This is a genomic window from Sphingomonas sp. RS2018, assembly GCF_054489605.1.
This window is the reverse complement of sequence record NZ_JBTMWL010000001.1, coordinates 110,307-220,671: the sequence shown is the minus strand read 5'-3', so window position 1 is coordinate 220,671 and position 110,365 is coordinate 110,307. Positions and strand designations below refer to the sequence as shown.

Annotated in this window: 117 protein-coding genes, 2 tRNA genes, 1 pseudogene and 1 riboswitch (1 of these 121 running past the window's edge); of the genes and pseudogenes, 73 read left to right on the top strand and 47 right to left on the bottom strand. The window is 68.0% G+C overall.

All coding sequences use genetic code 11. The annotated features are described in order from the left end of the window. The 10 genes from ACX40P_RS01165 to ACX40P_RS01120 all read left to right on the top strand — a co-directional run. A protein-coding gene (locus tag ACX40P_RS01165; RefSeq protein ID WP_459124465.1) for a Maf family protein crosses the window boundary here: on the top strand, positions 1-529 show its 3' portion. It extends 68 nt beyond the left edge of the window; only the last 529 of its 597 coding nucleotides appear in the window; its start codon lies off the left edge, out of view; its stop codon occupies positions 527-529. Continuing rightward, positions 526-1,341, top strand: coding sequence for a shikimate dehydrogenase (aroE, locus tag ACX40P_RS01160; RefSeq protein WP_459124464.1), 816 nt, complete (start codon positions 526-528; stop codon positions 1,339-1,341). Before ACX40P_RS01165 ends, aroE begins: the two co-directional genes overlap by 4 nt. Continuing rightward, on the top strand, positions 1,338-1,943 hold the full coding sequence (coaE, locus tag ACX40P_RS01155) for a dephospho-CoA kinase (protein ID WP_459124463.1): 606 nt from the start codon (positions 1,338-1,340) through the stop codon (positions 1,941-1,943). The genes aroE and coaE overlap by 4 nt, the downstream gene beginning before the upstream one ends. Positions 1,944-1,950: 7 nt before the next feature. Beyond that, positions 1,951-2,640: a DNA polymerase III subunit epsilon gene (dnaQ, locus tag ACX40P_RS01150; RefSeq protein WP_459124462.1), complete on the top strand. Its 690-nt coding sequence runs from the start codon at positions 1,951-1,953 to the stop codon at positions 2,638-2,640. Between the two features lie 56 nt (positions 2,641-2,696). Further along, a complete protein-coding gene (gene hpf / locus ACX40P_RS01145; RefSeq protein ID WP_459124461.1) occupies positions 2,697-3,293 on the top strand; it encodes a ribosome hibernation-promoting factor, HPF/YfiA family in 597 nt (198 codons plus the stop codon). 16 nt (positions 3,294-3,309) lie between these two features. Next, positions 3,310-3,777 carry a PTS sugar transporter subunit IIA gene (locus ACX40P_RS01140; RefSeq protein WP_459124460.1) on the top strand — a complete coding sequence of 156 codons (468 nt, stop codon included), beginning with the start codon at positions 3,310-3,312 and terminating at the stop codon, positions 3,775-3,777. Next, positions 3,767-4,240, top strand: coding sequence for a PaaI family thioesterase (locus ACX40P_RS01135; protein ID WP_459125200.1), 474 nt, complete (start codon positions 3,767-3,769; stop codon positions 4,238-4,240). The genes ACX40P_RS01140 and ACX40P_RS01135 overlap by 11 nt, the downstream gene beginning before the upstream one ends. Next, entirely contained in the window at positions 4,228-4,560 is a 333-nt protein-coding gene (locus ACX40P_RS01130; RefSeq protein ID WP_459124459.1) for a DUF1491 family protein, read from the top strand. The genes ACX40P_RS01135 and ACX40P_RS01130 overlap by 13 nt, the downstream gene beginning before the upstream one ends. 269 nt (positions 4,561-4,829) lie before the next feature. After that, on the top strand, positions 4,830-5,381 hold the full coding sequence (locus ACX40P_RS01125) for a cell wall hydrolase (RefSeq protein WP_459124458.1): 552 nt from the start codon (positions 4,830-4,832) through the stop codon (positions 5,379-5,381). 50 nt (positions 5,382-5,431) lie between these two features. Further along, positions 5,432-5,947 carry an MmcB family DNA repair protein gene (locus tag ACX40P_RS01120; RefSeq protein WP_459124457.1) on the top strand — a complete coding sequence of 172 codons (516 nt, stop codon included), beginning with the start codon at positions 5,432-5,434 and terminating at the stop codon, positions 5,945-5,947. A gap of 207 nt (positions 5,948-6,154) precedes the next feature. Here ACX40P_RS01120 and ACX40P_RS01115 read toward each other — a convergent pair whose 3' ends face one another. Then, complete coding sequence (locus tag ACX40P_RS01115) at positions 6,155-6,802, bottom strand: ankyrin repeat domain-containing protein (RefSeq protein ID WP_459124456.1); 648 nt, start codon at positions 6,800-6,802, stop codon at positions 6,155-6,157. Between the two features lie 45 nt (positions 6,803-6,847). Here ACX40P_RS01115 and ACX40P_RS01110 point away from each other — a divergent pair, with 45 nt between their 5' ends. The 3 genes from ACX40P_RS01110 to ACX40P_RS01100 are packed head-to-tail and all read left to right on the top strand — an operon-like array spanning position 6,848 to position 8,555. Beyond that, positions 6,848-7,435: an SCO family protein gene (locus ACX40P_RS01110; protein WP_459124455.1), complete on the top strand. Its 588-nt coding sequence runs from the start codon at positions 6,848-6,850 to the stop codon at positions 7,433-7,435. Further along, positions 7,423-7,881, top strand: a complete 459-nt coding sequence (locus tag ACX40P_RS01105; protein WP_459125199.1) for a YcgN family cysteine cluster protein — start codon at positions 7,423-7,425, stop codon at positions 7,879-7,881. Before ACX40P_RS01110 ends, ACX40P_RS01105 begins: the two co-directional genes overlap by 13 nt. Continuing rightward, complete coding sequence (locus ACX40P_RS01100) at positions 7,878-8,555, top strand: M48 family metallopeptidase (RefSeq protein ID WP_459124454.1); 678 nt, start codon at positions 7,878-7,880, stop codon at positions 8,553-8,555. The genes ACX40P_RS01105 and ACX40P_RS01100 overlap by 4 nt, the downstream gene beginning before the upstream one ends. Here the strand turns inward: ACX40P_RS01100 and ACX40P_RS01095 are convergent. Genes ACX40P_RS01095 through ACX40P_RS01075 form a run of 5 tightly spaced genes read right to left on the bottom strand, consistent with a single transcriptional unit; the run spans position 8,528 to position 14,094 of the window. Further along, on the bottom strand, positions 8,528-10,636 hold the full coding sequence (locus tag ACX40P_RS01095; RefSeq protein WP_459124453.1) for a transglycosylase domain-containing protein: 2,109 nt from the start codon (positions 10,634-10,636) through the stop codon (positions 8,528-8,530). The genes ACX40P_RS01100 and ACX40P_RS01095 overlap by 28 nt on opposite strands. Before the next feature lie 25 nt (positions 10,637-10,661). After that, a complete protein-coding gene (locus tag ACX40P_RS01090; RefSeq protein WP_459124452.1) occupies positions 10,662-11,729 on the bottom strand; it encodes an NAD(P)/FAD-dependent oxidoreductase in 1,068 nt (355 codons plus the stop codon). Continuing rightward, positions 11,729-12,418: a methyltransferase domain-containing protein gene (locus ACX40P_RS01085; RefSeq protein ID WP_459124451.1), complete on the bottom strand. Its 690-nt coding sequence runs from the start codon at positions 12,416-12,418 to the stop codon at positions 11,729-11,731. Before ACX40P_RS01085 ends, ACX40P_RS01090 begins: the two co-directional genes overlap by 1 nt. Continuing rightward, a complete protein-coding gene (locus ACX40P_RS01080; protein WP_459125198.1) occupies positions 12,415-13,458 on the bottom strand; it encodes a type III polyketide synthase in 1,044 nt (347 codons plus the stop codon). Before ACX40P_RS01080 ends, ACX40P_RS01085 begins: the two co-directional genes overlap by 4 nt. A gap of 21 nt (positions 13,459-13,479) precedes the next feature. After that, positions 13,480-14,094 carry a class I SAM-dependent methyltransferase gene (locus ACX40P_RS01075; protein ID WP_459124450.1) on the bottom strand — a complete coding sequence of 205 codons (615 nt, stop codon included), beginning with the start codon at positions 14,092-14,094 and terminating at the stop codon, positions 13,480-13,482. On the opposite strand from ACX40P_RS01075, the gene ACX40P_RS01070 reads away from it, so the two are divergent. Both ACX40P_RS01070 and ACX40P_RS01065 read left to right on the top strand, forming a co-directional pair. Next, positions 14,078-14,236, top strand: coding sequence for a hypothetical protein (locus ACX40P_RS01070; protein ID WP_459124449.1), 159 nt, complete (start codon positions 14,078-14,080; stop codon positions 14,234-14,236). The two genes, ACX40P_RS01075 and ACX40P_RS01070, sit on opposite strands and share 17 nt — an antisense overlap. 50 nt (positions 14,237-14,286) lie before the next feature. After that, a complete protein-coding gene (locus tag ACX40P_RS01065) occupies positions 14,287-15,540 on the top strand; it encodes an MFS transporter (RefSeq protein ID WP_459125197.1) in 1,254 nt (417 codons plus the stop codon). On the opposite strand, the gene ACX40P_RS01060 is transcribed toward ACX40P_RS01065, so the two are convergent. Then, positions 15,509-17,809 (bottom strand): CDC48 family AAA ATPase, encoded by a 2,301-nt coding sequence (locus ACX40P_RS01060; protein ID WP_459124448.1) that lies wholly within the window; start codon positions 17,807-17,809, stop codon positions 15,509-15,511. The two genes, ACX40P_RS01065 and ACX40P_RS01060, sit on opposite strands and share 32 nt — an antisense overlap. Before the next feature lie 285 nt (positions 17,810-18,094). On the opposite strand from ACX40P_RS01060, the gene ACX40P_RS01055 reads away from it, so the two are divergent. Next, entirely contained in the window at positions 18,095-18,979 is an 885-nt protein-coding gene (locus tag ACX40P_RS01055) for a LysR substrate-binding domain-containing protein (protein ID WP_459124447.1), read from the top strand. A 189-nt stretch (positions 18,980-19,168) separates the two neighbouring features. Here the strand turns inward: ACX40P_RS01055 and ACX40P_RS01050 are convergent, their stop codons facing one another. Continuing rightward, a complete protein-coding gene (locus ACX40P_RS01050) occupies positions 19,169-19,639 on the bottom strand; it encodes a peptidylprolyl isomerase (RefSeq protein WP_459124446.1) in 471 nt (156 codons plus the stop codon). A gap of 138 nt (positions 19,640-19,777) precedes the next feature. Between ACX40P_RS01050 and mgtE the strand changes: the two genes are divergently transcribed. Both mgtE and ACX40P_RS01040 read left to right on the top strand, forming a co-directional pair. After that, positions 19,778-21,184, top strand: a complete 1,407-nt coding sequence (mgtE, locus tag ACX40P_RS01045; protein ID WP_459124445.1) for a magnesium transporter — start codon at positions 19,778-19,780, stop codon at positions 21,182-21,184. A 15-nt stretch (positions 21,185-21,199) separates the two neighbouring features. Beyond that, positions 21,200-21,598, top strand: coding sequence for a DUF1489 family protein (locus tag ACX40P_RS01040; protein ID WP_459124444.1), 399 nt, complete (start codon positions 21,200-21,202; stop codon positions 21,596-21,598). A gap of 1 nt (position 21,599) precedes the next feature. Here ACX40P_RS01040 and metC read toward each other — a convergent pair whose 3' ends face one another. Together metC and ACX40P_RS01030 are read right to left on the bottom strand one after the other, a co-directional pair. Beyond that, complete coding sequence (gene metC / locus ACX40P_RS01035; RefSeq protein ID WP_459124443.1) at positions 21,600-22,790, bottom strand: cystathionine beta-lyase; 1,191 nt, start codon at positions 22,788-22,790, stop codon at positions 21,600-21,602. Beyond that, a complete protein-coding gene (locus ACX40P_RS01030) occupies positions 22,787-23,599 on the bottom strand; it encodes a sulfurtransferase (RefSeq protein ID WP_459124442.1) in 813 nt (270 codons plus the stop codon). Before ACX40P_RS01030 ends, metC begins: the two co-directional genes overlap by 4 nt. Positions 23,600-24,002: 403 nt before the next feature. Here ACX40P_RS01030 and queF point away from each other — a divergent pair, with 403 nt between their 5' ends. From queF to ACX40P_RS01015, 3 genes are all read left to right on the top strand, one after another. Further along, on the top strand, positions 24,003-24,449 hold the full coding sequence (queF, locus tag ACX40P_RS01025) for a preQ(1) synthase (protein WP_459124441.1): 447 nt from the start codon (positions 24,003-24,005) through the stop codon (positions 24,447-24,449). Between the two features lie 113 nt (positions 24,450-24,562). After that, positions 24,563-26,836, top strand: a complete 2,274-nt coding sequence (locus ACX40P_RS01020; RefSeq protein WP_459124440.1) for a glycosyltransferase family 4 protein — start codon at positions 24,563-24,565, stop codon at positions 26,834-26,836. Positions 26,837-26,880: 44 nt separating this feature from the next. Next, positions 26,881-28,167 (top strand): glycoside hydrolase family 130 protein, encoded by a 1,287-nt coding sequence (locus ACX40P_RS01015; RefSeq protein ID WP_459124439.1) that lies wholly within the window; start codon positions 26,881-26,883, stop codon positions 28,165-28,167. Between the two features lie 171 nt (positions 28,168-28,338). Here the strand turns inward: ACX40P_RS01015 and ACX40P_RS01010 are convergent, their stop codons facing one another. Beyond that, positions 28,339-30,369 (bottom strand): OPT family oligopeptide transporter, encoded by a 2,031-nt coding sequence (locus ACX40P_RS01010; RefSeq protein WP_459124438.1) that lies wholly within the window; start codon positions 30,367-30,369, stop codon positions 28,339-28,341. Between the two features lie 110 nt (positions 30,370-30,479). Between ACX40P_RS01010 and ACX40P_RS01005 the strand changes: the two genes are divergently transcribed. Then, positions 30,480-30,782 carry an alkylphosphonate utilization protein gene (locus tag ACX40P_RS01005; protein WP_459124437.1) on the top strand — a complete coding sequence of 101 codons (303 nt, stop codon included), beginning with the start codon at positions 30,480-30,482 and terminating at the stop codon, positions 30,780-30,782. Next, complete coding sequence (locus ACX40P_RS01000) at positions 30,782-31,069, top strand: DUF167 domain-containing protein (RefSeq protein ID WP_459124436.1); 288 nt, start codon at positions 30,782-30,784, stop codon at positions 31,067-31,069. Before ACX40P_RS01005 ends, ACX40P_RS01000 begins: the two co-directional genes overlap by 1 nt. Positions 31,070-31,085: 16 nt before the next feature. On the opposite strand, the gene ACX40P_RS00995 is transcribed toward ACX40P_RS01000, so the two are convergent. The 5 genes from ACX40P_RS00995 to ACX40P_RS00975 all read right to left on the bottom strand — a co-directional run bounded on the left by ACX40P_RS00995 (position 31,086) and on the right by ACX40P_RS00975 (position 33,748). After that, positions 31,086-31,162, bottom strand: a tRNA-Arg gene (locus tag ACX40P_RS00995). Between the two features lie 61 nt (positions 31,163-31,223). Further along, positions 31,224-32,177, bottom strand: a complete 954-nt coding sequence (trxB, locus tag ACX40P_RS00990; protein ID WP_459124435.1) for a thioredoxin-disulfide reductase — start codon at positions 32,175-32,177, stop codon at positions 31,224-31,226. A 58-nt stretch (positions 32,178-32,235) separates the two neighbouring features. Further along, entirely contained in the window at positions 32,236-32,889 is a 654-nt protein-coding gene (gene nth / locus ACX40P_RS00985) for an endonuclease III (protein ID WP_459124434.1), read from the bottom strand. Beyond that, entirely contained in the window at positions 32,886-33,614 is a 729-nt protein-coding gene (dapB, locus tag ACX40P_RS00980) for a 4-hydroxy-tetrahydrodipicolinate reductase (RefSeq protein ID WP_459124433.1), read from the bottom strand. The genes nth and dapB overlap by 4 nt, the downstream gene beginning before the upstream one ends. Next, complete coding sequence (locus ACX40P_RS00975) at positions 33,611-33,748, bottom strand: hypothetical protein (protein ID WP_459124432.1); 138 nt, start codon at positions 33,746-33,748, stop codon at positions 33,611-33,613. Before ACX40P_RS00975 ends, dapB begins: the two co-directional genes overlap by 4 nt. Positions 33,749-33,861: 113 nt before the next feature. Here ACX40P_RS00975 and ACX40P_RS00970 point away from each other — a divergent pair, with 113 nt between their 5' ends. From ACX40P_RS00970 to ACX40P_RS00960, 3 genes are all read left to right on the top strand, one after another. Then, positions 33,862-35,022: a glycoside hydrolase family protein gene (locus ACX40P_RS00970; protein ID WP_459124431.1), complete on the top strand. Its 1,161-nt coding sequence runs from the start codon at positions 33,862-33,864 to the stop codon at positions 35,020-35,022. 72 nt (positions 35,023-35,094) lie between these two features. After that, positions 35,095-35,796 carry an NAD-dependent deacylase gene (locus tag ACX40P_RS00965; protein ID WP_459124430.1) on the top strand — a complete coding sequence of 234 codons (702 nt, stop codon included), beginning with the start codon at positions 35,095-35,097 and terminating at the stop codon, positions 35,794-35,796. 49 nt (positions 35,797-35,845) lie between these two features. Beyond that, positions 35,846-36,349, top strand: a complete 504-nt coding sequence (locus ACX40P_RS00960; RefSeq protein WP_459124429.1) for a methylated-DNA--[protein]-cysteine S-methyltransferase — start codon at positions 35,846-35,848, stop codon at positions 36,347-36,349. Positions 36,350-36,440: 91 nt separating this feature from the next. Here ACX40P_RS00960 and ACX40P_RS00955 read toward each other — a convergent pair whose 3' ends face one another. Continuing rightward, positions 36,441-38,033, bottom strand: coding sequence for a lysine--tRNA ligase (locus ACX40P_RS00955; RefSeq protein WP_459124428.1), 1,593 nt, complete (start codon positions 38,031-38,033; stop codon positions 36,441-36,443). An 80-nt stretch (positions 38,034-38,113) separates the two neighbouring features. On the opposite strand from ACX40P_RS00955, the gene ACX40P_RS00950 reads away from it, so the two are divergent. From ACX40P_RS00950 to ACX40P_RS00940, 3 genes are all read left to right on the top strand, one after another. After that, positions 38,114-39,007 (top strand): bestrophin family protein, encoded by an 894-nt coding sequence (locus ACX40P_RS00950; RefSeq protein ID WP_459124427.1) that lies wholly within the window; start codon positions 38,114-38,116, stop codon positions 39,005-39,007. Positions 39,008-39,213: 206 nt separating this feature from the next. Then, positions 39,214-41,916, top strand: a complete 2,703-nt coding sequence (locus ACX40P_RS00945; RefSeq protein ID WP_459124426.1) for an ATP-dependent DNA helicase — start codon at positions 39,214-39,216, stop codon at positions 41,914-41,916. After that, entirely contained in the window at positions 41,913-42,455 is a 543-nt protein-coding gene (locus ACX40P_RS00940; RefSeq protein WP_459124425.1) for a SixA phosphatase family protein, read from the top strand. Before ACX40P_RS00945 ends, ACX40P_RS00940 begins: the two co-directional genes overlap by 4 nt. A 134-nt stretch (positions 42,456-42,589) precedes the next feature. Here the strand turns inward: ACX40P_RS00940 and ACX40P_RS00935 are convergent, their stop codons facing one another. The 5 genes from ACX40P_RS00935 to rpmF all read right to left on the bottom strand — a co-directional run bounded on the left by ACX40P_RS00935 (position 42,590) and on the right by rpmF (position 45,529). Then, positions 42,590-42,925, bottom strand: coding sequence for a MerR family transcriptional regulator (locus ACX40P_RS00935; RefSeq protein ID WP_459124424.1), 336 nt, complete (start codon positions 42,923-42,925; stop codon positions 42,590-42,592). An 11-nt stretch (positions 42,926-42,936) separates the two neighbouring features. Further along, a complete protein-coding gene (locus ACX40P_RS00930) occupies positions 42,937-43,242 on the bottom strand; it encodes an integration host factor subunit alpha (protein WP_459124423.1) in 306 nt (101 codons plus the stop codon). 70 nt (positions 43,243-43,312) lie between these two features. Next, positions 43,313-44,290: a beta-ketoacyl-ACP synthase III gene (locus tag ACX40P_RS00925; protein WP_459124422.1), complete on the bottom strand. Its 978-nt coding sequence runs from the start codon at positions 44,288-44,290 to the stop codon at positions 43,313-43,315. Then, a complete protein-coding gene (gene plsX, locus ACX40P_RS00920) occupies positions 44,287-45,318 on the bottom strand; it encodes a phosphate acyltransferase PlsX (RefSeq protein WP_459124421.1) in 1,032 nt (343 codons plus the stop codon). The genes ACX40P_RS00925 and plsX overlap by 4 nt, the downstream gene beginning before the upstream one ends. A 31-nt stretch (positions 45,319-45,349) precedes the next feature. Continuing rightward, on the bottom strand, positions 45,350-45,529 hold the full coding sequence (rpmF, locus tag ACX40P_RS00915) for a 50S ribosomal protein L32 (RefSeq protein WP_459125196.1): 180 nt from the start codon (positions 45,527-45,529) through the stop codon (positions 45,350-45,352). Positions 45,530-45,703: 174 nt separating this feature from the next. Between rpmF and ACX40P_RS00910 the strand changes: the two genes are divergently transcribed. Then, positions 45,704-46,135 carry an MAPEG family protein gene (locus tag ACX40P_RS00910; protein ID WP_459124420.1) on the top strand — a complete coding sequence of 144 codons (432 nt, stop codon included), beginning with the start codon at positions 45,704-45,706 and terminating at the stop codon, positions 46,133-46,135. Positions 46,136-46,356: 221 nt separating this feature from the next. Here ACX40P_RS00910 and ACX40P_RS00905 read toward each other — a convergent pair whose 3' ends face one another. From ACX40P_RS00905 to crtY, 5 genes are all read right to left on the bottom strand, one after another. After that, entirely contained in the window at positions 46,357-47,010 is a 654-nt protein-coding gene (locus ACX40P_RS00905; RefSeq protein WP_459124419.1) for an MBL fold metallo-hydrolase, read from the bottom strand. 31 nt (positions 47,011-47,041) lie between these two features. Next, entirely contained in the window at positions 47,042-47,992 is a 951-nt protein-coding gene (locus tag ACX40P_RS00900) for a phytoene/squalene synthase family protein (RefSeq protein ID WP_459124418.1), read from the bottom strand. Positions 47,993-48,083: 91 nt separating this feature from the next. Continuing rightward, the gene (locus ACX40P_RS00895) at positions 48,084-48,665 is read right to left on the bottom strand and encodes an LOG family protein (RefSeq protein WP_459124417.1); all 582 of its coding nucleotides are present in this window, start codon (positions 48,663-48,665) and stop codon (positions 48,084-48,086) included. A gap of 52 nt (positions 48,666-48,717) precedes the next feature. Next, positions 48,718-50,190 (bottom strand): phytoene desaturase, encoded by a 1,473-nt coding sequence (locus tag ACX40P_RS00890; protein WP_459124416.1) that lies wholly within the window; start codon positions 50,188-50,190, stop codon positions 48,718-48,720. Then, positions 50,187-51,350 carry a lycopene beta-cyclase CrtY gene (crtY, locus tag ACX40P_RS00885; RefSeq protein WP_459124415.1) on the bottom strand — a complete coding sequence of 388 codons (1,164 nt, stop codon included), beginning with the start codon at positions 51,348-51,350 and terminating at the stop codon, positions 50,187-50,189. Before crtY ends, ACX40P_RS00890 begins: the two co-directional genes overlap by 4 nt. An 89-nt stretch (positions 51,351-51,439) precedes the next feature. On the opposite strand from crtY, the gene ACX40P_RS00880 reads away from it, so the two are divergent. From ACX40P_RS00880 to ACX40P_RS00860, 5 genes are all read left to right on the top strand, one after another. Next, positions 51,440-52,222 (top strand): sterol desaturase family protein, encoded by a 783-nt coding sequence (locus tag ACX40P_RS00880; protein WP_459124414.1) that lies wholly within the window; start codon positions 51,440-51,442, stop codon positions 52,220-52,222. Further along, the gene (locus tag ACX40P_RS00875) at positions 52,182-52,577 is read left to right on the top strand and encodes a DUF2141 domain-containing protein (RefSeq protein WP_459124413.1); all 396 of its coding nucleotides are present in this window, start codon (positions 52,182-52,184) and stop codon (positions 52,575-52,577) included. Before ACX40P_RS00880 ends, ACX40P_RS00875 begins: the two co-directional genes overlap by 41 nt. A gap of 82 nt (positions 52,578-52,659) precedes the next feature. Next, positions 52,660-53,529 carry a MipA/OmpV family protein gene (locus ACX40P_RS00870; RefSeq protein WP_459125195.1) on the top strand — a complete coding sequence of 290 codons (870 nt, stop codon included), beginning with the start codon at positions 52,660-52,662 and terminating at the stop codon, positions 53,527-53,529. Between the two features lie 38 nt (positions 53,530-53,567). After that, positions 53,568-53,676: riboswitch (TPP riboswitch) on the top strand. 37 nt (positions 53,677-53,713) lie between these two features. Continuing rightward, positions 53,714-55,570: a phosphomethylpyrimidine synthase ThiC gene (thiC, locus tag ACX40P_RS00865; RefSeq protein WP_459124412.1), complete on the top strand. Its 1,857-nt coding sequence runs from the start codon at positions 53,714-53,716 to the stop codon at positions 55,568-55,570. Positions 55,571-55,580: 10 nt separating this feature from the next. Beyond that, positions 55,581-55,982, top strand: coding sequence for a VOC family protein (locus ACX40P_RS00860; protein ID WP_459124411.1), 402 nt, complete (start codon positions 55,581-55,583; stop codon positions 55,980-55,982). Positions 55,983-55,992: 10 nt separating this feature from the next. Here ACX40P_RS00860 and ACX40P_RS00855 read toward each other — a convergent pair whose 3' ends face one another. Then, complete coding sequence (locus ACX40P_RS00855) at positions 55,993-56,418, bottom strand: DUF1810 domain-containing protein (protein WP_459124410.1); 426 nt, start codon at positions 56,416-56,418, stop codon at positions 55,993-55,995. Positions 56,419-56,719: 301 nt separating this feature from the next. Between ACX40P_RS00855 and ACX40P_RS00850 the strand changes: the two genes are divergently transcribed. The 9 genes and pseudogenes from ACX40P_RS00850 (at position 56,720) to ACX40P_RS00810 (ending at position 64,980) form a co-directional block, all read left to right on the top strand. Beyond that, on the top strand, positions 56,720-56,875 hold the full coding sequence (locus ACX40P_RS00850) for a hypothetical protein (protein ID WP_459124409.1): 156 nt from the start codon (positions 56,720-56,722) through the stop codon (positions 56,873-56,875). A 144-nt stretch (positions 56,876-57,019) separates the two neighbouring features. After that, positions 57,020-57,865 (top strand): helix-turn-helix domain-containing protein, encoded by an 846-nt coding sequence (locus ACX40P_RS00845; protein WP_459124408.1) that lies wholly within the window; start codon positions 57,020-57,022, stop codon positions 57,863-57,865. Between the two features lie 313 nt (positions 57,866-58,178). Beyond that, a complete protein-coding gene (locus ACX40P_RS00840; RefSeq protein ID WP_459124407.1) occupies positions 58,179-58,775 on the top strand; it encodes a PEPxxWA-CTERM sorting domain-containing protein in 597 nt (198 codons plus the stop codon). A 355-nt stretch (positions 58,776-59,130) separates the two neighbouring features. Next, positions 59,131-59,724, top strand: coding sequence for a hypothetical protein (locus ACX40P_RS00835; protein ID WP_459124406.1), 594 nt, complete (start codon positions 59,131-59,133; stop codon positions 59,722-59,724). A 164-nt stretch (positions 59,725-59,888) separates the two neighbouring features. Further along, positions 59,889-61,114 (top strand): annotated as a pseudogene (locus ACX40P_RS00830) (DNA-packaging protein). Positions 61,115-61,300: 186 nt separating this feature from the next. Continuing rightward, on the top strand, positions 61,301-62,410 hold the full coding sequence (locus tag ACX40P_RS00825; protein ID WP_459124405.1) for a phage portal protein: 1,110 nt from the start codon (positions 61,301-61,303) through the stop codon (positions 62,408-62,410). After that, a complete protein-coding gene (locus ACX40P_RS00820; RefSeq protein WP_459124404.1) occupies positions 62,407-63,234 on the top strand; it encodes a GTA baseplate fiber-binding domain-containing protein in 828 nt (275 codons plus the stop codon). The genes ACX40P_RS00825 and ACX40P_RS00820 overlap by 4 nt, the downstream gene beginning before the upstream one ends. 22 nt (positions 63,235-63,256) lie before the next feature. Further along, positions 63,257-63,715 carry a DUF2793 domain-containing protein gene (locus tag ACX40P_RS00815; protein ID WP_459124403.1) on the top strand — a complete coding sequence of 153 codons (459 nt, stop codon included), beginning with the start codon at positions 63,257-63,259 and terminating at the stop codon, positions 63,713-63,715. A 119-nt stretch (positions 63,716-63,834) separates the two neighbouring features. Then, a complete protein-coding gene (locus ACX40P_RS00810) occupies positions 63,835-64,980 on the top strand; it encodes an OmpA family protein (RefSeq protein ID WP_459124402.1) in 1,146 nt (381 codons plus the stop codon). A gap of 217 nt (positions 64,981-65,197) precedes the next feature. Here the strand turns inward: ACX40P_RS00810 and ygfZ are convergent, their stop codons facing one another. Further along, entirely contained in the window at positions 65,198-65,935 is a 738-nt protein-coding gene (ygfZ, locus tag ACX40P_RS00805; RefSeq protein ID WP_459124401.1) for a CAF17-like 4Fe-4S cluster assembly/insertion protein YgfZ, read from the bottom strand. A gap of 50 nt (positions 65,936-65,985) precedes the next feature. On the opposite strand from ygfZ, the gene pyrC reads away from it, so the two are divergent. After that, complete coding sequence (pyrC, locus tag ACX40P_RS00800; protein WP_459124400.1) at positions 65,986-67,023, top strand: dihydroorotase; 1,038 nt, start codon at positions 65,986-65,988, stop codon at positions 67,021-67,023. Here pyrC and ACX40P_RS00795 read toward each other — a convergent pair. Continuing rightward, complete coding sequence (locus ACX40P_RS00795) at positions 67,020-67,757, bottom strand: DUF1134 domain-containing protein (RefSeq protein ID WP_459124399.1); 738 nt, start codon at positions 67,755-67,757, stop codon at positions 67,020-67,022. The genes pyrC and ACX40P_RS00795 overlap by 4 nt on opposite strands. A gap of 146 nt (positions 67,758-67,903) precedes the next feature. On the opposite strand from ACX40P_RS00795, the gene ACX40P_RS00790 reads away from it, so the two are divergent. The 7 genes from ACX40P_RS00790 (at position 67,904) to ACX40P_RS00760 (ending at position 73,433) form a co-directional block, all read left to right on the top strand. After that, positions 67,904-67,995, top strand: a tRNA-Ser gene (locus ACX40P_RS00790). A gap of 200 nt (positions 67,996-68,195) precedes the next feature. Continuing rightward, a complete protein-coding gene (locus tag ACX40P_RS00785) occupies positions 68,196-68,897 on the top strand; it encodes a restriction endonuclease (protein ID WP_459124398.1) in 702 nt (233 codons plus the stop codon). A 112-nt stretch (positions 68,898-69,009) separates the two neighbouring features. Further along, complete coding sequence (locus ACX40P_RS00780) at positions 69,010-69,258, top strand: helix-turn-helix transcriptional regulator (RefSeq protein WP_459124397.1); 249 nt, start codon at positions 69,010-69,012, stop codon at positions 69,256-69,258. A 26-nt stretch (positions 69,259-69,284) separates the two neighbouring features. Then, a complete protein-coding gene (locus tag ACX40P_RS00775; protein ID WP_459124396.1) occupies positions 69,285-71,396 on the top strand; it encodes a phage NrS-1 polymerase family protein in 2,112 nt (703 codons plus the stop codon). A 151-nt stretch (positions 71,397-71,547) separates the two neighbouring features. Then, positions 71,548-72,093: a hypothetical protein gene (locus ACX40P_RS00770; RefSeq protein ID WP_459124395.1), complete on the top strand. Its 546-nt coding sequence runs from the start codon at positions 71,548-71,550 to the stop codon at positions 72,091-72,093. 103 nt (positions 72,094-72,196) lie between these two features. After that, complete coding sequence (locus tag ACX40P_RS00765; protein ID WP_459124394.1) at positions 72,197-72,472, top strand: hypothetical protein; 276 nt, start codon at positions 72,197-72,199, stop codon at positions 72,470-72,472. A 124-nt stretch (positions 72,473-72,596) separates the two neighbouring features. Then, positions 72,597-73,433: a hypothetical protein gene (locus tag ACX40P_RS00760; RefSeq protein WP_459124393.1), complete on the top strand. Its 837-nt coding sequence runs from the start codon at positions 72,597-72,599 to the stop codon at positions 73,431-73,433. Between the two features lie 224 nt (positions 73,434-73,657). Here ACX40P_RS00760 and ACX40P_RS00755 read toward each other — a convergent pair whose 3' ends face one another. Further along, a complete protein-coding gene (locus ACX40P_RS00755; RefSeq protein ID WP_459124392.1) occupies positions 73,658-74,230 on the bottom strand; it encodes a hypothetical protein in 573 nt (190 codons plus the stop codon). Next, the gene (locus ACX40P_RS00750) at positions 74,227-75,345 is read right to left on the bottom strand and encodes a hypothetical protein (protein ID WP_459124391.1); all 1,119 of its coding nucleotides are present in this window, start codon (positions 75,343-75,345) and stop codon (positions 74,227-74,229) included. Before ACX40P_RS00750 ends, ACX40P_RS00755 begins: the two co-directional genes overlap by 4 nt. 203 nt (positions 75,346-75,548) lie before the next feature. On the opposite strand from ACX40P_RS00750, the gene ACX40P_RS00745 reads away from it, so the two are divergent. Then, positions 75,549-76,118, top strand: coding sequence for a hypothetical protein (locus ACX40P_RS00745; protein ID WP_459124390.1), 570 nt, complete (start codon positions 75,549-75,551; stop codon positions 76,116-76,118). Here the strand turns inward: ACX40P_RS00745 and ACX40P_RS00740 are convergent. The 5 genes from ACX40P_RS00740 to ACX40P_RS00720 form a co-directional block, all read right to left on the bottom strand. Then, positions 76,115-76,597 (bottom strand): hypothetical protein, encoded by a 483-nt coding sequence (locus tag ACX40P_RS00740; RefSeq protein WP_459124389.1) that lies wholly within the window; start codon positions 76,595-76,597, stop codon positions 76,115-76,117. The two genes, ACX40P_RS00745 and ACX40P_RS00740, sit on opposite strands and share 4 nt — an antisense overlap. Next, positions 76,594-77,868, bottom strand: a complete 1,275-nt coding sequence (locus ACX40P_RS00735; RefSeq protein ID WP_459124388.1) for a tyrosine-type recombinase/integrase — start codon at positions 77,866-77,868, stop codon at positions 76,594-76,596. The genes ACX40P_RS00740 and ACX40P_RS00735 overlap by 4 nt, the downstream gene beginning before the upstream one ends. Before the next feature lie 201 nt (positions 77,869-78,069). After that, positions 78,070-78,474: a hypothetical protein gene (locus ACX40P_RS00730; protein ID WP_459124387.1), complete on the bottom strand. Its 405-nt coding sequence runs from the start codon at positions 78,472-78,474 to the stop codon at positions 78,070-78,072. Positions 78,475-78,493: 19 nt separating this feature from the next. Then, positions 78,494-78,922: a protein tyrosine phosphatase family protein gene (locus tag ACX40P_RS00725; RefSeq protein WP_459124386.1), complete on the bottom strand. Its 429-nt coding sequence runs from the start codon at positions 78,920-78,922 to the stop codon at positions 78,494-78,496. Continuing rightward, positions 78,919-80,685: a RecQ family ATP-dependent DNA helicase gene (locus ACX40P_RS00720; protein ID WP_459124385.1), complete on the bottom strand. Its 1,767-nt coding sequence runs from the start codon at positions 80,683-80,685 to the stop codon at positions 78,919-78,921. The genes ACX40P_RS00725 and ACX40P_RS00720 overlap by 4 nt, the downstream gene beginning before the upstream one ends. Positions 80,686-80,791: 106 nt before the next feature. Between ACX40P_RS00720 and ACX40P_RS00715 the strand changes: the two genes are divergently transcribed. After that, the gene (locus ACX40P_RS00715) at positions 80,792-81,688 is read left to right on the top strand and encodes a hypothetical protein (RefSeq protein ID WP_459124384.1); all 897 of its coding nucleotides are present in this window, start codon (positions 80,792-80,794) and stop codon (positions 81,686-81,688) included. A gap of 1 nt (position 81,689) precedes the next feature. Here ACX40P_RS00715 and ACX40P_RS00710 read toward each other — a convergent pair whose 3' ends face one another. Further along, on the bottom strand, positions 81,690-83,504 hold the full coding sequence (locus ACX40P_RS00710) for an ABCB family ABC transporter ATP-binding protein/permease (RefSeq protein ID WP_459124383.1): 1,815 nt from the start codon (positions 83,502-83,504) through the stop codon (positions 81,690-81,692). A gap of 98 nt (positions 83,505-83,602) precedes the next feature. Between ACX40P_RS00710 and ACX40P_RS00705 the strand changes: the two genes are divergently transcribed. The 6 genes from ACX40P_RS00705 (at position 83,603) to ACX40P_RS00680 (ending at position 88,923) form a co-directional block, all read left to right on the top strand. Next, the gene (locus ACX40P_RS00705; RefSeq protein WP_459124382.1) at positions 83,603-83,830 is read left to right on the top strand and encodes a hypothetical protein; all 228 of its coding nucleotides are present in this window, start codon (positions 83,603-83,605) and stop codon (positions 83,828-83,830) included. Positions 83,831-83,965: 135 nt separating this feature from the next. After that, positions 83,966-84,889, top strand: a complete 924-nt coding sequence (epsC, locus tag ACX40P_RS00700) for a serine O-acetyltransferase EpsC (protein WP_459124381.1) — start codon at positions 83,966-83,968, stop codon at positions 84,887-84,889. Beyond that, positions 84,886-85,641: a gamma-glutamyl-gamma-aminobutyrate hydrolase family protein gene (locus ACX40P_RS00695; protein WP_459124380.1), complete on the top strand. Its 756-nt coding sequence runs from the start codon at positions 84,886-84,888 to the stop codon at positions 85,639-85,641. The genes epsC and ACX40P_RS00695 overlap by 4 nt, the downstream gene beginning before the upstream one ends. A 14-nt stretch (positions 85,642-85,655) precedes the next feature. Next, positions 85,656-86,963, top strand: a complete 1,308-nt coding sequence (locus ACX40P_RS00690) for a dicarboxylate/amino acid:cation symporter (RefSeq protein ID WP_459124379.1) — start codon at positions 85,656-85,658, stop codon at positions 86,961-86,963. Between the two features lie 35 nt (positions 86,964-86,998). Then, positions 86,999-87,958: a glycoside hydrolase family 43 gene (locus ACX40P_RS00685; RefSeq protein WP_459124378.1), complete on the top strand. Its 960-nt coding sequence runs from the start codon at positions 86,999-87,001 to the stop codon at positions 87,956-87,958. After that, positions 87,958-88,923, top strand: coding sequence for a glycoside hydrolase family 43 protein (locus ACX40P_RS00680; protein WP_459124377.1), 966 nt, complete (start codon positions 87,958-87,960; stop codon positions 88,921-88,923). Before ACX40P_RS00685 ends, ACX40P_RS00680 begins: the two co-directional genes overlap by 1 nt. 133 nt (positions 88,924-89,056) lie before the next feature. Here the strand turns inward: ACX40P_RS00680 and ACX40P_RS00675 are convergent, their stop codons facing one another. From ACX40P_RS00675 to hemC, 5 genes are read right to left on the bottom strand one after another with little or no spacing between them, the layout of a single operon-like run. Then, the gene (locus ACX40P_RS00675; RefSeq protein WP_459124376.1) at positions 89,057-89,587 is read right to left on the bottom strand and encodes a GNAT family N-acetyltransferase; all 531 of its coding nucleotides are present in this window, start codon (positions 89,585-89,587) and stop codon (positions 89,057-89,059) included. Between the two features lie 10 nt (positions 89,588-89,597). Next, a complete protein-coding gene (locus ACX40P_RS00670) occupies positions 89,598-90,782 on the bottom strand; it encodes an acyl-CoA dehydrogenase (protein WP_459124375.1) in 1,185 nt (394 codons plus the stop codon). A gap of 11 nt (positions 90,783-90,793) precedes the next feature. After that, positions 90,794-91,714, bottom strand: coding sequence for a hypothetical protein (locus ACX40P_RS00665; RefSeq protein WP_459124374.1), 921 nt, complete (start codon positions 91,712-91,714; stop codon positions 90,794-90,796). Between the two features lie 36 nt (positions 91,715-91,750). Then, on the bottom strand, positions 91,751-92,374 hold the full coding sequence (locus ACX40P_RS00660) for a uroporphyrinogen-III synthase (protein ID WP_459124373.1): 624 nt from the start codon (positions 92,372-92,374) through the stop codon (positions 91,751-91,753). 14 nt (positions 92,375-92,388) lie between these two features. Continuing rightward, positions 92,389-93,300: a hydroxymethylbilane synthase gene (gene hemC, locus ACX40P_RS00655; RefSeq protein ID WP_459124372.1), complete on the bottom strand. Its 912-nt coding sequence runs from the start codon at positions 93,298-93,300 to the stop codon at positions 92,389-92,391. Between the two features lie 67 nt (positions 93,301-93,367). Between hemC and tsaD the strand changes: the two genes are divergently transcribed. The 11 genes from tsaD (at position 93,368) to ACX40P_RS00600 (ending at position 106,060) form a co-directional block, all read left to right on the top strand. Next, the gene (tsaD, locus tag ACX40P_RS00650) at positions 93,368-94,393 is read left to right on the top strand and encodes a tRNA (adenosine(37)-N6)-threonylcarbamoyltransferase complex transferase subunit TsaD (RefSeq protein WP_459124371.1); all 1,026 of its coding nucleotides are present in this window, start codon (positions 93,368-93,370) and stop codon (positions 94,391-94,393) included. After that, positions 94,390-95,367, top strand: a complete 978-nt coding sequence (locus ACX40P_RS00645; RefSeq protein WP_459124370.1) for an NAD(P)H-dependent glycerol-3-phosphate dehydrogenase — start codon at positions 94,390-94,392, stop codon at positions 95,365-95,367. Before tsaD ends, ACX40P_RS00645 begins: the two co-directional genes overlap by 4 nt. After that, on the top strand, positions 95,364-96,125 hold the full coding sequence (locus ACX40P_RS00640; RefSeq protein ID WP_459124369.1) for a sulfite exporter TauE/SafE family protein: 762 nt from the start codon (positions 95,364-95,366) through the stop codon (positions 96,123-96,125). The genes ACX40P_RS00645 and ACX40P_RS00640 overlap by 4 nt, the downstream gene beginning before the upstream one ends. A gap of 9 nt (positions 96,126-96,134) precedes the next feature. After that, positions 96,135-96,860 (top strand): cytochrome b/b6 domain-containing protein, encoded by a 726-nt coding sequence (locus tag ACX40P_RS00635; RefSeq protein ID WP_459124368.1) that lies wholly within the window; start codon positions 96,135-96,137, stop codon positions 96,858-96,860. Then, the gene (locus ACX40P_RS00630) at positions 96,857-97,606 is read left to right on the top strand and encodes a molybdopterin-dependent oxidoreductase (protein ID WP_459125194.1); all 750 of its coding nucleotides are present in this window, start codon (positions 96,857-96,859) and stop codon (positions 97,604-97,606) included. The genes ACX40P_RS00635 and ACX40P_RS00630 overlap by 4 nt, the downstream gene beginning before the upstream one ends. Then, the gene (locus ACX40P_RS00625; protein WP_459124367.1) at positions 97,593-98,456 is read left to right on the top strand and encodes an HpcH/HpaI aldolase/citrate lyase family protein; all 864 of its coding nucleotides are present in this window, start codon (positions 97,593-97,595) and stop codon (positions 98,454-98,456) included. Before ACX40P_RS00630 ends, ACX40P_RS00625 begins: the two co-directional genes overlap by 14 nt. A gap of 31 nt (positions 98,457-98,487) precedes the next feature. After that, positions 98,488-99,711, top strand: a complete 1,224-nt coding sequence (locus tag ACX40P_RS00620) for a class I SAM-dependent methyltransferase (protein WP_459124366.1) — start codon at positions 98,488-98,490, stop codon at positions 99,709-99,711. Between the two features lie 62 nt (positions 99,712-99,773). Further along, a complete protein-coding gene (locus tag ACX40P_RS00615) occupies positions 99,774-100,991 on the top strand; it encodes an argininosuccinate synthase (RefSeq protein ID WP_459124365.1) in 1,218 nt (405 codons plus the stop codon). Positions 100,992-101,062: 71 nt separating this feature from the next. Further along, the gene (locus ACX40P_RS00610; protein ID WP_459124364.1) at positions 101,063-102,571 is read left to right on the top strand and encodes an NAD(P)/FAD-dependent oxidoreductase; all 1,509 of its coding nucleotides are present in this window, start codon (positions 101,063-101,065) and stop codon (positions 102,569-102,571) included. Further along, complete coding sequence (locus tag ACX40P_RS00605) at positions 102,568-104,376, top strand: hypothetical protein (RefSeq protein WP_459124363.1); 1,809 nt, start codon at positions 102,568-102,570, stop codon at positions 104,374-104,376. Before ACX40P_RS00610 ends, ACX40P_RS00605 begins: the two co-directional genes overlap by 4 nt. Before the next feature lie 43 nt (positions 104,377-104,419). Continuing rightward, the gene (locus ACX40P_RS00600) at positions 104,420-106,060 is read left to right on the top strand and encodes a hypothetical protein (RefSeq protein WP_459124362.1); all 1,641 of its coding nucleotides are present in this window, start codon (positions 104,420-104,422) and stop codon (positions 106,058-106,060) included. Here ACX40P_RS00600 and ACX40P_RS00595 read toward each other — a convergent pair. Genes ACX40P_RS00595 through ACX40P_RS00585 form a run of 3 tightly spaced genes read right to left on the bottom strand, consistent with a single transcriptional unit; the run spans position 106,014 to position 108,042 of the window. Further along, positions 106,014-107,180: a GNAT family N-acetyltransferase gene (locus ACX40P_RS00595; protein ID WP_459124361.1), complete on the bottom strand. Its 1,167-nt coding sequence runs from the start codon at positions 107,178-107,180 to the stop codon at positions 106,014-106,016. The genes ACX40P_RS00600 and ACX40P_RS00595 overlap by 47 nt on opposite strands. Positions 107,181-107,224: 44 nt before the next feature. After that, positions 107,225-107,839, bottom strand: coding sequence for a peptide-methionine (S)-S-oxide reductase MsrA (gene msrA, locus ACX40P_RS00590; RefSeq protein WP_459125193.1), 615 nt, complete (start codon positions 107,837-107,839; stop codon positions 107,225-107,227). A 50-nt stretch (positions 107,840-107,889) separates the two neighbouring features. Continuing rightward, positions 107,890-108,042 (bottom strand): hypothetical protein, encoded by a 153-nt coding sequence (locus ACX40P_RS00585; protein WP_459124360.1) that lies wholly within the window; start codon positions 108,040-108,042, stop codon positions 107,890-107,892. A 286-nt stretch (positions 108,043-108,328) separates the two neighbouring features. Here ACX40P_RS00585 and ACX40P_RS00580 point away from each other — a divergent pair, with 286 nt between their 5' ends. Next, a complete protein-coding gene (locus tag ACX40P_RS00580) occupies positions 108,329-108,511 on the top strand; it encodes a hypothetical protein (protein WP_459124359.1) in 183 nt (60 codons plus the stop codon). Position 108,512: 1 nt separating this feature from the next. Next, entirely contained in the window at positions 108,513-108,800 is a 288-nt protein-coding gene (locus ACX40P_RS00575) for a hypothetical protein (protein ID WP_459124358.1), read from the top strand. A 114-nt stretch (positions 108,801-108,914) separates the two neighbouring features. Here the strand turns inward: ACX40P_RS00575 and ACX40P_RS00570 are convergent, their stop codons facing one another. After that, positions 108,915-110,114 carry a pyridoxal phosphate-dependent aminotransferase gene (locus tag ACX40P_RS00570; protein ID WP_459124357.1) on the bottom strand — a complete coding sequence of 400 codons (1,200 nt, stop codon included), beginning with the start codon at positions 110,112-110,114 and terminating at the stop codon, positions 108,915-108,917. Between the last annotated feature and the right edge of the window lie 251 nt (positions 110,115-110,365).

Genomic DNA, 110,365 nt, shown 5'->3' with positions numbered 1-110,365 from the left:
CGCGGTCGACCCTGCCAATGTCGACGAGGATGGCGTCAAGGCGTCGCTGGTCGCGGCGCGGACCAGCGGGCGCGATACGGCGGATGCGCTGGCGCAGCTGAAGGCGGTGAAGGTGTCGGCGCGGCATCCGCGCGCGCTGGTGCTGGGGTCGGACTCGGTGGTCGAGCTGCACGACGGCATTCTGCTGGATAAACCCGCCAACCGCGAGGAGGCGCGCGAGCATCTGCTGCGCATGGCGGGGCAGCGGACGAAGCTGCACAGCGCCGCCGTCATCGCCGAGGGCGGTGCGCCGGTGTGGCGGTTCGTCGATACGGCGATACTGCACGTCCGGCTGCTCGGACATGCGTTCCTCGATGCGTATCTCGATGCGGAATGGCCGGCGATCGCGGGGTGCGTGGGGTGCTTCCGGATGGAGGCGCTCGGCGCGCAGCTGTTTTCGAAGGTCGAGGGCAGCCACTTCACCATCCTTGGCCTGCCGCTGCTGCCGGTGCTCGACTATCTCAGGACACGGAAGGTGTTGGCGTCATGACGGCCCCCTATGCGGAGGTGATCGGTGATCCGATCGCCCAGTCGAAATCGCCGCTGATCCATGGCTTCTGGCTGAAGGCGCTGGGGCTGGAGGGGCGGTACGAGCGCGCGCATGTGACGGCAGACGGGCTGGCGGCGTACGTCGCCGGGCGGCGCGATGATCCCGACTGGCGCGGGTGCAATGTCACGCTGCCGCACAAGCTGGCGGTGATGGATCTGGTCGACGATCCCGGCGGCGTGCGGGATTCGATCGGGGCGATGAACACGCTGCTGCGGCAGGCGGACGGGTCACTGATTGGGACGAACACCGATGCGGCGGGGTTTGCGGCGCCAATCAGCGGGCTGGAACTGGCCGGGCGTCATGCCGTCGTCGTCGGCGCGGGCGGTGCAGCGCGGGCAGTGCTGTTCGCGCTGGCGAAGCTTGGGATCGGGCGGGTGACGGTGATGAACCGGTCGCCGCTGAAGGCCGCCGGATTGCTGGCAAAGTTCGGGCTGAAGGGCGATGTCGTGCCGCTCGCCAGCCCGCTCGCGCCCGATGCGGCGCTGGTGGTCAATACCAGTGCGCTGGGGATGACGGGGCAGCCGGCGCTCGACCTCGACCTGTCGCCCCTCGCCGAGGACGCGGTGGTGTATGACATCGTCTATGCGCCGCTGGAGACGCCGTTGCTGGCGGCGGCGCGGGCGCGTGAGCTCGACACGGTCGACGGGCTGGAGATGCTGATCGGGCAGGCGGCGCTGGCGTTCGAGCTGTTCTTCGGCGCCGAGCCGCCGCGCGACCGCGACGACGAACTGCGCGCGCTGCTGACGGCGTGAGCGGGCGCCCGCTCCTCATCGGGCTGACCGGGTCTATCGGCATGGGCAAGTCGACGGTGGCGGCGATGTTCGCCGACGCGGGCGTGCCGGTGTTCGACGCCGATGCGGTGGTGCATGCCCTGCAGGGGCCGGCGGGACGCGTCGTCGCCGCGATCGAGGCGCGGTTTCCGGATACCACCGGGCCGGCGGGGGTGAACCGCACGGCGCTGGGCGAAGCGGTGTTCGGCGATGCCGTCGCGCTGAAGGCGCTGGAGGCGATCGTGCATCCGGCGGTGGCGGAGGAGCGTGCGGCGTTCCTGGCCGCGCATGCCGATGCGGCGATGGTGGTGCTCGATATTCCGCTGCTGTTCGAGGGCGAAGGCTGGCGCAGCGTCGACCGGATCGTCGTCGTCTCTGCGCCCGAAGAGATGCAGCGTGCGCGGGTGTTGGCGCGGCCGGGGATGACGGCGGCGCGGCTTGACACGATCCTGGCGCGGCAGACGCCCGATGCCGAGAAGCGCGCGCGCGCCGATGTCGTTATCCCGACCGGCGGCACGCTGGCGGAAACGCGCGATGCGGTGCGTGGGGTGATCGCTTGCCTCTCGCCGCGCGCGGGAGGATAAGGGGCGCATGCGCGAAATCGTGTTCGATACGGAAACGACGGGGCTCAGCTTCGCGGGCGGCGACCGGCTGGTCGAGATCGGCTGCGTCGAGCTAGTCCACCGGGTCGAAACCGGGCGCACCTTCCATGCTTATGTGAATCCGCAGCGCGACATGCCGGCCGAGGCGCAGGCCGTGCACGGCCTGTCCGCCGCCTTCCTGGCCGACAAGCCGGTGTTCGCGCACATGGTCGAGTCGCTCCTGGAGTTCATCGGCGACGCGCCGCTAATCGCGCACAATGCCGGGTTCGATTTCTCGTTCCTCAACGGCGAACTGAAGACGTGCGGGCGCGAGATCGTGTGCCGCACGCGGATGGTCGACACGCTGCTGATGGCGCGCAGCCGGCATCCGGGCAGCAAGCATACGCTCGACGCGCTGTGCGTCCGCTACGGCATAGACCGGTCGCACCGCGTGCTGCACGGCGCGCTGCTCGACGCGCAGCTGCTGGCGCAGGTCTATGTCGAACTGACCGGTGGGCGACAGATCGGGCTGGGACTCGCCGTCGATACCGTCGTTGAGTCGGACGTGGCGCCCGAATCGCTCGTCCGTCCGATCCGTCCGCCCCGCCCCCATGCCGCTTCCCCCGCCGAACTGGCACGGCACGCCGAGTTTATGACGGGCGTGAAGGAACCGCTGTGGGGGGCGTCTGCGTTCGGTTGACCCCCGGCGGGGCGATCATCCGGTCGTTCCCGTCGCAACAAGAAGGAGAAAAACTCATGGATATCCGGGTTTCGGGCCATCAGGTCGATACGGGCGACGCGCTGAAAAGCCACGTCGAGGACCGGCTCCAGGGTATCGCCGACAAATATTTCTCCCGCGCCATCTCTGCCCAGGTGACGTTCGGCAAGGGGCCGCACGATCACGGCTTCACGTGCGACATCGTCGCGCATGTGATGCAGGGTCTGGTGCTCAAGAGCTCGCACACCAACCCCGGCGATGAGGCTCAGCCCGCGTTCGATGGCGCGGCTGCGAAGATCGAGAAGCAGCTCCGCCGCTACATGAAGCGGCTGAAGGACCGTAATGCCGGCGAAGTCGCGGCGTTTGCCGAGGCCGGTGCCTATGACAACGCGGGCTATACCGTGTTCAACATCGGTACCGAGGAAGAGGAAGAGGCGCCCGACGCCCCGCTCATCATCGCGGAAACCCGCGTCGACGTGCCCGATGCCACCGTCTCGGATGCGGTGATGATGCTCGACCTGCGCAACACCTCTGCCCTGCTGTTCAAGAACCAGGGGACGGGCAACTTCAACATGGTCTATCGCCGCGGCGACGGCACGATCGGCTGGGTCGAACCCAACCGCGCCGCAGGCTGAACGGGAAGGACGTATCTTGGATGACGTGAGCGACCTGATCGCTCCCGAAGCCGTGTTGCCCGCCGTCGCGGCGGGTAACAAGCGGGCGCTATTCGCGGCGCTCGCGGCGGCGGCGGAACAGGTGTGGCAAGTCGATGCCGCTGCGGTGTCGGCTGGTCTTGCGGCGCGCGAGAAGCTGGGCACCACCGGTTTCGGCGCGGGCATCGCCGTGCCGCATGCGCGGATCGCGGGGCTGACCGCGGTGCGCGGCGTGTTCGCGCATCTGGTGCGGCCGATCGACTTTGCGGCCGTCGACGATCTGCCGGTCGATCTCGTCTTCATGCTGGTGTCGCCGCCCGATGCGGGGCCGGATCATCTGAAGGCGCTGGCGCGGGTATCGCGACGGTTGCGCGACCGCGGGCTGGCGGAGAAGTTGCGCGGCGCAAGATCGCGCGACGCGCTCTATGCGATCCTGACGGGCATCGGCGCGCGTGATGCCGCCTGACGGCCCGGCCGCAGGCGCCGAGGCGCATTTCCGCGCGCTGGAGAGCCTTTATGCCGCCGCCCCGATCAACGCGATGTTCGATTCGCGACTGACGATCGCATCGGCGGGGACCGCGCGGATCGACTTCGTCATCGACGAACGGCACTTCCACGCCGCCGGAGCGGCGCACGGCACCTCCTATTTCAAGATGATGGACGACGCCGCCTTCTACGCTGCGAACAGCCTGGTGACCGACCGCTTCCTGCTAACGACGGCGTTCAACCTGTTCTTCACTCGCCCGCTCGGCCCCGGCCCGGTGGTCGCCGAAGGGCGCTGGATCAGCGGGCAGCGCCGTGTGTTCGTCGCCGAAGCGCGGATCGTCGATGCGTCGGGCGAGGAGGCCGCGCGCGGCACCGGCACCTTCATGCGATCGCGCATCGGGCTGGCCGGCTTGCCCGGTTACACGGACGCATGGCGCGGCTGACCGCCGACTTCCGCGTGAAGGCGCTGATCCGTCGCGTCCATGATGCGGCCGGGTCGGCGATGGTGCTGGCGCGCGGCGATGCGACCGCGGGCGGCGTTCTGGCGCTGGTCGAGGCGCCGGGCGACCGGGTGCCGGTAATCCTCGAGCGCGGGCTGGGCGACGCGTCGGGACTCGTGCGTAGCGGCCCAGTCGATGGCGACGCCATGGCGATCACCGACTATTGGCAGCGGCGACGCGCGCGCGACCCCGATCTGTGGGTGGTGGAGGTGATCGTCGCGGATGGCGAACGATTCGTCGCTGAAACGATCGCGGCGAGTTGACCGCGACGCCGCACCGCAACATCAGCCGATTTCCAACGTAAGCGTTGTGCCGTCCGCGGGGTGCGATCCCGAACGGTTACGCAGTCGGGGGGTGGATCGGGGGTGAGCAGCGCGGCAACGCGACCTGCGGCACGTCCGCAAAGCCAACCGCACATTGTCGAATTTGAATGTTGTCTCTGACTCGCGCTGCAACGACCGCAGCGGTTATTTTCTGTGCCGGCTTCCTGCTGGGCACCACGTCGCCCGGGTTCGCGCAAGAGCTGAACCACGTGCCTGCGACCATAAACGCGATTGCCCTTCCCCAGGTTCCGGACGAAACCACCGCCGCTCCCGCCCAGGTGCAGCCCGCGGTGCTGACGACCCAGACTCTCCCCACCGATACCCAGGTGACGGCCGATGAGGATGCCGACGATTTCGCGTCGCTGTCCGCCGCCGTCGCCGCTCAGGACACCCAGCTCGACGATCGCGAGCTGACCTGCCTCGCCGCCGGCGTGTACTTCGAGTCGAAGGGCGAGCCGCTCGCCGGCCAGCTGGCGGTCGCGCAGACCATCATCAACCGCACCAAGTCGGGCCGTTTCCCCAAGTCGATCTGTGGCGTGCTGACCCAGGCGGGCCAGTTCTCCTTCGTGCGTGGCGGCAGCGTGCCGAACGGCGAGGGCCGCACCGGCTGGCGCACCGCCGTCGCCGTGGCAAAGGTTGCCGCGCGTGACCTGTGGGACGGCGCCGCCGACGACGCGCTGTTCTTCCACGCCCGCCGCGTCGCGCCGGGCTGGCGGATGCAGAAGATTGCCGCGATCGGCAATCACGTCTTCTATCGCTGATAGCTCGGGCGGGGTTTGCCCCGTTCGCAATATGTTCTAGAAGGGGCGCGATGGTTTCCGTCGCGCCCCTTTGCATGTCCGCCGCCGAGGATTCGCTGCCCGAGCGCCTGATCGCCGCCGACGTGGTGCGCGGGGTGACGCGCATGTTCCTGGCGCACGACATCGTCATGATCGCCGAAGTGCCGCTCGACGGCGGGCGCCGCGCCGACCTGATGGGGGTGGGGCCGAAGGGCGAACTGGTGATCGTCGAGGTCAAGGTGGCGCGTGCCGACCTGCTCGGCGATGCGAAATGGACCGACTATCTGGCGCATTGCGACCGCTTCTTCTGGGGGGTGCCGGCGGGGTTCGATGCGTCGCCGCTGGAGGGCGAGGCGTTCCTGCCCGAGCGGGCGGGGGTGATCGTCGCCGATCGCTATGACGCGGTCGTGGTGCGGGAGGCGGCGGTCGTCGCGATGCCAGCGCCGGCGCGGCGGAAGTGTACGATCGGGCTGGCGCGGCGGGCGGCGCGGCGGGTGATCGGGCTGGTGGATCCGGATGCGTTTGCGGGGCAGTGGCGGGGCGGGTGAGGGCCGACGATCAGACCCCCGTTCGTCCTGAGTAGCCATTGAGCTTGTCGAAATGGCGTATCGAAGGATCGCCCAAGTGTCCTTCGATAAGTGTCAGGCGAAACATGCCCCGGCTGTTTCAGGATCGTCCGGGGGACGATCCGACCTGACACACTTCGGCTTCGCTCAGCCGCTACCCAGCACGAACGGATGTATGCGAGCCTCGCCCTACAGCTTCGGCCCCGACACCGCCTTGGGCGCGCCCGTCTTCGGCGCATCCGCCAGCAACTTCGTGAGCGCGGGCGAGCGGGTATCGACCTTCGAATAGTCGCGCGCGGAGCGGCCGGCGATGCGGTCGGCCTGGTCGGGGTTCGCGCCGGCCGCCAGCAGCGTCCGGGCAAGGTCGAGGTTGCGCAACTGCACCGCGCGGATCAGCGGCGTCTCACCCGACGAATTGCCGAGGTTCACGTTCGCCTTCAGCGCGAGCAGCGTCTCGATGCAGGCCGTGCAACCGCCGTTGACCGCGAGCAGCAGCGGCGTGCTGCCCCGCGCGTCCTGCATGTTGATGTTCGCGCCGCGCGAGGCGAGGAAACGGACATAGGTGTTGTCGTTGCGCTTCACGACGATGTGCAGGGCGGTGTCGCCGCTGGCTTCCTTCGTGTTGATGATCGACTGGCCGGGCTTGTCGAGGATCTCGGTCACCTTGGTACCGTCGGCGTCCTTCACCGCCTTCAGGAACTCGTAGCTTTCCGACATGCGCTGCGCGGGCAGGGCGGCGGGAGCGGCGATCAGGATCGCGGCGAGGATCGCGTGGGCGGGGAGGCGGACGGACATGGACACCTGCATGACGATGTTGAACCGGGCGCCGCCGGTCAAGGCGGCTTGCGTGGCGGCGCCTATCAGATCATGGCTGGCCGCGCCATGAACAGCTATCTCCCCCTCGTTGCAGCGATATTTCTGGCCGGTTGCAATGCCGGCACGCCGACGACGCCGCAGGAGCCGCCGCTGGCCGGCGCGCGCATCGGCGGCCCCTTCGCGCTGACCGATCAGGACGGGCGCGCGGTGACCGACCGCAGCTTCGCGGGCAAGTACCGGATCATGTACTTCGGCTACACCTTCTGCCCCGACGTCTGCCCGGTCGACGTGCAGGTGATCGGCGCGGGGCTGAAGGCGTTCGAGACAAGCGATCCGGCGGCCGCGGCGAAGGTGGTGCCGATCTTCGTCTCCGTCGATCCCGAGCGCGATACGCCGGCCGTGGTGAAGCAGTTCGTCGGCGCGTTCCATCCGCGCATGGTCGGGCTGACCGGCAGAGTCGCCGACGTGACCGCGCTCGCCAAGGCGTACGGCGTGTTCTTCGCCAAGCAGAAGCCGGCGCCGGGCGGCGGGTATATGGTCGATCACAGCCGGCAGGCGTATTTGATGAGCCCGGACGGCGCGCCGATCGCGTTGCTGCCGACCGAGAAGGGCGCCGATGCGGTCGCCGGGGAATTGCAGCGCTGGGTGAAGTGAGCGCGCCCGTGCCCGCCGATCGTTTCTGGGAAACGACGCCGCTGTCGAAGATGGACCGCGCGCAGTGGGAGGCGCTGTGCGATGGCTGCGGCAAATGCTGCGTCCACAAGCTGGAGGACGAGGATACCGGGGAGCTGCTGGCGACCAACGTCGCGTGCCGCCTGCTCGACCGGCGGATGGGGCGGTGTTCGGACTATCGCCACCGCCACGCCTATGTCGCCGAATGCGTGCGGCTGACCCCGCGGCTGGTGCGCGAACTGGAATGGCTGCCGACGACCTGCGCCTATCGTCGGCTGGATGAGGGCAAGCCTTTGCCCGACTGGCATTATCTCGTGTCGGGTGACCCGGAGGCGGTGCATGCGGCGGGTGAATCGACACGCGGCTGGACGGTCAGCGAGGACGACGCCGGCGACTTCGAACATCATATCGTCGATCGGGACTTGTGAGCGAAGAGGTCGAGGTCGTCCGCCACCCCCGTGCGCGACGGCTGAAGCTGGCGTTCGATCCGGCGAGCGGGCGGGTGCGGCTGGTGCTGCCGCGTCGGGCGCCGATCGGTCCGGCGATGGAATGGGTGCGCGAGCAGGGCGAATGGATCGCGGCACAGCGCGCGAAGCTGCCGGTGGCGCGACCGTTCGTCGATGGCGCGACTGTGCCGGTGGGTGGCGTGGACTATATGATCGAGTGGAACGAGCGCCACCCGCGTAACCCCCGCTTGGCGGAGGGCCGCATCGCCGTCGGCGGACCGGCGGAGGGGCTGGCGGCGCGAATCGAACGGTGGCTGCGGCGCGAGGCGCTGCGCGTGCTGGCGGAGGAGACGCAGGCCTATGCGGCGAAGGCCGGGGTGACGGTGGCGCGCGTCGGGATCGGCGATCCGGCGTCGCGGTGGGGGAGCTGTGCCTCGACCGGCACGATCCGCTACAGCTGGCGGCTGATCCTCGCGCCCGCCGAGGTGCGCCGCGCGACCGTCGCGCATGAGGTCGCGCACCGGGTGCACATGAACCATTCGCCGGCGTTTCACGCGCTGGTCGCCGAACTGTATGGCGACGATCCGACCCCACACCGCCGCTGGCTGAAGGCCAACGGCGCCGCGCTTCACTGGTACGGGCGCGGCGGCTCCTGATCGCGCGGGGGCGGGGCGCGATCCTGCGGGACGGGCGACGGCGGCGGGGTGCGCGGCGCCGAACGGCCGGTCATGCGGTCGAGCCACTCCTGATCCAGCCGCTGCTGATCGACCGGCGCCTCGCCGGGCTCGCCGTCGTCGGCCGGGCGGTCCTCGGTCGCGGGTGCGCGGTCGATCGGGTTGCCGTCGGGATCGACCATCATCGTGCCGTTGTCGGGCTCGGCGTAATAGCTCTCCTCGTCCGGCTCCAGCTGCCATTCGGGCAGCGTCACCTGCGTATCGAACTGTTCGACGGGACGATCCGCCACCGCCTTGCGCATGAAGCTGGCGAAGGTGCGGGCCGGCGCGGTGCCGCCCTGCAGCCCGGTGATCGGCTTCGCATCGTCGCGGCCCATCCACACGCCGGTGGTGATGCCGCTGGAGAAGCCGAGGAACCAGCCGTCCTTGTTGCTGCTGGTCGTACCGGTCTTGCCCGCGACCGGGCGGCCGATGTCGGCGGCGCGCGCGGTGCCGGTGCTGACCGCGGTCTGGAGCAGGTCGGTCATCTCGGCGGCCACATAGGGAGCGACGAGGACGCGGCTGGTATCGACCTGGTGCTGGTAGATCACCTGGTTGTTCGCGACGACGCGGGTGATGCCATAGGGGGTGACGGCCACGCCCTTCTGCGCGACGCTGGCGAAGGCGCGGGTCATGTCGATCAGGCGGACGTCGGACGTGCCGAGCACCATCGAGGGGTGGGTGTTGACCGGGGTGGTGATACCGAAGCGGCGCGCCATGTCGGCGATCGATCCGAAGCCGATCTCCTGCCCCAGCTTCGCCGCGACGGTGTTGATCGAATAGGCAAAGGCGGTGCGCAGGTCGATCGCGCCGGAAAAGCGCCTTGAGGAGTTGCGCGGGCTCCAGCCATCGATGGTGATGGGTTCGTCGACGACCTGATCGTCGGGCTTCTTACCCGCCTCCAGCGCCGCCAGATAAACGAACAGCTTGAACGCCGATCCCGGCTGACGCGTCGCCTGCGTCGCACGGTTGTAGATGGACGAGACGTAATCCTTGCCGCCGACCATCGCGCGCACCTCGCCGCCACGATCGAGCGCGACGAGCGCGCCCTGCGCACCGGCGGGCGCGTTCTGGCGGATCGCGGCGTCGGCGGACCGCTGCATGCCGAGATCGAGCGTCGTCCATACGTCCAGGGGCTCGACGGTTTCGTCGATTAGCATCTCGAGCTGCGGAAGTGCCCAGTCGGTGAAGTAGCGGACGCTGTTCTGCATGGGTTCGGGCGCCAGCTTCACCGCGCGGATGTCCGATTCGTCGATCGCGTCGGCGCCGGGCACGCCCTGCTGCTTCATCAGGCGCAGCACGACGCGGCCGCGATCGACCGCGGCGCCGACGTCAGCGGTGGGGGAATAGTTGCTGGGCGCCTTTACGAGGCCGGCGATGATCGCGCTTTCGGACAGGGTCAGCGTCTGCGCCGGATGGCCGAAGAATTTGCGGCTGGCGGCGTCGATGCCGTAGGCGCCGCCGCCGAAATAGGCCTTGTTCAGATAGAGTTCGAGGATCTGGTCCTTGGTGAACTTGCGTTCGAGCGCCAGCGCCAGAATGCCCTCGCGCAGTTTGCGGCCATAGGAGCGGTTCGAGGTCAGGAAGACGTTGCGCGCCAGCTGCTGCGTCAGCGTGGAGACGCCAGCGACACGCTTGTCGCGTTGCAGGCTGACCTGAATGCCGCGCGCGACGCCGATCGGGTCGACGCCGATGTGGCTGCGGAAGCGCCGGTCCTCGACCGCGATCAGCGCGTCGCGCATGCCCGCCGGAATCTCGCTGTAGGGCAGCCACTCGCCATAGCTGGGGCCGAGCGAGGCGATCACCGTGCCGTCGGCGGCGTGGACGCGGATCATCTGGCCGTTGGGCGAGGATTTCAACTCGTCGAAGCTGGGGAGCGAGGATCGCGCGGTATAGACCGCGATCACCAGCGCCAGCGCGCCCAGCACGACCGCGCCTACGCCCAGGCCGATCGTCCATTTAAGGACGCGGCGCCAGCGGGGTGGCCTGGCCTTGCGGGGGGAGGGTCTCGATCGGGTCGCCATCGTGCGTGCTGAAGCGATTACGCGCTTAGCGAATCGTGAACAAGGGGAAGCGCGTCGCCCGCGCCACTGCGCGGACCAGCGGCGGGAGGGCGAGGGCGAGCAGGGGCGCGGCCAGCGGGGGCGCCTCCGCGACATGGCGAATCGCGCCGGCGACGGCGAGGGGGCGAAGTGCGGCGGTGGCGATGCGGTGTTGATAGTCTCGCGGGGGCACGCCGGCGATGATCGCCTGTGCCGCGAGTATGCCGGTGGCGATTGCGATGCCCATGCCTTCGCCCGCGAGCGAGGGGATGACGGCGGCCTGATCCCCGACGCGGTATGGACCGTCGCTGTCGCGCGCGCGCCAGCCGTAGGGAACGTTGGCGACGGCATCGATGGCCGCGCCGGCGGCAATGCGGCCGATGCGCTCGCCGAGATGGGGGTGGTCGCACGACAGGCGGTCGAGCAGCGCCGCCGGGCCGCCCGCCGCGGTCATGCGCGAGCGGCGCAGTGCGAGGCAGAGGTTGGCGCTGCCGTCCTCCTGCAAGGCTAGCCCGGCATAGCCGCCGTCGAACAGGTGCAGCTCGACCGCGTCGGCGACCAGCCGGGTGAGTGTTGGGCTGGCGGCGAGGCGGAGGCGCAGGCCGATGGCGGGATCGCTGACGTCATGGGGTCGCCCGACGCCGCGCACGTCGTGCTTGCCGGTGGCGAGGATGAGGGTTTCGGGAGTCAGGGTGGCGCCGTCGCCGAGCCGGACGTGACCGTCCTCGACCGCGCGGACAGTGACCCCGCGTTCGATGCCGTCGCCGACCTGCGCGCGCATGATGGCGTCGAGCCGGCGGCGCGAGACCGCGCGGGCCGGGGCGGGCAGGCGCGATTCGGCGCGGCGTTCGCCGGCGAACAGGCGGACACGGGTAACGGGGGCGGGGTTGAGGCTGTCGGCGGCGATGCCGAGCGATTCGAGCGTGGCGAGGGTGCGCCAGCTGAGGAAACCGCCGCACAGCGCGTCCTCATCCTCGCGGCTGCGCTCCAGCATGGTCGCCCGCACGCCCGCGCGCGCCAGCGTGATCGCGGCGGCGCAACCGGCGGGGCCGGCGCCCAGAGTGAGGGGTGGCATCAGCGGTGTTTCGCGACGCACAGGCGAAACGGGAAGGTGCGGTACACGCGCGCGCCGGTGACGCCGGCCTGTGCAAGGATCGGCGGCCATTCCTCCGGGCGATAGGATCGCGCGATCGAGAGGCGACCGTCGTGGCGGACGATCGGGTGCCAGCGCGCCAGCGACGCGAGCAGCGGGTAGCCATGATAGGCGAAGCCATGGCGGTGGAGGTCGTTGACCAGCCAGCCGTCGCGGGCGTGGGTGTCCATGAAGCGCAGGAAGGCGACGAGCTGATCGTGCGTCATGTGATGCGCGACGAGGCTGCTGACGATCACGTCCCACGGCTCGTCGGCGAGCGCAGCATAGTCGCCGGTCTGGTAGGCTATCGGTAGGTCGCCGGGCGTGCGGGCCCGTGCGGCGGGTGCGGCGTTGGGATTGAGATCCACGCCGACCAGATCGGCGGCGATCCCGCGCTTGGCCGCCCAGCGCGCGATCCGGCGCAGCATGTCGCCATCGCCGAAACCGACATCGAGCAGGCGGAAGGCGGGACGGTCACCGACCGCGCGCTCAAGGAACGCCAGCGTCGGGCGGGCGGCCATCGTCACCGTATTGACCTGTGCGAGGTCGGCGAGCACCGCCGCCAGCGTTTCGGCCGGCAGGTCGTCCGCGTCCATCAGCTCTTCGGCCACGGCGCGGACCGCCAGCGTCATCGCGCCGACCGGATCGCGAAGCCCTCGGCAGCGAGACCGGGGCCGAAGGCGAGTGCGATGCCGTGCTCGATATCGCGATCGAACAGCCGGGCGAGCACGAACATCAACGTCGCCGACGACATGTTGCCGTTGTCGGCCAGCACCGCGCGTGAATCGTCGAGCGCATCGGCAGGCAGCGCCAGTGCGCCGCCGACCGCGTCGAGGATCGACCGTCCGCCGGCATGGACCGCCCAGGCATCGACCGGGCGGCCCTCGGTGATCGCGGCGACGATGGCGGGATCGGCCAGCGCCTGCGCGATGCGGCCCGGCACTTCGCCCGACAAATGCATGGCGAAGCCGCGGTCGGTGATGTCCCAGCGGATCAGATGCGCCGAATCGGACAGGGCGGCGGCGAAGGGGCGTTCGATGGCGAGGCCGGTCGCTTCCGCGCTGACCAGCGCCGCAGCGGCGCCGTCGCCGAACTGGAGCATTGCCAGCAACGGTTCGAGCGCGGTGGCGGGTTGCAGGTGGAGGGTGGACAGCTCGACGGTGACGACCAGCACGCGCGCGGCGGGATCGGAGCGGACGATGTGGCGCGCGCTGCGGAGTGCGGCGACCGCGGCATAGCAGCCCATGAAGCCGACGAGCAGCCGTTCCACGTGGAGCGCGAGGCCGAGGCGTTGCGCAATGATCTGGTCGATGCCGGGCGCGACGAAGCCGGTGCAGCTGGCGACGACGAGGTGGGTGATTCCCGACAGGTCGACGCGCGTGCCGAGGTCGGCGATGGCGGCGAGCGCGAGATCGGGCGCGGCGTCGGCGTAGATCGCCATGCGCTGCGCGGTGCCGGGTAGCGGATCGATCGCGTAGAAGCCGCCGTCATCGACCGGCGAGCCGCCGGTGGCCTGACGGGGCAGGACGGACCAGCGGTGGCCGATGCCCGATCGTGCCGCCATCCGGTCGAAGAGCCGCCCTTCGCGCGGGTCGGCCAGCCGCGCCCGCGCCCATTCGACGAAGGCGGCGTGGATATCGTGGTCCGGCACCGCGGTGCCGATCGCGTTGATGTGGGCCGTGCGACCGGTCCCTTACGACTTCCAGGCCCAGTAGAGCTGGGCCGGGGGCACGTTCCACCACTCCATGTCGTGGTCGATGCGCTCGAAATGCGGCGCGACGAAATCGCGGACCTTCGGGCTGAACTGATAGATCAGGAAGGCGCCGCCGGGGCGGATGACGGTGTGGGTCGCGGCGGCGATCGCGGCGCCGACGCCGGGGGGAAGCGTCGAGAAGGGCAAGCCCGACAGGACATAATCCGCCTGCTCATGCCCGTGCGCGCGGACGATCTCGACCACGTCCGCCGCCGATCCCAGCACGGGCGAGAAGCGCGAATCGAGGAAGCCGGTGCGCAGATATTCGATGAAATCGGGGTTGGTATCGATGACGATCAGCTGCGCATCGGGCGCCATGCGATCGAGGATATGCTGGCAGAAGGTGCCGACGCCGGGGCCATATTCGACGAACACCTTGCAGGTCGCCCAGTCGACGCGATCGAGCATCTTGGCGATCAGCTTGTCGGACGAGGGGATGATCGATCCGACCATCACGGGGTGTTTCAGGAACCCCTTGAAAAACATGCCCCAGGGGGAGGGCCGGCCGGCGCCGCGCTTGCGCGATCGAGCCGCGGTGGTGGCCGAACTGTTCATCGATATTCCTGTCCACAAAGGCGAATTTGCCGGATGCGTCGCAATTTTGCCGGCAAGTTGCAAGCATTCGCGTTTGGAGGAAGCGCATTTGCGGCCAAAAGGTTGCGAGGCGGCAGGCGGCGCGGCACAGCGTCGCGGGTGATCGCACCGCCCGCCCCCAGCCCCTCACGCATCGACCGTCAGTTCGTGCTGATGTTCGCGGTGATGCTGACGATCGCGGCGGGGAATACCGCGCTGCAATCGGTGCTGCCGGCGCTCGGCCGCTCGCTGAAGGTGGCCGACAGCGCGGTGGCGGCGGCGTTTTCGGTGTCAGCCTTGATGTGGGTGGTGGCCGCGCCGTTCTGGGCCAACCGGTCGGACCGTTATGGCTGGCGGTCGATGGTGCTGCTGGGGCTGGCAGGGTTCACCGTGTCGCTGCTGGTCTGCGGGTTGTGCCTGATGGCGGGGATCAACGGCTGGCTGTCGGGCACCGCGGCGTTCGTCGCGTTCGTGGTGGGGCGAATGATCTACGGCAGCTTCGGCTCGGCCGCGCCGCCGGCGGTGCAGGCGATCGTCGCGGGATCGACGACGCGGGCGGAGCGGACACGCGCGCTGGCGCTGCTGGCGTCGGCGTTCGGACTGGGCACGATCCTGGGCCCGGCGGTCGCGCCTTATCTGGTGCTGGGGCATCTGGGCACGGTGCAGATCGGGCTGGCGGGGCCGGCGTTCTTCGCGACCGTCATCGGGCTTGCCATGTTCGTCGCGGTGCTGCGCATGCTGCCCGGTGACCACGGCGGCGGCGCGCACGGCGCGGCTTCGGCCTATCCGTCGATCGGCGGGCAGCCGACCGGCGCCAGCGTGACCGCGGCGACCGCCGACGACAGCGAGCGAGTCGGCTTCCTCGACCCGCGCATCCGCACGTGGATGGTGATCGGGCTGGTGATGGGCCATGCGCAGGCAATGGCGGGGCAGGCGATCGGCTTCCTCGTCATCGACCGGCTGGGCTTGCCGCCGGCCGAGGCGTTGCAGCCGACCGGTCTCGTGCTGATGATGGGGGCGGGGGCGGCGCTGCTGGTGCAGTGGGGGCTGATCCCGCTGCTCGACCTCAGCCCGCGGCGGCTGGCCATCATCGGGCTGGCGGTGGCGGCGGTCGGATGCGCGGCGACGGGGCTGGCGACGACGCTCTACGGCATCGCGCTCGGCTATGCGGTCGCGGCGATGGGGTTCGGTTTCGTGCGGCCGGGTTATACCGCGGGCGCATCGCTGGCCGTGGGGCAGGCGGCGCAGGGCTCGGTCGCGGGCAAGGTGACGTCGATCAACGGCGCGTCGTTCGTACTGGGCCCGTCGATCGGCATCGGGCTGTACGAACTGGCGCGGCCGCTGCCCTATCTGGTGGCGGCGGCCGCGCTGGTCCTGCTGTTCGCCTATACTGTCGTCAGTCTTCGCCCTTCGGCCCGCGCCCCTTGAGCGTGCCGGGCGCGATGAAGCCGATCGGCTGGATCGCCATCGAATCCTGCTTCAGCCGGTCCGACATCGCGCGATAGTCCTGCTCCATCTCGACCGTGACGGAGGCGCGCGAATCGCCCAGCGCTCGCTCGAAATCGGCCATCGTCACCGTCGTCGCGTCGATCGAGCGGCGCAGCGCGATCAGGCCGGCGCGGCGCACCACGTCCTCAAGGTCCGCACCGGTGTAGTGATCGGTACGCTCGGCGACGACATCCAGATCGACATCGTCGGCGAGCGGCATCTTCTGCGTCTGGATGCCGAGGATGCGGCGGCGGCCCGCGGCGTCGGGCACGCCGACGTAGATCAGTTCGTCGAAGCGGCCGGGGCGCAACAGCGCGGGGTCGATCATGTTCGGCCGGTTGGTGGCGCCGATGACAACGACTGACTGAAGCTCCTCCAGTCCGTCCATCTCGGCGAGGATGGTGTTCACCACCCGCTCGGTCACCTGCGGCTCGCCCATGCCGCCGCCGCGCGCGGGCACCAGCGAATCGAGTTCGTCGATAAAGATGACGCACGGCGCGACCTGGCGCGCGCGGGCGAACAGGCGGGCGATCTGCTGCTCGCTCTCGCCATACCATTTGGATAGCATGTCGCTCGCCTTGGTGGCGATGAAGTTCGACTCCGATTCGCGCGCGACCGCCTTCGCCAGCAAGGTCTTGCCGGTGCCGGGCGGGCCGTAGAGCAGGAAGCCCTTGGCCGGGCGGATGCCCATGCGGCGGAAGGCGTCGGGGTCCTTCAGCGGCAGCTCGACGCCCTCGCGCAGCCGTTCCTGCGCGTCGTCCAGTCCGCCGACATCGGCCCAGCGCACGGTCGGCGCCTGCACCATCACCTCGCGCATCGCCGACGGCTGCACGCGCTTCAGCGCTTCGAGGAAATCGTCGCGCGTGACCGACAGCGTGTCGAGCACCTCCGGCGGGATCGAGCGATCCTCCAGATTGAGCTTCGGCATGATGCGACGCACCGCCTCGATCGCAGCCTCGCGGGTCAGCGCGGCCATGTCGGCGCCGACGAAGCCATAGGTCGTGCGCGCCAGCTCGCCCAGATCGACGTCGGGCGCCAGCGGCATGCCGCGGGTGTGGATGCCGAGGATTTCGCGGCGGCCGCGCTCGTCCGGCACGCCGACGACGATCTCCCGGTCGAAGCGACCGGGACGGCGCAGCGCTTCGTCGATCGCCTCCGGCCGGTTGGTCGCGGCGATGATGACGACGTTGGCGCGCGCCTCCAGCCCGTCCATGATCGTCAGCAGCTGGGCGACGAGGCGCTTCTCCGCCTCGCCCGACACCTGCCCGCGCTTGGGCGCGATCGAATCGATCTCGTCGATGAAGACGATGGAGGGGGCGTTGGCGGCGGCTTCCTCGAACACGTCGCGCAGGCGCTTCTCCGATTCGCCGTACGCCGAGCCCATGATCTCGGGGCCGTTGATGAGGAAGAAGGACGCGTCCGATTCATTGGCGACCGCGCGGGCGAGCCGCGTCTTGCCAGTGCCGGGCGGCCCGTGGAGCAGCACCCCCTTGGGCGGATCGACGCCCAGCCGCTGGAAGAGTTCGGGATAGCGCAGCGGCAGCTCGACCATTTCGCGCAGCTGGTCGATCGTGCCGGCCATGCCGCCGATATCGTCATAGGTGACATCGGCGCGGCGTGATTCCTTGGGCTCCTCGTAATCGGCGCGAAGCTCGACCTCGGTGCCCTCGTCGAGATGGACGATGCCCTTCGGCACCGTCGACACCACGACCATGCGGATTTCCTGCAGCGCGTAGGCCGGGGCGTTCAGCATGCGTGAGACGTTAGGCGGCAGGTCGGCACCCGCCACGCGCTGCTGGCCGACGATGGCGACGGTGTCGCCCGCGCACATCGGGCGGTTGGCGAAGGTGCGTTTCAGCGCGCCGGGCTGACCCTGCAACCGCACGTTCTTGGCGGCGGGGGCGAAGACGACGCGGGCCGCGGGCTTCGATTCGGCGCGGCGCACCTCGACGAAATCGCCCGATCCCACGCCGGCATTGGCGCGTTGCAGGCCGTCGATGCGAACGATCTCCAGCCCCTCGTCCTCGGCATAGGGCAGGACGGCGGTGGCGGGAGTGGATCGCTTGCCGACGATCTCGATCACGTCGCCCTGGGTGACGCCCAGCGCCGACATCATCGTGCGGGGAAGGTGGGCGAGACCGCGTCCGCTGTCCTCGGGTCGGGAATTGGCGACCTGAAGCTTGCGCACCGGCTGTTCGTCGTCGGCCATCCCGTTCCTCTTTACACTGCCAGCGGTTATATCCGCGAAGCGCGTCAGATAGGGAGACGGTTCCACCGCTGCGAGGGGTGGCGCGCGGGCAAAAAAATGGCCGATCCCTGGGGACCGGCCTGGAAAGTTTTAGGAGAGGATGCCTGAAAGGCCTGCTCTATGTGCAGTGCAGCACGGATTGTTGCAAGTGCGAAAAGCAGGTTTCAAATTGCAACTTTTGCAATCGTATACCGAGTTGTCGCCCGGTTTTGACAATCGCCGGTGTTGCAGCGCATCATGACCGCCATGCGCAGGCTTCCTCCGCTCACCGCCATCGAGGCGTTCGTGCAGGTTGCCCGGCTGGGCTCGATCAAGGCCGCGGCTGAGGAACTGGCGCTATCGTCACCAGCGCTGAGCCGGCGCGTACAAGCGCTGGAGCGCTTCATCGGCAAGCCGCTGTTCGAACGCCGTCATCAAGCGCTGAAGCTGAATGCCGATGGCGAGCGGTTGCTCGCGGGTATCGCGCCGGCAATTGATACCATGTCCGATACGATCGAGGCGATGACGAGCGGGACGGAATTGCTGCGCCTGCGTCTTGGGGTGTTGCCGTTGTTCGCCAGCCAGCGGTTGCTGCCGCGACTGGGCGAGCTGAAGCGGCGCCACCCTGAATTCCACCTCGATATCGACACGGCTGGGCATGGCGTGACGCGGCTCGGCGACGGGCTGGATGCCGCCATCGTCGTAGCGCGGGAGATCGATCCGTTGCTCTATGCGCTGCGGCTGGATCGCAACCGCGTCTATGCGATCGGGCATCGCTCGCTGATCGAAGGCGCGGAGCCGACGATCGTGCCCGAGCAGATGGCCTCGCTGACCGCGCTGTTGCACCGCGACATGCCCGAGACGTTCATTCAGTGGCGCCGCGCGGCCGGGGTGCCCGACCTGGAGCCGGGCGCGATCGACTATTTCGATTCGGGGACGCTGATGCTGGAGGCAGCGGCGCAGGGGCTGGGCGTCGCCTTCATGCTGGAAGCGCATTACGAGGCGGCGCACGACGAGCGGCTGGTCCGCCTGTTCGATGTCGCGCCGGAGAGCGACTACAGCTATTGGTTCGTGTGCCGCCCGCGAGCGTTGCAGACGCGGCCGGTGAAGCTGTTTCATGACTGGTTGGTGGAGACGGTGGTCGTGGATTAGCAGCGCTAATCCGCGTCCCGACCACTGTCCCGGCCGGCGTGCGACGCACGACCGACGACGCGGCTTCGCCGCGGCGCCGACTTACGTCAGTTTCAAACAGCGCGGCGTGGCAAAGCCACGCCGTCGGTCGTCGCTTGGCGCGACGCCGGCCAGCGCGGCGTTGCAACGTCGATCAGCGCTGCTGATCGACTACGCCGCGCGCGCCTTCACGATCTTCCCCGGATTACGCGGCGGCTCGCCCTTCGGCAGCGCGTCGACATGCTCCATGCCTTCGGTCACTTCGCCCCAGACGGTGTACTGGCCGTCGAGGAAGGTCGCGTCGTCGAGGCAGATGAAGAACTGCGAATTCGCACTGTTCGGCGCCGAGGTGCGGGCCATCGAGCACACGCCGCGGGCGTGGCGCTCGCGGCTGAATTCGGCCTTCAGGTCAGGCAGCTTCGAGCCGCTGGTGCCGGTGCCGGTCGGGTCGCCGCCCTGCGCCATGAAGCCGTCGATGACGCGATGGAAGACGACGCCGTCGTAGAAGCCTTCGTTGGCGAGCGTGCCGATGCGCTCGACATGGCCGGGCGCGAGGTCGGGACGCAGGCGGATGGTGACGTCGCCGCCCTTGCCGTCGCCGGCATCGAGCGTGAAGGTCAGGGTCTGGAATGTATCGGCCACGCGGGGCTCCTTGGCAGTGATGGATTCCCCGCGGCCCTAGGCTCCTGCGGCGCGGCGTGCAAATTCCGCGCGGTTGGCAGCGCCGCCTTAGCCGCGTAGGGACCGCCCTTGCGCCGCGCAGCCACGGAGGGCCGGGACATGATCGATACCGACCAGCTGATTGACGCGCCCGCGACCGAACAGAGCGAGCTGGACGAGGACGACCGGCTGAAGCCCGAATTCGTCCGCGCGGTGCTGGATGCGGTGGCTGACGGCGACGTCGAGCGCGCGCGCGCGCTGGTCGAGCCGCTGCACCCGGCGGACATCGCCGATCTGTTCGAGCTGGTCGGGCACGAGCAGCGCTCCGGCCTCGCTCATGCGCTGCACGATCTGGTCGATGGCGACGTGTTTGCGGAGATGAACGATTACGTCCGCGAGGACCTGATCGACGCGCTGGAGCCGCAGGAGGTCGCCGACCTCGCAGCCGAACTCGATACCGACGACGCCGTCGCGATCATCGAGGACATGGACGCCGCGGACCAGCGCGAGGTGCTGCGCGCGATGGAGCCCGACGATCGCGCCGCGATCGAGGAGGCGCTGTCTTACCCCGAGGAATCCGCCGGCCGTTTGATGCAGCGCGAGCTGATCGCGGTGCCCGAGCATTGGAGCGTCGGCGACGTCATCAGCTATCTGCGCGGCAACGAGGAGCTGACGACCGATTTCTGGGAGATTTTCGTCGTCGATTCGCGGCACAAGCCGATCGGCACCTGCCAGCTGTCGTGGATCCTGCGTACACCGCGCGGCGTCGCCATCGCCGACGTCATGAAGCGCGAACAGACGCTGATCCCGGTCGATATGGACCAGGAAGAGGTCGCGCTGCGCTTCCAGAAATACGCGTTGATCTCCGCCGCCGTGGTGGACGGGTCGGGGCGCCTTGTCGGCATGATTACCGTCGACGACATGGTCCATATCATCCAGGAAGAAGCGGGCGAGGACGCACTGCTGCTGTCGGGTGCGGGCGACGGCGACATCAACGAGCCGATCCTGCTGACGGTACGCACGCGCCTGACGTGGCTGGTCGTCAACCTTGGCACCGCGATGATCGCGGCGTCGGTGGTGGGGGCGTTTCAAGGGCAGATCGCGCGCTACGCGCTGCTCGCGGTGCTGATGCCGATCGTGTCGGGGATGGGCGGCAATGCGGGGACGCAGACGCTGGCCGTCGTCGTCCGCGCGATTGCGACCAACCAGCTGACCGAATCGAACACGGTGCGCACGATCCTGCGCGAATTCCGGATCGCCATCGCCAACGGGGTGACGCTGGGACTGCTGATCGGGGCGGGGACCTATGTCATCTTCGGCAACGCCGACCTGTCGCTGGTCATCGCGATGGCGATGGTCATCAACAACATGATCGCCGGGCTGGCGGGTGTGCTGGTGCCGGTGACGCTGGACCGGATGCGGATCGACCCCGCGGTGTCGTCGGCGGTGTTCGTGACCACGCTGACCGATACCGGCGGGTTCCTGGCGTTCCTGGGCCTTGCGACCTTGTGGGGGCTGGGGGCCTGACCCACATCGGAGCGCATGCCGCTCCATCTGACCAAGGTCGCCTACGGGCTCGACAGCCTGGCCGCGCTCGACGAGCGGGTGCAGCAGCGGGCGGAGGAGGGGCGGTTCACGCCGACCACCCGTTATCTGCCCAAGCGCCATGCCGAGATGGCGGGCGGATCGCTCTACTGGATCGTCAAACACCAGCTGGTCGCCCGCTCGCCGCTGATCGGCTTCGGCGAGGAGGACGGCCGCGTCGCTATCGAGCTGGAGCCGCGGCTGATCCTCGTCCAGCCTCGGGGCAAGCGCGCGCATCAGGGCTGGCGCTATCTGGAGGACGCCGATGCGCCGATCGACATGGGCGGCGGGCTGGAGGGCGTGGCGCAAATGCCGCCGGCGCTGATCGGGCGGTTGAATGCGCTGATGCTGTTGTAAGCTACCCCACCGCCGCGCGATACGCCGCCAGCCCCTGCTCCAGATCCGCGATCAGGTCCGCCGCATCCTCCAGCCCGATGCTGAGCCGCACCAGCGCGCCGGTGCCGCGCCAGGGCACGGCGGTGCGGATGCGTTGTGGGTCGACGGGGATGGCGAGGCTTTCGAACCCGCCCCAGCTATAGCCGATACCGAACAGCTCCAGCGCGTCGATCAGCGCGGCGCGAGGGGCTTCGCCCGCGTCCGCCAGCTCGAATGCGAACAGTCCGGCGCCGCCGCGGAAATCGCGGTGGAAGATCGCGCTGCCCGGGCAATCGGCGAGCGCGGGGTGGAGCACGCGCGACACCTCGGGCCGCTCGGCCAGCCAGCGTGCGATAGCGAGCGCGCTCTCCGCATGGCGATCAAGCCGCAGCGCCATCGTGCGAAGTCCGCGCGACGCCAGCCACGCATCGTCGGGCGATACCGTCTGACCGAGCTGGAAGCTGACGTCGCGCAGCGCGGGCCAGTGAGCTGCCGTGCTCGTCACCGATCCCATCATGACGTCGGAATGGCCGGAGATGTATTTGGTGCAGGCGAGGATCGACAGGTCCACGCCCAGCGCCAGCGCCGGCAGCCTGAGCGGCGTCGCCCAGGTGTTGTCGAGCAACGTGACGATCCCGCGCTCCCGCGCGATCGCGGTGATGGCGGGAATGTCCTGCACCTCGAAGGTCAGGCTGCCGGGGCTTTCGAGGAAGATCGCTTTCGTCGCCGGCCCGATCAGGTTGGCGATGCCCGAGCCGATCATCGGATCGAAGAAGCGCGTGGTGATTCCCATCCGCTTCAGCAGGCCGTTCGCGAGGTTGCGGGTCGGATCATAGACGCTGTCCACCAGCAGCAGCTCGTCGCCAGGCGAGAGGACGGCGAGTAGCGCGGCGGCGATGGCGGCGACGCCGCTGGGGTAGAGGAAGGTCGCCTCCGCCCCCGGCTCCAGCTCGGTCAGCGCGTCGGCGAGGCTCCACTGTGTCGGCGTACCGCGACGGCCGTAGAACAGCCGGTGATGCGTGTCGCGCCCGCCGGACGCGCGCAGCGACGCGACCGAATCATAGAGGATGGTCGAGGCGCGCCACACCGGCGGGCTGACGATGCCCTGCGTCCATTCGGGGCGGCGCCCGCCGTGGACGACGCGGGTGCCGTCGCCCTTGCCGTGCTCGCTCATGCGCCGGTCTCCTTCGGGGCTGTGGGGTGGCTGCCCCATTCGGTCCAGCTGCCGTCGTAGAGCGGCACGTCGCGGCCGAGGCGGTGGAGTGCCAGCACCAGATTGGCGGCGGTGACGCCCGAGCCGCAGGTGGCGACGATCTGTCGGTCGATGTCGACGTTGGCGGCTGCGAGTTCTTCGCGCAGCGCATCGTCTGGTTTCAGGCGGCCATCGGCGTCGAACAGGCGCGCGTAATGGAGGTTGGTCGATCCCGGAATGTGGCCCGGGACGACGCCGGCGCGTGGCTCCGGCTCGGCACCGGCGAAGCGGGCCGGGCTGCGCGCATCGACGATCTGCGCATCGGTCGACGTCATGGCGGCGAGGTCGCGGACGCCGGTGCCGTCGTAGCGGGGCGTGAAGGTCGCCGACGCAGGGGTGGCGATGCCGCTCTCGATCGGGCGACTATCGGCGCGCCATGCGCCGAGGCCGCCGTCGAGAATGCGGACGTCGCGCGCGCCCATCGTCCGCAGCGCCCACCAGATCCGCGCCGATGTGTGGAGCGGCGAATCGTCGTAGAGGACGATCGTATCGCCTTCGGTCACGCCGAGCGCGCCCATGCGCTGCGCGAAGGCATCGGGCGTCGCGAGGTTGCCGTCAGCGCCGTTTAGGCTGGCGAGATCGAGGAAGATCGCGCCCGGAATATGGGCGGCATCATGCTCCGCGCGGGCGTCGCGATCATGTTCGGGCAGGAACCAGGTCGCGTCGAGGATGCGGGCGTCGGGCAACGCCGCAAGGTGGGCGGGCGTCATCAGGACGGTGTCGGTAGCCATCGGTCAGCCTCCGCTACGGGCGAATGTTGAGAAAGTTGAGACGTGCGAGCGGATCGTGCGTCATCAAGGTCACGATCGCGAATGCCCCGGCGGTAGCGGCACGAAAGGCGGGACCGCGCGCGTGCCGCTCGCGATGTTCAACCAATCGGTTGAGCGTGAATGTTGAGACGAAAACACGTGCGATTTCCCTCGTGAAACGGTCCTGAAGCTCAACAGGTTGGTTGAGCGTCGCGGACGCTGTCGGGGTTAGCAGGTGGACGGGATGTAGGACAGGTTGCTAATTATCAGGCGGTGGTGCGTGTCGCTTTAGGCTCCTGCCTGCGCGGGGGCACCGGGGGCACCGGGGTGGCGGTGTGGCCACACGCGGGTGCAATCCGATGGGTTCACGACTACATGGGCGGCCATGACCCCGCTTCATCTTGGCCAGTCCAGTAGCCTGCCCGCATCTCCGCAAGCCGCGGTGCTCGACTATGTGCCCAATCCGCGCGCCGGCACCGCCTATCTGGTGCGCTTTGCTGTGCCCGAATTTACCTCGCTCTGTCCGGTCACCGGCCAGCCCGACTTCGCGCATCTCGTAATCGACTATGTGCCCGGCGCGACGATCGTCGAATCCAAGTCGCTGAAGCTGTTCCTGGGTGCCTTCCGCAACCACGCCGCCTTCCATGAGGATTGCACGGTCGGCATAGGCCAGCGGCTGGTGGACGAGATGGCGCCGCAGTGGCTGCGCATCGGTGGGTACTGGTATCCGCGTGGCGGCATACCGATCGACGTGTTCTGGCAGACCGGTGCGCTACCGACAGGCGTCTGGGTCCCGGATCAAGGCGTTTCGTCGTACCGCGGGCGCGGCTAAACGAATATTCATGTTGCGGTGCAGCGCAAACGCAACCATCCTTAACATCTGGCGTTATGAGTCGGTTGGTCGGTCCGCGGCCATTGTTCATATTGCATGTGCTAAGGACGATGATGGATACGAAGGTGTCAGCCCCGGTCGATCATGTCGCGCTGATCGGTAATTATCTGCCGCGGAAATGCGGCATCGCTACCTTTACTACCGATACGCGCACGGCGCTGGCCGAACGCTTTCCCGGCATGCGGATCGATACCTGGGCGATGGACGATCATCCCGGTCGTTACGATTATCCGCGCGAAGTCACCGGCACGATCGCGCAGAACGATTTGAATTCCTACCTCCATGCTGCCCGCGCGATCGAGGCGAGCGGTGCCAAGGCGCTGTGGATTCAGCACGAATACGGCATCTTCGGCGGCAAGGCTGGCGATCACATCCTCGCGCTGATGAATCGGGTGACCATTCCCGTCGTCGTGACGCTGCACACCATCCTCGAAAAGCCGAGCGCCGACGAGCGCCGCGTGATGGAGGCGATCCTGCGTCGGGCCTCGCGCGTCATCGTCATGGCCGATCTCGGCCGCGACATTCTGCTGCGCGTCTATGGCGCCAGCGCGCGGATGATCGAGATGATCCCGCACGGCGTGCCCGATCGCCCACTGATCGACCCCGACACGCTGAAGGGCGCGTTCGGCTGGGTCGGGCGCAAGGTCATCTTCACCTTCGGCCTGCTGGCGCCGAACAAGGGGATCGAGACGATCATCTCGGCGATGCCCGCGGTGGTCGAGAAGCATCCGTCGGCGCTCTACGTCGTGCTCGGCGCGACGCATCCCAATCTCGTCGCCCATGAGGGCGAGGCCTACCGCGACCGGCTGAAGGCGCTGGCCGATACGCTGGGCGTCGCCAGTTCGGTGCAGTTCCTCGACGGGTTCATCGAGCATGACGAATTGCTCGACTATCTGCAGGCCGCCGACATCTATGCGACGCCGTATCTGAACCCGTGGCAGATCACGAGCGGGACGCTGTCCTATGCGGTCGGCGTCGGCAAGGCGGTGATCTCCACGCCTTATGTCCACGCGACCGAGATACTGGCGGATGGGCATGGTGTGCTCGTCGAGTTCGGCGATTCGGCAGCGTTCGCGCGGGAGATTTCGGCGCTGCTGTCCAACGACGGTAACCGCCAGCGCTTGTCGGCGCGCGCCTATGCCCGCGGTCGCACGATGATCTGGTCGCGGTACTCCGAACATGGCGTCGCCGTCATCGCCGCCGCCGTGGCGGAGCGCCCGCGCCGTCTGGCGACGCATGCGCCGTCGCCGGCGCCGCTGGTTCCGCAGATCGCCGCCGTCGAGCGGATGAGCGATTCGACCGGCATGCTCCAGCATTCGATCTATTCGGTACCCGACCGTCGCCATGGCTATTGCATCGACGACAATGCCCGCGCGCTGATCCTGATGACGCAGGTCGATCATCTCGATGCCGACGTGCGCGACAAGTGGACGACGATCTACGGCGCATTCGTCCAGCATGCGTGGAATCCGGACAAGCGCCGCTTCCGTAACTTCATGAACTTCGACCGCAGCTGGTGCGAGGAGACGGGGTCGGAGGATTCGAACGGCCGCGCGCTCTGGTCGCTCGGCGTGACCGCGCGCGACGCGCGCGTGCACAAGCACCGCGACTGGGCGGGGCGTTTGTTCGACGAAACGGCGAGCCTGGCGTTCGAGCTCGGCAGCCCGCGCGCGCATGCCTTCGCGATGCTCGGCGCGGCTGCGATGCTGGAGGCACATCCCGATCACGGTCTGTCGAAGACGATCCTGTCGCGGTTCGGCGAGGAGCTGGTCGCGCTGCTCGATCGCGCGCGCCGGCCGGAGTGGAGCTGGTTCGAGATCGTGCTGGCGTATGACAACGCCCGCCTGCCTGAAGCGCTGATTCGCGCCGGCATGGCGCTGCGCCGCGACGATTTCATCGCGACCGGTGTCGAGACACTGGAATGGATATCGCGCGTGCAGAGCGCGCCCGACGGGCGCTTCCGCGCGGTCGGATCAGAGAGTTTCGGCAACATCTATGCCGCGCCGATGCAATTCGACCAGCAGCCGCTCGAGGCGCAGGCGCAGGTCGATGCCTGTTGCGCCGCCTATGATGCGACGCGCGATCGCCGCTGGGTGGCCGAGGCGGAGCGCGCCTATGGCTGGTATCTCGGCGCCAACGACCTCGACATGCCGGTGTCGAGCGGTGCCGACGGCGGTTGCTTCGACGGGTTGCAGCCCGGCGGGCTCAACCGGAACCAGGGGGCGGAGTCGATCCTCGCGCTCCAGTTGGCGTCCTGTGCGATTTCGGCCCTTTCAAATCGGGCCGGAACCGTGGCAGGGCAGACCGACGCCGCCGCTGCCGCCTGAACGACGCGGTCATCCCGACTCTGATCCCGTTCCGGGGGGAACGCATGCTCGACCTTTTCGTCCACCCGCTGCGGCTGCATGCCGATCCTTCCCGCGTCGTCGTACGCCCGTTCCACATCGCCTGGGCGAGCGGCAACGGCGGTGCGCCCAGCCGTAGCGAGCGGCTGGTACGCCAGGTGCTGGCGATGAGCCCGCAGGATACGCGCGCGCAGCTGGAAACCGTGCTCAAGGATTTCGAGGCGCGCCACTGGCAGACGCGGCGCGTGTTCATGACGCGCTACGACGAGATCGAAGCGCAGCTCGGCCTCGACGGCAGCACGATCGGCGACGAGAAGCGCCAGCTGATCGGCGCCTATTTCTGCCACGAGTATAGCTATGCCGCCGCGGCGCTGATGAACCCCAGCGTGGTGCCGCATTTCGATCAGACCGGCATGCCGGACGGATCGATGCGCATCCTGATGTCGATGCGCGCGGTGGGTGAGGGGCACATCAGCTCCGTCGCGTTCCGCGAAGGCATCATCACCGACCATAACGAGATGAAGCTGGCGCCCGAGCCGCCCTTCGCCACTGCCGCCGACGCGGTGGGCGACGAGGAGGAGATGCCGGTCGGGCCGGTCACCGTCTATCGCCACCGCGACTCGACCCTGTCGGGCACGGTAATCTTCCCGATCACCGAGCAGCAGTCGAAGGGACTGGAGGATCTGCGCCTCGTCCACTTCACACACGACGATGGCGAGAAGGAGTGGATCGGCACCTACACCGCCTACAACGGCGCATCGATCCAGTCGGAGATGATGCGGACGAAGGATTTCCGCGCGTTCGATCTGGTGCCGATGTCGGGCGCGGCCAGCCGCAACAAGGGCATGGCGCTGTTCCCGCGCAAGGTCGGCGGCCGCTACATGATGATCGGCCGGCAGGATGGGCAGAACATCTTCATCATCGACTCCGACCGGCTGGATCATTGGGACGAGGGGCAGCTGCTGCTCGAGCCCAAATATCCGTGGGAACTGGTGCAGATGGGCAATTGCGGTCCGCCGATCGAAACGGACGCGGGCTGGATCCTGCTGACCCACGGCGTCGGTGCGATGCGCAAATATTCGATCGGCGCCGCGCTGCTCGACAAGGACGACCCGACCAAGGTGATCGGGCGGACGAAGGAGCCGATCCTGGCCGCCGCGGACCAGGACCGCGAAGGCTATGTGCCCAACGTGGTCTACACCTGTGGCGCAGTGCGGCAGGGCGATTCGCTGTTCATCCCCTACGGAATCGCGGACAGTTCGATCGGCTTTGCTTTCGTGGAAATCGACAAGCTGATCGCGACGATGCGCTGAGGCGCAGGCGCGGCGACGCCCGCGCCGGTGCGGCACCGCCGCAGCGCCTCGGCCGGCCGGCAGGTCGGCTTCGCCGAACCTGTCCGACGTTGTGCCGGCGGCTTTGCCGTCGGCCGGATGCGCGGCCCGAAAAAGGGCAGTGCTTCGACAAGCTCAGCACGAACGAGCGGGTTACCGATAGGTCGCGATGTCGTCGGTCGGCGCATCGATTGGCGGAGCAGGCGGGGCAGTGCGAACCATCGTCCGCGTCATGCGATAGACGATGGCGATCAGCGCGAAGAACAGCAGCGGCGCCAGCCACATCGCGACCCCGGCGAAGCCGTCGCCCATCACCGCGAGCGGCGCGTCGTTCGGCGGCACCGGCGACGCGCGGTTGGCCCAGGCGAGGATGCCAGCGAAGGCGACGCCGAACAGGCTTTCCCCCACGATTAGCCCGGTCGCCGCCAGCACGCCCATGCGCTCGGCGAATTCGGGGTTGGCGCTGCGAGCGGCCCAGCGGTTGTAGACATGGCCGATCACCGCGCCGATCGGGATCAGCAGAGTCAGGCCCATCGGCAGGTAGATGCCCATCCCGACCGCCAGCGGCGGCAGGCGCATCCTGCCCGAGCGCCCCATCAGTTCGTCGAGGGCGATCACGATCACGCCGATGCCCGCGCCGATCGCGATCAGGCTCCAGTCGATGTCGCCGCCCAGCACGCCCTTCGCCAGCGAGGAGATCAGCGCCGCCTGCGGGGCCGACAGCGCATTGGGGCCGGCGCCCGGCATGCCGACGAAGCCCAGCGTGTTCTTGAGGAGATCGAGCACCAGCGGAATCGCGAGCGATCCGAAGACGACGCCCATCACCAGCGCGACCTGCTGCTTCCACGGCGTTGCGCCGACGAGCTGACCGGTCTTCAGATCCTGCAGATTGTCGTTCGAGATCGTCGCGATCGAGAAGATGATCGCGGTGACGAACAGTGCATAGGCGACCAATGCGTTGGTGTCGGCCGGCGCGCCGCCGTGACCGAATACCAGCACCAGCAAGAGCGAGGCGCCGAGCACCGCGAGGATGCCGACACCCGACACCGGCGAATTCGACGCACCGATCAACCCGGCCATATAGCCGCACACCGCCGCGATCAGCACGCCGACGATCAGGATATAGAGCAGCGAGCCGATGACGACGCTCGCCGCCTGCGCCGGGCCGCCGGTGGCGAAACTCCACAACAGCCACGCGACCGGCACCAATGTCGCCGCTACTGCGCCCGCGACGATGCCGATGGGCAGGTCGCGCTCGCTGAGTTCCAGCACGCCGCCGCCCGATCGCGCACGCGACGCCGCCAGTGCCGAGCGCAGTCCCGACAGGATCGGGCCGATGATGCGCACCAACGACCAGATCGCGGCGACGCCGATCGTGCCGGCGCCGATGAAGCGCACCTGCCCCCGGAACGTGCCGCTGACCACCGCGTCGATGCCGGAGGAGAAATCCGCGCCGCTGGCGAACCACGGCACCAGCACCGTCCACGACACCAGCATGCCGAGAAACATCGCCGCGCCCACCGACAGCCCGACGAGGTGGCCGACACCGATCAGGAGCATCGACCAGCTGGTGGCGAAGCCGGTCGCGGTGCCGCCGATCGCGACGTTGCGCCCCGCCTCCTCCGACACGAAGCGCATCTTCGCCAGCAGCGCGAAGCCACCCGAGAACAGGCTGCCGAGCGTCAGGATGCGCAGGCCCCGCGCATTCTCCGCGCCGCCGCCGGCCGCGCTGGCGCCGACCTTCAGCACCTCCGCCGCGGCGACGCCTTCGGGATAGGGCAGTGTCGACCCGGTCACCAGCGCGCGGCGCAGCGGCACCGAGAACATCACGCCCAGCACGCCGCCCGTCACGCAGACGGCGACGGTCGTCCAATAGGGAAAGCCCGTCCACCAGCCGACCATGATAAGGCCGGGCAGCACGAACACGATGGCCGCCAGAGTGCCCGCCGCCGACGCGATCGTCTGGACGATGTTGTTCTCGAGAATGTTGTCGCCCTTCAGCGCGCGCAGGATCGCCATCGAGACGACCGCGGCGGGGATCGACGTCGCGAAGGTCAGCCCGACCTTCAACCCGGCGTAGACGTTCGCCGCGGTGAACAGCATCGTGATGATCGCCCCGAGCACGATCCCGCGGATCGTCAGTTCGGGCATTGTCGTGGGCGGGGCGGTACGGATGTCGGACATGGGCCCGAGAGTGGCACGGTTCGGCCGCGACCAACAAGGGGCGACGGGACGCTCGCAAAGGCCGGACGCGCGGCGTGGAGGCTGCGGACCGGGAGCAGCAGGGGGGCGAAATGGCCGACGACCACTATGTCTATGACGAGGACAGCGGCGAATGGATGTCGGCCGCCGAGCTGGCCGCGAAACAGACGGGGGCGGGGCAGGTCGAGGTGCGCGATGCGGTCGGCAACCTGCTGGCCGATGGCGACCAGGTGACGCTCATCAAGGATCTCGAGGTCAAGGGTGCCGGCCAGACGCTGAAGCGCGGCACGCTCATCAAGTCGATCCGGCTGACCGGCGACGCGCAGGAGATCGACTGCCGCTACGAGGGGATCAAGGGCCTCGTGCTGCGCGCCGAGTTCGTCCGCAAGCGCTAATGGCCCGCCCCCGGCCCGCCATGCCGTCCGCGGCGGCGATCCTGGCGCTGGCGGATGCGGAGGGGCGGCTGGAGGTGCGGGTTTCTCCGGGCGCCTCGGCCGATGCGATCACGCTACCCATCTCGGGTGGCGCCCTTGCCGTACGGACTACCGCGCCGCCGGAGGACGGCAAGGCGAATGCGGCGGTGCTGCGGCTGCTCGCCAAGGCGCTTGGTCGGCCGGTGTCGTCGCTGGAGTTGGTGCGCGGTGCGGCGAGCCGGACGAAGGTCATCCGGATCGGGTCGTAACGTTTTCAAAAAACGGTGGCGCACCCGACTGGATTCGAACCAGTGGCCTCTGCCTTCGGAGGGCAGCGCTCTATCCAGCTGAGCTACGGGTGCCGGCGCGAGAGGGGACTAGCAGTGGCGGGGGCGGTGCGCCAGCCCCTTCGCATCGTCCGGGTCAGGCGACCGCGTCGAGGCCATCGAGATAGCGTTCGGCGTCGAGTGCGGCCTGGCAGCCGCTGGCGGCGCTGGTGACGGCCTGGCGGTAGATCTGGTCCTGCACGTCGCCCGCGGCGAAGACGCCCATGACGCTGGTCTCGGTCTGCTGGTGGCCGCGGCCGCCGCGGGTCAGGACATAGCCGTTGTCCATGTCGAGCTGTCCCGCGAAGATGTCGGTGTTGGGCTTGTGCCCGATCGCGATGAAGACGCCGGTGACGGACAGCTCGTCGGTCGTGCCGCTATCCACGTCGCGCAGGCGCAGGCCGGTGACGCCCGAGGCATCGCCCAGCACCTCGTCCAGCGTGGTGTTCCAGCGGATACTGATCTTCCCCGCCTTCACCTTCTCGGCGACCTTGTCGTGCAGGATCTTCTCGCCGCGGAAGCGGTCGCGGCGGTGGATCATCGTGACGTGGCCGGCGATGTTCGAGAGGTAGAGCGCCTCCTCCAGCGCGGTGTTGCCGCCGCCGACGACGGCGATCGGCTGGCCACGGAAGAAGAAGCCGTCGCACGTCGCGCAGGCGGACACGCCCTTGCCCATGAACGCGGCCTCGCTCTCCAAACCGATATATTGCGCCGAGGCGCCGGTCGCGACGATCAGCGCGTCGCAGGTGTAGGTGTCGGCATCGCCGGTTAGCGTGAACGGGCGCTTCAACAGGTCGACGGCGTTGATGTGGTCGAAGATCGTCTCGGTGCCGAAGCGGTCGCTGTGCTTCGCGAACCGGTCCATCAGTTCGGGCCCCTGCACGCCGTCGGCGTCCGCCGGCCAGTTGTCGACGTCGGTCGTGGTGGTCAGCTGGCCGCCGGGCGCGACGCCGGTCAGCAGCACCGGCTTCAGATTGGCGCGGGCGGCATAGACGGCGGCGGTGTGGCCGGCGGGGCCGGAGCCGAGGATCAGCAACTGGACGTGACGCATGGACTTCGGGCTTCTTTCAGGAGGGTCGCGGGCTATGTCGCGTGGAGATGGGCCGGGTTCAAGCCCGCGCAGGGGCGGGCGCGGGCGTCTTGGGTTTGAAAGCGCACAGATCGGCGACGACGCAGCGCCAGCATTCCGGGCGCCGCGCCTTGCAGGTGTAGCGGCCGTGCAGGATCAGCCAGTGGTGGGCGTGGAGCCGGAACGGCCGGGGAACGCGCTTGTCGAGCTTCAGTTCGACCGCCAGCGGATCCTTGCCGCGGGCCAGGCCGGTGCGGTTGCCGAGGCGGAAGATGTGGGTGTCGACGGCGAAGGTCTCTTCACCAAACGCGGTGTTGAGCACGACGTTGGCGGTCTTGCGACCGACGCCGGGCAGCGCCTCCAGCTCGGCCCGGGTGCGCGGCACCTCGCCGCCGTGGTCGCGGATCAGCGCTTCGCTCAGTGCCAGCACGTTCTTCGCCTTGGTGTTGTTGAAGTTGATCGTGGCGACGTATTCGCGGATCGCGTCGAGGCCGAGCGCCGCCATCTTCTCGGGCGTGTCGGCGACGCGGAACAGCGCGCGCGTCGCCTTGTTCACGCCGGCGTCGGTCATCTGCGCCGAGAGTACCACCGCGACGAGCAGCGTGAAGGCGTTGACGTATTCCAGCTCGGTCTGCGGATGCGGATCGTCGGCCGCGAGACGCGCGAAGAATTCGACGATCTGGTCCTTCGTCACACCCCCAGCACCTCGCGCATCGCGTAGCGGCCGGGGGGCTGCTGCGCGAGCCAGAGGGCGGCGCGGATGGCGCCGCGCGCGAAGATCGTGCGGCTGTCGGCGCGGTGGACGAGCTCGATGCGCTCGCCCTCGCCCGCCAGGACGACGCTGTGATCGCCGACGACCGAGCCGCCGCGCAACGCCGCGAAGCCGATCGTCCCCTCCGACCGCGCGCCGGTCACCCCGGCGCGGTCGTAGACGGCATTGTCGGCGAGGGTGACGCCGCGCCCCTCCGCCGCCGCTGCGCCGAGCAACAGCGCGGTGCCCGACGGCGCGTCGAGCTTGTGCCGGTGATGCATCTCGACCACCTCGATATCCCAGTCGACGTCGAGCCGCGCCGCCGCCTCCCGCACCAGTTGCGCGAGCAGGGTGACGCCGAGCGAGGTGTTGCCGGTCTGCAGGACCGCGATGTCCTGCGCCGCGTCGTCGATCAGCGCATGGTGACGTTCAGTCAGGCCGGTGGTGCCGATAACGATCGGCGTCCGCGCGGCGCGGGCGGCGGCGATATGCGCCTCGACCGCGCTGGCCGTCGAGAAATCGACCAGCACGTCGGCGATGACGGCGAGCGGCGCCGGATCGTCGGTCGAGTCCGCACCGCCGGCATGGCGCGCGCCGGTGCCGGCCAGCTCGGCGGCGATCGCCTGTCCCATGCGGCCGTGGCTGCCGTAGATGCCGATCGCGGTCATGCGAGCGTGGTTCCTGTCATGCCATCTGCCACGCGAATGTTGAGAAAGTTGAGACGTGCGGCGGGATCAAACGTCACGAAGGTCATGGGTACGCGTGGCCGCGGGCTGGCGGGGCAGAAGGCGTGATCGGTCATGCCGCCTCCTGTCGCACAAGTGGGCGGGCGTAGGACAGGGGGCGTGTGCGCAGAGCGGCTTTCCATCGTAAATCTTCAACCTATGATACTCGCTCCCGCGATTTGAGAAGGCCATGATGATGCTTGCTCGCTGCCGGCTGTTTCCAATCGCCCTCGCCTTGGTTTCGACGGCGGGTGCCAGCGTCGCGCAAACCGCGCGCCCGGCCGATCCGCCGGTGCTGGGGCCAAAGCCGTTCGTCGATTACTTCCGACCGATCCCGACGCGGAGCGTGCTGTCCGCCAGCGTCTGGGGCGCCGCGAGCGTCGGCCCGCGCGACACGGCCAACGGGCTGGAAGACGCGACGATGACGCGGTGGAACTACTGGGACGGACAGATCCTGAAGGGGCCGGACGGGCGCTATCATATGTTCGCCAGCCGCTGGGGCCAGGCGCTCGGGCATAAGGCGTGGGGGCAGTCGCTCGCGGTGCGCGCGGTCAGCCGCTCGCTTTACGGGCCGTATCGCGACACCGGGCTGATGTGGCCGCGCGACGAAGGCGGCAAGGGCCACAACGTCAACGCGCTGCGCCTGCCCGATGGCCGCTATGCCGTGGTGGTGAGCGAGACGCGCAACGGCGACGTCTTCACGTCGCGCTCGATCGAAGGGCCGTGGCGGCGGCTCGGCAGCATCGCGGTGGACCAGAGCGCGTTCCGATCGGTCAAGACGCCCGGCGACCGGCAGGATACGGCCGAGCTGAAACCGTGGAAGGCCTCCAACGTCAGCCTGACCGCGCGACCCGACGGCGGGTTCGAGATCATCCAGCGTTCCGGGCAGGTGCTGGTCAGCAAAGCGGGCATCCTCGGCCCCTATCGCGTGATGGGCGACAGCATCTACCGCGACCTGCCCGGCCTGCCGCAGACCAACATGCGCGCGTACGAAGACCCGGTGATCTGGCACAGCGGCGGCTGGTATCACGTCATCGTCAATCACTGGCGCGCGCGGCGGGCGTATCACCTGATCTCGCGCGACGGTGTCACGGGATGGCGGATGCAGGGGCTGGCCTTCGAACCGGGCGCCGACTTCATCCGGCATGCGAACGGCGTCGTGAACCACTGGTACAAGCTGGAACGACCCGGCGTCGTGATAGAGAAGGGGCATGTCGTGGCGGTCAGCTTCTCGGTCGTCGATGTGGCGAAGGAGGACCAGCGCGGGAACGACGGGCATGGTAGCAAGGTGATCGTCGTGCCGTTCGACGGCGCGGCGATGGACCGCGATCTGGCGCGGGTGGATGGGTAAGCATGCGCGTTCTTGTGTGAGATCCGCCAGTCGCCGCTTTCCGTCCCCGGGTCGTCGCCGTACCTTCGGCGCATGACCGACATTCGCAACATCATCGTTCTGACCGGAGCCGGCATTTCCGCCGAGAGCGGGATCGCGACCTTTCGGGGGCCAGGCGGGTTGTGGGCGGGGCATCGCGTCGAGGATGTGTGTACGCCCGAGGCCTTGGCGCACGATGCTGCGCTGGTGCACCGGTTTTATGATTTGCGGCGGGCGGCGTTGGGCGACGTGGTGCCGAATGCGGCGCATGTGGCGCTCGCACGGCTGGATGCTGCCTGGGCGGGCGAGCTGCTGATCGTGACGCAGAATGTCGACGACTTGCACGAGCGGGCTGGGGCGACGCGGTTGCTGCACATGCATGGCGAGCTGAACTCGGCGTTGTGCGCAGTGTGCGGGACGCGTGCGGAATGGCGCGGGAGCCTGCCGCCGGGGAGCCTGTGTCCGGACTGCGGGGCGGCGGCGCTGCGGCCCGATATCGTGTTCTTCGGGGAGATGCCGTACGCGATGGAGCGGATCGAGGCGGCGATGGCGACGGCCGATCTGTTCGTGTCGATCGGGACGTCGGGCGCGGTCTATCCGGCCGCCGGATTCGTGCGGACGGCGCGGTGGCATGGGGCGGCGACACTGGAGATGAACCTCGATCCGTCGGATGGCAGCGTGCTTTTCGACGAGTGTCGCATGGGGCCGGCGAGCGTGCTGGTGCCGCAGTGGGTCGACGAGATGCTGGCGGTTTGAACGCAAGCGGCAGGAGGTGCGACGGGCGCGTCTTTGCTATCATGACGTCATGACCGACGATCGCCATCTGCTTCATCCGTCCCCGCTAGGCGCGCTGACCCTCGTCGCCGACGACCACGGCCTGGTCGCGGTGCTATGGCCGGAGGATCCGCCGACGCGGGTGCAACGGGCGGTGTCGCGCGAGGGTCACGACGATCCGGTGCTGCGCGAGACGGCGCGGCAGCTGGACGCGTATTTCGGCGGAGAGTTGCAAGCGTTCGACCTGCCGCTGGCGTGGCGGGGAACCGAGTTTCAGCGCGCGGTGTGGGCGGCCTTGCTGGCGATCCCCTATGGCGAGACGCGCAGCTATGCCGACATCGCGCAGGCGATCGGGCGTCCCTCTGCGATGCGCGCGGTGGGGGCGGCGAACGGGCGAAACCCGATCTCGATCGTTGCGCCGTGCCATCGGGTGATCGGGGCGGGCGGGGCGTTGACGGGGTTTGCGGGTGGGCTCGAGGCGAAGCGGTGGTTGTTGGGGTTGGAGGGCGCGCAACATACCCTCCGCTCGTTCTGAGCGACGTCGAAGGACCGGTCTTCGATCCGCATACGCGGCGTACGCGGCACGAAGTACGGTGCTTCGACAAGCTCAGCACGAACGGTGTTGATCACCCAACTTTCGCAAGCGCCTCCGCGATCAGGCGGCGGGAGTTGGGGATGCCGTATAGCTTGATGAAGCTGCCCATGCGCGGACCCTGCGAAGAGCCGAGCAGGGTTTCGTACAGCGCGCGGAACCAGTCGCGGAGTTCGGCGAAGCCTTCGGTCTTGCCGATCTCATAGACGATGTTCTGGATGTCCTCGGCGCTCGCATCCTCGGGCAATGCAGCGAGGTCGGTGTCGAGGCGGTTGAGGGCTGCGATCTCCACCCCTTCCGGCGCGCGGCGGACCAGGGTCGGCGCAACGAAATCGCGGGCGTAGGCCAGCGCATGGTCGATCAGCCGGTCGAGGTCGGGATAGGCCTCCGCCGACGCGTCGGGGACATAGTTAGCGAGATAGCCCCAGACCTGATCCTTCGTCGCATCGCCCATCACGCCGACGAGGTTGAGCAGCAGGCCGAAGGTGACCGGCAGCGTGCCGGCGGGCGGTTCGCCGTCGTGGATGTGATGGACGGGGTTGCCCAGCCGCTGCTTCGCGTCCTGTCCGGCATAGTTGCCGCGGAACTGCCAGTAATCATCCACCGCGCGCGGGATGACGCCCATGTGGAGCTGCTTGGCCTTCTTCGGCTCGCGATAGGCGAAGAAGGACAGGCTCTCCTCGGGGCCATAGGTCAGCCACTGGTCGAGGCTGAGGCCGTTGCCCTTGGACTTTGAGATCTTCTCGCCCTTGTCGTCGAGGAACATCTCGTAGTTGAAGCCCTCGGGCGGGCGGCCGCCCAGCACGCGGGCGATCTTCGACGACTGGGTGACCGAGTCGATCAGGTCCTTGCCCGCCATCTCGTAATCGACGCCGAGTGCGACCCAGCGCATCGCCCAGTCGACCTTCCACTGGAGCTTGGACAGGCCGCCGAGCGCCGATTGCTCGATGCGGTCGCCGTCGTCGACGAAGGCGATCAGGCCGGCGTCGGCATCGATCACCTCGACCGGCACCTGCAGCACGACGCCGGTCTTCGGGCTGATCGGCAGGATGGGGGAATAGGTTTCGCGACGCTCCGCGCGCAGGGTCGGCAGCATCACGTCCTGGATGCCCTGGAAGTTGCGCAGCACGAGGCGCAGCGCGTCGTCGAAGCGGCCACCCTCGTAATAGTCGGTCGAGGAGGCGAAGTCGTAGTCGAAACCGAAGCGGTCGAGAAAGGCGCGCAGCATCGCGTTGTTGTGCGCGGCGAAGCTGTCGAACTTGCCGAACGGATCGGGGATGCGCGTCAGCGGCTTGCCGAGATGCTCGGCCAGCATGTCGCGGTTCGGCACGTTGTCGGGCACCTTGCGCAGGCCGTCCATGTCGTCGCTGAACGCGATCAGGCGGGTGGGCGTGTCGCTGAGCGTATGGAAGGCGTTGCGCACCATCGTCGTACGCAGCACTTCGTTGAAGGTGCCGATGTGCGGGAGGCCCGAGGGGCCGTAGCCGGTTTCGAACAGGATCGGCGCGCCGCCGGGCTTGCCGTCCAGATAACGCTTCAGGAGCTTGCGCGCCTCCTCATAGGGCCAGGCCTTGGAGTCGAGGGCGGCCGTTCTCAGGTCGATTGGGCGCAGGTCGGTATCGGTCATGCGGCACCGCCTAATGCGTTCGTCACACAATTTCCATTCCGCCTACGCAACCTTGATGCAGGTGATGCGTCTCGGGCGGCATGATCGTCACGCCCACGCCCCGCTACAGCCGCATCCTGTCCGAGGTGTGGAAGCCGCTGCTCGGCCTGTTCGTGTGGGACTGCACGGTCACGATCATCTATTACGTCTATCCCTTCACTGCGCCGACGCTGCCGCTGACATTGTTCGGTACGGCGCTGGCGCTGTTCCTGGGGTTTCGCGACAATTCGGCGTATCAGCGCTGGTGGGAAGGGCGTGTGCTGTGGGGCGCGATGATCAATTCGTCGCGGTCGCTGGCGCGCGAGATCGTCACCTTCATGCCGAAGGTGGATGCGGGCGACCTGTGGGATTTGAAGCGCACGATCGTGCTGCGCCAGATCGCGTACGTCCATGCGCTGCGCTGCCAGCTGCGGCGGCTGGACCCGGCGCCGGAGGTGCTGCGCTTCCTGTCGCCGGGCGAAGCGGCGGGGCCGCTCGGACGGCGCAACGTGGCGAACGGCATCATCGACGGCACGGCGGGGCGCATCGCCAAGGCGCGGCGCGAGGGGCATATCGACACGATCCTGCACGCCGCGCTGGAACGCACGCTCACCGACATCACCAATGCGCAAGGGGGCATGGAGCGGCTGAAGAACACGCCGCTGCCGAACCAGTATCGCTTCTTCCCGACCTTGTTCACGCGCCTGTTCTGCGTGCTGCTGCCGATCGGGCTGGTCGAGACGCTGCAATGGGCGACGCCGATCGGCTCTACGATCGCGGGCCTGATGTTCCTGGCGGTGCTGCAGATCGGCGAGGACCTGACCGATCCGTTTTCGAACACCATCCACGACGTGCCGCTGACCGCGATGTGCCGGACGATCGAGATCGACCTGCTGGAGGCAATCGGCGACGCGGCGCCGGAGCCGATGCTGCCGGATCGGGATGTGTTGTGGTGACGTCCCTCCTCCTTCCCCGTTCGTGCTGAGCTTGTCGAAGGGCTACCCTTCTTCCTGACTTGCGCGACCGGCACGAAGAAGGGCAGTGCTTCGACAAGCTCAGCACGAACGGGGTGGGGGTGGTTCACGCCTCGGAAGGTCTGCGCGGTGAAATGCGGGGCAGTGACCCCGTTTCCTTTTCGTTCCGCACGCCCTAGACCGTCGGGATGCTGCCCTATCCCGCCCTCCACGCCAGTCACGGCGGGTTCTGGATCGCGAACGGCGATGGCGTGCGGTCGTTGGGGCGCGGGGAGGCGATCGGGCGGGCGGCAGAGACGCCGGTCATCCTCCTCAACACGCCGCTGATCGGGCAAAGGCTGGGGCATCCCGAGCTGTCGGGGCTCGACCTGCTCGAACTGTTCGCGTTCGTGCATTCCGCGCGGTTCGCGGTGCCGACGCCCAAGGGGCTGGCGGATGCGCTGGGGATGACGCCGCCGGCCGAGGATTCGGACGTAGCGCCGTTCCTGCTCGATGCCGCGAACACGCTGCTCGACACGTTGGCGACCGACTGGCCCGAGCGCGAGGGGGCGTGGACCGCGGCGCAGAGCCTGTTCCGGCTGCGCTGGGCCTGGGGGCCGGCGGTGACGCACCGGATCTCGAAGCCGGCGAGTGCCGAGCGGTGGCTGTTCACGAAACTGCCCGAATGGGAGGATGCCGCGCCGCGCCCGGCACCGCGCACGGTGACGGTCGCCGACGATGCGGTCGCCGCGCGGCTGGCGACGCTGACCGGCGCGGGGGCGGAGCGGCGCGACGGGCAGCGGGCGTTCGCCGCCGCGGCCACACGCGCCTTCGCACCGCGCATGATCCGCGACGCGCCGAACATGGTGCTGGCCGAGGCGGGGACGGGCATCGGCAAGACATTGGGCTATCTGGCGCCGGCGTCGCTGTGGTCGGAGCAAGCGGACGGCGCGGTGTGGATATCGACCTTCACCAAGGCGCTGCAACGCCAGCTCTCCCAAGAAACCGTTAGGCTGTACCCGGATGACGAGGAGCGGCGGCGGCGGGTGGTGACGCGCAAGGGGCGTGAAAACTACCTGTGTCTGCTGAACCTGGAGGACGCGTTGCAGGGCGGGTTCCAGGGGCGGCCGGCGGTGCTGGCGCAACTGGTGGCGCGATGGGCGGCGTATAGCGCGGACGGCGACATGGTGGGTGGCGACCTGCCCGGCTGGCTGCCGACCCTGTTCCGCCGCAACGGTCCCGCCGCGCTGACCGACCGGCGCGGCGAGTGCATCTATGCGGGGTGCCCGCATTACCGGAAATGCTTCATCGAGCGCGCCGCGCGGGCGTCGGCGCAGGCGAATATCGTCGTCGCCAACCACGCGCTGGTGATGGTCAACGCGGCGCGCGGGCGCGAACTGAACAGCCGCCCGACCCGGTACGTGTTCGACGAGGGTCATCATGTGTTCGATGCCGCCGACGCGATGTTCTCCGCCGCGCTGACCGGCGCCGAATCGATCGAGATCCGCCGCTGGGTAACCGGGCCGGAGGGCACGTCGCGCGGGCGCCGACGCGGGCTGGCGGCACGGCTGTCGGACGTCGCGAGCTACGACGAGGAGGGCGGTCGCGCGATCGGCGCCGCGGTGGATGCCGCGCGCGCGCTGCCGAGCGACGGGTGGCTGGGGCGGCTGGCGGAGGGCGCGCCGTTCGGACCCGTAGAGACGCTGCTGGCGGCGGTGCGCGGGCTGACCTATGCGCGCGCTGCCAAGGACGACGACGCCGGCTACGCGCTGGAAACCGAATTGGCCGAACCCGATGCCGCGCTGGTCGATGCGGCGGGGCCGGCGGCGGCGGCGCTGGATGCGCTGGTGCGGCCGCTGGTCACGCTGTCGCGGCGGCTGGAGGCGCTGCTGACCGATGGGCCGGACTGGATGGACGGGCCGGCGCGCGCGCGGATCGAGGGCGCGATCGCCTCGCTCGGCTGGCGGACCGAGACGGTGTCGGCGTGGCTGGCGCTGATCGCGCGGATCGGCGGGCCGGCGGATGCGGACTTCGTCGACTGGCTGGCGGTCGACCGCTCGGACGGGCGCGAGTGGGACGTGGGGCTGCACCGCCACTGGCTCGACCCGTCGAAACCGTTCGCGGAGACGGTGCTGAAGTCGGCGCATGGCGCGCTCGTCACCTCGGCGACGCTGACCGCGGGGGGCGACTGGGACGTGGCGGAGGCGCGCAGCGGCGCGGTGCACCTGCCGCAGCCGCCCGCGCGGTTCGCGGCGCAGAGCCCGTTCGATTACGGCGCGCAGGCGCGGGTGATGATCGTGACCGACGTGAAGCGCGGCGACGTGCCGGCACTCGCCAACGCCTATGCCAGGCTGATCGCGGCGGCGGGGGGCGGGACGCTGGGGCTGTTCACCGCGATCCGGCGGCTGCGCGGGGTGCATGCGCGGATCGCCGACCGGCTGGCGCGCGACGGATTGCCGCTTCATGCGCAGCATGTCGATCCGATCGATACCGGCACGTTGGTCGATATCTTCCGCGACGATCCGCGCAGCTCGCTGCTCGGCACCGATGCGCTGCGCGACGGGGTGGACGTGCCGGGCAATTCGCTGCGGCTGGTGGTGATGGAGGGCGTGCCGTGGCCGAAGCCGAGCGTGCTGCACGCCGCACGTCGGCTGGCGGGAACGGACGGGGCGAGCGGCAGCGCGTACGACGACCGCATCGTGCGCGCACGGCTGGCGCAGGCGTTCGGGCGGCTGATCCGGCGGGCGGACGACCATGGCAGCTTCGTGCTGCTGGGATCGGCGGTCCCGTCGCGGCTGCTGGGCGCATTTCCCGACGGCACGCCGATCGCGCGGGTGACGCTGGACGAGGCGGTCGCGGCGATATCCGGTCTTTCCTCCGTGGATGCGATCCGGCACAACGCGCCGGCATGAAGACGCTGACGCTGCTCCGCCACGCCAAATCGGGCTGGGACGACACCGTCCAGCGCGACTTCGACCGGCCGCTGAACGCCAAAGGGCAGCGTGTCGCGCTGGCGGTGGGACGGGCGCTGAAGACCCGCGGTGCGACGTTCGACCGGGTGGTCGCCTCGAGCGCCGCGCGGGTAGTGGAGACGCTGGATCAGGTCGGGCGCGGCTATGGCGCGGCGCTGGAGCCGGTATGGGACCGGCGGCTGTATCTGGCGACGCCCGAGACGATGATCGACGTGGTCCACGAACAGGATGCGGGCTGTGATCGGCTGTTGATCGTGGGGCATAATCCGGGGCTGGAGCAACTCGCGCTGGATCTGAGCGGGGCGGGCAGCGATGCGACGCTGCTGGCGGCGGTGGAGGCGAAGTTCCCGACCGCGAGCGTCGCGGTGCTGACGTTTCCGGGCGACGACTGGCGGGTGGTGCAGCCGGGGGCGGGGACGCTGGTCAGCTTCGTGCGGCCGCGCGATCTGGATCCGGCGTTCGGGCCGGATCGGGATTAGGCCTGCTTCGGCAGGCGACATTCTTCGACCGTTCGTCCTGAGCGAAGTCGAAGGACATGGCTTGGAACGGTGCTTCGACTGCGCTCATCACGAACGGTGAGGAATGGCGCGACCCAAGGGTCTAGCCTGCCTCATTACCGATCGTCCTCCAGCGCCGCCATGAGTGCGTCGCGGATCTTGCGGAGTGCGGCGCTGCGGCCGCCGCCGGCGACGGGCGGCGGAGCTTCGGCGTCGAGCAGCTTCTGGACGCCGCGGATCGTATAGCCTTCGGTTTCCAGCAGCGACTGGATGCGGCGGATGAGGTCTATGTCCGCGGTGCGATAGTAGCGGCGGTTGCCGGCGCGCTGCAGCGGGCGGAGCTGGGGAAAGCGCGTTTCCCAATAGCGCAGGATGTGCTGGGGCAGGCCGGTGTCGCGCGACACCTCCCCGATCGTCCGGAACGCATCGACCGCTTTGTCTATCGCGGCCATGCGCCCATCCCTCAGCCGGCCGCCACGATGCGATCGCGCATCATCTGGCTGGCGCGGAAGGTAAGGACGCGGCGGGGCGCGATCGGCACCTCGACGCCGGTCTTCGGGTTGCGGCCGATGCGCTCGCCCTTGTCGCGAAGGACGAAGCTGCCGAAGCCGGAGATCTTGACGTTCTCGCCCTTCGACAGGGCCTCGCACATGTGGGTCAGGATCTGCTCGACGAAGTCGGCCGATTCCGCGCGCGACAGGCCGACCTGCCGGTGGAGCGACTCGGCGAGATCCGCGCGGGTCAGCGTTCCAGTCGCCGGTTCAGTCATCGTCGCGCCCCATCCCTTTCCACGTCCGTAACGAACGATTGCTATCATATTCGCGCCCGAAGCGCGAGGGTCATATGCGGATGACGGCCGCGCCCCAGGTGAAGCCGCCGCCCATCGCCTCCAGCACGACCAGATCGCCGCGCTTCACGCGTCCGTCGCGCACCGCGACATCGAGCGCGAGCGGCACGGAGGCGGCGGAGGTGTTGGCGTGGCGGTCGACCGTCATCACGACCTTGTCGGCGGAAAGCCCCAGCTTGCGCGCGGTCGCGTCGAGGATGCGGGCGTTGGCTTGGTGGGGGACGACCCAGTCGACGTCGTCGGTCGTGAGGCCGGCGATGGCGAGCGATTCGGACATGACCGCGGCCAGATTGACGACCGCGTGGCGGAACACCTCGCGCCCCTTCATGCGGAGCTTGCCGACGGTGCCGGTGGTGGAGGGGCCGCCGTCGACGTAGAGCAGCTCGTTGTGGCGCCCGTCGGCGTGGAGCTTGCTGGCGAGGATGCCGCGGTCGTCCGCGCCACCCGGCTGATCCTCGGCCGCCAGCACGATCGCGCCGGCGCCGTCGCCGAACAGGACGCAGGTGGTGCGATCCTCCCAGTCGAGGATGCGGCTAAACGTCTCCGCGCCGATCACCAGCGCGCGGGTGTGGGCACCGGCGCGGATCATGCTGTCGGCGACCTGCACGGCGTAGAGGAAGCCCGAGCAGACCGCGGCGACGTCGAACGCGACGCAATCGTCGATGCCGAGCGCGGCCTGCACCTTCGTCGCGGTGGAGGGGAAGGTCTGGTCGGGCGTGGCGGTCGCGAGCACGATCAGATCGATGTCCTGCGCGGCGAGGCCGGCGGCGGCGAGCGCGGCGCGGGCGGCGTCGGTCGCGAGCGTGCCGGTCGTCTCGCCCTCACCCGCGATATGGCGGAAGCGGATGCCGGTGCGCTCGACGATCCATTCGTCGGTGGTGTCGACCTGTTCCGCCAGCTCGGCGTTGGAGACGCGGCGGACCGGCAGCGCGGAGCCGGTGCCGAGCAGGACCGAGCGACGTATGGTCATGCCGTCTGGTTCTCGAACTTGCCGAGATCCTGCGCGATCCGGTTGGTCAGGTCGTCGCGGACCATCTTCGCCGCGACCGAAATGGCGTGGCTGACCCCGACCTCGTTCGCGCCGCCGTGGCTCTTCACGACCAGACCGTTGAGGCCGAGGAAGACCGCGCCGTTGTGGTTGTTCGGATCGAGATGGCCGCGCAGCAGCTCGGTCGCCGGGCGCGAGATCAGGAAGCCGATCTTCGAGCGGACCGAGGAGCGGAACGCGCGCTTCAGCAGGTCGGCGACGAAGCGCGCGGTGCCCTCCGCCGTCTTCAGCGCGATGTTGCCGGAAAAGCCGTCGCAGACGACGACGTCGACATGGCCGCGTGAGATGCGATCGCCCTCGATATAGCCCGAGAAGGTCATCGGCAGGTGCGTCGCTGCCCGAAGGCGCTGCGCCGCGTCGCGGATGATGTCGGTGCCCTTCATGTCCTCGGTGCCGATGTTCAGCAGCGCGACGCGCGGGCTTTCGAGATCGAGCGCGGTGCGGGCATAGGCGGCGCCCATGACCGCGAACTGGACGAGGTTGCGGGCATCGCACTCGGTATTCGCGCCGAGATCGAGCATGACGAGATCGGTTTCGCCGAGGCTGGGCAGCAGCGCGGCGAGCGCGGGGCGATCGATGCCCGGAATGGTGCGCAGCGACAGCTTCGCCATCGCCATCAGCGCGCCGGTGTTTCCCGACGACACGGCGGCGGCGGCGCGGCCGCGCTTCACCATGTCGATGGCGACGCCCATCGACGTCGTCTTCGCACGACGGATCGCCTGGCTCGGCTTTTCGGCTGAGGTCACGGTATCGGGCGCGTGGACGATCTCCGACGCGGCGGTCAGATTCGGGTGCGCGGCGAGGCCGGCGCGAATCTGCGCCTCGTCCCCGACCAGCAGGAAGCGCAGGCCGTCGAATTTTCGACGGGCACGCGCGACGCCGGCCAGCATGACCGCGAGCCCTTCGTCGCCGCCCATCGCATCGACGGCGATCAACGAATGAGCGGACATCGCCGGACTCACGCTCCGTTATTTGGGGCGATCAGCCCTCGACCGAGACGATCTCACGGCCATTGTAATGGCCGCAGGACGTGCAGAGGTTATGCGGGCGCTTCAGCTCGCCGCAGTTCGGGCATTCCTGGAACGCTTCGACCGACAGCGCGTCGTGGCTGCGGCGCATGCCACGCCGCGAGGGCGAGGTCTTTCTCTTGGGGACGGCCATTTCGGCAACCTTCTCGACTTGAATCCGATTGTTCGCGGACGCCATATGGCGCTCCACTCCGAAGAGCGAGCGCTGGAACGGCCGCAAAGCGAAGGCGCGCCTATAGCGATTTCACGCACTGTTGCAAGCACGTCGCCCGGGTGACAGGTTGCCGGCGCACAAGGGGAACCACCGATGACGATCGTCCTGCCGACCGCACTGGCCACTGCCGCCGCCTGCGGAATCATCAACCTGTGGCTGGCGATTCGCGTCGGTCAGGTTCGGCGTTCGCAGAACGTGTCGGTCGGCGACGGCGGCGACATGGCGGTGATCGCGCGGATGCGGGCGCATGCGAACTTCACCGAATATGCGCCGATCGTGCTGATCCTGCTGGCGCTGGTCGAGCTGGCGCGCGGACCTGCGCTACACCTGTGGGGCTATGGCGCCGTGTTCGTGGTGGCGCGGATCTGCCATGGACTGGGGATGGACACGTGGAAGCCGGGGCGGGGCATCGGTGTCGGCCTGACGATGCTTATCATGGTGGTGCTGGCGGGCGAGGCGGCGTGGGTTGCGGCGATGGCGCCGGATCTGACGCAGCGGATTGTGGTGACGATGCCGCGGGGGTGAGATGGATCATCTCACCGCCGTTCGTGCTGAGCTTGTCGAAGCACTGCCCTTTCTTCGGGCCGCGTGTCCTGCGGCACGAAGAAAGGGCAGCCCTTCGACAGGCTCAGGGCGAACGGGGAGGGGGGTGCGTACGCTAGCGGGGTGGCGCGGCATCGGTGACGAAGCGGTTGGCCGCTTGCGGAGATGTGCCCTTCGACTTCGCTCCGGGCGAACGGGAGGATCTAGCGGGCCGCATCGCCGACGAACGGGTTGGCAGCGCGTTCCTGACCGATCGTCGTGGCGGGGCCGTGGCCGGGGAGGACGACGGTGTCGTCGCCCAGCGGCCAGAGTTTCGCACGGATCGCGTCGTACAGCGCCTGCGTGTCCGACAGCGGGAAGTCGGTGCGGCCGACCGAGCCCTGGAACAGCGTGTCGCCGACGATGGCGAGCTTCGATTCGGGGTGGTGGAAGACGACGTGGCCGGGCGTGTGGCCGGGGACGAGGTACACGTCGAGCGTCAGATCGCCGACGGTGACGGTGTCGCCGTCCTCCAGCCAGCGATTCGGCTCGAATATCTCCGCGGCGAGGCCCCATTGGCGGCCATCGTCGACCAGCCGGGCGATCCAGAAGCGATCGGCCTCCTGCGGCCCCTCGATCTCCACCGCCAGGTCGCGCGCGAGTGCCGCCACGCCGCCGCAGTGGTCGATGTGGCCGTGGGTCAGCAGGATCTTCTCGACCGTCACGCCCGCCTGCGCGATCGCGGATTTGATGCGCGGCAAATCTCCACCCGGATCGACGACGGCGGCGCGCATCGTCTTCGTGCACCAGAAGAGCGTGCAGTTCTGCTGCAGCGGGGTGACGGGGATGATGGCGGCGCGCAAGGGAGGCGTGGTCATGCGCCAGCGATGGCGGCGGCGGCCGATCGGGTCAACCGGGGCGGCGCCAGAGATCGGGATCGCGCGGCGTCGGCGGGTAGAGGGTCGTGCGCCGCGCGGCGAGCGCGCCTGCGCGGGCAATGGCGGCGAGCTTTTCCGCCTTCGCCGTCGTGACGCGGTGGTCCCACGCATGTTCGCCGGCGGCGGCGACCTTTCGCGCGATGCCGCCGTAGATATCGGCCGCCGCCAGCACCGCCCAGGCGGAGCGATAAGGGAGCGCGGGCGTGCCGTGGCGGGCGCTGTCCTCATAATCCTGCGCCATCGACGCGAGGCGGCGCGAGAGGACGGCGAGGCGCGCGCGGAACGGCGGCTTCATGTGCTGGCCGGGCGGGAAATCCATCTCGGTCAGCCATTCGTCGGGCAGGTAGCAGCGGCCCGAGCGGTCGTCCTCCTCGACATCGCGGGCAATGTTGGCGAGCTGGAACGCGATGCCGAGATCGCAGGCGCGGTCGAGGGTGGCGTCGTCGTCGGGCGACACACCCATCACCACCGCCATCATGCAGCCGACGACGCCGGCGACGTGGTAGCAATAGCGCAGCAGGTCGGCCTCGCTGCGCGGGCGCCATTCGTCGGCGTCGAGCGCGAAGCCGGCGATGTGATCGTCGATGAAGCGGCGCGGCAGGCCTGTCTCCGCGACGACGATGGCGAGGCCGTCGAAGGCGGGGTCGCCGGTGGGTCGGCCGGCGAGGGCAGCGGCGGTGTTCTCCCGGATGCGGGCAATTCTCGCCTGCGGATCGGTCGCGTGCTGCTGGTCGTGGCCGAGTTCCTGCGCGTCGGCGATGTCGTCGCAGGCCCGGCACCAGGCGTAGAGCAGCCAGGCACGCTCGCGGGTCTTGCGGTCGAAGAGCTTGCTGGCGGCGGCGAAACTCTTCGAGCCGCGGGCGATGGTGTCGCGGGCGGCGGTGACGAGGGTGGTGCGATCAGCGCGTGCGACTGCTGCCATCACCGTTCGCCCTGAGCTTGTCGAAGGGCTGTCCTTCTTCTGCGCGGAAGAAAGGGCAGGGCTTCGACAAGCTCAGCCCGAACGGGAGAGGTCATAGATCCTTCGCGCCGATCTGCACCACCGTCGTCGCGGGCACGAACGCCGCCATCTTCGCGAGCAGGCCGTCGAGCGCCGAGTCGACGATCAGCAGGCCGCGGTGCTGCGGGCGGAGGAAGCCGGCGTCGCCCATCGTCGCCACGAAGCTGATGAGTCCGTCGTAGAAGCCGGCGACGTTGAGCAGGCCGACGGGCTTTGCGTGATAGCCGATTTGTGCCCAGCTCATCGCCTCCCACAATTCGTCCATCGTGCCGGTGCCGCCGGGCAGGGTGACGAAACCGTCGGAGAGGTCGGTGAAGGCTTGTTTGCGCTGGTGCATGCCGGCGACGACGTGGAGTTCGGTGCAGCCGCGGTGCGCGACTTCCGCATCGACCAGCGCCTGCGGGATGACGCCGATCACCTCGCCGCCTGCCTCCAGCGCGGCATCGGCGACGGCGCCCATCAGGCCGAGGCGTCCGCCGCCGTAGACGACACCGATACCGCGTTCGGCGAGCGATCGGCCGACGGCGCGGGCGGAGTCGATGAACACGGGGTCGCGGGGGGTGGCGGAGCCGCAGTAGATGGCGAGGCGTTTCATGGGTTGGCTCGTATCGTGGTTTTGGGCGGAGAAGAAATAGTTACTCCTCCTCCTACCCCTCCAGCATCAGCTTGGCTGTCGCCTTCGCGCTCCCGACGACACCCGGAATGCCCGCGCCCGGATGGGTGCCGGCGCCGACGAAATAGAGGTTGGGGATGGCGTCGTCGCGGTTGTGGGCGCGGAAATAGGCGCTTTGGGTGAGGACGGGTTCGAGACTGAACGCGCTGCCGAGATGGGCGCCGAGATCGCGGTTGAAGTCGGACGGGGCGTAGCTGAACTTCGTCACGATGCGGTCGTGGATGTCGGGGATCAGGCGGCGACCGACCTCGTCCAGGATGCGCTTCTCGATCACCGGCTTCAGCGCGTCCCAGTCGCCGACGAACTTGCCCTGATGCGGCACCGGGGCGAGCGCATAGAAGGTCGAGTGACCCTCCGGCGCCATCGTCGGATCGGTGACGGTCGGGTGGTGGAGGTAGAGCGAGAAGTCCTCGCTGAGCATCCCGGTGTCATAGATGTCGGTCAGCAGCTCCCTGTAGCGCGGGCCGAACAGGATCATGTGATGCGGGATGCCCGGCCACGTGCCCTTGATACCGAAATGCACGACGAACAGCGACGGCGAGAAGCGCTTGCGCTCCATCTTCGCGGCGGTGCGCTGGCCCGAGCGCGAGCCGGCGAGCAGGGTGCGATAGGTGTGGACGATGTCGGCGTTGGAGGCGATCGAATCGGCCTCCAGCGTTTCGCCGCTCGCCAGCGTCACGCCGGTCGCGCGGTCGCCGAGCGTGTCGATGCTCGCGACCGGGCTGGAGAGGCGCAGTACGCCGCCCAGCCGCTCGAAATGGCGCACCATCCCCGCCACCAGCCGGTTGGTGCCGCCCTGCGCGAACCAGACGCCGCCGTCGCGCTCCAGCTTGTGGATAAGCGCGTAGATCGCGCTGGTCGTCATCGGATTGCCGCCGACGAGCAATGTGTGGAAGCTGAGCGCCTGACGCAGCTTCTCGTTCTTCACATAGCTCGACACGATCGAATAGACCGACCGCCACGCCTGGTATTTGGCGAGCGCGGGCGCTGCCGAGAGCATCGACTTGAAGTCGAGGAAGGCGACGTGGCCGAGCTTCTCATACCCCTCGCGGTACACGCCGGCCGAATATTCGAGGAACTTGGCGTAGCCGGCGATGTCGCCGGGATTCAGCTTCGCTATTTCCGAGCGCAGCAGGACGTCGTCGTTGGTATAGTCGAAATTGGTGCCGTCGGGCCAGTTGAGCCGGTAGAACGGATTGACCGGCAGCAGCGTCACGTCCTCGGCCATGTCGCGGCCGGACAGCGCCCAGAGTTCCTGCAACGTGTCGGGCGCGGTGATGACGGTGGGGCCGGCGTCGAACACGAAGCCGTCGCGTTCCCACACATAGGCGCGGCCACCGGGACGGTCGCGCGCCTCCAGCACCGTCGTCGCGATGCCGGCCGATTGCAGGCGGATGGCGAGCGCGAGGCCGCCGAACCCGCTGCCGATGACGATCGCGCTTCTCACACCGTTTTCCCCATGATGGCGGCGACCGCACGACCGATCGGCACGGGCGGTCGTCCGATAAGTACGCGCGCCTTGTCCGCCAGCGTCGATCGCGCCGCATAGAAGCGCGCGACAAGGCCGGCATCGAGACCGTAGAAGCGTTCCAGTACGCGGTAGCGCTCCGCCGGTTCCGCCGCGCGGAACAACATGGCGTCGAGCATGCGGTAGAAACCGCGCGCCTTCCACGCACGGGCGGCGTGATCGTGGGTCAGTCGGGCTAGGGCCGGCCCCGACAGATCGTCGGCGCCGGCGATCAGCGCGGCGGTACGCACCGCGTCGGGCAGCGAGTAGCCGGTGGTCGGGTGGAACAGCCCGGCGCGCACCCCCGCCTTCGCCATGTCGGCGCCGCCGCTGGCCCAATAGCCCTCGAAATCGCCGCCGATGACGACGGGCAGGCTGCCGGCTTCCTCCCGCGCGACAAGCTTCTTCCGCCAGCCCTTGGCGGCGGCATAGGTGTCGATCCGCGCGGCCAGCGTCGCCCGGTCGATGTCGGGCGTGTCGCTGTAATAGGTGTCCTCGACGAACATGCGGTCGGGCGCGAAGGGCAGGGTGTAGACGAAGCGATAGCCGTCGTGCTGGTCGACGGTCGCATCCATCACCATCGGACGTTCGGCGCCGTGCGGGCGCTTCAGCACCAACTCGCGGCCGAGGAACTTCTGCCAGCCGACCTGCAGCGTCGAGAGGTCTGCGGCACCGCGGCAATCGATCACGCCCCCCGCCTCGACCCGCTCGCCATCGCCCAGCGTGACGCTGGTCGGGGTGACGGCAAGCACCTTGCGCCCGGTCAGGATCGATTCGGGTGGCAGCGCGGCGCGGACGATCGCGTCGAACCGCTCCGATGTGATCGAGTAATAGGTGGAGGGCAGGGTGCGGCGGCGTTGCGGGAAGGCGACGTCGTAGCTTCGCCAGACATGGGCGACCAGCAGGTGGACGAGATCGCGCTCGGTGCGGGCGATGTCGCTGCCGAAGAACGACCAGACGTGGTTGCCCCCCAACGACTGGCCGCGATCGATCAGCGCGATGCTGAGGTCGGGGCGCCGTTGCCGCAACGCGAGCGCGATGAGCCCGCCCGACAGGCCGCCGCCGACGATCGCGATGTCACAGGTGATCGTTTCCGCCACGTCGGCAGGCCTAGACCAAGGTATCATGCGGGGAAAGGGCGTGCGCGTGCATCGACCGGCAAGGTTCGTGCGGCTATGAAGCGCACGCAATGTCCATCGCGCTTCCCCTCGCCCTGTCCGCTGTCGCGATGACGCTGATCGTGGGCGTGCGCTATCTGCTGGCGAGCGGGGGGTTCGCGCTGGCGACGCGGTTGACGCGGCCGGGGCATTACCGGGGGCTCGACGCGCAGATCCGGCGCGAGATCGGCTGGAGCCTGGCGTCCGCGGCGATCTACGGGATTCCCGCCGGCGTCGTCGCCTGGGGGTGGCGCACACAGGGCTGGACGCTGATCTACGAGGGGTGGGACGCCTGGCCGCTCTGGTATCTGCCGGTGTCGGTTTTCCTCTATCTCTTCGCGCTCGACACCTGGTTCTACTGGACGCATCGCTGGATGCACCGTCCGGCGGTGTTCCGGCGCGTCCATGCCGTTCATCATGCCAGCCGCCCGCCCACCGCATGGGCGGCGATGGCGTTCCACCCGATCGAAGCGGCGACGCTGGCTGTGGCAATTCCGCTACTGGTGTTCGTGATTCCGATCCATGTCGCCATGCTCGGATTGGTGCTGACCATCATGACGGTTATGGGGGTGACCAATCACATGGGGTGGGAGGTTTTCCCGCGGTTCATGTGGCGGGGGGCATTGGGGGGCTGGCTGATAACCGCCAGCCATCATCAGCGTCATCACGACGCTTACAGGTGTAACTATGGCTTGTTCTTCCGGTTCTGGGATCGCGTCTGCGGCACCGACCAAGGCGTCGGCGATTTTCGGACGCATCGCGTTCGCCGCAGCGATGCTGACGGTGACGGGAGCCGCGCCGGTCGCGCGGCTTGAGCTGGACATGGACGGGCTGCGGTCGGCCAAGGGCATGATCCGCATCTGTTTGACCGCCGAGCCCGCCAACTTCCCCAATTGCGTCGACGACGCCCGCGCGCTGACGCGGTCGGCACCGGCATCGGCCGGAACAGCGGTGTTCGACGGCCTGCCGGTCGGCGACTATGCCGCCGCCGTCATCCACGACGAGAACGGCAACAAGAAGCTCGACACGATGATGGGCATTCCGCGCGAGGGCTTCGGCTTTTCGCGCAATCCCGCCATCCGCTTCGGTCCGCCCAAGTTCGCGGCCGCGCGATTCGATCTGGGCGCACGGGGTGGTGCCGAAAAGATACGGATGAAATATCTCCTCTGACCTGGCGGGGGGCTTGCGGACACTTTTCGGCGAGGCGGCGTTACGCAGCCGAAATATCCCGTCGGAGTACGTCCCCGTGAAGATCGCCTTTCCCTTTGCCGCGGCGCTGACGCTGCTTGCCGTTCCCGCCGCTGCGCAGGACGCGACGCTGCCCCCCGACCAGACCGTCGCACCGGCTGCGGCCGAGATCGACGCGAACGGTGATTCGCTGACGATCGGCGGCGGCGTGGCGTGGCTGTCCGACTATGAAGGGTCGAACGACTATCGCTTCGTGCCCGCGCCGGGGGCGCTGGGCAGCTACAAGGGCTTTTCGTTTCAGCTCGCCGGCAACCGGCTGAGCGTCGACCTGATCCCCGATCGCAATCCGTCGGGTTGGGACATCCAGGCCGGGCCGATCGCGGTCGTGAACCTCAACCGCAATTCGCTGAAGACGATCGAGGACCGCCGTATTCGCGCGCTGGGTGAACTCGATACCGCGATCGAACTGGGCGCCTATGTCGGCATCGGCAAGACCGGCGTCATCACCAGCCCCTACGACCGGATTTCGGTGTCGGTCAGCTATCGCAAGGACGTGAGCAACGTCCACGACAGCGGCGTCTTCCAGCCGTCGATCACCTATCTGACGCCCTTGTCGATGAAGGCGGCGGTCGGCCTGTTCGCGTCGGCCGAGCGCGCCGAGCAGGGCTATGCACGGACCTATTTCTCGGTGAGCCCGATCGGTTCGGCGGCGAGTGGCCTGCCCGTCTACAACGCGCAAGGCGGGTGGAAGAACTATCGGGTCGGTGCGGTGGCGACCTATGCGCTGACCGGGGACCTGCTGCACGGGCTGAAGGTCGTCGGCGGCGGGACGTACGGCCGGATGCTCAACGAATTCGGCGATTCGCCCGTCACCAGCGTCGCCGGCAGCCGCGATCAGTGGCTGGGCGCATTGGGGCTCGCTTATACGTTCTAAGCTGCTGCTGGACCGGCGCGCCTGAGTCCTCTACACGGCCGATATCCCCGGGGGACCGCTGACGGCGGTTGAGAGGCGACCACGAGGTCGCGACCCGCCGAACCTGATCCGGGTGATGCCGGCGTAGGGAGGGAGGCGGCGTCGCCACCGGCCCCGTTCCCCTCCGACATAGGAGTGGAAGACCATGGCCGATATTCCCGCCCGCACCGAACTGAAGGTCACGACCGGCCCGATCCGCGGCAGCCGCAAGATCCACGTCGGTCCGCTGAACGTCGCGATGCGCGCGATCGACCTGGAGCCGTCGTGCGGCGAGCCGCCGCTGAACGTCTACGATACCAGCGGTCCCTACACCGATCCCGATGCGCGGATCGACATCATGGCCGGTCTGCCCGCGCTCAGGAACGACTGGATTGTCGGGCGCGGGGACGTCGAGCGATACGACGCGCGCGAAATTCGCCCAGAGGACAATGGCCAGCTGGGGCCGGACCGCTCTGGCGGGGTGCAGCCCTTCCCGAAGCCGATCCGCCGTCCCTTGCGCGCCAAGGCCGGTCATAACGTCAGCCAGATGCACTATGCCCGCCGCGGGATCATCACGCCCGAGATGGAATATGTCGCGACCCGCGAGAACATGGGCCGCGCCGCGCTGATCGGGCATGTCCGCGATGGCGAGAGCTTCGGCGCGGCGATCCCCGATCACGTGACGCCCGAATTCGTCCGCGACGAGGTGGCTCGGGGCCGCGCGATCATCCCGAACAACATCAACCACCCCGAATCCGAACCGATGGCGATCGGCCGCAACTTCCTGGTGAAGATCAACGCCAACATCGGGAATTCGGCGGTCGCCAGCAACGTCGCGCAGGAAGTGGACAAGCTGGTCTGGTCGATCCGCTGGGGCGCCGACACGGTCATGGACCTGTCGACCGGGCGCAACATCCACGACACGCGCGAATGGATCATCCGCAACTCCCCCGTGCCGATCGGGACGGTGCCGATCTATCAGGCGCTGGAAAAGGTCGGTGGCATCGCCGAGGAACTGACCTGGGACATCTTCCGCGACACGCTGATCGAGCAGGCGGAGCAGGGCGTCGACTACTTCACGATCCACGCCGGCGTGCGCCTGCCCTACATCCCGATGACGGCGAAGCGGGTGACGGGGATCGTCAGCCGCGGCGGGTCGATCATGGCGAAATGGTGCCTCTCCCACCACAAGGAGAGCTTCCTCTACGAGCATTTCGACGAGATCACCGAGATCATGAAGGCGTATGACATCGCCTATTCGCTGGGCGACGGCCTGCGCCCCGGATCGATCGCCGATGCCAACGACGAGGCGCAGTTCGCCGAGCTCTATACGCTGGGCGAGCTGACCAAGCGCGCGTGGGACCAGGACGTGCAGGTGATGATCGAGGGGCCGGGGCATGTGCCCATGCACAAGATCAAGGAGAACATGGACAAGCAGCTGGCCGCGTGCGGAGAGGCGCCCTTCTACACGCTCGGGCCGCTGACCACCGACATCGCGCCGGGATACGACCATATCACCAGCGGCATCGGCGCGGCGATGATTGGGTGGTACGGCACGGCGATGCTCTGCTACGTCACGCCCAAGGAGCATCTGGGCCTGCCCGACCGCGACGACGTGAAGGTCGGTGTCGTCACCTACAAGCTGGCCGCCCACGCCGCCGATCTCGCCAAGGGCCACCCCGCCGCCAAGCTGCGTGACGATGCGCTGAGCAGGGCCCGATTTGAGTTTCGTTGGCGCGACCAGTTCCACCTCTCGCTCGATCCGGATACGGCGGAATCCTATCACGATCAGACGTTGCCGGCGGAGGGGGCGAAGACGGCGCATTTCTGTTCGATGTGCGGGCCGAAATTCTGTTCGATGAAGATCACGCAGGAAGTGCGCGATTTTGCCGCCAAGCAGAATGCGCCGGTCGAGACGTTCGTCGCGGCGGAAGAGGCGGAGGCCGGCATGGCGGCGATGAGCGAGACGTTCCGTGCGAAGGGTGGCGAGGTGTATCTGGCGGCGGAGCCCGAGCGCGGATGAATTGCGCGCGATGACGCGGCTGGCGCAGATCGCGCTGCTGGTCCGCGACTATGACGAAGCGATTGCATATTTTGTCGGTGTCCTCGGCTTCACGCTGGTCGAGGACACGCCGACAGCGACGCGCGGCAAACGCTGGGTGGTCGTGCGGCCGCCCGGCGACGGCGGCGCGGCGGTGCTGCTGGCGAAGGCGGTCGGCGCGCGGCAGGAAGCCGCCATCGGTGATCAGGCCGGCGGGCGTGTGTTCCTGTTCCTGGCGACCGCCGACTTCGCCACCGATCATGCACGGATGACGGCGGCGGGGGTGCGCTTCACCGAAGCACCCCGGCAGGAGCCCTATGGTAGTGTCGCAGTGTTCGAAGATCTCTACGGCAATCGCTGGGATCTGGTCGAACAGCGTTCAGCCGGCGCATAACTGCCGCACCTCACCCCAGCAACGCCAGCGTCGCTCCGTCCCGCTCGCCCGCGTAGAACGCGTCTAGCACGTTCCCGAACACTGGCGCGCCGCCGGCGGCTTCGAACAGGGTGGCGCTCGAGCGGAGTTTCGTTGCGTCGATGGGGCCGAGGATCGTGTCGGCGGGGGTGGTGCGGTGCTGTAGCAGGGCTTCCGCCGCGGCGATCAGCCTTGGGCCGAGGACGGGGTGGGCGAGGTAGGCCTGTGCCTCGGCCAGGTCGGCGATCGCGTAGTGGCGGGCGGTGTCGCTGTGGCCGAGGCCGGCGATCTGGGGGAAGATGAACCACATCCAGTGGGTGCGTTTTCGGCCTGCGCGCAGTTCGGCGAGGGCGGTGTCGTGGACGCCGCCTGCCTGGGCGGTGACGAAACGATCGAGGGGGTCGGGTGGGGTGGTCATGGCGGGTCAACGCCTGGGCGGCGGGAAGGGTGTCGAGTGGGGGCGTGTCAGGCCCTTCGACTTCGCTCAGGGCGACCGGTGGGAGGGGCTGGCGAACGGCGGTGTGGGTCGAACCATGTCCTTCGACGTCGCTCAGGACGAACGGCTGGGCGGGGAACGGTGTCGCCCCACGACGTTAAAGAGCCGCCGGTCGTGAGACCGGCGGCCCTCCAGTGTCCGTCTGCCGGGGGGTGGTCCTGCAGACGGACCGCTAGCGTGGGTCGGCGGCCGGAGCACCGCGACGCGGGACCGGGCCGAAGCCATGACGGGCTGGGCGATATCGAGCCCCGAAGCCGCCAGCCGTAAGGCGCAGGCCCCGTTCGCGTCGCGCGACCGGGCCGTCTTCGCCACCCTCATCACCACCGTCGTTGCCGCGACCTGCGTCGGGCATCGACGATCGGGCAGCGAGGCTGCGTGACCGGGGACGGGTTTAGCCGCGCGCCGGCGCGACGGAAGCGTGGGGCTACCCGATCTGGCGGCAAGGTACTCATTCTGGCGGATATAGCCGGGCATCGCACGACGTCGGCCTGATTTCCGCGTCGGGTCGCGGTAAGTGGTCTGCGTGAGCACCGCACCGCCACCCATCCGGATCGTGACCCGCCTGCTGGCGCGGATGCAGACGAGTATCATTTCGGAAGGGTTGTCGTTCGCGAGCGGCAATCTGGACCGGTTCGCGATGCTGTCGCTGATCGTGCGCCAGACCGTCGGCCCGGCCGAGGAGCCGGTGCGGCCGATGCCAGTGCTGTCGCTCGCCAATTCGCTGTCCGCGCCGTACGAAACCGTGCGTCGCAACGTCGCCGCGCTGATCGCCGCCGGTCTGTGCGAGCGCCACCCCGGCGGCGTCGCGGTGAGTGCCGCCGGGCAGGCGGCGCTGACCCCGTATATGATGCACGTTCACGCGGCGCTGGGGGAATTCGTCGCCGCCCTGCATGCCGCGGGCGTGCCATTGCCGTCGCCCCGCCCCGCCATCCCCTATTCGCCGGTATCGGGGGTGCGCGCCGCCGCCGATATCATGCTGACCGTGCTGGACGGCAATCGTGCGCCGCACGGCAGCTGGCTGCAGCTCGTGGTGTTCTCCGCAGTGATGGACCTCGGCTTCGCTACAGTGACCGACGATGTCGAACTGTCGCGCCATTATGCCGACGAGCGGGAGGTGGTGCCCGATGCGGCGATCCCGCCGACGCGGGTGGCGACGGTCGCCCGCCGGCTGGGTATGCCAGAGACGACGGTGCGGCGGCAGCTGGCCGCGATGGTGGCGGACGGCCGCGTCGAACGCGAGGACGTCGGCTATCGCGTGTCGCAGCAGTGGCTTAACCTGCCGGAGAATATCGAGGTAAGCCGCACCAGCTATATGAACATCCGGCGGGTGATGGAGCTGCTGGCGGCGGCTGGGTTTCCGTTTCCGTGAAGGGGTACTGGTCTGGCGACGTGCCGGTCGTGACGACGCCAGCAGCGCCAGACCGTTCGAGCAGGCGGGCTGCCTGGCCGAGCGACGCGCACGTCAATCGCGGGTAGCCCGAAGGGCAAGGAAGCGCCGAAGATCCACGTTCCCGGCATATGTCCGTACGCTATCCCGCTGCGGGACGGTGATGGCCTGCGTGTCCATTTTGGATAGCGACGTCGTAGACCCTCCAGCCAGCGCCCGATATCTGCCGTCGCTGGAAACCGCGCGATCGATCTGCGCGACAGGGGCAGAGACGAAGAGACATTCCCACAAGCTGATGGCCGGCATCGTGGCCGGCCTGATGCTGAGCGGCAGCGCCAATGCGGCCGTCATCACCAAGCGGTATGAAATCACGGCAACCTATTCGAGCGGGCCGATATCCAAGGTCGTGTCGTCGTTCGATGTGACCTTCGATCCGTCGCTCAACGCCGACCAGGCGGTGACGTTCGCGAACTACACGACGACCCAGAGTTCGGTGTTCGGCGCCGCGTTGGCCACGTTCAGGTATACACCGGCACGGGACGACAGGTATCTTGGCAGTCCGGAGATGCGGATCCTGAGTATCTATGGAGCGGCAAACGGCGAATACATACAACCGCCGACCAATGATTTCAGGCATGTGATGGCTGTCGACGCCTCCGGCAATTTCGTATCCGATCACCGAGCGAACGGAAGCTATTATGTCGCGGGATCGACGGAGGGCTTTGGCAGCAGCTTCAGTGCCCGCGACATCACGCCGGCGCCCACCGCCAGCGATCCCACCGCAGCCGTGCCGGAACCGGCAACCTGGGCGATGATGCTGTTCGGTTTCGGCGGCATCGGTGTCGCCGTTCGCCGTCGACCCAAGCTTACCACGCAGGTACGTTTCGCCTGACACGAATACCCTTTGAGGCATTCGAAGAAGCCGTCGGTAGCGAGGCCGGCGGCTTTTTGTTCGATGCCGTACAAACGACGGTGTGAGCGTTTGCGTCGCAGCAATCGCTCGAACGTCATTATAACCAAAAAGGTTATTTCGGCTTGACATCGTCAAGCTCATCTGGCACATAACAGGAACGCTGAGGAATTGCGGGTCGGGAACGCGGACGGTGCCGGGGCGGGCATCGGGTGCGGTCGATGGCGCTGGCCTTGGCGAGCCGCTGCCGGTGGGGCGGGCGGCGCGTGGACGGGTCGGTGGCACGGGGGTGCCGCCGGCCCGTTCGCGTTTCGGGGGCTTTGGGGGAGTGCTGGCGATGGCGAAGTCGACGGGCGGATGGGCGCCAACTGCCAAGGCAGCGGTGAGGGCAAGCGCCGCGGCGGGCGAAGAATTGCGCGTGGTGCGCGGCGGGCGCGACCGGATCGTGCAGAAGAAGCCGACCGACAGGCGCGTGCCGACCGCGTCGCTGCGCCGGTTCTTCGCCGCACTGGGCGAGACGTGCAACGTGCGGCACGCGAGCGACGTGTCGGGCGTCAACCTGACCACGCTGTATCACAAGCGGCGGACCGATCCGCAGTTCGCGGCGACGTGGCGCGAGGCGCTGGCGACCGGATATGAGCGGATCGAGGAGGAGCTGCTGCGGCTGACGCTGGCGACGCTGGCGGGCGAGCGGCCGTCGCTGTTCGATCCGGGCGAGGTCATCAATCCCGCCTCCGGCCTGCCAACCAAGGCGAACGGATCGCCCGACGTGCAGCTGGCGCTGGTGCTGCTGAACCGCCACCGCGCCACCGTGGAGGGGACGGCGCGGCCCAATGCGCATTCGAAGCGATCGACGCCAGAGGAGACCGACGCCTATCTGCGCAAGCAGCTCGACGCGCTCGCCAAGCGGCTGCGCGCGGTGGGCAAGTGAGCGTGCCAAAGGGGTCGCGGCGACCGCGACCGCCCAAAGTGCGGGCGGCGACGGCGGGTGAGGCGAAGGTGTCGGATGCGATCGCGGCGGGACTGCATGATCCGCTGGGCACGTTGGCGGAGTTGCCGGCGGCGTTCCGCGATCGGCTGCTCAGCGACGTGCCGATGATCCATCGCCGCGAGATGGTGGTGCGGTGGCGGGCTTGGGCGCATGACGGGCAATATGAGCCGGAGGGCGACTGGCGGGTGTGGCTGATCCGCGCCGGGCGCGGCTTCGGCAAGACGCTGGCCGGGGCGCAATGGTGTGGGCGCGGGCGCGCGAGGGCAAACATGTGCGGATCGCGCTGGTCAGCGGCACGATCGACGACGTGCGCCGCGTGATGATCGAGGGGAAGAGCGGGCTGCTGGCGACCGGCTGGGACGACGAGACCGCGAAGTGGAACGCGGGGCGCGGCGAGCTGGTGTTTCCGAACGGCGCGCGGGCCTATGCCTATTCGGCGCTGTCGCCCGAGGCGCTGCGCGGACCCGAGCACAGCCACGCGTGGTGCGACGAGCTGGGCAAGTGGCGCGCGGGCGAGGCGGCGTGGGACAATCTGATGATGACGATGCGGCTGGGCGATCGGCCGCGCACGCTGGTGACGACGACGCCCAGGCCGACGCGGCTGATGCGGCGGGTGATGGCGCTGCCCGATGTCGCCGAGACGCTGGGGCGGACGCGCGACAATCCGCATCTGCCGGCGAGCTTTGTCGATGCGGTGACGGCGGAATATGCCGGCACGCGGCTGGGCCGGCAGGAGCTGGACGGCGAGATGATCGACGATGTCACGGGGGCGCTGTGGACGCGCGACACGATCGAGGGGTGCCGGGTGGCGGCGGCGCCCGAACTGGTGCGCGTTGTCGTCGGTATCGACCCGAGCGTGAGCGCGGGCGGCGACCTGTGCGGGATCGTCGCGGCGGGGCTGGGGGCGGACGGCGTCAGCTATGTGCTGGCGGATGCGAGCGTGGGCGGCGTCTCCCCCGAACGCTGGGCGCGGGCGGCGGCGGCGTGCGCGCGGGCGCATGGCGCCGACCGGGTGGTGGCGGAGAAGAACCAGGGCGGCGACATGGTGCGCGGGGTGCTGAAGGCGGCCGACGCGGGGATGCCGGTGGTGCTGGTCCATGCCTCGCGCGGGAAGGCGGCGCGAGCGGAGCCGGTCGCCGCGCTCTACGAATGCGGGCGGGTGCGGCATGTCGGCGTGTTCCCGGGGCTGGAGGACGAGCTGTGCGGGCTGGTCTCCGGGGGCGGGTACGAGGGGCCGGGGCGCTCGCCCGACCGGGCGGACGCGTGCGTGTGGGCGCTGACCGAGCTGATGCTGGGGGGGCGCGGGGTGGCGAGCGTGCGGGGGTTGTAGGCTGTATCGGCCTTCCGCCCAGGCGGGCCTGCAAAGCGCAGTTCGCCTGCGCTCCGGTGCTCACGTACTGAAGTACGCTGCGCTCCGGTGCTCGGCGAACTACACTTTTCGGCTCCGCCTGAACGGAATTCCGACACACCCTACTGGCTGGGACCGCCGTGATGGCAGCAACGGGAAGGACACGATATGAAATTGTTCGGGCGGAAGTCCGGGCGCGAGGAGTCGCGTCCGGCGTTGTCGCGTGGGGTGGCGGGGCCGGCGTTCGGCGCGTGGCCGAGCGGGTATGAGGCACAGCTGCGCGAGGGCTATGCGACGAATCCGGTGGCGCAGCGCGCGGTGCGGCTGGTGAGCGAGGCAGTGGCGAGCGCGCCGGTCGATGCGTCTGCGCCGGAGCTGGCCGCGCTGGTCACGACGCGGAGCACGGGACAGGCGCTGCTGGAGACGGCGGCGGCGCATCTGCTGCTGCACGGCAACGCCTATATCCAGCTGATCGGCGACGGGCAGGGCGGCGTGGGCGAGCTCTATGCGCTGCGGCCCGAGCGTGTGAGCGTGGAGGCGGATGCGGCGGGCTGGCCGGTCGCCTATCGCTACCGGGTGGGGGCGCAGTCCGCGCGGCTGATCGCGGACGGGCCGCGGCCCGAGATCGTGCATATCAAGGCGTTCCACCCCGCCGACGATCATCTGGGCATGGGGTGCCTCGCCGCGGCGGCGGGGGCGATCGCGATACACAATGCGGCGACGCGGTGGAACAAAGCGCTGCTCGACAATGCCGCGCGGCCGTCGGGCGCGCTGGTCTATGATCCGGGCGACGGCAGCGCGCTGTCGAGCGAGCAGTTCGCGCGGCTGCGCACCGAGATGGAGGCGGGGTTCGCGGGCGCGGGCAACGCGGGACGGCCGATGCTGCTGGAGGGCGGGCTGAAGTGGCAGGCGATAAGCCTGTCGCCCGCCGACATGGACTTCGTCGGGCTGAAGGCGGCGGCGGCGCGCGAGATCGCGCTGGCGTTCGGGGTGCCGCCAATGCTGCTCGGCCTGCCCGGCGACGCGGCCTATGCCAATTACCGCGAAGCGAACAAGGCGCTGTGGCGGCAGGCGGTGCTGCCGGTGGCGGAGACGATTCTGACGGGGCTGGCGCAGGCGCTGGGCGGGTGGGCCGAGGGCGCGCGGCTCTCCGTCGCGATGGACCGGGTGGCGGTGCTGGCGGAGGATCGCGAGCGGCTGTGGCGCAGCATCGCGGCGGCCGACTTCATGACGATGGCGGAAAAGCGCCGCGCGGTCGGGCTGGAGGAAGCGGCATGAACGGCGCGGTGCTGTCGGCGCCGCGGCTGACGATCGCGGCAGCGGGGACGGGGGCGGGCTGGCGACAGGCGGCGCTGTCGGTGCGGATGGGCAGTGGCTGGACGGGTGTGACGACACGGCGGTTGCCGGCGGTAATCGGGCGGGTCGAGGCGGCGGTGCCGGCGGGCAGTGCATATCTGATCGATCGGCGGACGACGCTCGTCGTGACGCTGGCGCATGGCGGCATGATGCTGGCGGATGCCGATACGACCGGGATCGACGCGGGCGCAAATCGCGCGCTGATCGGCGACGAGATCGTGCAATTCGAGCGCGCGGAACCGCTCGGCGGCGCGCGCTGGCGTCTGAGCGGATTGTGGCGCGGGCGGCGCGGCACCGAGGCGGCGGCGGGCACGGCGGGGAGCGGCAGTCGCTTCGTGCTGCTCGATCCCGGGACGCTGCATGTCGTCGACCTGCCCGAAAGTGCGATCGGGACCGACGTGGCGGTGATGGCGGCGGGGCCGGGCGATCCGGCGGCGGGAGTCACCGTCGAGGCGACGATCGATGGCCGGTCGGTGGCGCCGCCGTCCCCCGTGCATCTGCGCATGGAGGCGGGGACGTTGCGCTGGGTCCGGCGTGGGCGTGCGGGTTGGCTGTGGCGCGACGGAGTCGACGTGCCGCTGACCGAAGAGCGCGAAGCCTACCGGATCGAGCGGGGCGATGGGACGGTCGTTTCAGAGACAATGGCACCGGCGGTGGCGCTGCCGGCTGATGCGGCGGGCGACTGGTCTGTCCGGCAAATAGGAACGCTGGCGCCGTCTGCGGCGGCGAAGCTGCGGCTTTTCTGACACAATCGAAAGGGTTACGAGGATGAGCGATACGACCGCGCGTTTCGCGCTGCCGCTGCTCGCGCCGGGACAGGCGCAGAAGGAGATGTTCCATAACGAGGCGCTGGCGCTGATCGATGTGCTGCAGCACGCGAGCGTCGTCGCGGCAGGGCTCGATGTGCCGCCGACCGCGCCGGCGGAGGGCGCGTGCTGGCTGGTGGGAGCGCAGCCGGACGGAGTCTGGGCGGGGCAGGCCGGGGCGATAGCGGCTTGGACGGCGGGCGGGTGGCGCTTCATCGCTCCACGCGAAGGCTTGGCGGTGTGGGACGCCGCGACGCGCCGATCGCTGCGGCAGAGCGGTGGCGCATGGCAGGTCGAGGTGGCGCCGCCCGCCGCCGCCATCGCGAGCGCGACCGGCGGCTCGACCGTCGACAGCGAGGTACGTGCGAGCGTGGCGGCGATCCTGACGGCGTTGCGCCAGCACCGGCTGATCGAAACTTGATCGAGCGCAAATCTGTGACAGTTCCGCCACACCCGCCGGAATTTGTTCGCTTGCCCTGAAACCATCGCGAAGGTAGTGAGTTTGCGCTGTCCGTAGTGACAACGAAGAAAGGGGAATTTATGCGGAAGCTTGCCATTGTAATGGCGCTCGCGACGACCGCGCTGACGACACCCGCCATGGCCCGCGACGATGCGTGGTATGTCGGCGTCGAAGGTGGCGCGATGATCGTCGAGGATATCGATTTCGATATCCGTACGACTGCCGGCGTGACCACCGCCAACGCCGCGACCGTCGATCACCGTTATGGTTTCGATGTCGACGGCATCATCGGCTATGACTTCGGTGCGTTCCGCGCCGAGGCCGAAGTCGGCTACAAGCGTGCGAACCTCGACGGCTATCGCTCGTCGGTGACCACGCCAGTGTACGGCACCACCGGTGCTCTGGGCAACCAGGCTTCGGGCAACTTCGACTATGCTGGCGGCACCACCTCGGTGCTCAGCTTCATGGTCAACGGTCTGCTTGACTTCGGTGACGATGACGGCGTGACCGGCTTCGTCGGCGGCGGCGTTGGCGTCGCTCGCGTCAAGGCCGAGGACTATGGCCTCAACCGTCGCGGTGCGTTCCTGAACGACTCCGACACGGTGTTCGCTTGGCAAGCGCTGGCGGGTATCCGTGCACCGCTGACCGACAATGTCGACGCGACGCTGAAGTATCGCTTCTTCAACGCCGACGACGTTCGTCTGGTCGACGTGACCGGTCGCGGCTTCGACGGTCGTTACCGTTCGCACAGCATCCTGGGTGGCCTGACCTACAACTTCGGCGCACCGCCGGAGCCGGAGCCCGTCGCTCCGCCGCCGCCGCCGCCGGAGCCGGCTCCCCCGCCGCCCCCGCCGCCGACGCCCGCAGCCGTGCCCTGCACGCCTGGGCCGTACATCGTGTTCTTCGAGTGGGATCGCTCGGACATCACGCCGGAAGCCGGTGGCATCCTCGACAACGCCATCTCGGCGTACCAGAACTGCGGCAACGCGCAGGTCATGCTGGCAGGTCACGCCGACCGTTCGGGCTCGGCGAGCTACAACGTCGGTCTGTCGCAGCGTCGCGCGGACTCGGTCCGTGGCTACCTGACGTCGCGCGGCATTGCCGACGGCACGATCTCTTCGGAAGCGTTCGGCGAAAGCCGTCCGCGCGTTGAGACCGCCGATGGCGTTCGCGAGCTGCAGAACCGTCGCGTGGAAATCACTTACGGGCCTGGTTCGGGTCAGTAATCCACCGTTCGGTTTTGAACGAAATGAGGGAGGCCGGAGCGATCCGGCCTCCTTTTTCTTTGCGTGCAATGAATAGTACGCTTGTTTGGCGAGCATCGCATGCGCGCCCATTCATAGCGACGCTCTCCAGGACCATAAACGAGACTGGTGACGCGGCGCGTTAAGGGCGCGAGGTCCGGCTCGTCTTATCGAGCCTCTCCGAACCGTAATTCAGGCGTCAGTCGGAGGGCTGAGCGATCGCTGCCGCCAGCCAGTCGGGCATGACCGCCTCGCCGAGATCGTCGATGCGACGATGGTCCACACGCAGATCAAGATCGGGATAAACGGCGCGCGTGCGATCCTGCGCAGTGGCGCCGTGTGCGACGACCAGCCGTCGGTTGACCTTCGAGCGGTGATGCATGCGCGCCGTATTCTCCTGCCCGACATAGCAGCCCTTGGTGAAGCTGACGCCGTTCAGTTCGCGCGCATTGCATTCGAGCCAGAGCGTCGCGTCCTGGCCTAGCTCCGCCGCCCCCTCGGTCACGCCGAGCAGCAGGCGCTGGCGGCGCCAACCTGCATTTGCAGCAGTGCCCCCGTCTCCAGCGGCAGACAGCCAGCGCCATCCGAGTTCGGCCAGTCGCGGATCGGGGACGCCCTCTGCACCATCGACCGACCAGTGGACGGAAAGGTCGCTCCGCTCGATCGTCACCTGCCGCCGCAGCCGGTAGAGGGTAAGCCGCCGGGCAAGCGCATCGGCCGCCGTCGCCTCGCAATCGATCAGGATCGCGCCGTCTTCGCCGGCCCACAGCAGGAAATCGAACAGCGCCTTGCCCTGCGGGGTCAGCAGCCCGCCCCATAAGGGCGCATCCGGCGCGACCGCGGTCACATCCTGCGTCACCAGCCCCTGGAGGAACGCGCGTGCGTCGTCACCCGCGATGCGGAGAACGGCGCGGTCGGACAGGATGGTGTGGGACATGATATCGAGATAAGCGAGCGCGCACCGTTTCCAAGCGCGAAAGCCCGATGATGACCGACCGCCTGACGATCCGCCGGCCCGACGACTGGCATGTCCACCTGCGCGATGGCGACATGCTCTCGGCGGTGGCGCCCGCGACCGCGCGCCAGTTCGCGCGCGCGATCGTCATGCCCAACCTGTCGCCACCGGTGACCGACGTGGCGGCGGCGCAGGCGTATCGCGCGCGGATCATGGCGGCACTGCCCGCCGACACCGGCTTCACGCCGCTAATGACCTGCTATCTGACCGACGCGACCGACCCTGACGAGGTCGCGCGAGGCTTCGCGGACGGCGTGTTCACCGCGTGCAAGCTGTATCCCGCGCACGCCACCACCAATTCCGCGCACGGCGTGACCAGCATCGCACACATCGGCGCGGTGCTGGAGACGATGCAGGCGATCGGCATGCCCCTGCTGATCCACGGCGAGGTAACCGATCCGGCGATCGATATCTTCGACCGCGAGGCGGCGTTCGTCGAGCGCGTGCTGCCCGGCCTCCTCGCCGACTTTCCGCGGCTGCGTATCGTGCTGGAGCATATCACCACGGCCGAGGCGGCAGCGGTCGTGCTCGCCAATCCGGAGCGCATCGGCGCGACGGTGACGCCGCAGCACCTCATCATCAACCGCAACGCGATGTTCGCGGGTGGCCTGCGTCCGCACGCCTATTGCCTGCCCGTCGCCAAGCGCGAGCGGCACCGTGTCGCAGTGCGGCAGGCGGCAACATCGGGGGCGCCGAACATCTTCCTTGGAACCGACAGCGCGCCGCACGCGATCGAGGCGAAGCAATCGGGATGCGGCTGCGCGGGGATTTTCAGCGCGCTGACCGCGCTCGAGCTCTATCTCGGCGTGTTCGACGAGGACGGCGTGATCGAGCGGTTCGAGGCGTTCGCGAGCGAAAACGGCGCGCGTTTCTACGGCCTGCCGCTGAACGGCGGCACCGTCACGCTGGAGCGCGCACCGCTACCCGTTCCGACCGCGCTGCCGGCGGCGGGAACCGAGGTCGTACCGTTCCGCGCCGGTGAGACGTTGAACTGGCGCCTGGTTAATTAGAACGGCAGCAGCCGCGATTTCTCGGTGAAGTTCATATAGCCGACGTTGGCGCCCAGCCGCCAGCCGACGCCCAGCCGGATCGGGATCAGCACCGTGCTGCCACGCCGCATGTAGGTCGCGGCGAACCCGCCGACGAAATAGACGCGGCCCTCGACCGCCGGGAAGCGATGGTACAGCTCCTGCGTGTCGACCAGATTGTAGACGAGCACGAAGACCTTGTTGGCGTCGCCGCCGACGTCGAAGCCGACCGACGGGCCGGTCCAGTAGACCTTGCGCTCGCCCTCGACCCGGTGCGTCATAACGCCCGAGCCGTAGCGCACACCGATGAACAGCGCACCGCCCGCCTCTCGCCCGGCGATATAGGCGTCGGGCTCGCCCTGTTCCTTGAGCAGCTTCTCGATCAGCCCGGCAAGCCCTTCGGCGCCCTTGCCGAAGGTGTTCTCGGCGGCGGCCAGGATGTCGTCGCGCTTGTAGGTCGGCGCGGCTTCTGCGGCGGTAGCGCGTTCGGCGAGCGGGTTGTTGGGCGCCGGCTCCTGCGTGACAGGGGCGGGCGGCGGGGCCTCGGCGGGAACGTAAGGATCGGGCGTCTGCTGCTGGGGTGGCGGCGGCGCGGTGCGTGGCGACAGGTCGGCATCGATCGCGCTGTTGGGATCAACGGTCCGCACCTGTGCGGTGACGGGCAGCGTGATCGCGAAGGCGCCGAGCACCGCGATGGCTTTCATAATACGCTTCATCGGATCGATCCCCCTGGTACTGCGCGCATCTTAACCGCGACCGGGCTGCACCCGCAATGAACGGATCGACGCGCGGTCACATGGACGTGATAGGCCGGTTGATCGCCCGCCCCGGCAACGCTATAGACGCCGCGTGCCGCCGGTCCGGAGACGTGGGTGAGTGGCTGAAACCAACGCTTTGCTAAAGCGTCGTACCCGTTAAACGGTACCGAGAGTTCGAATCTCTCCGTCTCCGCCAAAAATGCTGTTTTCCCGTTTGAAAACAAGCACTTAGCTGAATGGCGCCAGGCCGGCCCACAACCGGGCCAACAACGCAATCGCGATGGAATGCAGCGAAATTTCGTAGTTCGCTCGTCGTTCGAGCGGCGTTATTGTGCGACTACCTGTGTCGCCGGTGCGCCGGTCTGAAACGCAGGTTGGGTGAGCGGGGAGTGCGCGGTGGCAGGCAATTGGAAAGAGTACCAAGAGGAAGCCGCCGAGTTTTTTCGATCACTGGGGCTGGAGGCTGCAACCGACGTAGCTGTTGCAGGCGTCCGAACGTCGCATGACGTTGATGTCGTTGTTAAAATCAAAATGGTTGGGTTTGAAGCTACGTGGCTTGTAGAATGTAAACACTGGAAGGATGCTGTAAACAAACTCCACGTACTAGCTTTGCGCGAAATCGTATCGGATGTTGGAGCGGATCGCGGCATAATTTTATGTGAAGCCGGATTCCAAAGTGGGGCAATCGAAGCTTCGAAGCTAACTAATGTTCAAGTGTCTTCTCTTGCAGAACTAGGCACAACATCGCGCAGCGAAGTGTTTGCTGTTCGACTGCGCGATCTATACGACCGCAATGAAACGGCGAGGGCGCGGTATTGGGAAATCCCTAAAGGGCACCGCATCGACACTGGTCTACGGTACGACATGGGGGATGAAAATCTATACTCTGGTGCCTTCATTGTAGATTTCGTATCAAAGATACTCATTCGTGCATTCCGCGCGAGCTATCCAATCGTGGTGGACGAATGGGATATGATGAGCGCTCGACCAATCCCGGCGTCGCTTAACGGGCCCGAGGACGTTGTAACGGCGCTTGAACCGCTGATTACGGAGCTTGAAGCGAAGCTCGATGGGGCTGAAGCCTCGCTGCCTTCTTAGGCTCAGCCGACCTGTACGAATCGATTGCGCCGGTTCAAAAACTCCCCGTTGTTGCTGAACGGCTCCCCCGCCCAACACGCCCTTGTCTAGCGACGTTCAAGGGTATCGAACCATGTCTTACAACCTACTTCGGCTTCCCGACGTGATGGAGCGCACCGGGCTTAGTCGCGCTTCGATCTACGTTCACGTCGGCAAGGGCGTGCTGCCCCCGCCGGTCAAAATCGGCGAACGATCCGCAGCTTGGCCGGAAACGGAAATCGAAGCGGTCAACGCCGCTCGCATCGCGGGGAAGGCGGAACACGAAATCGTCGAATTGGTGCTGAAGCTGCGGAAACTCCGCGCTGAAGCCGGCCGGGTGTGATCCGAACTGTTGATTGTGAGTCCGTCATGCAGTTCCACCGCATCCCGGCGCCGATGCAGGCGTACCGGCAATTCGTCGTCTGGCGCTACGAACAGCGCGACGGCTCGAAGCCAACGAAGAACCTGTATTCGCCGAATTGGGGCGGACAGGCGAGCGTCACCGATCCGACGACATGGGGCAGCTTCGACGAAGCCGTTGCAGCGCACGCGGCCGGCGGTTGGGAAGGGATCGGCTTCGTCTTCACGAACAACGATCCATTCGCCGGCATCGACCTAGACGACGCGAGCGACGACGCCGAAGCATACCGGCGGCAAATGGTGATCGAAGAAGCGTTCGCCAGCTACACCGAATTAAGCCCTTCCGGGCGCGGTGTTCACATCATCGTTGAAGGCGCCATTCCGAACGGCCGGCGCCGGGCGAAGGTCGAAGTCTATAGCGCCGATCGCTTCTTCACGATGACGGGGAACGTCTATCGCGACGCACCGATAGCGAACCGGCACGATCTGCTGAACACCCTGTGGGCAGAAATGGGCGGGGCTGCATCGGCACCGGGAGCCGCAAGCCAATATTTCCGGCAAGCCGTCGAATCCGACGAAGCCGTGTTCGAACGCGCCGCAGCCGCATCGAACGGCAAAAAGTTCATGCGGCTTTGGAATGGCGACGCATCGGCGGTGGACGGTAGCGACCGATCGGGATCGGCAATCGATCAAGCGCTTGTGAACGTCCTAGCGTTCTACACCGACGATCCCGACCAAATCGAACGGCTATGGCTTCGATCCCCACAGGGGCAACGTGCGAAGACGCAACAGCGCGAGGATTATCGAAGTGCGACAATCACTCGCGCGTTCGATCGTCATGTTCCGCAGCCCGACTTCGCAGGCGTCGCCGCCGCCTTGAAGGGCGTTGTCGATCAAGCGCAGACCGAACGACGCGAGCCGCTGATACTGCTTGCGCCCGACGATCCCTTCCCGATCGTCAACGCGGCCGAACTCGCCGGTAAGCCGGTGCTACCCCGATCATGGCACGTTGCCGAAATGGTGCCTGCCCGAACGGTGACGTTGCTGAACGGCGACGGCGGAACCGGGAAGAGCCTTCTCGCCCTGCAACTCGCCTATGCAACCGCAGCGGGCCTAGGATGGGTGAATACCGCAGTCCGAAGCGGCGATTGTTTGTTCGTCACCGCCGAAGACGAAATTGAGGAAGTCCACCGCCGGCTTGCCGATATCGTGAAGGCGGAAGGGCCGGCGCTTGACCGCTTACCGCACAGGCTCGCCATATCGCCCCTAGCAGGGCGTGACGCGGTTCTAGCGGTCCCGGACGGCCGATCGGGCGTCATAAAGCCTACGGCGGTGTATCAGGCGCTCGCCGGCTACGTCGCCGCGCATCGGCCCGCCCTTGTCGTCCTAGACACGCTGGCGGACATGTTCGGGGGCGAAGAGAACAACCGGGCACAGGCTCGCCAGTTCATCGGCGGCTTGCGCGGCTTGGCGCTCGAAATGGACACGACGGTGTTGTTGCTCGCGCACCCTTCGCTATCCGGCATGTCGAACGGGTCCGGGCAGTCGGGATCAACCGCATGGAACAACAGCGTCCGCTCCCGGCTGTACCTGAAGCGCGACGAGAGCAATCCGCACTACCGCATACTCGAAACGAAGAAGTCTAATTACGGTCGAACGGGCGGGCAAATCCGGCTCGAATGGCAAAGCGGCGTATTGGTCGAGACTAGCCGCACGTCGAACGAGCCTGCCCACAGGGTTGCAGCCGAAAATGCAGCGGACGAACTGTTCATGGAATTGCTAGCGGAGTTCGCCGCGCAAGGCCGGAACGTATCTCAAAAGCCGAAATCGACGAACTACGCACCGAAGGCGTTTGCTGGCACCGTCAAAGGTTCGGAATACAAAGTCGCCGGCTTCGAAGCGGCAATGGAACGACTGTTCGCAGCGGGGCAAATTCGGATCGAACAATCGGAAGGCGCACCGTCGCGGCGGGCCGATATCATCGTCGCCAGCGGGGGTTCAAACACCCTGCAAACATACCTTCAGACACCTTCGATCATCCCTGCGAACACCCCTACCGACACCCTGCAAACACCCTTCGAACATGTGCTTCAATCATCCCCCATACCCCCTAAGGGCTAGGTGCCCCTTTGGGGCGGGCACCCGCCCTAAAAACACTGTGGGCAAGGCGGAGAGTTCGTCCGCCAGCGCTCGCGCTACCGCATTGCGAACGCACCGAATTTCGAACCGGATGCGTCCAAGCCAACATACCGGCCATCATTGGGAACTGAACATGCAAGCTGAACTGTTCGACGATCGCGCGCACCGGGTTGTTGCCGAACTGTTAGACGCTGCCGAAGGCCGGTTGATCCGAACCGGGCAATGCAGCGTCGCGAACGTAAGCGACTATCTCACACTCGCGTACATCAAAGAGGCGGCGGGCTTACTCGAATACGGAACCGTCTATCTCGAAGGCGACGGGCGAAACGCAGCGGATATATTCATGTCGAAGCTAGCGTTCGGGGCAGTCGCAACGAAGTATCGACGCAACTCGCGCCGATACGCACGGCACTTGCAACAGAACGAACGCATCTACTTTCCGAACATGCCGAACCTGTTGCGGCTCGCATACCTGAACCTAATTCAATCAGATCACGAACTTGATAGGTTGATGCGAAGCGGGTTGATCCTACTCGCCGCACGGACTCTGCCCGGTGTAGCAATCGACATACGACGAGAGTTTAGACGGAGAGGGCTCGAATACGATAGAACACTGTTTGTCGAACCGAAGAAAGAACAGCCGAAACTACGAACAATGAGAGTCAGAAGGTTAAAGTGACATGATAAGCCTCGACTATACTTGTATTGTGGCTTGATTACCCTGGGCCGACGCGATATTTGCGACATCAGTTGCACGTTGTGTGGTCGTTAGGGATAGAAAGTTGCAGGGGCAGGAAACCGCAAAGCCGCAGAATAGCTGGGGATCGCCGCCGGCCCCCGCCCTTGCGCCGAAGCGGAAAGCCTATCGGGCTCGCCTTGCCACTGTGGGCGACTGCCAGAGCCAAGCGGCTCGCCTGTTCCGGGAAGCGCGATCGGGCATCCTCCCGGTTCAGGACGCGGCCCGGCTGGCGAACATTCTCGCACTCATTTCGCGGATGATCGAAGGCGGCGAATTTGAAAAGCGGCTCGAAGCGCTCGAAGAACGGGCCGTAGCATGAAGAACCTAGCTGCCCGCCTGCGAAGGCTTGAACCGAAGGCGCCCGCGCCCGCCGACGCTCCGCACGTACTCGAAGTCCGATACGGCGAGACGATCGAAGGTGCGCTTGCCCGCTTCCGCAACCGATGGCCGAACGTGCGCGCCGGTCATCGCTTCATGGTCGTGCCAGCAACGATGACGCCGGCCGACTTCCGCATTCACTCCGAAGCCCGCACGGCCGAACGGCGGCGAACGCTTGGAGCCTTCAACACGGCAAAGGACGCTTCCCTATGACGAACCCGACCATGCTTGTTCAGTCGCCCGGCGCGACGAAGTTCATTGGCGAGATGCAAGTCGGCGCGTTCCGAAAGGCGTACTTGGGCGACGCCGACACGCTGCCCGTTGCGGTGCGCGGCGACGTGAACACGGCGCACGACGCCGTCAAGGAAGGCGTTCTGACATTGGCGGCGCTCGCAAATGATCCGACAAAGAACGACGTGCTGAAGCACGAAGCGGCCGAAACGCTGGCGGGCCGGCTCGATACCGTGCTGGCGAAGACGCAACGGACACTTGAACAGGGCGCCGCGTCGCTGGCGAACGAAGCCAACGCGAAGGCCGAAGATTACTTCAAGCCCGACCCGTCAAAGGCGGCGTTCGATATGAAGACGATCGAATGGCTTCAGGACAACTTTCGCACCCCGGAAGGGCAGGCGAAAATCCGCGCCGCTGCGAAGACGCATAGCGAAATCGCCCGCGTCATGGTCAACGCCCCGTCGTTCTTGCTCGGTATCTCCGAAGACACGCGCGATACCTACTATCTGAACGCGATCGAACGGTTCGTGCCCGAAGCCTTTGCGGCGCTCGAAACAAGCGTCACGCTGAAGGAACTGGCGAAGAAGTACGATCATGTGCGCGGTGGCGTCCGCACGTCGTTCTACAACCGCGCCGTCGCCGAACAGGCGAAGCGCCGCGTCAATATCTGAACGCCCCGATCCGCCGCAGAATTGAACGCCCTGCGGCGGCGCCGCCGGCCCGGTCCCTTTCCTTGCCGTGTGAGGGGGCCGGGCCATTTTCGCGGCTTGCCGGCTAAACTCCGAAGCGGCCGGGCATGTTGGCAAGGTTGTTGGCCTGAACACCGACGATCGAAAAAGCGTGGTTCGAACAGCGGCTTAAGGGCACTTCAGGCGGACGAGGTTTCCGTCGAACCCTAACCGACCTTCTTCATGGCTTGATCGATCATCGCGTTTCGGGCGTAAACCAACTTACCAAGCACTTTGATGTTGTCGGGTGTTCGGTTGATATCCGCTTCCCCTTCGACGGTCGAACTCACCTGCGCGAGCGCCGTCATATAGCGATCCGCCGCATCCTGCTCGAAGGTGCCTCGAAGGCCCTGTATGTCGCCTGCATGTTGCGCGAGAACCTTCCGCGCTTCCTTCCGAGCCTCCACGACTGCAACCTGTGCCTGTGGAACCGGAATATCTTTGTACGTCCCCGGCATCCGAAGATGGCGTTCCGCAAGCCCGAGTTCGGCAACCGCTTGGAAGTAGCCGGCGAGCGCGGCATCAAGCGCCTTGCCGCTTTCCTGAACCTTCGAAATTCGATCGACGTTCACCGCCTGAACGCGCGCCTCTCGCGCCTGTTGGTTCGCGATGATGGCGTTCACGATCAGGAAGCCGATTGGGATCAAAAGGGCGCCGGCAAGCCACTGCGACTTCAGCGACGCCCATAAGCCCGCCCAAGCCCGCTTCCACCAAGGATTGGCCGCAGCCATCGCCGTCAATTCGCTTCCTTCTTCGTCGGCTTCACACCCGTTACCCGAGCATCGGCCTTAAGCTTCGTTTCGGCATCGGCCTGTTTGGCGAGCCGACACGCCTCTTCCCAACGCTTTTTACCGAGCAACTCGATATAAGCTCTTACCGACTCGTCTACATCCCCCATGCACGTATCGTCGGCTTGGCGCACTACCTTGGCTGCGGTCGATGCGCCGACTGCTTCGGCATACGGGACGCCCTGAACCGCCATCGCGAACAGCGCGAGCGACGCGAGCGGCGACGCAACGTTCGACCTGATGCGGAACCAACCCGGCGACTGTATGCTGATCGACAGATCGTCACGATCGTCTTCGTCGATATCCGACCCGATCACTAGATCGTATATGCTGGAGCCTGTGGGCAGTTCGTCACCCGCTTCACGTGCCTCTTCAAGCACTTCGAGCAATTCGAGCCACACCGAAGTCAGGAAGTTGTCCTTCGGAGTGAATATGTTCTTCCCGGTTCTGAAGGTGGCAACGAACTGCTGATCGTAGACGTAATTATCAAACGCTAAGCGGTATACCTGTTCGTAGTTGCTCGCGCCTACGTCGAAGAACGCGACGGGTGTCTGAAGTAATTCGACCAACTCGGCATTGAATAGACGCTTTTCAATCGCACCAACCCATTTCACGCGCCTGCCATAGTAGACGCTTGTTTCGTCGTCGTCCTTTGCCTTGATGGTTTTAATGACGCCCGCATCGTCAAGCAACTGACCGATTAGGACCGTCGTCGTGTAGCCCTTCTGCGGCATCAATATCAGATCGCCCTTTTCGGCCGTGAACAACAAGCCGTAAAGGAAGGTTTGGGTCATTTTATCGCCTTGGCTGTTCACAAGGCGAGTAGGTCGTTTTTCGCCGTTGGCGACCGCGCGTTCGACCCGATCGCGGGATATCAGGTTAAGGACTTCTTCGTCGTCCCAATCCTCGGGCTCTTCTTCAAGTTCGTCTAATCCACGAATGTCGATGATCGCGACACTCGTTTGTTTGATGATGTCGTAAAACTTGTATCCCTCTCCGGGGAAAAATTTGTAGACGGTGTGGTCGTCGGGCAGGACATATGCGCCAAGTTCGACTTTCACCGCCACGCTTATGCCCCTCGTTCGTTATCCGCTTGGTTTAGCTTGGTTCGGTTCGCTTGCAAGCATGGCGTTCGTCGAGATCGGCGCGTTCGCGGGGCCGATGTTGGCACGTATGTTGGCCTAGCGCTGGAAAGATCGACATGCCCTATGTTTGCAAGTGCATACGAGTGTGATCGGCGGACAGGGACTCCGCCAGCGGGGGAGACTGCATGATTGTTGACGCTTCGATAGATTGGGGGCCGCAGGGGCCATCGCCGTTCGCACCGGGTTTCCACTTCGAAGCGCGCTCGAAGGATATAAACGATTGGGTTCGGCAAGTGCGCGGCGGCATATTGGCAGGCGCCTTCACGATCGAACGTCACCTAAGCGCCGCAATCATCTACTTCGTGCTAGGCGACCGTATTCGGATGCGCGATGTTCAGGACGTATTCGACGACGGCATTCTGTCACAGATGACGTTCGAACGGCGGATCAACGTCGCGATGTTGATCGCGCCTCACTTCTTCGACGCGGCGACGGTGAAGGGAATGAGTTCGGAACTCACAACGCTGAAGACGCTTCGAAATGCGATGGCACACCGCCCTTTTTGGTTTCACGTCGAACGGAACGATGCGGGGGAAGTCGCGAACATAGTGCCGATCATCATGCGCGGCAAAGAGCCGTTGCCGCTCACTACGGCGTTCGTCGAAGATACGAATGCGAAGATGCAGGCGCTAATTGCCGCGACGATGCGCTTGGAACATGCCGTCGTCACGGCCAATTCGGGTCCGCAAACCTAACGTCGGTGTTCGACCAACGAAGATAGTCCGTTTGCGGCCATGATCCGGGCAAGCTGGCGCCGCCCTTCGTCGATTGCCGGCTTTGCAGCCCGAAGCCGGGCGCGAGCCGTGTTCGGGCTAACGCTGAACGCCGTTTCGATGCGTCGGCGCGCTTCGGCTTCGCTGTACGTGTCGCCCTGTTCGATGATGCGCTGTGCCACGAACAGCGGGCCAACGAACTTCGTCGGGCGGTTGTCGCTTCGTGTCATGCCTAGCGCGCGATCGTAGGCGCGGACCCGTTCGGCTTCGACGGGTTCGCCGTTTCGGCCCGGCTTTGCCGCAAGCATGTGTTCGACCGCGCGGGAGTGCCATAGCGCAATCAAGGCGGGCACTGGCTCGCCGTTTCGATGACATTCGGCCATTGCCGCCAACATAGCAGCGGCGGCGTTCGGATCGTCGCGACGTTCCCATAGGGCGAACACGGTTCGGCGGTGGATCATGCTGCGGCGCCGATCGGGATCACGTTCACCCCTGTGGGCACGATCGCACAGAACTTCGCCCAATCGGCCATTAGTGCGATGCGCTTCGGTAGCAGCGAACCGCGTTGGTATGCCGCTTCGGCTTTGTCGGCGAGTTGGTGCGCCAGCGCATGTTCGACGACTTCGCGCGGGCGCTTCGACACTTCGCCGGCCCATTCGCGGAACGTCGATCGGAAGCCGTGCTGTGTAAGCCCAACGCGGCCCATGCGATCGAACAGCGCCCGGAACACGGCGTCGCTGAAGGCGCCCCCACGCGGGGCAGGGAAGACGTAATCGGGTCCGTCGTGCCCGACGATACGCGGCGCGGCCCTTTGTGCCTGTAGGACCGCCATAGCGGCGTCTGACAGGGGCACGACATGCTCGCGCTCGGCTTTCATGCGATCGGCCGGGATCGTCCACAGGCGGCGCTCTAGGTCGAACTCGCCCCATGTCGCTTCGCGCACTTCGCCCGATCGGGACGCGCACAGGATCGCGAATTCGAGCGCCCGCGCCGACACGCCTTCACGCTTTCGCAGTTCGACCATGAAGCCTGCGAGTTCGGCGTAGGGCAGGGATGCGTGATGCTTCACCTTTCGCACGTCGGATCGCAGCGGAAGGTGATGGTCTAGATGATCCTTCCACCGCGCCGGGTTTTCGCCGTGCCGGAAGCCCCGGAAAGTCGCCCAACCCAATACCTTTTCGATCCTGCCCCGTAGGCGTGACGCCGTTTCAGTCTTCGTTGTCCACAGGGGTTCGACAACTTCGAGAACAAGGTTCGTGTCGATCGCAGCGACCGCCTTGGAGCCGAACACCGGATACGCATAGGTTTCGAGCGTCGCGGACCATTGGGCGGCGTGTTTCGGGTTCTTCCATTCGCCCCTGTGGGCAGCAATGTACGCTTCGGCGCATTCCCGGAACGTCTTCGCCTTCAGCTTTTCCGATCGGGCGGCTTCGACCTTAGCCCGTCGTTCGGCGAGCGGATCAACGCCTTGTGCAATCCTGTCCCGATGTTCGTTCGCCAGCTTGCGGGCGGTTGAGAGTGTGACGCCGGGATACGAACCTAGTCCTACGTCCCGACGTGCGCCGTCGATCATGACGCGCAATATCCACGACTTCGAGTTGCCCGAAATTCGAAGGTGCAACCCATCGGCACCGCCAACCATGAAGCGGGACTTCAAGCTTCCATTCGGAGTTCGAACCTCTTTTAAGTTCGATACTGCAACAGCACTAAGTTCTTTCGCCTTCTTCGGCATAACAGCCTCACAAACAAGCCAACATCTCGGCCAACAACAAAGGCCGGATGGTGCTAGCTGTCAATAGGCCGTGCTGGACGCAAAATCCGGTTAACTACATGACCGGATTGGCTTTGTTGGACGTAACTAGATGCGGCTAGACGCTATACTTGCGGACTCCGTCTCCGCCATCCTGCCCCTCGCCGGTGCGTCCTCCCTCCCTCAGATCGAATGCAGCGCGCACACGGTAACGTCGCCGGTCAAAGCGCGGACCTCATCGACCAGCACGCCGCGCAGGACGATCGGGCCGAACAGCCGCTCGCCGGTTTCGATCGCGACGCCCTCGATAGCTTCGCGCAGGCGCAGCGGGGGGAGCAGGCGGCGGGCCGCGACCTTCGCGCCGTGGCGTTTCAGGACGGCGATGGTGCCATTGCCGGCGACGAGCGCCGCACGGCCGTCGGTGCTGACAATGGCGCGATCGCCGACGAAGCCGGCGAGGCGTTCCTCGGCCAGTGTGATCGCGGTGTCGGGGCTGTCGATGCGGCTTTCTCCCAGTCGCAGCATCCGCGCGATCGCGACCAGCGCCAGGATGCCGGCTAGCGATCCGCCGATCTGTGTCCAGTCCACGCCGCCCCGGACCCTGGTCTCAGCGCGCGGCGGTAAGCGTGTCGAGCATCGGGCGGATACCGCCGATGTCGTAGCCGGCGTCCGCCGCCTTGCCGACCAAGGTCTGTGGATCGTCGCCCAGCCGCGCGCGCGCCAGCGCCCACAGATGCGCGCTGCGTGTGCCCGAGCGGCAATAGGCGAGCACCGGGCCGGCGGCGGCGGTCAGCGCGGAGGCCATCTGTTCGACCATCTCGGGGCTGAACCCGCCCTGGCCGACGGGGATCGCGCGATAGGCGATGCCGGCGTCCTCCGCGGCGCGGCGGATGTCGGCGCCCGGCGTCTGGCCCGCCTCCTCGCCATCGGGGCGGTTGTTCACGATCTCGGCGAACCCGGCCTGGGCGATGGCGGCGACTTCGGCGACCGTGATCTGGGGGGCAACGCTGGCATGGTCGTCGATTCGGCGGATCATTCAGAATCTCGAATTACGAAGAGGAAGGCAGCACCATAGGCATCGAGCTTGCGCGCGCCAACGCCCGTGATGCGGCCCATGTCGGAAAGCGTCCCCGGACGGATCGTCGCCATGTCGCGCAGCACGCTGTCGTGGAAGATCACATAGGGCGGCACGCCGCCCTCCTGCGCCAATTCGCGCCGTTTCGCGCGCAGCGCCTCGAACAGCGGGTTGCCGACCGGATTGGGCTCGGCCCCGCCGCCGCGACCACGCCGGGCGCGCTTTGGGGGAAGTACGAGCGACAGCGTCGCCTCGCCCTTCAGCAGTGCCTTGGCACCGGGGCCGAACTCCAGCCCGCCGTGCGGATTGGCGCGCAGCGCGTCGCGGGTCTGGAGCGCGCGCGCGACCGGCTTGATGAGCGCGGCGTCCTCGCCGGTGACGATACCGAAGACGCTCAGCGCTTCATGCCCGTTCATCAGGCTGCGCTCGGTCGACTGGCCGGTCAGCACGCTCTCGATATAGCCGACGCCGAAGCTCTGCCCGGTGCGGAAGACGGCGGAGAGGAACTTGCGCGCGACCTCGGTCGCGTCGGTGCCGACCGGCGGGTTCAGGCAGTTGTCGCAGTTGCCGCACGTCTCCGGCGCATCGTCGCCGAAATGCGCGAGCAGCAATTTGCGCCGGCATGTGGTGGTCTCGACCAGTCCGCCGAGTGCCGCAAGCCGCGTGCGTTCGCCTGACTGGCGGGCGGGTTCGACCTCACCGATTCGCTGGCGCGCCTTGGCGAAATCCTCCGCGCCCCAGAACAGGTGCGCGACCGCGGGATCGCCGTCGCGGCCGGCGCGGCCTGTTTCCTGATAATAGGCCTCGATCGACTTGGGCAGGCCGGCGTGCGCGACGAAGCGGACGTCGGGCTTGTCGATGCCCATGCCGAACGCGACGGTGGCGCAGATCACCATGTCCTCCGACGCGACGAACGCGGCCTGGTTGGCGGCGCGCACCGCCGGCTCCAGCCCGGCGTGATAGGCGCGGGTCGGCCGCCCGGTCTTGGCCAGCGCCGCCGCCATTTTCTCGGTGCCGGCGCGCGATGGGACGTAGACGATGCCGGGGCCGGGCGTTTCGGCGATCAAGTCGGCGATCTGGCGCGTGGTGTTGTCGCGCGGGGTGATGAGATAGCGGATATTAGGCCGGTCGAATCCTGCGACGATCAGGCCGTCGGCGGGAATCCCGAGCTGCTCCGCCACGTCGGCGCGGGTGTGGCGATCGGCGGTGGCGGTCAGCGCGAGGCGCGGAACGTCCGGGAAGCGATCGAGCAACGGGCGCAGCAGGCGATAGTCGGGGCGGAAGTCATGCCCCCATTCCGAGACGCAATGCGCCTCGTCGATCGCGAACAGGCTGACCCGCCCGCGCTCCAGCAGTTCGCGGAACTCGGCCCCCGATGCCCGCTCGGGCGCGACGTAGAGCAGGTCGAGATCGCCGTCGAGAAAGCGCCCGCGCGTCTCCGCACGGTTCTCGTCCACGCTCGTCAGCGTCGCCGCGCGGATGCCGACCGCGGTCGCCGCGCGCAGCTGGTCGTGCATCAGCGCGATCAGCGGAGAGACGACGACGCACGTCCCCTCCAGCATCACAGCCGGCAGCTGATAGGTCAGCGACTTGCCCGCACCGGTCGGCATGACGGCGAGCGTGGAGCGGCGCGCCAGCACGCGGTCGACCACCTCCCGCTGGACACCGCGGAAGTCAGGGAAGCCGAAGACGGATTGGAGCGTATCGCGGGGGTCGGAGACCATCGGTCGGCGATGTAGCGACGCGGGTGCCTGGGGTCGAGGGGTGGGAGTGCGAAACCGCGACCGATGCCACGGAAACGCCACGATGGCCGGTCACGCAAGGGGCATGATGTCTCGCATGCTGCTGGCCGGCGCCGCCCTCCTTGCCCTCACCGCCGCCGCGCCTGCCGAGCGGGTCATCCACGCGGGGCAACCCGTTGCGGCGACGGTGGCGGGAGTGCCGGTGCGGCTGCTGGTCGATCCCGGCGCACCGTCGATCCTGATGGTCGATGCCGCCACCGCCGGGCGTGCGAAGCTGAAGCCTGGACCCTTCGCGATGCGCTGGATGGTCGGGCCGGTGATAGTGCCCGCACGGACTGCGGTGGTCCGCGTCGACAGCGGCGGCGGTGTGGAGAAGCGGCGCATCGGCTGGACCGAGCGGGCCTATGCCGATGGCGTCGACGGGTCGGTCGGGCCGGGTGGCCTGAAACAGGACGTGGTGCGCATCGTGTTGCGCGCGCCGCGCGCCGGCGAGCACGAGAGCATGCTGCCGATGGTCGATGGCGGCGGCCTGTTCGGCGGGGCGGCGGGATTGTTCGGGCAGGTCACGATCGACGGCGCGCCGGTGCGCATCCGCTTTGACCTGCGCCGGCGCACCAACATGACCAGCGCCGGCGCGGCGGTGACGCTGGCGCGGGTGTACGACGGTCTGCTGGCGAAGGAGGTCCACGAGGGCGAGGTGGTGTTCGGCGTGAAGCGCCCGATGCGCGTCATGACGCTCGCCCGCCCGCTGACGATCGGTACGCTGGCGCTGCGCACGATCGATGTGCGGACGTCCGACTTCGGCAATGCGAACGGCATCGCAACGGAGCGTGCCGAACCCGATCCTGACGAGATCGTCGTGACTGCGAAGGGGAAGCGCAACCGCGATCGCGACCGTATCTCGATCGGCACCGATACGCTGGCGGCGTGCTCGTCGATCGTATTCGACAAGCGGGCGAAGGTGATCCGGCTGAGCTGCCTGTAAGCTAGTCGGCGGCAGCCACCGCCTTTTCCTGTTCGGCGGCCTGACGCGCCCACATCTCCGCATAGAGGCCATGACGGCGCAGCAGGTCGGCGTGCGTGCCCTGTTCGGCGATGCGCCCGGCCTCCAGCACGACGATGCGGTCGGCGTGGACGATCGTCGACAGGCGGTGGGCGATGACGATCGTCGTGCGGCCGCTCTCGATCGCCTGCAGCGTCTTCAGGATCTCGGCCTCGGTGCGGCTGTCGAGCGCGCTCGTCGCCTCGTCGAGGATCAGGATGGGCGGGTCCTTCACCAGGGTGCGGGCGATGGCGACGCGCTGCTTCTCGCCGCCCGACAGCTTCAGCCCGCGCTCGCCGACGCGGGTGGCGTATCCGTCCGGCATCGATTCGATGAAGGGCGCGATCGCTGCCCCGCGCGCTGCGCTCGCGACATCGGCGTCGCTCGCGCCCTCGCGGCCGTAGGCGATGTTGTAGCCGATCGTGTCGTTGAACAGCACCGTGTCCTGCGGCACGATGCCGATCGCGGCGCGCAGCGAGGTCTGGGTGACGGCGGCGACGTCCTGCCCGTCGATGGTAATGCGGCCGCCGGTCACGTCGTAGAAACGATAGAGCAGCCGCGCGAGCGTCGACTTGCCCGCGCCCGATGGGCCCACCACCGCGACGGTGTGGCCGGCGGGGATGTCGAGGTCGATGCCCTTCAGGATCTGACGGTCGTTGTCATAGGCGAAGCGCACGTCCTCGAACCGCACGTGCCCGTCGGCGACCCGCAGCGCCGGCGCGCCTGGCGCATCGGTCACGTCGGAGGCCGTGTCGATCAGGTCGAACATCGCCGCCATGTCGATCACGCCCTGCCGTACCGTGCGATACACCATGCCGAGCAGGTCGAGCGGGCGGAACAGCTGCGCGAGCAATGTCGAGACGAGCACCACATCGCCGGGCGTGAACCGCCCCTGCGACCAGCCCCAGGCGACGAGCGCCATTCCGCCCGCCATCATCAGATTGGTGATGAGCGCTTGGCCGATATTGAGCCACGCCAGCGAATTCTCCGACACCACCGCGGCATCGGCATAAGCGGCGACGGCGTTGGCGTAGCGCTTCGCCTCCCGCCCTTCGGCATTGAAATATTTGACGGTTTCGAAGTTCAGCAGCGAATCGACCGCGTGCGCGACCGCGCCGGTGTCGAGATCGTTCATCCGCTCGCGCAGCGCCGCGCGCCAGTCGGTCACGATGCGGGTGAAGCCGATGTAGACGACGACCATGACGAGCGTGCCCACCACCAGCCACACGCCGAACCGCGTCCAGAAGATGCCGAGCACCAGCGCCAGTTCGAGCACGGTCGGCGCGATGTTGAAGAGGAGGAAGTAGAGCATCGTGTCGATGCTCTTCGTGCCGCGCTCCACCACCTTGGTGACGGCGCCGGTGCGGCGTTCGAGGTGGAAGCGCAACGACAGCTGGTGCAGGTGGCGGAACACCGCGGCGGCCAGTCGCTGGGTCGCGTCCTGGCCGACGCGTTCGAACACCGCGTTGCGCAGGTTGTCGAACACCACGGTTGCGAACCGCGCGGCGGCGTAGCCGATCACCAGCATCAGTACGAGCGTGGCGACCCCGCGATCGCCGCCCGCCATCCGGTCCACCGCCCCCTGCAACGCGAAGGGTGCGCCATAGACCTGCACCAGCTTCGACGCGACGACGAACGCCATCGCACCGACGATCCGCACCTTCAGCGCGGGCGCATCGTCGGGCCAGAGATAGGGGAGGAAACGGCGCAGCGTCGGCGCGAGCGGACGGTCTGCTCCGTCGGTTCGGGCGGGCGGCATGGCGTCCTATCTAGGGACGCTCGTCCTGCACGCAACCGCATCGATAGCGCGGAACCGGTGGGGAAGCCGGATTGTTGTGGGTTCCGAAGGGATTGGACATGGAACCGCTATATTATGTGATGGCGATCCTGGGGTGCGGCGACGACGGCAGCACCTGCCAGCGCGCGCGAACCGAACCGGCCCGCTACAACAGCCCCGCCCAGTGTCAGGCCGCTATGGCGGTGTCGCTTCAGCGCAATACCGACCTGTCCTATCCGGTGATCCAGGCGACCTGCGAGCGTCGTGGGCTGAACGTCGCCACCCGCGAGACGACGACGCGGGGCTGAGCCCCGGGTCCGCGAACCCGACCTGTCGCGCGCCCAACAAGAACTTCATTCCCCATTTAGCGGATAGGATTATCCTGACCGCATGATCCGATCGACTTACGAGAGGATGGACGGCGCCGCGCCGTCCGTGATCCGATGACGACGGCGCTGGCCGATACTGTTGCGGCGCTACGGACGGCGCGCGAGGCATGGCGCGCGCGGCAGGATGAGACACGCGATGTCGACAGCTTCCCGTCGCGCAGCGCGGTGGCGCGCATCGTCGGCCTGTTCGCCGCCGCGCTCTATCCACGCCGCCTCGGCCATTTCGGCGATAGCGCGGACGACGAGGATCGCTTCGTCGCGGCGCAATTGATCGCCGGCCTGTCCGAACTGGAGCGCGAGATCGCCGCCGAGCTCGGCTATTGGCAGAAGGAGGCGCAGGCGGCCTTTCCGCAGGATCAGGCGGCGACGATCGCGCGGCTGTTCGGCGCGACGCTGGCCGATATCCGCGTTCTGGTCGACGGCGATGTCGAGGCGGCGTTTCTCGGCGATCCGGCGGCGCGCAGCGTGGACGAGATCCTGATCTGCTATCCCGGCGCCATCGCGATCCTGCACCACCGGCTGGCGCATGCGCTGCACGATCTCGGCGCGCCGATCGTCGCGCGCATGATTTCCGAACTCGCCAACGAGCGCACCGGTATCGACATCCATCCCGGCGCGACGATCGGCCGGCATTTCTTCATCGACCACGGCACCGGCGTCGTCATCGGCGAGACCGCGGTGATCGGCGACCGCGTGCGGTTGTACCAGCATGTCACGCTGGGCGCGCGCGGCGCGCTAGGCGCGACCGGCGCGCCGCGCGGGCGGGTGCGGCATCCGGTGGTGGAGGACGATGTCGTTATCTACGCTGGCGCGACGATCCTCGGCCACGTCACCATCGGCGCGCGGTCGGTGATCGGCGGCAACGTGTGGCTGCTGTCCGATGTGCCCGCCGACAGCGTCGTGCTCCAGCCCGAGGCGCGGCGCCTGTCCGACCGCGATGCGCGCGACGTGCGCGAGGAACTGGCGGCGACGGGATGAGCGACCGCCGCCCCATCGTCGGCATCATGTGCGGGAACGAGGTCGCCGCGCGTCCCGTGCAGGTCGTCGCGACCCGCTTCATCGAACCGATCGCGCAGCTGTGCGGCGCGACCGTGCTGCTGGTGCCGGCGGTGCCCGACGCGGTCGACACCGCGCATCTAGCAGCGGTGCTCGACGGGCTGCTGCTGACGGGATCGCGATCGAACATCGCGCCGGCGCGCTACGGCGGCGCCGACACCGATGAAGACGGGGTGATCGACGACAGTCGTGATGCCGTCGCGCTGGCGCTGTCCGAGCGCATGATCGCGGCGGGCAAGCCGGTCTATGGCATCTGCCGCGGGTTGCAGGAGATCAACGTGCTATTCGGCGGCACGCTGACCCGCCCGGCGTTCCACGAGCGGCACCATATCGGATCGTGGGACGGCGACTATGCCGCGCTGTTCGATCATCGCCATCCGGTCGAACTGGTCGCGGGCGGCGTGCTGGCGGGAGCGACGGGCTGCCGCCGGATCGAGGTCAATTCGGTGCATCAGCAGTGCGTCGACCGCCTGGGCGCCGGGCTGAGCGTCGAGGCGCATGCCTGCGACGACGGGCTGGTCGAGGCGGTGCGCGCCACCGGCTGCGGCGCCGACGTGCTGGCCGTGCAGTGGCACCCGGAATGGGATCTGCCGCACTGCGCGGGCAGTCGCGCGTTCTTCACATTGCTCAAGGGTTCGCTGGCGGCAGCTCGCAGCGCGCTCGGTCGATCGTAGGATTTCAGAACGAGATGACGCACGCTTCCTTCACCACGTGGCGACTGCCGTCGTTCGGTATCCAGGTCGCCATCGGCATGGCCGCCGGCATCCTGCTGGGCCTGCTCGCGCGCAACCTCGGCGGCCCCGACGCGGCGCTGGGCGCGACGTTGCACCTGGTCGGCCAGATCTTCGTACAGCTGCTGAAGGCGCTGGTGCCAGCACTCGTCTTCACCGCGATCGTCGGATCGATCGCGGCCTTGAGCAACCTGCAAAACGCCGCGCGGCTGGTCTGGCGCACCTTGCTGTGGTTCGCGATCACCGCGTTGATCGCGGTCGTCGTCGGCATCGTGCTGGGCGTGGTGTTGCAGCCGGGCCTGCGCGCCGGGGCGGATCCCGCTGCCGCCGCCGCGACGGCGCCCGCCGTCGTCGGATCGTGGCTCGATTTCCTGAAAGGACTGGTGCCCTCCAACCTCTTCGGCCTGACCGCCGGCACCAAGATCGCCGACGATGGTGCCGCGACGACGACGCTTGGCTTCAACGTGTTGCAGATCGTCGTCGTCGCCATCGCGATCGGCGCCGCGGCGGTGCGGGTGGGGGAGGCGGCGGCGCCGTTCCTCGCCTTCAATGCCGCAGCACTCGCCATCTTCCGCCGGCTGCTGCGCTGGGTCATCGCGCTGACGCCAATCGGATCGGCCGCGCTGATCGGCGACGCGATCGTGCGCTATGGGTGGGAGACGCTGGCGTCGCTCGGCACCTTCGCGGGCGCGGTCTATCTCGGCCTCGGCATCGTGCTGTTCGTCGTCTATCCCGCGCTGCTGCTTGCCAACGGATTGAGCCCGGCGTGGTTCTTCCGCCGCGCCTGGCCCGCGATCCAGCTCGGTTTCGTCTCGCGCTCGTCGATCGGGACGCTGCCCGTCACCGAAGACCTGACCGAGCGCGCGCTGGGCGTGCCGCGTGCCTATGCCGCCTTCGCGGTGCCGCTCGGCGCGACGACGAAAATGGACGGATGCGCCGCCATCTATCCGGCGGTGGCGGCGATCTTCGTCGCGCAGTTCTTCGGCCTGACGTTGCATGCGTCCGACTATCTGCTGATCGTCGTCGTGTCGGTGCTCGGCTCCGCCGCCACCGCCGGGCTGACCGGCGCGGTGGTGATGCTGACGCTGACGCTGTCGACGCTGGGCCTGCCCCTGGAGGGCGCGGGGCTGCTGCTCGCGATCGACCCGATCCTCGACATGGGCCGCACCGCGGTCAACGTCGCCGGGCAGATGCTGGTCCCCACGATCGTCGCCAAGCGCGAGGGTCTGTTGCCGGCGCCGGAGGGTGAGCCCGCACCCGCCTGATTGCCCCGCCGCGACAATCGCATATAGTCCGACATATGTTGTTGCCGCTTCTTCTCGCCGCCGCGCCCGTTCAGGCGACTGCCCCGGTCCCGCTCTATCGCGATCCGGTGCATGACGGTGCCGCCGATCCGTCGATCGTCCGCGATGCGAAGAGCGGCGAGTGGACGATGTTCTACACCAACCGCCGCGCCGACCTGACGCCTGAGGATGCGAAGGACGTGCGCTGGGTCCACGGCACCGCGATCGGCGTCGCGCGGTCGCGGAACGGCGCGCGCTGGCGCTATGCGGGGACGGCGGCGATCCCGCCGAGTTGCACCGGCGCAACCCTGTGGGCGCCCGACGTGCAGCGCTTCGGCGCCACCTATCACATGTGGGTCACGGTGGTGCCCGGCGTCTTCCGCGACTGGAACGCCCCGCGCTTCATCCAGCATCTGACCAGCCGCGACCTGAAGCGTTGGACCTGCGCCGACCGCCTCGATCTCGGCGCCGATCGGGTGATCGACGCCAGCGTGATTGCCCTGCCGACGGGCGGCTATCGCCTGTTCTTCAACGACGAGCGGATGGGCAAGGCGATCCGCACCGCAGACAGCAGCGACCTGATCCACTGGCGCGTCAAGGACCGACTGACCGACACGCCGGGCGAGGGGCCGAAAGCGTTCCGGTGGAAGGGCGCGTGGTGGCTGGTGTCGGACGCGTGGAAGGGTTTGTTGGTGCTGCGCTCCGACGACGGCGAGCGCTGGACGCGCCAGCCGGGCTATCTGCTGGCCGACGCCGGCACGCGGCCGACCGACCGTGCCAAGGGGCAGCACCCCGACGTCGTGGTGGCGGGGAAGCGCGCCTACATCGTCTATTTCGTGCATCAGGGTGGCGAGGATGCCGCGAAGACCGACCCGCACTGGCATCAGCGCAGCGTGCTGCAGATTGCGGAACTGAAGGAAAGCGGCGGCGTGCTCAGCGTCGATCGGAACGTACCGACCCGGGTGGCGTGGCAATGATGATCGAGCGTCGCGGCTTCATCGCGGGGGCGGGTGCGCTGGCGCTGTCGGGGTGCGTGGGGCGTGGCGCCGGGCTCATCGGGGCGCCGAGCGATCCGCTGCTCTTCGCCTATTTCACAACCGGAAAGGGCGAGGCGCTGGGCCTGCGCTTCGCGACCAGCGACGACGGTTTCGCCTTCCGCGCGCTGGGTGGCGGGCACATCGTCCTGACGCCGCAGGTCGGCGAGAAGAAGCTGATGCGCGACCCCTTCCTGTTCCGCAGTCCCGGCCGCGACGCGCCCTACCATCTGCTGTGGACGACGGCGTGGGAGGGGGTGACGATCGGTCACGCCACCAGCCGCAACCTGATCGACTGGACGCCGCAGCAGGGGATTTCGGTGATGGCCGACGTCCCCGGCACCCGCAACTGCTGGGCGCCCGAGGCGATCGTGGACCCGCGCACCGGTGTCGTCAGCATTTTCTGGTCGAGCACCGTGACGGGGCGCTTCACCGAGACCGCCGGTACGTCGGAGAGCGGGTACAACCACCGCATCTGGGCGACGACGACGCGCGACTTCACATCCTTCACCCCGGCCAAGCCGTTCTACGATCCGGGTTTCAGCGTCATCGACGCCACTTTCGCGACCGCGCCGGACGGCGGGTTGTACCTGATCGTGAAGGACGAGACGCGCGAACCGCCGCGTAAATGGCTGCAGGTCGCACGCGCGCAGGGACCGAACGGCCCGTTCGGTCCGCTCGCCGCGCCGTTCACCCCGGCGTGGGTCGAGGGGCCGATGACCGCGCGGGTCGGCGATGCGCTGGTCTGCTACTATGACGTCTACACCGCGGGCCGCTGGGGCGCGAAGATGACGCGCGACATGGTGACGTGGGAGGATGTCGGCGCGCGGTTGTCGATGCCCGCCGGTGCGCGCCACGGATCGTTGCTACGTGTGCCGCGGAGCGTGATCGCGGGGCTGGAGGGGTAGCGCGAACCCCCTCCTCCGTTCGTGCCGAGCTTGTCGAAGCACTGCACTTCTTCCTCTGCCATCGCCTGCGGAAGAAGGGCGGCCCCCTTCGACTGCCTGCCAAGGCAGGCGCTCAGGACAGGCTTCGACAAGCTCAGGGCGAACGGTGAGAGGTTAACGCGTACGTCACATGCCGCCGCACGACGCCGGCCATTACCCGCTCGTCATACCCCGGCCGCAGCGTCGCGCCGAGCTTCTCCACCGCGCGGCGGGAGCGGAGATTGTCCTCGCCGATCATGAAGACGACGGTGCCGACCTGAGCAAAGATGTGGCCGAGCATCAGCGCCTTGGCCTCGCCGTTATACGGCCCGCCCCAGTGGCTTCGCGCCAGATAGGTCCAGCCGATCTCGATCTCGTCCGCCTCGCCGTCCCAGCCGTCGTAGCGACTGGAGCCGATCACCGGGCCGCTCGCCCGATCGATAATGACCAGCGCGCCGCCCGAGGCGAGTCCCGCATTGAAGAACGCGTCGAACACCTCGCGCCGCCAGCGGTCGTGCGCCGGGTGCATCGCCCACAGGTCGCGGTCGGACGCCACCGCGTAGAGCGGCTCGCGGTCCGCCGCCGTCATCGGGCGCAGCAGGACATGCTCGCCGGTCAACACCGGCTGACGGTCGGGCGGCGTCATCGACACGGTGTCAGAAGGCGGCGATACCCGTGATCGCGCGGCCCAGGATCAGGCCGTGGACGTCGTGCGTGCCCTCATAGGTGTTGACGGTTTCGAGATTGATCGCGTGGCGCAGCACATGGAATTCGGCGGCGATGCCGTTGCCGCCGTGCATGTCGCGCGCGACGCGGGCGATGGCCAGCGCCTTGCCGCAATTGTTGCGCTTGATGATGCTGATCGCCTCGGGCGCCAGCGTGCCTTCGTCGAACATGCGGCCGCAGCGCAGCGCCGCCTGCAACCCCAGCGCGATCTCCGTCTCCATCTCGGCGAGCTTCAGCTGGACAAGTTGCTTCGAGGCCAGCGGCACGCCGAACTGCTGCCGGTCGAGCGTATACTGACGCGCGGCGTGGAAACACGCCTCGGCCGCGCCCATCGTGCCCCAGGCGATGCCGTAGCGCGCGCGGTTGAGGCAGCCGAACGGCCCCTTCAATCCCGAGACGTTGGGCAGCAGCGCATCCTCGCCCGCCTCCACCCCGTCCATCACGATCTCGCCGGTGATCGACGCGCGCAGGGAGAGCTTGCCCTCGATCTTCGGCGCCGACAGCCCCGCCATGCCCTTTTCGAGCACGAAGCCGCGGATCGCGCCGTCGTGCGCGTCCGATTTCGCCCAGATGACGAAGACATCGGCGATCGGCGAATTGGTGATCCACATCTTGGCGCCGGTAATGCGATAGCCGTCCGCGGTCTTCTCCGCGCGCGTGCGCATGCCGCCGGGGTCGGAACCGGCGTCGGGTTCGGTCAGGCCGAAGCATCCGACCAGCGCGCCTGAGGCGAGGCCGGGGAGGTACTTCCGCCGCTGCTCCTCGCTGCCATAGGCATGGATGGGATACATCACGAGGCTGGACTGCACGCTCATCGCCGAGCGATAGCCGGAGTCGACCGACTCGACCTCGCGCGCGACGAGGCCATAGGCGACATAACCCAGACCCGCGCCGCCATATTCCTCGGGGATCGTCGCGCCGAGCAGGCCGAGCGCGCCCATCTCGTGCATGATCTCGCGGTCGAAATCCTCGTCGAGATACGCCCGGGTGACACGCGGCAGCAGCTTCCCTTGCGCGTAATCGCGCGCGGTATCGCGCACCATGCGCTCCTCGTCGGTCAGTTGCGCATCGAGCGCGAACGGATCCTGCCAGTCGAACCGGCCCATGCCTGCCATGTCTGTATCCTTCAGCCGCCCGGCAGCAGGCCGGCGGGGTTCTGCGATGGCGGTTCCGCCATCGTCGGTTCGGGTAGGGTCGGCAGCACGGCCGGCGGCGGCGCGGTGTCGATCGCCGCCTGTTCGAGCGTATTGAGCGCGCGGCGCGTGGCGTTGTAGCGTTTCGCCGCGTCGATCCAGCTGGTGGCGCTCGCCGCACCCGGCATCCGCGCGACCTCGGCCAGCGCCGCCTCGACATTGCCGGCGTCGATCAACCGGCGGGCGCGGTCCAGCCGGTCGGCTGCGCGCGGCGACGGCGTCGATTCGCGGCGCAGCACGACCAGATCGGACAGGCCGCGCCGGATCGAGCGCCAGAAGCCGTCGCGGAAGCTGCTGCCCGCCAGTTGTGGCGCGATCTGTTCGAGCGCGAGGCGCAGGTCCTCGCGCGTCGTCGGCGCCTTGCTGGCGGCGATGATCGTCGCGACCGCCGTCGGCTGGGTCGCGCCGAAGCGGGCGTTCAGCTGTGGCTCGATGTACCCCAGCGCCAGCCCGCGATCGATCGCGCGGCGCGCGGCGAAGACGACCAGCAGCGATTCGCCGCGGGTGGCATAGCCCGCCGCAGTGCGCGACGCGGCATCGGCCAGCGCCATTCGCGCCTCGATTGCGTTCAGTTTCGCATCCAGCGCCGCTTCCCGCGCGGCGAGGCCGTTCAGCGTGATGGGAATCGCCGCGGTGGCGGCAGCCGGTGCGGCGGCGGGCGTCGTGGTCGGCTGCGCCGTCGGGGTCTCGCCCTCGCGCGTGCGCCAGCGGTCGATGACCGGCAGCATCGCCGCGACCGTCACCACCCCCAGCAGGAAAGCGACCACGATCGCCATCCACGAAATCTGTCGCTTCGGCGGCGACTCGGCACGGTCCGTCACCGGAACGGCGGGGGGCGGGAGATCGCCTGTCATCGGCGGCGTTATCCGCGCAGGGCACGGGCGCGTCAATCAGGCGATGCTGCGCGCCATGTCGATCAACGTGGCGTCGTCCGGCACCGGTGCTACGGCGATGTCGGCCCAGCCCCGGCCTGCCGCTACGGCAACGGCGTCGCTGATCGCGACCAGGCGGATGCTCGCCGGTTCCTCGACCAAAGCGCGCAAACGTCGCGCGGCGCGGGCGGAATGGACGAGCGTCACCGTGCCGACGAGCTTCGTCACATCGGCGGGGATCGCGACGCTGTCATAGACCACGATCGTAGTGGTGCCGGGCAGGGCCATGTGATCGCGACCGGCAAGGTGCAGCAAACGCCCGCCCCGTGGCAGTGATTCGACGCCGCCGGTGCCGATCGTCTCGACGTGCAAGCCAGCCTGCTCCGCCGCCGAAGCCGTCGCCGCCCCGACCGCGCGCACGGGCAAGGCGGCGAGCGCGGCCAGACCCGGCCCGGCGTGGCGCACGGCGTTCGCACTCGTCAGCACCAGCGAGTCATAGTCGCCCGCGTCGGGCACATCCCACGCGACCGCCTCCACCGCGAATAGCGGCACGCATACCGGCATCAGCCCCGCCGCCCTGACCCGCGCCGCGGTGGCGGCACTGCCGGGCTCGGGCCGCAGCACGCCGATGCCCGCGGTCACCCGGCGAGCACCAATCACCCGGCGAACAATATGCGGATCGACGGCGGCGAGCGGTCGAGCAGCTTCGCAGCCAGCGCCTGCGCGACGGCGATCTCTTCGGGCGCACCCGCCTGCTGCGCGGCGACGGTTTCGCTGCCGTCCTCGGAATACAGCGCGGCGTCGAGCGTCAGCACGCCGCCCTCGATCCGCGCCAGCGCCGCGACGGGCGAATGGCAATCGGCGACCAGCGCGGCGAGCAACGCGCGTTCGGCAGCGACACAGGCGTGCGTCTGCGGATCGTCGATCGCGGTCAGCAGGCGGTGGACCGCCTCGTCCTCCGCCCGCGCCTCGATCCCGACCGCGCCCTGCGCCGGGGCGGGCAGCAGGATCGTCGTGGGGATGGCAACGCCGACATCAGTGCGCCCCAGCCGCTCCAGCCCGGCGGCGGCGAGCAACGTCGCCTCCGCCTCCCCCGCCGCCAGCCGCGCGAGGCGCGTGTCGACATTGCCGCGGAACAGCACCGGTTGCAGGTCGGGGCGCAGATGACGGACCTGCGCGGCGCGGCGCGGGCTGCTCGTCCCGATCCGCGCACCCGGCGCCAGCGCCTCGAACGATGCCGCGCCGACCAGCCGGTCGCGCACATCGGCGCGCGGCAGCATCGCGACGATGGCGATCGCGTCCGGGCGCACCGTCTCGACATCCTTCATCGAATGCACCGCGATATCGATGTCGCCGCCGAGCAGCGCGCGGTCGAGCTCCTTGGTCCACAGCGCCTTGCCACCGATCTCCGCCAGCGCGCGATCCTGCACCCGGTCGCCGGTCGTGCGGATGACGACCGTCTCCACCGACAGGTCCGGATACGCCGCGATCAGCGCATCGCGCACCATCCCCGCCTGCGTCAGGGCGAGGGGCGAACCGCGGGTGCCGAGGCGAATTGCTTGAACCATCTACGTGTCGCCTAAGAAAAAGGCAGCCCTTCGACAAGCTCAGCCCGAACGGATAGGGACATACGCCATGCTAATCCTCGGCCTCGAATCCAGCTGCGACGAGACGGCGGCGGCGCTCGTCACCGATGCGGGCGAGGTGCTGGCGCACCGGCTGCTGGGGCAGGAGGCGGCGCACCGGCCCTATGGCGGGGTGGTGCCGGAGATCGCGGCGCGCGCGCATGTCGAGGCGCTGGGGCCGCTCGTGACCGCCGCGCTCGACGATGCCGGCGTCACGCTGAGCCAGGTCGATGCGGTGGCGGCAACGGCGGGGCCGGGGCTGATCGGCGGCGTGATGGTCGGGCTGGTCACCGGCAAGGCGCTGGCGCACGCGGCGGGCAAGCCGCTGATCGCGGTGAATCATCTCGAGGGGCATGCGCTCTCGCCACGGCTGACCGATCGCGACCTCGACTTCCCCTATCTGCTGCTGCTCGTCTCGGGCGGCCATTGCCAACTACTGCTGGTCGAGGGCGTCGGCGCCTATCGCCGGCTGGCGACGACGATCGACGACGCGGCGGGGGAGGCGTTCGACAAGACCGCGAAGCTGCTGGGGCTGGGCTTCCCCGGGGGCCCGGCGGTCGAGCGCGCGGCGCTGTCTGGCGATCCGCACTCGGTGCCGCTGCCGCGCCCGCTGCTGCGATCGGGCGAGCCGCATTTCTCGTTCGCGGGGCTGAAGGCGGCGGTTGCGCGCGCGGTCGGCACGGCAAGTGCCGAGGATCTCGCCGCCTCGTTCCAGCAGGCGGTGGTCGATTGCCTGGTCGATCGCACCCGGCGCTCGCTGGATCGCGTGCCGCAGGCGACCGCGCTCGTCGTCGCGGGCGGGGTGGCTGCGAACACGCGTGTGCGCGCGGCGCTGGAGGATCTTGCCGGTGGCTATGGCCTGCGCTTCGTCGCGCCGCCGCTGTGGCTGTGCACCGACAACGCCGCGATGATCGCCTGGGCCGGGGTCGAGCGCTTCGCGGCGGGGCTGACCGATCCGCTCGACGTGCCGGCGCGCCCGCGCTGGCCGCTCGATCCGACGGCGGCGGCGGTGCGTGGTGCGGGAGTGAAGGCATGAGAATCGGCGTCATCGGCGGCGGCGCCTGGGGCACCGCGCTCGCACAGGTCGCGGCGCGCGGCGACCGGCCGGTCACCCTGTGGGCCCGTGAGCCGGAGGTGGTCGACGGGGTCAACGGACGCCATGAGAACGCGCTGTTCCTGAAGGGCGTGACGTTGTCGCCGTCGATCCGGGCGACGGGCGACCTCGCCGATCTGGCCGGGCACGATGCGTTGCTGGTCGTCGCACCCGCGCAGCATGTCCGCGCGGTGCTGTCGGCAACGCCGGTCGGCACGACGCCGCTGGTGCTGTGCGCCAAGGGGATCGAGGCGGGCAGCCGCCTGCTGATCGGCGAAGTCGCGCGCGCCGCCGCGCCGGATGCGCCGATCGCCGTCCTGTCCGGCCCCACCTTCGCCCATGAAGTTGCCGCCGGCCAGCCGACTGCGGTGACGCTGGCGTGCGAGGATGCGGTCTTGCGCGAGCGACTCGCCGCGCGCCTCGCGAGCCCCGCCTTCCGCCCCTATGCCAGCGGCGATGTGGTCGGGGCGGAGATTGGCGGGGCGGTGAAGAACGTGCTCGCCATCGCCTGCGGCGTCGTCGAGGGCGCGGGGCTCGGCCTCAACGCCCGCGCGGCGCTGATCGCGCGCGGGTTTGCCGAGATGACGCGCTTCGGTCTGGCGAAGGGCGCGCGGGGGGAGACGCTGGCGGGCCTCTCGGGCCTCGGCGATCTGGTGCTCACCTGCTCCTCGACCAATTCGCGCAACTTCTCGCTGGGCGTCGGGCTGGGGCAGGGTCGGGCATCCGCCGACCTCCTCGCCGATCGCCGCACCGTGGCGGAGGGCGCGCACACCGCGCCGGTGCTGCGCGAGGCCGCGGCGGAGATCGGCGTCGACATGCCCGTCGTCGGCGCGGTCTGCGACCTGCTGGTCGGATCGCCCGCGCGCGAGGTGATCGCGCGCCTGCTCAACCGCCCGCTGCGGGCGGAGAGCGCGTGACCGGCGATCTGCTGCCGTTCCTGCTCGCGTTCGTGGCCGGCATCGCGGGCGGGGCGATGAACGCGCTGGCCGGCGGCGGTACCTTCGCGACGATGCCGACGCTGATCGCGCTCGGCCTGCCCTCGCCGATCGCGAACGCAACCTCCAACGTCGCGCTGCAGCCGGGCGCGATGACGAGCGCCTGGGGCTATCGCGCCGGATTGCGGCCCTTGGGCGGCCTGTCGGTCAAGGCGCTGTCGGCGATTACCTTCGTCGGCGGGCTGGCGGGCAGCCTGTTGCTGGTGGCGACGCCGACGACGCTGTTCGACCGCATCATCCCATGGCTCCTCCTGATCGCGACGATCGCGATCGCCGGCGGCAAGCGGCTGGCCGAACGGTTTGCCGAGCGCGCGACGCCGGGGCCGCGCACGCTGTTCGGCGCGCAGGCGGTGCTGGGCGTCTATGGCGGCTATTTCGGTGGCGGGGTCGGACTGATGATGACGGCCGCGTGGGGTCTGCTCGCGGGCGAGCCGCCGCATCGGCTGATGGCGCACCGGACGCTGATGCTCGCGATCGCCAATGCCGCCGCGACGATCGTCTTCATCGCGCTCGGCATGGTGCGCTGGGTCTATGCGGTGCCGATGCTGGTCGGCAGCGTGATCGGCGGCTTCGCCGGCGCAGGCGTCGGCAAGCGGCTGTCGCCCGGGGTCGTGCGCGGCTGGACGATCGCGGTGACGGCGGTGACGACGGCGGTGTTCTTCTGGCGCGCCTACGGCTAAGTCGTTGTGATGGAGAGCCCGCCCCAGCCCGGTACGCCGATCCGCCGCCACGGCGTCGCGACGCGGCTGTGGCACTGGACGACCGTGGTCGTGGTGGTGATCCTGCTGGGATCGGGCCTGATGATCCTCAACGCGCATCCGCAGCTCTACTGGGGTCGCTATGGCGCGAATTTCGACCAGCCGTGGTTCCGCGTGGCGTGGGTGTTCGAGAGCGGCCGCGTTCCCGGCTGGCTGACGATCCCCGCAAGCTACAACCTCGCCATCGCGCGGCGCTGGCACCTGCTCTTCGCGCTGGTGCTGGCGTTCTCGCTGCTGGCGTACATGGTCGCCGGCCTGCTCAATCGCCATTTCGCGCGCGACCTGCGCATTCGGCGGCGCGAGCTGCGTGCCGACGCTGTGGCGCATGACGTGCGCGAGCATCTCGCGCTGCGCTTCCACGATCCGGCCGATCCGCGCGCGTACAACATCCTACAGAAATTGAGCTATGTCGGCGTCATCTTCGTCCTGATTCCGCTGCTGATCCTGTCGGGCATCGCGATGGCGCCGGGCATGAACGCGGCATGGCCCTGGGCGGTCGAGATATTGGGCGGGCGACAGTCGGCGCGCTCGATCCACTTCATCGTCGCGATGGCGCTGGCGGGGTTCATCGTCGTGCACCTGACGCTGGTGATCCTCGCTGGGGTCGGCAACGAGCTGCGGTCGATGATTACCGGCTGGTGGCGGGTGCCGCGATGATCGTCAGCCGCCGCACCGCGCTGGTCGGGAGCCTCGCCAGCGGCCTGCTCGCCGGATGCGACCGGGTCGCGTCGAGCGATATCGGCCGCCGCGCGCTGTTCGCGGGGGAGGATGCGCACCGCGTGCTCCAGCGCGGGCTGACCGACCGCACCGCGCTGGCGCAGGAATTCCGGCCCGACCAGCGCTCCCCGGTGTTCCGCGCCAACGGTACGCGCAACCCGAACACGCCCGACTACAACGCATCGGCCGCGCGAAACTTTGCCGACTGGCGCATCCGCGTCGACGGGCTGGTCGCGCGCCCACTCGACCTGTCGCTCGCCAACCTGCGCGCGATGCCGGCGCGCACGCAGATCACGCGGCACGACTGCGTCGAGGGGTGGAGCGCGATCGGCAAATGGACCGGCCCGCGACTGAAGCCGCTGCTCGCGCTCGCGGGCCTGCGCGACGCGGCGCGCTATCTCGTCTTCCACTGCGCCGACGTGATGGGCGGCACGCCCTATTACGAATCGATCGACCTCATCGACGCGATGCACCCCCAGACGATCCTTGCGTGGATGCTCAACGACCGGGTGCTCGGCGTCCCCAACGGCGCGCCGGTGCGGCTGCGGGTGGAGCGGCAGCTGGGCTACAAGCACGCCAAATATGTGCAGCGGATCGAAGCGGTGGCGTCGCTCGCCCCGTTCGGGCAGGGCAAGGGCGGATACTGGGAGGATGTCGCGGACTATGAATGGTATGCGGGTATCTGAACCGCGCGCGTTGCGCTCGCTGCTGTTCGTCCCCGGCGACCGGCCCGACCGCATGCAGAAGGCGCTGGCGAGCGGCGCGGATGCGCTGATCCTCGATCTGGAGGATGCGGTCGCCCCCGATGCGAAGCCCGCCGCGCGCGACGCCGTCGCAAGGTTCCTCGCCGACACGCCGCGAGACGTCGCGCTCTATGTCCGCATCAATCCGCTCGACGGCGGCCTCGCCGATGCCGACCTCGATGCCGTCGCCGGCGCCCGTCCCGACGGCTGGGTGCTGCCCAAGGCGGAAGGGAGCGCGTCGGTGCTCGATCTCGACGCGCGCCTCGCCGATCGGGGCGACCGCAGTGCGCCGATCCTGCCGATCGCGACGGAGACGCCGCGCGCGATCTTCCAGATCGGCAGCTACGCCGATGCGCCCGCCCGCCTCGCCGGCCTGACCTGGGGAGCGGAGGATTTGCCCGCCGCCATCGGCGCGGAAACGTCGCGTGAGCCGGACGGCAGCTATACCGCGCCTTACCATCTCGCCCGCGCGCTCACCCTGTTCGGTGCCGCGGCGGCCGGCGTCGCGCCGATCGAAACGGTGTATCCGGCGTTCCGCGATCTCGACGGCCTGACCGCCTATGCCCGGGCAGGCGCGCGCGACGGCTTCACCGGCATGATGGCGATCCACCCTGAGCAGGTTCCGATCATCAACGCCGCCTTCACGCCCGGTGAGGCGGCGATCGCCCACGCCCGCGCGATCGTCGCCGCCTTCGCCGCGCAACCGGGCGCGGGCGCGCTCAGCCTCGACGGCCGGATGATCGATCGCCCCCATCTGATGCAGGCGGAGCGACTGCTCGCACGTATCCGCTGACAGCGCGAAACCGGGACGCTATCATGGCGTCATGGCCCTGATCGACCGCTTCTTCGCGCGCGCGTTCCGTCGCGGCGAACTGACCGTCATCCACCCCGACGGCACCACCCGCAGCTTCGGCACGCCTGACGAGACGCTCGCCCCCGTCACCATCCGGCTGAAGCCCGGCGCGACGCGGCGGATCATCTCCGAACCGGCGCTGGGCGCGGCGGAGGCGTATATGGACGGGCTGCTGGAGATTGACTCGGGCGACATCCTCGGCCTGCTGATGCTCGCCACCGCCGGCAACCGGTGGGAGGAGGGCAGCCCGGCGCTCAACGCCTCGCCGCTTGCCGCCGCGCTGTCGGCGCTCCGCTTCCGGCTCGACCGCGTCAACATGGCGCGGCGGTCGAAGCGCAACGTCGCGCATCACTACGACCTCGACGACCGGCTCTATGACCTCTTCCTCGACCGCGACCGGCAGTACAGCTGCGCCTATTTCACCGATCCCGTCAACGACCTCGACCGCGCGCAGGCGGACAAGAAGGCGCATATCGCCGCCAAGCTCGCGCTGAAACCGGGCCACCGCGTGCTCGACATCGGCTGCGGCTGGGGCGGGATGGCGCTGTACCTGCACGAGAAGACCGGCGCCGAGGTGCTGGGCGTGACGCTGAGCGAAGAGCAGCTGAAGGTCGCGCGTGCCCGCGCCGATGCGGCGGGGGTGGCGGACAAGGTGCGCTTCGAGCTGATCGACTATCGCGACCTCGACGGGCAGTTCGACCGAATCGTGTCGGTCGGCATGTTCGAACACGTCGGCACCGCGCATTACCGTACCTTCTTCGCCAAATGCCGCGATCTGCTGACGCCCGATGGCGTGATGCTGCTCCACACCATCGGTCGCGCCGGCGCGCCGGGCGTCACCGACCGCTTCACCGGCAAATATATCTTCCCCGGCGGCTACATCCCGGCGCTGAGCGAAATCGCGCAGGGCTATGAGGGGCTGCGCATGTTCTGCACCGATGTCGAGGTGCTGCGGCTCCATTATGGGCTGACGATCGAGCATTGGTACGCCCGGACGCTCGCCGCGCGCGACCGCATCGTCGCGCTGTACGACGAGCGTTTCTTCCGCATGTGGGCCTATTATCTCGCCGGCTGCATCGTCACCTTCCGGCATGGCGGCATGGTCAACTACCAGCTGCAGTTCGCGCGCGACCGCCACACCCTGCCGATCACGCGCGACTATATGGCGGATGCCGAGGCGGCGCTGCGGGGCTAAAGATTGCCCAGCCGCCCGCGCACCCCTAAAGCCCGCCCGCGTCATTCACTGGAGCCTGCCACATGTCCGATCAGATCAACCGTGTCGTCCTCGCCTATTCGGGCGGCCTCGACACCTCCGTGATCCTGAAGTGGCTCCAGACCGAATATAATTGCGAGGTGGTGACCTTCACCGCCGACCTGGGGCAGGGCGAGGAGCTGGAGCCTGCGCGCCGCAAGGCGGAACTGGCGGGCGTGAAGCCCGAGCACATCTTCATCGACGACCTGCGCGAGGAATTCGTGCGCGACTACGTCTTCCCGATGATGCGCGCTAATGCGGTGTACGAGGGCACGTACCTGCTCGGCACGTCGATCGCGCGGCCGCTGATCGCCAAGCGCCAGATCGAGATCGCGCGTCAGGTGGGCGCCGACGCGGTCAGCCACGGCGCGACCGGCAAGGGCAACGATCAGGTCCGCTTCGAACTCGGCTATTACGCGCTGGCGCCCGACATCAAGGTCATCGCGCCGTGGCGCGAATGGGATCTGACCAGCCGCACCCGCCTGATCGAATGGGCCGAGCAACACCAGATCCAGGTGCCGCAGAACAAGCGCGGCGAGGCGCCGTTCTCCACCGACGCGAACATGCTCCACACCTCGTCCGAGGGGCTGGTGCTGGAGGATCCGTGGGAGGAGGTGCCCGACTATGTCTACTCGCGCACCGTGAACCCGGAGGATGCGCCCGACACGCCCGAATATATCACGATCGACTTCGAACGCGGCGACGGCGTCGCGCTGAACGGGGAGGGCTGCTCGCCCGCGACTTTGCTCGAAAAGCTCAACGAGCTGGGCCGCGCGCACGGCATCGGGCGGCTCGATCTGGTCGAGAACCGCTTCGTCGGCATGAAGTCGCGCGGCATGTACGAGACGCCGGGCGGCACCATCTACGCCGCCGCCCACCGGGGGATCGAGTCGATCACCCTCGACCGCGGTGCCGCGCACCTGAAGGACGAACTCGCGCCGCGCTACGCCGAACTGGTCTACAACGGCTTCTGGTTCTCGCCCGAGCGCGAGATGCTGCAGGCCGCGGTCGATCACAGCCAGGCGAAGGTCGCGGGCACGGTGCGGCTGAAGCTGTACAAGGGCAGCGTATCGGTCGTCGGCCGCAAGTCGCCCAATTCGCTCTATTCCGAAAAGGTCGTCACGTTCGAGGACGATCAGGGCGCCTACGACCAGCGGGACGCGGCGGGCTTCATCAAGCTGAACGCGTTGCGCCTGCGGTTGCTTGGACGCCGCGATGGCTGAATTAGCACGGCATTAACCAATAATCATACAAAGCTTCCCCTGCCTTTCTGGCGGCAGGGGATAAGCTTTACATGAGCGACGAGAAAAGCGTCGATGTTGCGATCATCGGTGCCGGTCCGGCCGGCCTGACCGCCGCCTATCAGCTGACGAAACTCGGCTATTCGGTGACCGTGATCGAGAAGGATCCGGTCTATGTCGGCGGGATCAGCCGGACGGTCGAGCACGACGGCTTCCGTTTCGACATCGGGGGGCATCGCTTCTTCTCGAAGTCGCGCGAAGTGGTCGATCTGTGGAACGAGATCCTGCCCGACGACTTCATCGAGCGTCCGCGCATGAGCCGGATCTATTATGAGGGCAAGTTCTACAGCTATCCGCTGCGCGCGTTCGAGGCGTTGTTCAACCTCGGGATCTGGCGCTCGACCTTGTGCATGCTCAGCTACGCACGATGGAAGCTCTTTCCGCATCGCGACCCCAGAAGTTTCGAGCAGTGGGTCGTCAACCAGTTCGGCCACAAGCTCTATTCGATCTTCTTCAAGACCTATACCGAGAAGGTATGGGGGATGCCGTGCGACGCGATGTCGGCGGACTGGGCGGCGCAGCGTATCAAGGGATTGAGCCTGGGCGGCGCGGTGCTCGACGGACTGAAGCGGTCGCTGGGCCTCAACCGCAAGAAGAACGACGGGATGGCGGTCAAGACGCTGCTGGAGACGTTCCGCTATCCGCGGCAGGGGCCGGGCATGATGTGGGACGCCGCGCGCGACAAGGTCGTCGCCCGGGGCAATCGCGTACTGATGGGAACCAGCCTTCACCGTCTCAGCCATGACGACCGGACGGGCCGCTGGCGCGTCGCCTGTCGCCGCGGCGACGAGACGCTGGTCATCAGCGCGACGAACGTCATTTCCTCCGCGCCGATGCGCGAACTGGCCGGCCGCATCCATCCGCTGCCGGCGACGCTGCCGAATGCGATGGACCTCGGCTACCGCGACTTCCTGACGGTGGCGCTGATGATCCGGTCGGAGGATCTGTTTCCCGACAACTGGATCTACATCCACGATTCGCGCGTGAAGGTCGGCCGCGTGCAGAACTTCCGCAGCTGGTCGCCCGAAATGGTCCCCGACGACGCGCTGGCGTGCGTCGGCCTCGAATATTTCTGTTTCGAAGGCGACGGGCTCTGGTCGGCGGATGACGCCGATTTGGTCGCCCTCGCGACGCGCGAACTGGCGCAGCTCGGCCTCGTCGATCCGACCGATGTCGTCGGCGGCAAGGTCGTGCGGCAGGAGAAGGCGTATCCGGTGTACGACGACGCCTATCGCGCGAACGTCGAGGCAATGCGCGCCGAACTGGAAGAGAAATATCCGACCCTGCACCTGGTGGGCCGCAACGGTATGCATCGCTACAACAATCAGGATCATGCGATGATGACCGCGATGCTGACGGTCCGCAACATCGCTGCCGGCGAGCGACTGTACGACATCTGGGACGTCAACGAGGACGCCGAATATCACGAGGCCGGACATGAGGGCGAGCAGGCCGCGCTGGCCAGCATCCGCGCGGTCCCCGAACGCCTAAAGGCGGCATGACCGGCAACGGGCTGGCCGCCGCGCCGGACGGCGACCGTATCGTCGATCCCCCGTCGACGAGTGATCGGCGATCCCTGGCGACGACGGTGCTGGTCGGATGGGGCGTTGCGGCGATCGTCCTGACGCTCGTATCCATTCCGCAGATCGTCCGCCTGCATTTTCCGGATCCCGACGATGCCCTGCGCCTTGTCGAGGTACGGGATTGGCTGGCGGGTCAGGGCTGGTGGGACGTTTCGCAGCATCGGCTGTGGTTCGGCGCGTTCCAGATGCATTGGTCGCGCCTTGTGGATCTGCCGCTGGCGGCGTCGCTGATCGTGTTGCAGCCGCTCGGCGCCGCATGGGCGACCCGCCTGACGATGACGATCGTACCGCTGGTCACGCTGCTGGTCGTGATGGCGCTGGGGGCGGAACTCACGCGCCGGATGTCGGACGTCGACCGGGCCCGGATGGCTGTGCTGCTCGCGCCGCTGTCCGTGCCGCTGGTCTATCAGCTGCGCCCGATGCGCATCGATCACCATGGATGGCAGGTCGCGCTGGCGATGGCCGGCGCGGTCGCGCTGATGGGGCGGCCGGACCGCCGTAGTGGTGCGCTGTGCGGGCTGGCACTGGCGGCGCTGGTAACCGTGTCACTCGAAGGACTGCCGATAGCGGCGGCGATACTGGGCGTCATGGCGCTGGCCGCGGCCGTCGATACCCGGCGACGGGATCAGGCGCTGGCCGCCCTGTGGACTCTAAGCGCCGGCGTCGTCGTCCTGCAAATAGCGACGCGCGGACCCAACATGATGGCCCCGGCGTGTGACGCGATCGCGCCCGTCTGGATCGCCGCCATGGCAACGAGTACGATCCTCGCCAGTCTGGCGCTGGCGGTGCGCACACGCAGTATCGCGCTCCGGCTCGTCCTGCTGGCCGCGGCCGGCGGAGCGGCGCTGGCGGTCGTGTATGTCCTGGCGCCGCAATGCACGCAGGGTCCGTTCGCGACGCTCGATCCGCTGGTCTACGGTCTCTGGTACCGCAACGTGTCGGAAGGCCTGCCGGTCTGGGATCAGTTCCTGCCGTGGGCGCTGGCGACGATCAGCTTTCCGATCATCGGTCTGGTCGGCGCGACCATGGCATGGCGATCGAGTGCCGGCGAGGCGCGGTTCCGCTGGGCGATGATCCTGGGTCTGTCCGCGGCGGCGTTCGCACTGTCATTGCTGGTCATGCGCATGGGGGCGACGGCGAACGCGCTCGCCCTGCCCGGTGGCGCGTGGCTGCTCCACGCGATGCTGGGGCGGGCACGGGCCGTGGTGTCGACCCCGAAGCGGACGGTCGCGACGGCGGCGGCTCTGGTCGCCGTGACGCCGGGACTGATGGGCGGCATGCTGCTCGGCGCACCGCTGGGCGGCGGTGTGACACGACAGGTGGCGATGACCGGCCGGGTGATCGCGTCCTGCGATCCGCGCGAGAACGTCAGCGATCTCGCCGCACTGCCGGCCGCGACGCTGTTCGCGCCGCTCGATATCGGCCCCGCGATCCTGGCGCTCACCGGCCACCGCGCCATCGGCAGTGGCTATCATCGCAATGCCGGATCGATACACGTGGTGCTGGCGACGTTCCTCGCCCCGCCGGATCGGGCGAAGGCCGTCGTGCTGGCGAGCGGTGCGACCTACGTCGTCGGCTGCCCCGGGATGAACGAGACCGAGATATACAAGTCGGTGGCGGCCAACGGCTTGTGGGCTCGCCTGGAACGCGGCGATCGCTTCGCCTGGTTGCAGCCGGTGCAAATCGCCCACTCGCCGATGCTGGTGTGGCGCGTAATTCGGTGAAGCGATCTTGCGAGTGCCGCGCGCGCTAGCCTAAGGCCGGGGGATGGCGGCAGAAACCCTTCGTTGGTGGCAGACACGGGGCTTCGTCCTGTTCGCGGCGATCGTCACCGCGATTCCGCTGCTGCGGCCCGACATCGCGCCACTGGTCGACCTGCCCGGGCACATGGCGCGCTACCGCGTGCAGCTCGATCACGGCACCGTGCCGTGGTTCTCCGACTGGTATGATTTCCAGTGGCAGCTGATCGGCAACCTCGGCATCGACCTGCTGATCGTGCCGCTGGCGCCGGTCTTCGGGCTGGAGCTGGCGGTGAAGCTGATCGTGCTCGCCATCCCGCCGCTGATCGCGGTCGGGTTCCTGTGGATCGCGCGGGAGGTGCACGGGCGTATCCCCGCGACCGCGTTGTTCGCGCTGCCGCTCGCCTACAGCTATCCTTTCCACTTCGGCTTCGTGAACTTCGCGCTGTCGATGGCGCTGGCGCTCAACGCCTTCGCGCTGTGGCTGCGGCTCGCGCGGCTCGGCAAGTTCCGGCTGCGCGCGATCCTGTTCGTGCCGATCGGCGCGATCATCTGGGTGTGCCACACCTTCGGCTGGGGCATGCTGGGCGTGCTGGCGTTCAGTGCCGAGCTGATCCGCAACCACGACCTGCGCCGCGATCGCACCGGCCTGATCGATCGCTGGATCGTGCCGTGGTTCCTTGCCGGCATCCACTGCCTGCCGCTGGCGCCGCCGGCGCTGCTGATGGTCGCGTGGCGCAGTGGCCATGTCACCGGGCAGACGACCGACTGGTTCAACTGGCGCGCTAAGGTGCAGTGGCTGACGATGGTGCTGCGCGAACGCTGGATGGCGTTCGACATCGCCTCGGTCGGCATCCTGTTTTTTATCCTGCTGAAGTCGATCCGCGATCCCAGCGTCCAGTATTCGCGCCACCTCGGCCTATCGACTGCGTTTCTCCTGCTCGTCTTCGTACTGCTGCCGCGCATCGTGTTCGGATCGGCCTATGCCGACATGCGGCTGGTGCCGTTCATGATCGGCATCGCCGTCATCGCGATCCGCCCGCGACCGGGCCTGTCGATGCGCGGCGCGGCGACGATCGCGGTGGCGGGGCTCGCCTTCTTCCTCGTTCGCACCACCGCCTCGACGGTCAGCAACTGGATGTACGCGCGCGACTACGACCGCGAGCTCGCCGCGCTGGAGAAGCTGCCGGTTGGCGCGAAGCTCGTCAGCTTCGTCGGCGAGACCTGCTACAACGAATGGACGATGACCCGGCTGCAGCACCTGCCCGGCATGGCGCTGGTCCGGCGGCTGGCCTACACCAACGACCAGTGGTCGATGCCCGGCGCGCAGATGCTGACGGTGAAGTACCGCCCGGCGATGCGGTTCGCGCACGACCCTTCGCAGATCGTCACCAGCCAGAAATGCCCGCGCGAATGGTGGCGGCCGGTCGCGCTGTCGCTGGCGACCTTCCCGCGCGGGGCGTTCGACTATGTCTGGCTGATCCGCCCGCCGAAATACGACCGGCGGCTTGAGGCGGGGCTGATCCCGGTGTGGCGCGACGGCACCAGCGCGCTGTTCAAGGTCGACCACGGCCAGCCGGGCGTGAAGCTGTTGCCGCAGGATCTCGGGCCCTTTCGCGAGATCATGATGAAGCGCTGGGCGGCGCAGCGTCGTCGGGCCGCTTCCTAAACGGCGTGAACTCGGTGAGGTAGTTCTGCTCGTCCTCGACCGCGCGGCGTTCGCGCGTCAGGAAATCGGCGATGGCGTTGCGGAAATTCGGGTCCGGGATGTAGTGCGCCGACCAGGTCGGCACCGGTACATAGCCGCGCGCCAGCTTGTGCTCGCCCTGCGCCCCCGCCTCGACCGTCGATAGGCCCCGCGCGATCGCGGCATCGATCGCCTGATAATAGCATAGCTCGAAGTGCAGGAACGGCACCTCCTCGCTGCACCCCCAGTAGCGGCCGTAGAGCGTGTCGTCGCCGATCAGGTTCAACGCCCCCGCGATCGGCCGCCCGTCGCGCTCGGCGAGGATGAGCAGGCAGCGGTCGCCCAGCCGCTGCCCCAGTAGCGAGAAGAATTCGCGCGTAAGATAGGGGCGGCCCCATTTCCGGCTGCCGGTATCCTGATAGAAGACCCAGAAGGCGTCCCAGTGCGCCTCGGTGATTTCGGCGCCGGTCAGATGGCGGATCGTGAGCCCCTCGACGGCTGTGGCGCGCTCCTTGCGGATCGCCTTGCGCTTGCGGCTGGCCAGCGCGCCCAGGAAATCGTCGAACCCGGCATAGCCCTGATTCGCCCAGTGGAACTGCGTGCCTTCGCGCACTAGCCAGTCGGCCGATTCGAACAGCGGCACCTGATCGGCCGCGATGAAATTGGCGTGCGCCGACGATAGCCCGTGGCGGTCGGCCACCGCCTCGATCGCAGCGATCAGCGCGGGCGCGGCGGCGGGATCGCGCAGCAGCAGCCGCGGTCCCGGCACGGGCGAGAAGGGGGAGGCGACCAGCAGCTTCGGATAATAGCGCCCGCCCGCGCGCTCCCACGCATCGGCCCAGCCGTGGTCGAACACATATTCGCCCTGGCTGTGGCTCTTGGCATAGGCGGGTGCGACCGCGACGGGCTGTCCGTCCGCGCCGTCGACGACGATCGGCACCGGCTGCCACCCCGCCTCCGCCGTCGCCGAGCCGGATTCTTCGAGCGCGGAGAGGAAGGCATGGCTGACGAACGGATTGCCGGTGCCGGCGCACGCATCCCACGCCGCGGCGGGGATGGCGCGAACGCCGTCGGCGATACGGGCAATGAAAGGGTCGCTCACGCGCACCTATGTAGGGGCAACCGCGCGGGGCGGGTAGGGCGCGATCAGGCGCGGTACAGCGTCGGGAAAGCCGCGCGAAACGCGACGACCTTCGGCGCATCCCATCGGGTGATATAGGGATGCGTCGGATTGCGGCGCGCGAAGTCCTGATGCTCCGCCTCGGCCTTGAAGAAGCTGCCGCTTTCCACCCGCGTCGCGATCGGCTTGCCGAACGCACCGGCCTTGCCGAGCTGGGCGATATAGGCGGCAGCGACGGCGCGCTGCTGCGGCGTCTGCGCGAAGATGGCGGAGCGATAGCTCGGACCCGAATCGGGATATTGCCCGTCAACCTGCGTCGGATCGTGCGCGACCGAGAAATAGACGCGCAGCAGCGTGGCATAGCTCACCTGACGCGGGTCGTAGGTGATGCGGATCGCTTCCGCATGGCGCGTGCGCTCGCTCGACACCGCGCCATAGTTGGCGGTCGCCTGCGTGCCGCCGGCATAGCCCGACGTCACGTCGCGCACGCCCTTCACCCGCTCGAACACCGCCTCCATGCCCCAGAAGCAGCCGCCCGCCAGCACCGCGGTCTGCATACCCGCAGCCGCCGGTACGTCCTGCGCTGCCGCGGGGATCACGACGGCCTTGGCGGCTTCGCCCGGCGCGGCGGCGATCGTCATGCCGAACGCGGCGAGCAGAATGGCGGCGGGGGCAAAGGCGCGCATGGCGATCAGCGGCTCCCGACCTGGCTCTGCGCCTGTGCCGGCGAAACGATCGCGAGGTCGCTCGGCTGGACGAGGTGGATCGACACCATCGCGGCGGTGCCGATGGCGAAGCCACCGACGAACAGGCGGAAGAAGCTGGGCTTGGCAGGGCTGGTCATCGAATGTGTCCGAAAAGAACGGATGCGCCGTTTGGGCCGTCGCATCCCGACGCCGGTATCGTCCTGACGCGAATCGCCAGATCGGAAGCCGGTGCCTTCGATGCAAGGGGTATGGCGCGGTGACGCTGAACGATCGCTGGCCCGCGCGTTCATCGGCACGTCAGGTGCGGGCGCTGGCTAAGTTGCGGATAGTGCACTATATGGGAGCCATCACCGGCACGCAGTCGTAGGCGCCGGTGACTGAGAGACTTTCGCGCTCCCGCTTACACTGCCGGAGCCTGCCCCCTTGGATCTCAACTACCTTCTCCACCGCCACCAATTGTCGCTGATGAACGCGGATGCCGCTCCCAGCGTCGAGGCGCGTCGCTCGCATGACGGTCTGGCGCGTGGCTACGCGCTGTCGATCGACGCCATGCAGGGTCGCATGGGCGCAGGCTCGGCCCCGATGACGGTGCGCAACGATGGGTGAGGTGACCCAGGTTCCGCCGTCGGGCGATCTCGACGTCCGCGCGCCGCTCAAGCGCTTCCGCAACGCGCACCGCGCCCCGCGCACGCAGCCCGACGCGGTCGCGCGTCAGGCGAAGCTGTCGCTCGCCGCGATCCGCGGGTTCGATACGCGTGAGAATGCGCTCGAATTCCTCCACGCCGAATGTGCCGAGCTGGGCGGTCGTCCGATCGACGTCGCCAGCGCCGACGAAGCCGGACTGACCGCCGCGATTGAGCGGTTGAATGCGGTGTTGGCGAACGGTCAGCCCTAACGCCGTCATTCCCGCGAACGCGGGAATCCATTCGCCCAACCGTCGTGAAATCTAGTGATGCCAGCCAGAATTGATTCCCGCCTTCGCGGGGATGACGGTCAACTCAGGAACCGCTCAGCGCAGCGCCGCGCACGCCTCCTGGATGCGGCGGCACGCCTCGGTCAGGATATCCTCCGACGTGGCATAGCTGATCCGCATCGCCGGCGAGAGGCCGAACGCGCCGCCGTGCACCGCCGCGACGCGCGCGTCGTCCAGGAAATAGGTGATGAGATCCTCGTCGGTCTCGATGCGCTTGCCGCCGGGCGTGGTCTTGCCGATCGTGCCCGACACGTCCGGATAGACGTAGAACGCACCTTCGGGCAGCGGGCAGCTGATGCCCTCCGCCTCGTTCAGCATGCGCACGACCAGGTCGCGGCGCGTCTGGAACGCGGCGGCGCGGTCCTTCAGGAACGACTGGTCGCCGGTCAGCGCGGCGGTGGCGGCGGCTTGCGCGATCGAACACGGGTTGCTGGTCGACTGCGACTGCAGCTTCGCCATCGCCTTGATGAGCCACGGTGCGCCCGCGGCGAAGCCGATGCGCCAGCCGGTCATGCTGTACGCCTTCGAACAGCCGTTCACCGTCAGCGTGCGCTCGTAGAGGTTCGGGCAGACCTGCGCGATCGTGCGGAAGGCGAAGCCGTCGTAGACGATATGCTCGTACATATCGTCGGCCATGATCCACACGTGCGGATGGCGCTCCAGCACCTCGCCCAGCGCGCGCAGCTCCGCCTCGCTGTACGCGGCACCGGTCGGGTTCGACGGCGAATTCAGAATCACCCATTTGGTGCGTGGCGTGATCGCCGCCTCCAGCTGCTCGGGGCGCAGCTTGTAGCCCTGCTCCACCCCGGCCTCGACGAAAACCGGGGTGCCGCCGGCGAACTGCACGACGTCCGGATAGCTGACCCAATAGGGCGCGGGCACGATCACCTCGTCGCCGGCATCGACCGTCGCGACGATCGCGTTGAACAAAGTGTGCTTGCCGCCGACGTTCACGCTGACCTGATCGGTGGTGTAGGTCAGGCCGTTGTCGCGCGCGAACTTGGCGACGATCGCCTGCTTCAACTCGATCGTGCCGTCGACGTTGGTGTATTTCGTCTTGCCCGCGCGGATCGCTTCGATCGCGGCGTCCTTGACGAAATCAGGCGTGTCGAAATCGGGTTCGCCCGCGCCCAGGCCGATGACGTCGATCCCCTGACGCTTCAGGTCCAGCACGCGGCTCGTCATGGCGAGCGTGGCGGAGGGCTGGATACGACCGAGCGCGGCGGATGGATGCATGACGGCTAATCCCGAGGCTGTATTGGGTGCGCGCGCCTTAGCGCCGGTGGCACCGACATCGCAAACGCAACATTTGATACCGGTTGCGGCCAGCGCCGCGCCGGCGCGGACTCGCAACCGGTACGGCCGGCGGGCGAAGCTCGTCCGACGACACGGGCTTCGCCCGTGTCCGCCACACTCCCCACGAAGCCGCTGTCCTACACCGCCCCGATCTGCTTCACCTCGCGGAACGACGCCGCTTCCAACGGCAG

Bases quoted from the DNA above. Each gene is read 5' to 3' on its own strand.
- ACX40P_RS00855 (WP_459124410.1), bottom strand. From the start codon at position 56,418: ATGACCACCCCACCCGACCCCCTCGATCGTTTCGTCACCGCCCAGGCA.
- ACX40P_RS01060 (WP_459124448.1), bottom strand. From the start codon at position 17,809: ATGGCCGACGACGAACAGCCGGTGCGCAAGCTTCAGGTCGCCAATTCC.
- ACX40P_RS00745 (WP_459124390.1), top strand. From the start codon at position 75,549: ATGATTGTTGACGCTTCGATAGATTGGGGGCCGCAGGGGCCATCGCCG.
- dnaQ (WP_459124462.1), top strand. From the start codon at position 1,951: ATGCGCGAAATCGTGTTCGATACGGAAACGACGGGGCTCAGCTTCGCG.
- ACX40P_RS00670 (WP_459124375.1), bottom strand. From the start codon at position 90,782: ATGGCAGGCATGGGCCGGTTCGACTGGCAGGATCCGTTCGCGCTCGAT.
- ACX40P_RS01030 (WP_459124442.1), bottom strand. From the start codon at position 23,599: ATGGCTACCGACACCGTCCTGATGACGCCCGCCCACCTTGCGGCGTTG.
- ACX40P_RS00625 (WP_459124367.1), top strand. From the start codon at position 97,593: ATGCGGGTATCTGAACCGCGCGCGTTGCGCTCGCTGCTGTTCGTCCCC.
- ACX40P_RS00695 (WP_459124380.1), top strand. From the start codon at position 84,886: ATGAGCGACCGCCGCCCCATCGTCGGCATCATGTGCGGGAACGAGGTC.
- ACX40P_RS00935 (WP_459124424.1), bottom strand. From the start codon at position 42,925: ATGGCCGCGATAGACAAAGCGGTCGATGCGTTCCGGACGATCGGGGAG.
- hpf (WP_459124461.1), top strand. From the start codon at position 2,697: ATGGATATCCGGGTTTCGGGCCATCAGGTCGATACGGGCGACGCGCTG.
- aroE (WP_459124464.1), top strand. From the start codon at position 526: ATGACGGCCCCCTATGCGGAGGTGATCGGTGATCCGATCGCCCAGTCG.
- ACX40P_RS00840 (WP_459124407.1), top strand. From the start codon at position 58,179: ATGGCCGGCATCGTGGCCGGCCTGATGCTGAGCGGCAGCGCCAATGCG.
- ACX40P_RS00940 (WP_459124425.1), top strand. From the start codon at position 41,913: ATGAAGACGCTGACGCTGCTCCGCCACGCCAAATCGGGCTGGGACGAC.
- dapB (WP_459124433.1), bottom strand. From the start codon at position 33,614: ATGACCGCGATCGGCATCTACGGCAGCCACGGCCGCATGGGACAGGCG.
- ygfZ (WP_459124401.1), bottom strand. From the start codon at position 65,935: ATGTCCCACACCATCCTGTCCGACCGCGCCGTTCTCCGCATCGCGGGT.
- plsX (WP_459124421.1), bottom strand. From the start codon at position 45,318: ATGTCCGCTCATTCGTTGATCGCCGTCGATGCGATGGGCGGCGACGAA.
- ACX40P_RS00965 (WP_459124430.1), top strand. From the start codon at position 35,095: ATGACCGACATTCGCAACATCATCGTTCTGACCGGAGCCGGCATTTCC.
- ACX40P_RS00795 (WP_459124399.1), bottom strand. From the start codon at position 67,757: ATGAAGCGTATTATGAAAGCCATCGCGGTGCTCGGCGCCTTCGCGATC.
- ACX40P_RS01015 (WP_459124439.1), top strand. From the start codon at position 26,881: ATGCTCGACCTTTTCGTCCACCCGCTGCGGCTGCATGCCGATCCTTCC.
- queF (WP_459124441.1), top strand. From the start codon at position 24,003: ATGACCCCGCTTCATCTTGGCCAGTCCAGTAGCCTGCCCGCATCTCCG.
- ACX40P_RS00710 (WP_459124383.1), bottom strand. From the start codon at position 83,504: ATGCCGCCCGCCCGAACCGACGGAGCAGACCGTCCGCTCGCGCCGACG.
- ACX40P_RS00645 (WP_459124370.1), top strand. From the start codon at position 94,390: ATGAGAATCGGCGTCATCGGCGGCGGCGCCTGGGGCACCGCGCTCGCA.
- ACX40P_RS00815 (WP_459124403.1), top strand. From the start codon at position 63,257: ATGAGCGATACGACCGCGCGTTTCGCGCTGCCGCTGCTCGCGCCGGGA.
- ACX40P_RS00740 (WP_459124389.1), bottom strand. From the start codon at position 76,597: ATGATCCACCGCCGAACCGTGTTCGCCCTATGGGAACGTCGCGACGAT.
- ACX40P_RS01090 (WP_459124452.1), bottom strand. From the start codon at position 11,729: ATGCCACCCCTCACTCTGGGCGCCGGCCCCGCCGGTTGCGCCGCCGCG.
- ACX40P_RS00760 (WP_459124393.1), top strand. From the start codon at position 72,597: ATGGCCGAACGTGCGCGCCGGTCATCGCTTCATGGTCGTGCCAGCAAC.
- ACX40P_RS00945 (WP_459124426.1), top strand. From the start codon at position 39,214: ATGCTGCCCTATCCCGCCCTCCACGCCAGTCACGGCGGGTTCTGGATC.
- ACX40P_RS00630 (WP_459125194.1), top strand. From the start codon at position 96,857: ATGATCGTCAGCCGCCGCACCGCGCTGGTCGGGAGCCTCGCCAGCGGC.
- rpmF (WP_459125196.1), bottom strand. From the start codon at position 45,529: ATGGCCGTCCCCAAGAGAAAGACCTCGCCCTCGCGGCGTGGCATGCGC.
- ACX40P_RS00925 (WP_459124422.1), bottom strand. From the start codon at position 44,290: ATGACCATACGTCGCTCGGTCCTGCTCGGCACCGGCTCCGCGCTGCCG.
- ACX40P_RS01010 (WP_459124438.1), bottom strand. From the start codon at position 30,369: ATGTCCGACATCCGTACCGCCCCGCCCACGACAATGCCCGAACTGACG.
- ACX40P_RS00675 (WP_459124376.1), bottom strand. From the start codon at position 89,587: ATGACGCCGCCCGACCGTCAGCCGGTGTTGACCGGCGAGCATGTCCTG.
- ACX40P_RS01130 (WP_459124459.1), top strand. From the start codon at position 4,228: ATGGCGCGGCTGACCGCCGACTTCCGCGTGAAGGCGCTGATCCGTCGC.
- ACX40P_RS00780 (WP_459124397.1), top strand. From the start codon at position 69,010: ATGTCTTACAACCTACTTCGGCTTCCCGACGTGATGGAGCGCACCGGG.
- ACX40P_RS00970 (WP_459124431.1), top strand. From the start codon at position 33,862: ATGATGATGCTTGCTCGCTGCCGGCTGTTTCCAATCGCCCTCGCCTTG.
- ACX40P_RS00720 (WP_459124385.1), bottom strand. From the start codon at position 80,685: ATGGTCTCCGACCCCCGCGATACGCTCCAATCCGTCTTCGGCTTCCCT.
- metC (WP_459124443.1), bottom strand. From the start codon at position 22,790: ATGAGCGAGCACGGCAAGGGCGACGGCACCCGCGTCGTCCACGGCGGG.
- msrA (WP_459125193.1), bottom strand. From the start codon at position 107,839: ATGACGATCGCCGCCGCGCCGGGCGAAGCCGCCAAGGCCGTCGTGATC.
- ACX40P_RS00860 (WP_459124411.1), top strand. From the start codon at position 55,581: ATGACGCGGCTGGCGCAGATCGCGCTGCTGGTCCGCGACTATGACGAA.
- ACX40P_RS00825 (WP_459124405.1), top strand. From the start codon at position 61,301: ATGAAATTGTTCGGGCGGAAGTCCGGGCGCGAGGAGTCGCGTCCGGCG.
- ACX40P_RS00605 (WP_459124363.1), top strand. From the start codon at position 102,568: ATGACCGGCAACGGGCTGGCCGCCGCGCCGGACGGCGACCGTATCGTC.
- ACX40P_RS01120 (WP_459124457.1), top strand. From the start codon at position 5,432: ATGGTTTCCGTCGCGCCCCTTTGCATGTCCGCCGCCGAGGATTCGCTG.
- ACX40P_RS01055 (WP_459124447.1), top strand. From the start codon at position 18,095: ATGCGCAGGCTTCCTCCGCTCACCGCCATCGAGGCGTTCGTGCAGGTT.
- pyrC (WP_459124400.1), top strand. From the start codon at position 65,986: ATGACCGACCGCCTGACGATCCGCCGGCCCGACGACTGGCATGTCCAC.
- ACX40P_RS00615 (WP_459124365.1), top strand. From the start codon at position 99,774: ATGTCCGATCAGATCAACCGTGTCGTCCTCGCCTATTCGGGCGGCCTC.
- ACX40P_RS00960 (WP_459124429.1), top strand. From the start codon at position 35,846: ATGACCGACGATCGCCATCTGCTTCATCCGTCCCCGCTAGGCGCGCTG.
- ACX40P_RS00775 (WP_459124396.1), top strand. From the start codon at position 69,285: ATGCAGTTCCACCGCATCCCGGCGCCGATGCAGGCGTACCGGCAATTC.
- ACX40P_RS00820 (WP_459124404.1), top strand. From the start codon at position 62,407: ATGAACGGCGCGGTGCTGTCGGCGCCGCGGCTGACGATCGCGGCAGCG.
- ACX40P_RS00835 (WP_459124406.1), top strand. From the start codon at position 59,131: ATGGCGAAGTCGACGGGCGGATGGGCGCCAACTGCCAAGGCAGCGGTG.
- ACX40P_RS00690 (WP_459124379.1), top strand. From the start codon at position 85,656: ATGACGCACGCTTCCTTCACCACGTGGCGACTGCCGTCGTTCGGTATC.
- ACX40P_RS01085 (WP_459124451.1), bottom strand. From the start codon at position 12,418: ATGACGCTGGCGGTCCGCGCCGTGGCCGAAGAGCTGATGGACGCGGAC.
- ACX40P_RS00735 (WP_459124388.1), bottom strand. From the start codon at position 77,868: ATGCCGAAGAAGGCGAAAGAACTTAGTGCTGTTGCAGTATCGAACTTA.
- ACX40P_RS01040 (WP_459124444.1), top strand. From the start codon at position 21,200: ATGCCGCTCCATCTGACCAAGGTCGCCTACGGGCTCGACAGCCTGGCC.
- ACX40P_RS00850 (WP_459124409.1), top strand. From the start codon at position 56,720: ATGACGGGCTGGGCGATATCGAGCCCCGAAGCCGCCAGCCGTAAGGCG.
- epsC (WP_459124381.1), top strand. From the start codon at position 83,966: ATGACGACGGCGCTGGCCGATACTGTTGCGGCGCTACGGACGGCGCGC.
- ACX40P_RS00680 (WP_459124377.1), top strand. From the start codon at position 87,958: ATGATCGAGCGTCGCGGCTTCATCGCGGGGGCGGGTGCGCTGGCGCTG.
- ACX40P_RS00880 (WP_459124414.1), top strand. From the start codon at position 51,440: ATGTCCATCGCGCTTCCCCTCGCCCTGTCCGCTGTCGCGATGACGCTG.
- ACX40P_RS01095 (WP_459124453.1), bottom strand. From the start codon at position 10,636: ATGGCGACCCGATCGAGACCCTCCCCCCGCAAGGCCAGGCCACCCCGC.
- ACX40P_RS00705 (WP_459124382.1), top strand. From the start codon at position 83,603: ATGGAACCGCTATATTATGTGATGGCGATCCTGGGGTGCGGCGACGAC.
- ACX40P_RS00875 (WP_459124413.1), top strand. From the start codon at position 52,182: ATGCTGACGGTGACGGGAGCCGCGCCGGTCGCGCGGCTTGAGCTGGAC.
- ACX40P_RS00635 (WP_459124368.1), top strand. From the start codon at position 96,135: ATGGAGAGCCCGCCCCAGCCCGGTACGCCGATCCGCCGCCACGGCGTC.
- ACX40P_RS00770 (WP_459124395.1), top strand. From the start codon at position 71,548: ATGCAAGCTGAACTGTTCGACGATCGCGCGCACCGGGTTGTTGCCGAA.
- ACX40P_RS00930 (WP_459124423.1), bottom strand. From the start codon at position 43,242: ATGACTGAACCGGCGACTGGAACGCTGACCCGCGCGGATCTCGCCGAG.
- ACX40P_RS01020 (WP_459124440.1), top strand. From the start codon at position 24,563: ATGGATACGAAGGTGTCAGCCCCGGTCGATCATGTCGCGCTGATCGGT.
- ACX40P_RS01065 (WP_459125197.1), top strand. From the start codon at position 14,287: ATGTTCGCGGTGATGCTGACGATCGCGGCGGGGAATACCGCGCTGCAA.
- ACX40P_RS00910 (WP_459124420.1), top strand. From the start codon at position 45,704: ATGACGATCGTCCTGCCGACCGCACTGGCCACTGCCGCCGCCTGCGGA.
- mgtE (WP_459124445.1), top strand. From the start codon at position 19,778: ATGATCGATACCGACCAGCTGATTGACGCGCCCGCGACCGAACAGAGC.
- ACX40P_RS00900 (WP_459124418.1), bottom strand. From the start codon at position 47,992: ATGGCAGCAGTCGCACGCGCTGATCGCACCACCCTCGTCACCGCCGCC.
- thiC (WP_459124412.1), top strand. From the start codon at position 53,714: ATGGCCGATATTCCCGCCCGCACCGAACTGAAGGTCACGACCGGCCCG.
- hemC (WP_459124372.1), bottom strand. From the start codon at position 93,300: ATGGTTCAAGCAATTCGCCTCGGCACCCGCGGTTCGCCCCTCGCCCTG.
- trxB (WP_459124435.1), bottom strand. From the start codon at position 32,177: ATGCGTCACGTCCAGTTGCTGATCCTCGGCTCCGGCCCCGCCGGCCAC.
- ACX40P_RS00895 (WP_459124417.1), bottom strand. From the start codon at position 48,665: ATGAAACGCCTCGCCATCTACTGCGGCTCCGCCACCCCCCGCGACCCC.
- ACX40P_RS00620 (WP_459124366.1), top strand. From the start codon at position 98,488: ATGGCCCTGATCGACCGCTTCTTCGCGCGCGCGTTCCGTCGCGGCGAA.
- ACX40P_RS00610 (WP_459124364.1), top strand. From the start codon at position 101,063: ATGAGCGACGAGAAAAGCGTCGATGTTGCGATCATCGGTGCCGGTCCG.
- ACX40P_RS00975 (WP_459124432.1), bottom strand. From the start codon at position 33,748: ATGACCGATCACGCCTTCTGCCCCGCCAGCCCGCGGCCACGCGTACCC.
- ACX40P_RS00570 (WP_459124357.1), bottom strand. From the start codon at position 110,114: ATGCATCCATCCGCCGCGCTCGGTCGTATCCAGCCCTCCGCCACGCTC.
- ACX40P_RS00725 (WP_459124386.1), bottom strand. From the start codon at position 78,922: ATGATCCGCCGAATCGACGACCATGCCAGCGTTGCCCCCCAGATCACG.
- ACX40P_RS00905 (WP_459124419.1), bottom strand. From the start codon at position 47,010: ATGACCACGCCTCCCTTGCGCGCCGCCATCATCCCCGTCACCCCGCTG.
- ACX40P_RS00665 (WP_459124374.1), bottom strand. From the start codon at position 91,714: ATGACAGGCGATCTCCCGCCCCCCGCCGTTCCGGTGACGGACCGTGCC.
- ACX40P_RS00600 (WP_459124362.1), top strand. From the start codon at position 104,420: ATGGCGGCAGAAACCCTTCGTTGGTGGCAGACACGGGGCTTCGTCCTG.
- ACX40P_RS00715 (WP_459124384.1), top strand. From the start codon at position 80,792: ATGTCTCGCATGCTGCTGGCCGGCGCCGCCCTCCTTGCCCTCACCGCC.
- tsaD (WP_459124371.1), top strand. From the start codon at position 93,368: ATGCTAATCCTCGGCCTCGAATCCAGCTGCGACGAGACGGCGGCGGCG.
- ACX40P_RS01075 (WP_459124450.1), bottom strand. From the start codon at position 14,094: ATGAACAGTTCGGCCACCACCGCGGCTCGATCGCGCAAGCGCGGCGCC.
- ACX40P_RS01000 (WP_459124436.1), top strand. From the start codon at position 30,782: ATGGCCCGCCCCCGGCCCGCCATGCCGTCCGCGGCGGCGATCCTGGCG.
- ACX40P_RS01005 (WP_459124437.1), top strand. From the start codon at position 30,480: ATGGCCGACGACCACTATGTCTATGACGAGGACAGCGGCGAATGGATG.
- ACX40P_RS00585 (WP_459124360.1), bottom strand. From the start codon at position 108,042: ATGACCAGCCCTGCCAAGCCCAGCTTCTTCCGCCTGTTCGTCGGTGGC.
- ACX40P_RS00955 (WP_459124428.1), bottom strand. From the start codon at position 38,033: ATGACCGATACCGACCTGCGCCCAATCGACCTGAGAACGGCCGCCCTC.
- ACX40P_RS00685 (WP_459124378.1), top strand. From the start codon at position 86,999: ATGTTGTTGCCGCTTCTTCTCGCCGCCGCGCCCGTTCAGGCGACTGCC.
- ACX40P_RS00950 (WP_459124427.1), top strand. From the start codon at position 38,114: ATGATCGTCACGCCCACGCCCCGCTACAGCCGCATCCTGTCCGAGGTG.
- ACX40P_RS00810 (WP_459124402.1), top strand. From the start codon at position 63,835: ATGCGGAAGCTTGCCATTGTAATGGCGCTCGCGACGACCGCGCTGACG.
- ACX40P_RS01135 (WP_459125200.1), top strand. From the start codon at position 3,767: ATGCCGCCTGACGGCCCGGCCGCAGGCGCCGAGGCGCATTTCCGCGCG.
- ACX40P_RS01110 (WP_459124455.1), top strand. From the start codon at position 6,848: ATGAACAGCTATCTCCCCCTCGTTGCAGCGATATTTCTGGCCGGTTGC.